The sequence below is a fragment of the Streptomyces venezuelae genome, from assembly GCF_008642355.1.
GTDB lineage: Bacteria > Actinomycetota > Actinomycetes > Streptomycetales > Streptomycetaceae > Streptomyces > Streptomyces venezuelae_B.
This window is the reverse complement of record NZ_CP029193.1, coordinates 7499457-7614799: the sequence shown is the minus strand read 5'-3', so window position 1 is coordinate 7614799 and position 115343 is coordinate 7499457. Positions and strand designations below refer to the sequence as shown.

The window sequence follows — 115343 nt, the reverse complement described above, 5'->3', positions numbered from 1 at the left end:
CAGGGTGCCGATCTGGAACGTGCCCTCGATGACGAGGGCGCCGCCGATGCCGTACACGAGTGCGGTGGCGATGGCGCCGACGAGCGTCATCGTAAGGAAGAGCATCTTGCCGTAGACGGAGGTCAGGACTCCCAGGTCGCGGCCCTTGCGGGCCAGCCGGGAGAACATGCCCGTCTCACTGGCGGGGCGGCCGTACAGCTTGGCGAGCAGGGCGCCGGTGACGTTGAAGCGCTCGTTCATGAACGAGCCGACCTCGGCGTTGACCTGCATGTGCTCGCGCATGATCCGCTGCAGCCTGCGGCCGACGACACGGCCCGGCAGGATGAAGAGCGGGATCACCACGAGGGAGACGACGGTGACCACCCAGGACAGGTAGAACATCGCGCCGAGGACGAGGATCAGGGTCAGTCCGGCGGAGATCACCGTGGACAGCAGGGCGGTGACGGCCTGTTGGGCGCCGACGACATCGGTGTTGAGGCGGCTGACGAGGGACCCGGTCTGGGCGCGGGTGAAGAACGCCAGCGGCTGTCGCTGCACATGGTCGAAGATCTTGGTGCGCAGGTCGTAGATGAGCCCTTCGCTGACGCGGCCCGAGTACCAGGCCTCCGCGAAGCCGAAGACGGTGCTGAACAGGGCGAGGACGGCGACCGCCACGGAGATCCACACGACCACCGAGGTGTCCCTGGCGACGATGCCGTCGTCGATGAGGTACTTGAACAGAATGGGAGTGGCCACCACGTTGCACGCGTTGAGCACGGTGACGACCAGGAGAACGCCTATGTTGAAGCGATACGGTTTCGTATAGGGGAGGATTCGCTTGGCCGTGCCGCGCTTGATTTTCTGCTTGGTCACCGCCTCGTCGGGACCCATCCCCCGCATCAGTACCGGCCCCGGGCCGCCGATCATGGCCACGAAAACCTCCTGTTTTCGTTGTCGTTCCGGTCGGGGTACGCCTAGCCGGCGGCTGCGGACTTCTCCATCTCGTCGATGAGGCTCTGTGGACGCATGTCCGTCCAGTTCTCCTCGATGTAGTCCAGGCAGGCCTTCCGCGTGTCTTCTCCGAACACGGTCCGCCAGCCGGCCGGGACTTCGGCGAAGGCGGGCCAGAGCGAATGCTGGTTCTCCTCGTTGACGAGAACCAGGAACGTGCCGTTTTCGTCGTCGAACGGGTTCGGCATAACCACTCCGATCAATTTCCGTCGGCAGGACGTGTTTCACGCTAGCCGGGCGGTCCGGGGCCGACAAGGCCGTCCAGAAAGCGCGCTTTTCACGGGTGCCGGCCGGCGAAGAAGCCGGTGATCGCTGAATTCACTTCGGCGGGCCGCTCCAGATATCCGTAGTGGCCGCACCCCGGAATCTCGGTATAGAGGCTGCCGGGAATGGACCGCGCGACCTCACGGGACAGGTGCGGGCGGACCACGAGGTCGTCCTGGAACCCGATGACCAGACAGCGCCTGGTGATGTTCCGGTACGCGGCCAGCCGGTCGGGGACGAGTTGCAGGCCGAGCTGCCCGCGTACGCCCGTCATGTCCACGGCGGACATCTCGAAGACGGCCAGCCAGTCCCGCAGCCGCTCCTCGTCGTTGAGGGTGCGCGGGGAGAGGTTCTGCAGGGCCTGTACGTAGGCGGCGAAACGGGGCGGGAGTTTGCCGCCGGCGTCGCTGAGTTCCAGGTCGGCGGCGGTCATCGCCGCGGTCAGGGCGTCCGTGCGGCCGCTCGTGGCCATCAGGACGGCCTGGTGGACGAGGTCGGGGCGGGCCAGCAGGAGTTCCTGGACGGCGATCGCGCCGAGCGAGTACCCGACGATCCTGCACGCCCCCTCCCCCAGATGCTCGATGAGCCCCGCGACGTCAGCCACCATGTCGGCGAGCGTGAACCCCTCGGGGCACGGATCACTCGGCGGGATGCCCCGGTTGTCGAGGGTGATCACCCGGTGGCCTGCGGCGGTGAGGGCCGGCACCTGGTGCGTCCGCCACATGCGTCCTGGCGCGCCGGTGCCGGTGACCATGACCACCGGCTCCCCGGTGCCGTACTCGTCGTAACCGAGACAGGTCCCGTTGATCCGGGCGATCGGCATCGCGGTGTCCCCTCACCGGGCGCTCGGCGAGGCCGCGGCGAACCGGCCGACCTTGTCGATGACGTCCTGTCCGTAGATGCGCAGAGCCTGTTGCAGCGCGAACTCCGCCATGTACGCGCGGAACGCGTCGGGCGGCTCCTCGGCGAGGTTGAGCATGCGCCGGTTGGCGAGGACCGCGTCGCCGTCGAGCCGTGCCAGGCTCGCCTCGACGGCGGCGTCCATGTCCTCGGGCTCCACGACCTCGTCGACGAGGAGCCGCGCGTCGGGCTCGGTCGCCCTGATGCGGCGGCCTTCGAGGATGACCTGCCGGGACAGGCGCGGCCCGGCGTACCTGCCGAACCGGAAGTTGGCGACGCCGGGAATGATCCCCTCCTTCGCCGCGGGGAGGCTCAGATAGGCGTCGGAGGCGGCGAGGACGTGGTCGCAGGCCAGCAGGACCTGGGTGCCGCCGCCGATGGCGAATCCGTCGACGGCGGCGACCCACGGCTTCTCCACACACGGCGCGTGCCACTGCCCGGGGTGATCAGTCCGGATCCCGCGGACGAGTTTGTGGAGGTAGCCGAGTTCGCGGCGCAGCAGGAACCCCAGGAGCGGGATGTCCCCTGAGCTGAGGCTCTTGAGGTTGATGCCGGCGCTGAACACGCGCCTGCCGCGGTAGCGCGGGTGGCGCATCTCGCCGCCGCGCACCAGACCGACGCGCACGGCCGGGTCGAGCAGGGCGAGGTCGACGGCGGTCTCCATGTCGTCGACCTGCCGGACGTCCTCGGCGTTCAGGCAGTCGTCCCTGCACATGGTCAGCCGGGCCACTCCGTCGCCGCCCCGCTCGACGCGCACGGACTCCATCTCCACCGCCCCGGTGCGCGTGAACTCGTCCAGGAGCGCCAGGGCGCGGGGGGTCGGCCGGAGCATGGCGTCGAGCAGGTGCGGTCCCGCGTACGCGGAGCGGAGCACGGCGCGCAGGAAGATGCCCTGGTCGATCTCGTGCCCCTCTTTGGCCGCCTGCGGCTTGCTCCGCTCGGCGGCGAGCAGCTTCTCGTCGGGCACGAGCCCCGGGAACGCCGCGGCGGCGGCGTCGAGGAGTGCGTCGATGCGCGGGGACTCGGCGCGGTCCGTGGTCAGCAGGGCGTACACGGCGTCCGCGTGCGTGTCGAGGAAGGCGGACCGCAGGGCGCGCGCCGCGTCCTTCGCCGCCGCGATCCGCGCGCGTTGCGCGGGGGTGCGTGCGGGCGGTTCCGGCAGGGCGGCCACGAGGTCGTCGACGCGGGCCGGGGCTCCGGACGACGCGAGGAGCCCGAACCAGACGGTCTGCACGGAGGCGCTCATCACGCCTCCGCCGCTGTCTCCGGCGCCGCACCTTGCCGCAGCGCCCGGTCGCAGGCCGCGAGGTGGGCGCCGAGCGCGTCCTCGAAGCCGGTGGTCGCCGCGTCGAACATCAGCTGCCGCCGGATCGCGATCTCCTTGCCGGACAGGTCGCCGACGAGCGCGGCCGCGGCCGCCACCGCCGCCGCCGGGTCGTCGGTCAGCTCGTCCACGACGCCGAGGGCGAGCGCCTCGGCGGCCTGGACCGGACGCCCGAACAGGAGTGCCCCGCGGGTCCGGGCGACTCCGGCGAGCCGCACCAGGCGGTAGCCGGCCATTCCCGGCCAGGTCGCCGTCGCGTCGCGTGGGAGCAGCAGCCGGGTGTCCGGGGTGGCGACGCGGACGTCGGCGGCGAGGAACGTCTCAAGCGCGGTGCCCCCGCAGTCGCCGTGCGCCACGGCGACCGTGGCGACGGGCAGCCGCTCCAGGCGGCGCAGCGCACGCTCCCACTTGGTGACCAGCATGACGTCGAGGCTCCCGGCCCAGCCGTCGGCAGGCGCGCCGGTGACGTGGACGGCCACGACGGGGCTGCGGGCACCCGTGCCTTCCGCGTCCTCGGCGCGGTCGCAGAGGGCGGAGACCGCCTTGACGGCGGTGGCCGAGATCGGCTCGGAGCCGTCCAGTTCCAGTGCGTACAGAGGGTGCATGGCCTCTCCCGTCCTCACCATCGGATCAGCGCCGTCTCGATCGTGGAGCCCGGACCCATCGTCATGAGCACTCCGTACTCGCCGGGTCGCGCGACGCCCTCTTCGAGGAGACGTTCGTACGAGAACAGGAACGAGCCGCTGGACACGTTCCCGTGGTCGCGCAGCACACCGACCGTGTGGCGCACGTCGTGGCGGGTCAGGCCGAGGTTGACCACGACCGCGTCGATGACCTTCTTGCCCCCGGAGTGGACCAGCCAGTGCCGGATGTCGCTCCTGCGCAGCCCCGTGTCCGCGAGCAGGCGGTCGACGACGAGTTCGGCGTGCGCGCCCACCACGTACGGGATCTGCGGGTCGAGGAAGAAGCTGAACCGGCCCTGGACGCGGTCCCAGTCGTAGCGCATGGCGTCGACCGCTTCGGGGATGACGCAGCTCGCGAACTTCAGGACGGTGGGCGGCTCGGCCCCCGCCGGGGAGGGCGCGGGGCTCTCGCCGGCCAGCAGGGCGACTGCCGCAGCGCCGTCGCCGAACAGGCTGTTCACGACCGCCGTCCGCATCGTCGAGTCGACCGTGTAGGCGGCGGAGCACGCCTCCACGCAGAGCACGACGGCGAGTTCACCGGGGTGGGCGGTGGCCCAGCCGGCCACCACGCCGAGTGCGTTGAGGCCGGCGTTGCAGCCCATGCCGACGATGTCGGTCCGCGAACAGTGGCGGTCGATGCCCAGTTCGCGGATGAGCAGGGCGCTGACGCCGGGCGTGAGGAGGCCGGTGGAGGTCACGCAGCACAGGTGGCGGAGGTCGGACAGTTCGGCGCCCGCTTCCTTCAGGCAGGCGCGCAGGGCCTCGCCCCCCATCTCCAGGGCCAGTGCCTTGTGCTTGTCGAGCAGGTCGCCCTGGGACTCGGGGGTGCGGACGCCGTGTGCGTCCCGCGCCGGGAGGGTGAGGTTGCGGCGCTCGATGGCGCTGTTGAGGAAGACGGAACGCACTTTGGGGTCGGTGATCCCGAAGGCGTCGAGCACTTCCTGCTGCGAGTAGGAGGCGGGAGTGACGGCGGTGCCCACTCCGGTGATGCGGGGGCGGGTGGCCGGGGCCGTGGTCATCGGAAGGTCCACCCCCACATACGTGGTTTGCTGCGCAGATGCCGCGTGGTGCCGGTCACGGTCAGGTCCCTTCTCGTGGGGCGGAGTCGTGTGTGGCGCGGGGTCATGCGGTCTCGGACTCGATGAACCGCACGAGCCGTGCGACGCCCTCGCTGATCTGGGCGGGCGTCAGATAGCTGGTCGACAGGCGGATGCCGTGCAGGCCACCGCCGCCGGGATGGAAGTACGTCATCGGTGTCCAGATGACACCGAAGTCCTGCGCCGAGCGGATCAGCGCGTCGTTGTCCGCGCGGAACGGCACCCGCAGGGTGAGGAAGAAGCCGCCGGTGGGTTCGTTCCACCGCACGCCCAGGGCCTCGCGGCGCCCCGGGGAAAGGTGCGCGCCGAGCTCCCTGAGCGTGGCCCGCATGGCGTCGCCGTAGTACGCGGCCGCCGCGCTGTTGAGCTCCGAGACCTTCCCGCCCGCCGCGAGGAGCGTGCCCGCCACGGCTGCCTGGCTGAGCGACGAGGTGTTGACCGTCACCATGCTCTTGATCTTGGCGAGTTCGTCGGCGAGCAGCCCGGTGCGTCCGGACGCGTCGACGACGGGCTGGTCGGCGACGACGAACCCGACGCGGGCGCCGGGGAACACCGTCTTGGAGAAGGAGCCGATGTGCACGACCGTGTGGGCGGGGTCCTGGGACTTCAGGGTCGGCAGCGGCGGGCCGGGGCTGACCAGACGGTACGGGCTGTCCTCGATGATCAGGATGCCGTGCCGCGCGGCGAGTTCGAGGAGTTCGGCGCGGGCCCGCGGGCCCATGGTGGTGCCCGACGGGTTCGAGTGGTCGGGGACGACGTAGAAGGCGCGGGGCCTGCGTCCGCGGGCCCGTTCGCTCCTGATCACCGCCTCCAGGTCGGCGCAGGACACGCCGTCCTCGCGCTCGTCCACCGGGGTCACGGCGACGTCCAGGAGGCGGGCCGCGCCGGTGATGCCGACGTAGCAGGGGCTGGAGACGAGGAGCACGTCGTCGGGGCCCGTGATCAGGGCGCGCAGCACGAGGAGCATGGCTTCCTGCGCGCCGACCGTCACCACGATGGACCCGGCCGGTACGTCGATGTTCTCGTCGGCGCGCAGCGATTCGGCGATGATCTCGCGGATGAGGCCCGCCGTGGGTCCGTACTGGTACATGGCGGTCCGCACCTGCTGCGGCGAACTTCCCTGTTCCTCCAGGTGGTTCAGGTACCTGCGCAGGTGGGTGAAGATCTGCTCGCTGTCGAAGAACCCGTCGTAGGGGCGGCCCGGCGCGAAGGAGATCGCCTCGGGGTAGCGGGTGGTGATCTCGTTGAGGAACGTCATGGTGTCCAGGACGGGGTCGGACACGCTGGCGTGGAGTTCGGCCCTCCGCAGCGGCCGGGTGGCCGGGGGCGGCGCCGGGTCGGCTGCCGGGCGGGGTCCGGTGCGGACCAGGCCGGGGCCGATGTCCGCGACCGTGGCGGTGCCGGTGAACGTCATCGCGTCGCCAAGCTCCCGGACGAGGCCATCGAGGACCTCCGCCACGCCCGCCCGCCCGCAGGACCGCAGCCCGTGCAGGACGGGGCGCCCCGCGAACACCGCGTCGGCGCCGTCCGCGACCGCCGTCAGCACGTCGGCACCGCGCCGGACACCGCCGCTCAGGAGGACGGGGCAACGCCCCCCGACGGTCTCCGCGATGCCGGGGAGCGCGTCGAGCGAGGTGACGACGACACCGTCGGCACCGCTGTCGAGGGCGCGCCGCGCGTCGGACGTGGTCCGTACCCCGGCGACGAGCAGCGGCAGGGTCGTGGTGGCGCGGAGACGTTCCACATCGGCCCAGTCGGCGTGGGCGGTGAGCAGGGAGCGTACGTCGCCCAGTGGCCCCCGCTCCGTCAGGTTGGCGGGGGCGGCGGCCCGTTTGAGGCGGATGTCGTCGAGGCCGCCCACGGCGAGGAGGACGGCGCCGAATCCGGCGTCCTCGGCGCGTTCGGCGAGGTGCCGTTCGGTGGCGTGCGCGCGGAAGGCGTAGGTGCGCAGCCACGGCGGGACCTCGGTCGCCGAGCCGAGTTCGGCGAAGGTCCGCTCGGCGAAGGCGCCGACAACGCAAGGGAGTTGGGCAGCTCCTGCGGCCCGGACCACGGCGAGTTCACCGCCGGGCCGTGCGGGGGCGGCGAGCGGTCCGACGACCAGGGGCGCCGACCACACGCGGCCGAGGACCTTCACGGTGGTGTCGGGCGGCCCGGGAGTCGGCGGGCCGCCCTGGCGCAGTCCCCTGCGCTCGAACGCCTCGCGGTTCGCGGCCGACGCGCCACCCTGATCCGCGTCCTCGGTCTGTTCCGGCATGAATGTCTCCCAGGCGTCCGGAAGTTATCGGGAAAGTGCCATCCGTCGCTCAGAGTCACACGGTTCTCGACGGACCAACAGCGCGTCCAACCGACCGATTCGCACACTTGGACAGGGGCGGACAGACACGGACACGCACGGACACGCGTGAACATGCTCGCCGACGGTGACGGTGGGCGACGGCCGGATCGGACCGTGTCCGCGAGCGGCACTCCATCGAGGTCGCGGTCGAGCGCGTCGGCGGAGCCGTGGGGGTCTTCTCGTACGACATCCCAGCCCCCGGCGTCGAGCACGGCCACGAGCCGGTCGGCGGTCCGGGCCGGAACGCCGAAGCGTACGACGAACCGCGAGACGGACGCACCGCCCGCGTCGTCCGCACCGTCGACACCGCCCGCCGGGCCCGCACTCTCGACGCGGGCGTCGTCCGCGGCAGCTCCCGCCTCCGCCGCGGCGGTGAGCAGCCGCGCCAGCTCTCCGGGGCGGTCAGCGACGGCGACCCACACCCGACTGGCCCGGCCCGTCGCGTCCGGCCGGGTGTCCGGGATCTCCGCGAGCCCGGAGACGCCCCGGTCGAGGAGGTCCACGAGGGTGAGCATGCCGTGGTCGCGCCCGCCGCCGGGCCGGGCAAGCTCGTCGAGCACCGGTACGAGGCGGGGTGGCGTCGCGCAGCCCCTGTCCGGCGAGGCTGGGCACGTCGGCCGGGCCCTCGCACAGCCTCGCGGCCATCAGGCCGGCCATGAGGTGGGGCACGTGAGAGGTCACGGCCACCGCCGCGTCGTGGTTCTGGCTGCGCACCACGACCGGGACGGCCTCACACAGGGCGACCAGCTCCAGAGCCCGGTCGAAGGCGTCGTCCGTGGTCAGCCGGGACGGCGTGAGCACCCAGTTGCGGTCGCGGAAGAGGTCGGCGCGGGCGGCGAGCGGGCCGGCGCGCTCACGGCCCGCGAGCGGATGCCCGCCGATGTAGCGGTGCGGGTCGGGGGCGTGGCTCAGGGCGGCCCGCTAGGGGCCCGCCTTCACCGACGCCACGTCGGTGTAGCACCCGTTCGAAAAGGCACCGCCCATAAACGGAAAGGCCCGCCGATTTTACGGCCGGAATCCCGCCCCACATTTTCCCTTCGGTTTCTTGGACGCTACGCGTCTTGGACACCCATGGGCCGTCCATTGCGCGCGTGGCCAGATCCGAAAGCGGATCGTAGAGTCCAGAAGCTCATTTCTCTCCGGATCTGGAGACACTCATGAGGGATATACCGGAAGCAGCAGAATCAGCGGAATCACCCGAAGCAGCGGATCCGCTCGCGGATCTCTCCATCGACTACGTGGAGATGTACGTCGAGGACCTGGAGGCGGCGGTCGCCCACTGGACCGACCGGTACGCCTTCACGGTCGTCGGCACCGGCACCTCCGCGGAGCACCGCGGCGTCACCGTGCGACACGGACGGATCACCCTCGTACTGACCCAGGCGACGTCCGAGCTGCATCCCGCGTCCGCCTACGTCATGAGCCACGGGGACGGCGTCGCGGACATCGCGCTGCGCACCGCGGACCCCGACGCCGCCTTCCACGCGGGGCTCGCGCGCGGCGCGATCGCCCACCGCTTCCCGCGGCAGCGTACGGAGAGCGGCGCCGAGGAGCCCGCGGCGTTCCGCGGTTTCGGCGACCTGGTCCACACACTCGTCCGCCGCGGTCCCGACGAAGGACCCGGGCTGCCCGCCGGCCACGTGCCCGTGGAGGGCGCGGAGTCGAACGCCGAACGGGCCGCCGCCGTCGGCCTGTCGGAGCTCGACCACGTCGCCGTGTGTCTGCCCGCGGGTGACCTCGACGCGATGGTCGCGTACTACCGCGACGCCCTTGGTTTCCGGTTCGTCTTCGAGGAGCACATCGTCGTGGGCGCGCAGGCCATGGAGTCGAAGGTCGTGCAGAGCCGGTCCGGCACGGTGACCCTCACCCTCATCGAGCCGGACACCTCGGCCGCCACGGGGCAGATCGACGAGTTCCTCAAGGGCCATCAGGGCGCGGGCGTGCAGCACCTGGCGTTCTCCTCGCGGGACGCGGTGGAATCGGTGCGGGCGCTGGCCGGGCGCGGCGTCTCGTTCCTGCGCACCCCGGCGTCGTACTACGACCTGCTCGGGCAGCGCGTGGACCTGGGCGAGGAGCGGCTGGCCGATCTGCGGTCGACGCACGTCCTCGCGGACGAGGACCACGACGGGCGGCTCTTCCAGATCTTCACCGCGTCGACCCATCCGCGGAAGACGCTGTTCTTCGAGGTCATCGAGCGCCAGGGAGCGGCGACCTTCGGCAGCGCGAACATCAAGGCGCTCTACGAGGCGGTGGAGCTGGAGCGGACCAAGCAGCATGGATTCGACCAGCGCTGACCGCGCCGTACGCCCCGAGGATCTGCGCTGCCTCGCCGACGCCGAGCGCGCCGCCGCCGCCGTACTGCCCGCCGCTGTCCGCGACTTCGTCGCCGGGGGAAGCGGCGCCGAGGTGACGCTCGACGCCAACCGCACCGCGCTGGACCGGGTGTTCGTCGTCCCGCGCGTGCTCAGGGACGTGTCGGGGTGCACGACGGGGACCACACTGCTCGGGCGTCCGGCCCGGCTGCCCCTCGCGCTCGCGCCGGTCGCCTACCAGCGGCTCGTGCACCCCGCGGGGGAGCCGGCCGCCGCCCGAGCGGCGCGGGCTGCCGGGGTGCCGTTCACCGTGAGCACCCTCAGCAGCGTCCCCGTGGAAGCGCTCACGGCACTGGGCGGGGACGTCTGGTTCCAGCTCTACTGGCTGCGCGACACCGAACGCTCCCTCGACCTGGTCCGCCGCGCCGAGGACGCCGGCGCGACGGCGGTCATGCTCACGGTCGACGTGCCGTGGATGGGGCGGCGCCTGCGCGACGTACGCAACCGGTTCGCGCTGCCGGACCATGTGCGCGCCGCCCACCTGGAGGAAGGCCCGTCCGCGGCGCACAGGGCACCGTCCGGTCGCGCGTCCGCGTTGGCCGCGCACACGGCGGCCGTGTTCTCGCCCGCCCTGACGTGGTCGTCGGTGGAGGCGCTGCGGGAACACACCCGGCTGCCGCTGGTCCTGAAGGGGATCCTGGCGGCCGAGGACGCGGTGCGCGCCGTCGAGTGCGGGGTGGACGCCGTGGTGGTGTCCAATCACGGTGGCCGCCAGCTGGACGGCGCCCTGCCGAGCGTCGACGCGCTGCCGGACGTGGTCGGCCGGGTGGCCGGACGCTGCGAGGTCCTCATGGACAGCGGCATCCGCTGCGGTACGGACGTGCTGCGAGCCCTGGCGCTCGGCGCGTCCGGCGTCCTCGTCGGCAGGCCCGCGCTCTGGGGTCTTGCCGCGGGCGGCGAGGGCGGGGTGCGGCGGGTCCTCGACCTGCTGGCGGACGAGTTCCGGGACGCGCTGGGCCTCGCGGGGTGCCCGGACGCGGCGGCGGCGCGGGAACTGCGGACGGTGCGGCGCGACGGCTGACACGACGAGCGGGAGGAATTCAAGCGTCCATCGGCAATTGAATACCGGGGCACGACCGGACAGGGTAAGGAGAAATGCTTTCTCCGATACAGCCGATCGGCGGGCGCGCGGCGAACGGCGGCACGATTGGCAGCGGGTCGAGCACGCGGACTAGAATCGTGGGGTTTGCCCCCGAGCCGCGTACGGAGCCCCGCCCATGCACAGCCCTCACGATCCGTTCGTACGCGTCCGGGGCGCCCGGGAGCACAATCTGCAGGGCGTCGACGTGGACATTCCGCGTGATGTCCTGGTCGTCTTCACGGGCGTGTCCGGCTCCGGAAAGTCGTCGCTCGCGTTCGGCACGATCTACGCGGAGGCGCAGCGGCGGTACTTCGAGTCCGTCGCCCCGTACGCGCGGCGTCTGATCCACCAGGTGGGTGCGCCGAAGGTCGGCGAGATCACCGGTCTGCCGCCCGCCGTCTCGCTCCAGCAGCGCCGCTCGGCGCCGACGTCCCGCTCCTCAGTCGGCACGGTCACCACCCTGTCCAACTCCCTGCGCATGCTCTTCTCGCGCGCGGGCCGCTACCCGGAGGGCGCCGAGCGGCTCGACTCGGACGCCTTCTCGCCCAACACGGCGGCCGGCGCCTGCCCCGAGTGCCACGGCCTCGGCCGCGTGCACCGCACCACCGAGGAACTGCTCGTCCCCGACCCGTCGCTGTCCATCCGCGAGGGCGCCATCGCGGCCTGGCCCGGGGCGTGGCAGGGCAAGAACCTGCGCGATGTCCTCGACGCGCTCGGATACGACGTGGACCGGCCGTGGCGCGAACTCCCGCAGTCGGAGCGCGACTGGATCCTGTTCACGGACGAGCAGCCCGTGGTGACGGTGCACCCGGTGCGCGAGGCGGGCCGGATCCACCGCCCCTACCAGGGCACGTACATGAGCGCCCGGCGCTACGTCCTGAAGACCTTCGCGGACTCCAAGAGCCAGACGCTGCGCGCGAAGGCCGAGCGGTTCCTCGCGAGCGCGCCGTGCCCCGGGTGCGGCGGGAGCAGGCTGCGTCCGGAGGCGATGGCGGTGACATTCGCGGGCCGCACGATCGCCGAACTCGCCGCGCTGCCGCTGTCCGAGCTCGCCGAGGCCCTGGCCGGGGCCGCGGACACGTCCGAGACGGCGCGTGTCCTGACGGAGGACCTCCTCGCGCGCATCGCGACCGTCACCGAGCTCGGTCTCGGTTACCTCAGCCCGGACCGCGCCACGCCCACCCTGTCGGCGGGCGAACTGCAGCGCCTGCGCCTCGCGACGCAGCTGCGCTCGGGGCTCTTCGGGGTCGTGTACGTCCTGGACGAGCCGTCGGCGGGACTGCATCCGGCCGACACTGAGGCCCTGTTGACGGTCCTGGACCGGCTCAAGGCGGCGGGCAACTCCGTCTTCGTCGTGGAGCACCACCTCGATGTCGTACGGCACGCCGACTGGCTCGTCGACGTCGGGCCGCAGGCGGGCGAGCACGGCGGGCGGGTCCTGCACAGCGGTCCGGTGGCGGAACTCGAAGGCGTCGACGAGTCGGCGACGGCCCGCTTCCTCTTCGACCGCGCGGCCCCGTCCGCCCGTGACGTGCGCACTCCGCAGGGCTGGTTGAAGGTCGGCCCGGTCGCCCGGCACAACCTGCGCGGAGTGACGGCGGAGATCCCGCTCGGCGCCTTCACCGCCGTCACGGGTGTGTCGGGTTCGGGCAAGTCCACGCTCGTCGGCGAGATCACCGAGGAGCTGCCGGGGGTCGGACGGCTGGTGTGTGTCGACCAGAAGCCGATCGGGCGCACCCCGCGCTCCAACCTCGCCACGTACACGGGCCTCTTCGACGTCGTGCGCAAGGTCTTCGCGGCCACGGACACGTCGAAGGAGCGCGGTTACGGGGTGGGCCGGTTCTCCTTCAACGTGGCGGGCGGCCGCTGCGAGACCTGCCAGGGCGAGGGCTTCGTCAGCGTGGAGCTGCTCTTCCTGCCGAGCACGTACGCGCCGTGCCCCGACTGCGCGGGCGCCCGCTACAACCCCGAGACTCTCGAAGTGACGTACCAGGGACGGAACATCGCGGAGGTCCTCGACCTGACCGTCGAGGCCGCCGCGGACTTCTTCGCCGACACCCCGGCCGTCGTGCGCAGCCTGCGCACGCTCCTCGACGTCGGCCTCGGCTATCTGCGCCTCGGCCAGCCCGCCACGGAGCTCTCGGGCGGCGAGGCCCAACGCATCAAGCTGGCGAGCGAGTTGCAGCGCGTCCGGCGTGGCCACACGCTCTACCTCCTGGACGAGCCCACGACCGGCCTGCACCCGGCCGACGTGGAGGTCCTCACCCACCGCCTGCACGAACTGGTCGACGGCGGCAACTCCGTGGTCGTCGTCGAGCACGACATGGCGGTGGTCGCGGGCGCGGACTGGGTCATCGACCTCGGCCCCGGCGGTGGCGACCGCGGCGGACTCGTGGTGGCGGCGGGCCCGCCCGCGGAGGTGGCGCGCGCGGAGGGCAGCCGCACCGCGCCGTACCTGGCACGGGCGCGCCGACCGCTCCGATAGGCGTCCTCGCTAGCGGCTCACCTTCCGGGTGGCCCGCAGCCACTCCTTGTTCATGGCGGCGATGGACGGCAGCGGAATGCCCTTCGGGCAGGCGGTGGCGCACTCACCGGTGAGCGTGCAGCCGCCGAAGCCCTCGGCGTCCATCTGCGCGACCATGTCGAGCACCCGGGTCTCCCGCTCGGGGGCGCCCTGCGGAAGCACGTTCAGGTGGTTGACCTTGGCCGAGGTGAAGAGCATCGCCGACCCGTTGGGGCAGGCCGCCACGCACGCCCCGCAGCCGATGCACTCGGCGTGCTCGAAGGCGGAGTCCGCGTCCGGCTTGGGCACCGGCGCGGCGTGCGCCTCGGGCGCCGAGCCGGTCGGTGCGCTGATGTAGCCGCCGGACTGGATGATGCGGTCGAAGGCGGACCTGTCCACCACCAGGTCCTTGACGACGGGGAAGGCCGAGGCGCGCCACGGCTCGATGTCGATCGTGTCGCCGTCCTCGAAGGAGCGCATGTGGAGCTGGCAGGTGGTGGTGCGCTCGGGGCCGTGCGCGTCGCCGTTGATGACGAGCGAGCAGGCCCCGCAGATGCCCTCGCGGCAGTCGTGGTCGAAGGCGACGGGGTCCTCGCCCTTGACGATGAGCTCTTCGTTGAGGGTGTCGAGCATTTCGAGGAAGGACATGTCGGAGGAGATTCCGTCCACTTCGTACGTGGACATCGCTCCGTCGGCGTCGGCGTTCTTCTGGCGCCAGACGCGCAGGGTGAGCTTCATGCGTAGCTCCGCTGGGTGGGGTGGACGTACTCGAAGACGAGGTCTTCTTTGTGGAGGACGGGGGCGGCGCCGGTGTCGGTGAACTCCCAGGCGGCGGCGTACGAGAACTCCTCGTCGACGCGGGCCGCCTCGCCGTCCGGGGTCTGGGACTCCTCGCGGAAGTGGCCGCCGCAGGACTCGGCGCGGTGCAGGGCGTCGAGGCACATCAGCTCGGCGAGTTCGAGGTAGTCGACGATGCGGTTCGCCTTCTCCAGGGACTGGTTGAACTCCTCGCCGGTGCCGGGCACCTTGATGCGGCGCCAGAACTCCTCGCGGATCTGCGGGATGCGCTCGAGGGCCTTGAGCAGGCCGCTCTCCGTGCGGGCCATTCCGCAGAACTCCCACATCACTTCGCCGAGTTCGCGGTGGAAGGAGTCGGGGGTGCGGTCGCCGTCGACGGACAGGAGCAGGTTGAGGCGGTCCTCGGTCTCGGCGAGCACCTCCTGCACGACCGGGTGGTCGTCGCTCACCTCGTCCTTGTGCGGGTTGCGTGCGAGGTAGTCGTTGATGGTGGACGGCAGCACGAAGTAGCCGTCGGCGAGGCCCTGCATGAGGGCGCTCGCGCCGAGCCGGTTGGCGCCGTGGTCGGAGAAGTTGGCCTCGCCGATGGCGAAGAGGCCGGGGACGGTGGTCTGCAGGTCGTAGTCGACCCAGAGGCCGCCCATCGTGTAGTGGACGGCGGGGTAGATCCGCATCGGCACCTCGTACGGGTTCTCCGCGGTGATCCGCTCGTACATGTCGAAGAGGTTGCCGTACTTCTCCTCGACCTTGTTCTTGCCCATCCGCTGGATGGCGTCGGCGAAGTCGAGGTAGACGCCCTGGCCACCGGGCCCGACCCCGCGCCCCTCGTCGCACACGTTCTTCGCGGCGCGCGAGGCGATGTCACGCGGCACCAGGTTGCCGAAGGAGGGGTAGATGCGCTCCAGGTAGTAGTCGCGCTCGTCCTCGGGGATCTGGGCGGCGGGCCGGTCGTCGCCCTTGGCCTTGGGCACCCAGATGCGTCCGTCGTTGCGCAGCGACTCGCTCATCAGCGTCAGCTTGGACTGGTGGTCACCGGTGCGCGGGATGCAGGTGGGGTGGATCTGGGTGAAGCAGGGGTTGGCGAAGTACGCGCCGCGCCGGTGGGCCCGCCACACGGCGGTGGCGTTGGAGTTCATGGCGTTGGTCGACAGGTAGAAGACGTTGCCGTAGCCGCCGGAGGCCAGGACCACGGCGTCGGCGAAGTAGGTGTCGATCTTCCCGGTGATCAGGTCGCGGGCGACGATGCCGCGTGCCCGCCCGTCGACGACGATCACGTCCAGCATCTCGGTCCGCGGGTGCATCTCCACGTTGCCCGCCGCGATCTGCCGGCTGAGCGCCTGATAGGCCCCGAGCAGCAACTGCTGGCCCGTCTGTCCGCGGGCGTAGAACGTCCGGGACACCTGCACGCCGCCGAAGGAGCGGGTGTCGAGGAGCCCGCCGTACTCGCGGGCGAACGGCACGCCCTGTGCGACGCACTGGTCGATGATCTCGACGGAGATCTGCGCGAGCCGGTGGACGTTGGACTCGCGGGCGCGGAAGTCGCCGCCCTTGACGGTGTCGTAGAAGAGCCGGTGGACGGAGTCGCCGTCGTTGCGGTAGTTCTTCGCGGCGTTGATGCCGCCCTGCGCCGCGATGGAGTGGGCTCGACGCGGCGAGTCCTGGTAGCAGAACTGCACGACGCGGTAGCCCTGTTCGGCGAGGGTGGCCCCGGCGGATCCGCCGGCGAGCCCCGTCCCGACGACGATCACGGTCTGCTTGCGCCGGTTGGCCGGGTTGACGAGCTTCGCCTCGAAGCGGCGGGTGTCCCAGCGCTCGGCGATGGGCCCGGTGGGCGCCTTGGTGTCGACGACCGGTTCGCCCGTCGTGTACGCGGAGTACTCACTGGAGTAGTTCATGGGTCAGCTCACCAGTCCGGTCATGACGGCCACGGGTACGGAGACGAAGCCCACGGTCAGCACGAGGGCGAGACCGTTGGCGAGGGGCTTGAGGACGCGGTTGCGGGTCGCGGTGCCCACGCCCAGGGTCTGCGCGGCGCTCCACAGTCCGTGCCGCACGTGGAAGCCGACGGCGACCACGGCGACGATGTAGACGACGTTGCCGTACCAGGTGGAGAAGGTGTCCACGATGTTCTGGTACGGCTTCAGGTGCTCATAGCCGTCCGGGTGCACGGTGCCGGTCGTCAGATCCAGGATGTGCCAGACGATGAAGAGGGCGATGATGATGCCGCCCCAGCGCATGGTGCGGGTCGCGAAGCTCGCCTCGCGCCGCTTGTGCACGTACTGGGTGGGGCGCGCCTTGATGTCGCGGCGGCTCAGCTGGTACGCGGACACGGCGTGCGCGACGACGGCGGCGACGAGCACGACGCGGAACAGCCAGAGCGTCCATTCGTAGTGCATGAAGGGCTCGCCGAGGGTGCGGAGCCAGTGCGCGTAGTGGTTGATCTCCGCGGGGCCGAAGAAGATCTTCAGGTTCCCGATCATGTGCAGGAACAGATAGAGCAGCATGATCAAGCCGCTGACCGCCATCACCGTTTTCTTGCCGATGGTGGAGTCCCAGAGCGTACGGGTCATGGACGGCCGTTTGTCCGTCCGCGTTGCCAGAGCCATGTCAGAGACGCTAAGGCCGAAAGTCCCGATCGGTCCAAGAGATGGTTCGGCTCATCTCCATAGCCTGAGCCTATGCAGGGTCGTACGGTGGTCCCATGCAGTTCCAGCAGCTCCACTACTTCGTGGCCGTCGCCGAGACCCGGCACTTCACGCGGGCGGCGGAAGAGGTCCACGTCTCCCAGCCCTCCCTCTCGCAGCAGATCCGCGCCCTGGAGAAGGAACTGGGCGCCGAACTCTTCAGCCGGGCACGCGGCAACATCACCCTGACGGACGCGGGCGAGGCGCTGCTCCCCCTCGCCCGACGCATCCTGGCCGACGCGGACACGGCCCGCATCGAGGTGCAGGAACTGGCACAGCTGCGCCGTGGCCGGATCCGGCTCGGCGCGACACCGAGCGTGTGCACGGGCCTGCTCCCGGACGTCCTGCGCGCCTTCCACGACCGCCACCCGGGGATCCAGCTCCTCATCGAGGAGGGCGGCTCGCACGATCTGGTCCGCGAACTGGCACGCGGCGCGCTGGACCTGGCCCTGGTGGTCCTCCCCCTCCCGTCCCCCTCCCCGGCCCTCACCACCCTCGAACTGCTCCGCGAGGACCTGGTGGTGGTCTCGGCACCGGGTGCACGCTCACTCGGCCGCGAGGTCCGCATCGCCGACCTCCAGGGCGAACGCCTCGTGATGTTCCGTCACGGCTACGACCTGCGAGAACTCACCGTCTCCGCCTGTCGCGCCGAGGGCTTCGAGCCCGAGTTCGCGGTGGAGGGCGGCGAAATGGACGCGGTCCTCGGCTTCGTCCGAGCGGGCCTGGGCGTGGCGGTGGTCCCCCGCATGGTCGCGGAACGCTCGGGCCCCGACCTCCGCATGACCCCCCTGGCCAAGCCGAGCCTCCACCGAACGATCGCCCTGGCCCACCGCAGCGACGTGGCACCGCCGCGGGCGGCACGCGAACTCCAGCGGATGCTGCTGGAACGCTGAGACCCAAGCTCTGTGGGGCCCGGTTACGGCAACCCGCCCGTCCCGGGATCGCGGCCCGTCAGGCAGTACGGCACGCCCGCCGGGTCCCGCATCACGAGCCAGTTCGCGCCGCGTGACACGTACGTGGCGCCGAGCGTCTCGTGCCGGGCTCGGACCGCGTCCGGGGACGAGCAGGCCAGGTCCAGGTGGGCTCCGGCGGGGGACGGGGATTCCAGGCGTTGGAGGAGGAGGCGGAGGGGGAGCGTCCGGGGTGGAGTGACGCGGTGGAACTCGGGGCGGGTGCTCGGCGTGGACTCCCAGCCCGTGAGGGTCGCCCAGAAAGTGATCTCGGTGTCGTACGACTGCGGGGGGATGTCCACGCACACCTGGTCCAGGATGCTGACCGTGCCGTCGGGGGCCGTGAGCGGTGCGGGGCGGGACGTCTCGCCGGACCAGGGAACGACGCAGAACAGCACGCCCGCCGGGGAGCGGAGCACCTCCAGGCCGTCCTCCGCGTGGACCGGGGCGGCGCCGAGTGCGCGCGCCTCGGCCGCGGTGGCGGCGACGTCGTCCACGGCGAGGTCCAGGTGGGTACCGCCCGGACCGCCGTCGACGGCCTGCGCCTTGACGTACGCGTCGGCGGGGTCCGGGGGGAGCAGCGTCACGAACTCGTCGGTCGCGCCCCGGGGTGCGGAGAGGTGCGAGCCGGTGACCGCCGCCCAGAAGGCGCACGCCTGCGGGAAGCGGTCGCGCGGCCGGTCGACGAACGCGTATGCCCAGCGGATCACGGTACGAGCCGTCCTGTTGTCATGGTCAGCCCGTCGCGTCCGCGAGTGCCAGTTCGTGCAGGCGGTCCGGCGGGCCCGGGCGGGCGTAGTACCACCCCTGGGCCGTGTCGCAGCCGAGTTCCCGCAGCTGGTCCGCCTGTGCGCCCGTCTCCACACCCTCCACCGTGACCGCGAGGTCGAGGCTGTGCGCGAGGGCGACGATCCCCTCGACGATCTTGAGGTCGACCGGGTCGGCGGGGAAGTGCTGCATGCCCTGGGTGAACGAGCGGTCCAGCTTGAGGACGCTCACCGGCAGGCGGCGCAGGTTGGCGAGGTTGGAGTAGCCCGTGCCGAAGTCGTCGAGGGCGATGTCCACGCCCATCTCGGCGAGCCTGCGCAGCGGCTTGAGCAGGTCGTCGTCGGCCCCTATCAGCGCGGACTCCGTGACCTCCAGGCACAGGGCGCCCGGCTCCAGGCCCTCGCGCTCCAGGATGTCGACCGTGTCGGAGACGAGCCCGGGGTGGGTCAGCTGCATCGGCGACAGGTTGACGTTGACGCGCAGCGGGCCGGCTTCGGTGTGGCGGGCCTCCCAGCGGCGGGCCTGGCGTACGGACTCCTCGAGGACCCAGCGGCCGAGCGGCACGATCAGGCCGGTGTGCTCGGCGAGGGGGATGAAGCGGTCCGGGCCGATGATGCCGTGCTGGGGGTGCAGCCACCGCACCAGTGCCTCGGCGCCGCGCACGCTGCCGTCACCGAGGTGGACGAGCGGCTGGTACTCGATGAAGAACTCGCCGCGCTCCAGGGCGGCGGGCAGCGCCGTGGTCAGGCCGTGCCGGGTGATCGCGCGGGCGTCGGCCTCGGGGTCGGCGAGTTCGTAGCGGTTGCCGCCCGCGGACTTGGCCCGGTACATCGTGATGTCGGCGCTGCGCAGGACCTCCGCGGCACCGCGCTCGTTGGCCGGGCCCTCCACGACACCGATGCTGCCGCGCACGGTCAGCTCGCGCCCGTCGACGCGGATGGGCGTCGCGAGGGCGTTCATGATGCGCCCGGCGAGCTCGTCGACCTCGGTCTCGGTGTCGGGGCCCGTGGTGAGGGCCACGAACTCGTCGCCGCCGAGCCGGGCCACCATCTCGCCGGGTGCGGTCGCGCAGGACTGCAACCGGTCGGCGACCTCGACGAGCAGCCGGTCGCCGGCCGCGTGCCCGAGGCTGTCGTTGACGGTCTTGAAGCCGTCGAGGTCGAGGTAGCAGAGCCCGAACCGGGCGTTCTGCCCGGCGGAGAGCGCCTTGTCCAGGCGTTCGAAGAACAGGGTGCGGTTGGGCAGTCCGGTGAGCGCGTCGTGGGTGGCCTCGTACCGCAGGCGGAGGTTGAGCAGCCGGCGCTCGGTGGTGTCCTCCATCAGCGCCAGCTGGTACTGCGGCACTCCGTCCGCGTCGCGCAGCAGCGACACCGTCAGGTTGGTCCACAGGACCGTGCCGTCCGGGCGGTAGAACGCCTTTTCCACGCGGTAGTGCTCGCGCTCGCCGCGCACCAGCTCCTCGTAGAGCTTCCAGACGTGGGGCGAGTCGTCGGGGTGCGTCCACTCCCCCACGTTGCGCCCGCGCAGCTGGTGTTCCAGGCCGCCGAACATGCGGATCAGCGCGTCGTTGACCTCGAGGACCGTGCCGTCGAGGTCGGCGATCCCGATGCCGATCGCGGCGCCCTGGAAGACGGCGCGGAAGCGTGCCTCGCTGGCATGCAGGGCCTCGGCGACGGCGCTGCGCGCGTTCAGCGCGGCCCGGGAGATGGCCTCCTGCTCGGCGAGGGTGCGCTCGCGGAGCGCCTGGGCGAAGCCCGCGGCCATGGCGTGCTGGATCCGCGCGGAGCGGGCCCGCAGCTCTTCGCGCGGTCCGTCGCCGCCGCAGTACAGGACCAGGTAGGCGTCGACGCAGTCGAGCGTGCGGCTGAGCGCCTCGGGGTCCGTGCAGTGCGTGCCGATGAGCGCGGCGCCGACGGCCTGGCTCTCCGCCGCGTCGAAGACCCGCTCCTGGAGCGCGACACTCAACCGCCTGGCGAGCGGCACCAGTTGCTGTTCGAATTCGGGACGGGTCAGCGAGGTGGCCGTCACGGGGAAGATCGCACGGCTCCAGATGGTGGCGAACCGCCGGATTCTGCCCTCGGGTCCGTCCTGCTCGCCGCTCAACGCTTCCGTCCCACGCCCGCGTATCCCGAGAAGGAGTACGGATCCTCCTCCTCGGGAGCAGTGTCGGGCCGCCAGTGCGGCATCGGCACCAGGCCGGGTTCCACCATGTCGTATCCCTCGAAGAACCGCGCGATCTCGTCGCGCGAGCGCATGATCAGTGGATTGCGGATGTCCTTGTATACACCGACCGTCCGGCCGGCTTGCTCGGGGGGAACGGGGATCCCTTCGTACGAGGCGTGACTGAGGACGACGAGGCTGCCGGGCGCGAGTGCGTCCCGCAGTTCGGCGACCGCCGCGTAAGGATCGTACGCGTCCTCGACGAAGTGCAGGACGGCGACAAGAAGAAGAGCCACCGGGCGGTCCAGGTCGAGGACCGACGCGACCTCCGAACTGCCCAGAATGTCCCGGGGTTTGCGCAGGTCCGCGGCGAGGGCGGCGGTGCGCTCGGTGCCTTCGAGCACGGCACGGCTGTGTGCGACGGCGACGGGGTCGTGGTCCACGTAGACGACGGCGGCCTCGGGGCTGGCCTGCTGTGCCACCTCGTGGACGTTGCCGAACGTCGGGATCCCGGAGCCGATGTCGAGGAACTGGGTGACGCCCTCCGCCACGGCGTGGTGCACCGCCCGCCGCATGAACGCACGGTTCGCCTGCATGATCTTCGGGAGGCCCGGCATGAACTCCATCGCCTTGCGGGCCGCCTCCCGGTCCACCTCGAAGTTGTGCGAGCCGCCCAGGTAGTAGTCGTAGATGCGGGAGACGCTGGGCATCGAGAGGTCGATGCCGGGCGGTGCCCAGGCGGGACGCTCCATCAAGACTCCAAGGCGTAGGGGGACGGCGCAGGCGATCCGGTGTTCGAGGGTGAGGCTACTGATCGTCCGCCAAGGGAGCGAGTCAAAACGGAAATTGGCCGTCCGTTCTCGGTCACTGCCTTTGGCAAGTGCCGTGTCCCACACAGTCGACCGGCCCGTCCCCTCCCTGTGATATGGGAGGGGACGGGCCGGTCTGTCCGTGTGCCGCGCCGGACTACCCGGGGGCGCCGACCGCCTTGCCCTGCGGGCTCGCCGCGTACCAAGTGCCCCCCACCCCCTGCCCGTTGGTGTCGCCGGGCTTCTCGTCGCCGGAGAAGGTGTACAGCGGCCAGCAGTCGATCGTCTGCTGTTTCTGCCCGTCCGGCCGGTCGAACACGGTGAAGCCCTTCTTGAGGATTCCTCGAGTGTCGTTCTTGTCCACCGGCGCCACCACCGGCCACTTGTCGAGGCAGGCTCCGGTGCAGGCGGACTTCATGGGCCAGGCGGAGTCCTTCGTGAAGCGGTAGACGGTCATGCCGTTCTTGTCGACGACGATCTCGCCGAGCTTCGGGTCCTTGCGGGTGGACAGGCCAGCCGGGTCGACGGGGGCGGTGTCGGGCGCCGCGGCGGGCGCCGCCTTCTTGCCGTCCGGGGCGGCGGCGTACCAAGTGCCACCGACGCCCTGGCCCTTGGCGTCGCCCGCCTCCGCGTCCTTCGCGAACCGGTACATCGGCCAGCCGTCGATGGTCAGCTGCTTGGTGCCGTCGGCGGCCGTGACCTCGCCGAGCAGGGACTCGTCGACGCCGGGAGCGGCCTTCGCGCCGTCGGCGGCGACAGGCGGCCATGCCTTCAGGCAGGCGGCGTCGCAGGTGGACTTGGGGGGCTGGGCGCTGTCCTTGTCGAAGCGGTAGAGGGTGCGGCCCTCGCTGTCGGTGACGACCTTTCCGAGCTTCTTGCTGTCCCACACCGCGAGTTGCCCGGCCGGCTTCGCCTTGGCGTCCGCACCCTTGTCCGCGGCGCCGGAGTCCGCTCCGTAGCCGCCGTCACCGCCGTAGCCGTCGCCCTTCGCCGGCGCTTCGTTGCCCACGTTCTGCCCGTTCGGGGACTGGTCGCCCTTCTCCTGGCCGCACGCCGTCGTCAGCGCCAGCAGGGCCGCGGCTGTCGCAACGAGCGAGGCGCTCCGCCAGGCCCTGGGGGAACCCCCACTTGGATACGGCATCGTTTGACTCCCACTGTCCGCAGAGGTGTCGTGGCACCCGGTTGCGCCGCGACATGGCCCTAGGTACGGGGCGGGGCGGTCGGCGCGTTCAACCGGGGTGCAAGATTCTTTGCGCGGTGCGTGGGGCGCGTGCGGTGTTCGAACACGGGCGAGGGCCGCGCGGGCCGTCCGTCAAACAAGCGACGCGCACGGGTCCTCCCTTCGGGTCATTCGGTGGCTCGGATGGCGTAGCGGGCGCGCGTGGGGCTCATGCTCCTCGTCGTGCACGGAACTTCGCGAGCCTTGTCGCCCCTCGTCACGCGCGTGTTGGCGCTCGTCGCGCTCGCCCTGCTGCTCGGCGCGTCGTCGGCCGTCGGCACGGCGTCCGCCGACGCCTGCGCCTACGCGTCGATCGGCCCGGGCGGCACGGGTGGCGACAACGTGGCCGTCGCGGGCGACGGAGCCGACTGCCATGCCGGGCCGGTGCGTCCCCCGAAGCCGCCGCCTCCGCCCCCTCCCCCGGAACCACCACCTCCGCCCCCGCCTCCCGAGCCGCCCGCGCCCGAACCGCCCCCGGCGCCCCCGGCTCCCGCACCGCCCGAGCCGTCCGTACGTCCCGCGGCACCACCGCCTCCACCGCCCCGGCAGGCCGCGGCTCCGGCGCCCGCGCCGAAGCCCGAGCCCAAGCCGTCCTCCCGCCCGCCGAAGCCGCCCAAGGCCGAACCGGAGCCGGAGCCCGTCACGTATCCGGAGTACCACGCTCCGCCCCGCAAACAGCCGCCGCGCCACGGCCCGTCCCTCGTCTCGCTCACCCTGCTCGTCACGGCACCCGCGGTGCTCGCCGTCGCCGCGCTGCGCCCGCGCTGACCGCCGGAGGTATCCATGTCGGAATGGCTTGTTCTCACCCTCGCGATGGTGGCCGCTTGCGGTGTCGTGCTCATCGTGACCCTCCTGCGGCACCGCAGGACCGGCGCGGACTACGACGCGTCCGAGACCCCGGACGTGATCGAGTACATGACCATGATGATCGGTGTCGTGTACGCCATCGTCCTTGGCCTGGCCATCGCGGGTGTCTGGGAGGCGCGCGGCGCCGCCCAGGAACACGTCCGCGTCGAGGCGCAGGCGCTGCACGAGGTCTCGGAGCGGGCGCGGATCTACCCGGAGGAAGTGCGGGACCGTATTCGCGACGACGTCCACACCTATGTCAGCCATGTCGTCACCACCGAGTGGGACACCATGAAGTCCAAGGGAGAACTCACCGACCGCGGCGCGGAACTCCTGGCGCGCGTACGTCATGACGTGACCGACTACGAACCGAAGTCGGATTTCGAGGCGCAGGCGTACCAGCCACTGGTCGACTCGGTGGCGGCCGCGGACGACGCGCGCAGCGCCCGTGCCGACAGCGTGGGCGCGACGATGCCGGGCGTGGTCTGGTTCGGTCTGATCACGGGCGGTCTCGTCACCATCGGCATGATCTTCGCCCTGCAGATCCGCCGTACACCGCGCGAACTGGTCCTCGCCGGACTGTTCTCCGCCCTCTTCGCCTTCCTGCTCTTCCTCATCTGGGACTTCGACGCCCCTTACAGCCGGGGCATCGCGGCGACGGCGGAACCCTTCAAGTCGCTGTTCCCCGGTCTCGGGGGCTGACCGCGCCCTTGCGGGCGAACCGCAGTCTCCACGGGGTGATCGCAGACTCGGCCTGCACGCGCAGGCTGAGTTTCGATTCGCCGTTGACGCGCTCCTCGAAGGTGATCGGCACTTCGGCGATGCGCAGGCCGCGCCGGAGCACGCGGTCATTCATCTCGACCTGGAAGGAGTAGCCGTTGCTCCGCACCGAGGGCAGGTCGATCGCTTCCAGCGCGGTGCGGCGCCACGCCTTGAACCCGGCCGTGGCGTCCTTGACGCCGAGCCGCAGGACCGCGTTGACGTAGAAGTTCGCCCAGGCGGAGAGCGCTCTGCGGTGCCAGGCCCATGCGGTGGCGAGCGCGCCGCCCGCCACGTAGCGGGATCCGATGACGACGGCCAGGTCGTCGCCGCCGGCGAGCAGGGTGCGCACCATCAGCGGAATCGTTTCCGCGGGGTGGGAGAGGTCGGCGTCCATCTGGACCACGACGTCGGCGCCGTCGGCGAGGGCACGGGTCATTCCGGCGACGTAGGCACGGCCGAGGCCGTCCTTCCGCGTCCGGTGCAGGACCGCGACGATTCCGTCGGACTCCGCCGCGATCCGGTCCGCGAGCGCGCCGGTGCCGTCGGGCGAGCCGTCGTCGACCACGAGGACGCGCAGGTTCGGCAGGCCGAGCGAGGTGAGCAGGCCGACGAGGAGGGGCAGGTTCTCCCGCTCGTTGTACGTGGGGACGACGACCACGACCTTCGGGGAGGCCCGGCCGGCGGCCCGGGACGCCTGCTCCACGATCATCCCCCCGTACGACGCACCGCGCGGTCGTCCCCACCCTACGACAGGCATCACACGTTTCCGCCAACACCGCTGTGTCCAAGGTCAGTTGGTGGTCACCTCGGTCGCCTTGGCCGTTAACCGCGGTGCGCCGCGGCCCGAAACAGCGCACTCTGGTCCCATGGCCTGGCAATCACCGATCGTCGTCCACCCGCCCGCCGCCGACGGCGGACGGCAGGTCACCGTGCGCGGACAGGACGCGGGCGTCGCCCACAGCGACGAGGACCTGACGGAACTCCTGCGGCGGGCCGGGCTGAGCGAGGCCGACATCGCGCTGGACGACCGGCACCTCGTCGAGTGGCGCGGCGGGCCGCACGTATGGCCGCACGCCTGAACCCAGCCCCTCCGGCACCCCGACCCGACGGCACGCGCCGCCCCGACGCCTCCGCACACCACCAGCCCCCGCCGTCCGCGCCGCGCCGCGCGGTTCCCCCGTCCGGCCCACACGGTTGCCCCGTTCGCGCGACACGGATCGCGGCGCGCCGGGACGCTGCCTAGCGTTTCGGGCATCGAGGTGCATTTCAGGCGCCAGCGGAAGAAGGTCCGCAGCTGCCCCTCGGAGACCCGGAGGATTCACCATGCGCGCGATACGCGTCGCTTCGGCCGCTCTGCTCACCGCTTCCGCGCTGGCCCTCTCCGCACCGGCCGCTTCGGCGGCCGCCGTCGGCGAGGAGAACGTCACCGCGTTCGGTTTCAGCATCTCCCCCAAGACGGTCGCCGCGGGCGGCCAGGTCACCCTCAGCGTCGACGGGTGCGACGGCGACACGAAGGTCACTTCGGGCGTCTTCGACGACACCACCATCCCCAAGGGGCAGAAGTCCGCCACCGCCCAGGTGTTCTGGGACGCCAAGCCCGGCGCGATGTACGAGGTGACGTTCACCTGCAACGACAGCAACCCCGGCAGCGACAAGACCGACCTGACCATCGCCACCGGACGCCCCGACAACAACTCGCACCACAACCAGCACAACCAGCACAACAAGGGCGTCAAGGCCGGTATCGGCGGCAGCTTCGGCGGGCTCGACCTGCACGAGATCGCCCTCGGCAGCGCCCTGATCATCGGCACGCTGGGCACCGCGTATTACAAGGCCCGTCGGCGTACCGGCGAGGACAACTCCTGAGGCGAGCCGGGCAGCGCGCGACCCCCGGGATGTCTGGTCCCGGGGGCGCGGCGTTCCTCACCTGCCGTGCGAGCAGGGTGGTGCCGGGCGCGGGGCGGAAGGGGGTCGCGCCGGCACGACGGCGGTACGTGATCTCGTGTCAGGTCCCGTTCCCTCAGATCCTGTTCTCCGAGCGGCGGCGCATCCAGAACACCCCGCCACCGAGCAGCGCCGCGGCGACCAGCGCGCCGCCGATCGCCATGTCGGTGCCGGTCGCGCCCGACTGCGCGGTGCCGCCGACGCCGCCCCGCACACCGCCGTGGATGACGGTGAAGGCGGCCGGGCGGGTCAGCGTCTTGCCGCCGCAGTGGGCCGTGATGTCGTAGGCGCCGGGGCGGGCGTGCTTGTGGATGACCGCGGTGCCACTCGCCGTCGAGCCGCCCGAGATCTGGTGCAGGTTCGTGTCCGGGAAGGCGGGCGACGTGATCTTGCTGCCCGGCGTCTGGCAGGACGTCCCGTCGACGGTGACCGTCAGATGCCCTCCTCTCGGAATCACGCTGGGCATCGCCACGATGTTGGTCGGGTCGGCCCAGGCGGACGCGGCCGGGGCGGCGAGCCCGACGGCACCGACGGCCGCCGCGGCGACCGCGAGGGCACGTGTGGTCCGCATACGAGAAGTACGCATGGCAATCCTCCGCGGAAGGCGCCCCGGGGATACCGTCCCCGGTCGATCGGCGAGAGCGCCTCCCAGACTGACCCTCAGATGACGTGCGCGGACCCGCATGTCGGCGCTCGGCCGTCCCGGTGAGACGACACGCCGGGGCACGTCCGCGTGACCCGGCATCTCCGCAGGTCACGGACCGTCAGAAAAATCCTGCCGGGCGCGACTCGGATGGCGCACTTCGGACCGGTCGCCACCCGTTCGCTCCCGCCCTTTCGCACGCCGCGCGCCCCGCGCTTAGCGTTTTGGTACGCGCAACGGACACGGCTCTCCGCCGTGTTCGAGAGGGGATAGAGCATGCCTTCGTCCCAGCCGGCCGACGAGTTCGAATTCCAGGATCTGCAGGATTTCCAGGAGGCGGAGAAGCAGAAGAAGCGCGCCCCGTGGGGTGTGATGGCGCTCGTCCTGCTGACCGGACTCGCGTTGATCCGCAACGGCTCCGGGGAATTCGACGTGGGCCCGCCGCAGCCCGCGTCCGCGGCGGCGGCGGACCGTGCGCCCGACGCGGGGGACGCCGCCCCGGTGCCGCTCACGTTCTCGCCGGCCGAGCGCGTGCGGATCAAGGGCATCCGGGTCGACGCGCCGGTCATACAGGTGGGGTTGGATTCCGAGGGGTGGGTGGACGCGCCACCGCCCGAGGACCCGAATCTCGCGGGCTGGTTCACGGGCGCCGTGTCGCCCGGCGAGAAGGGCACGGCCGTGGTGGTCGGCCATGTGGACAACCAGCGGGGGCCCGCCGTCTTCTACGGCCTCGGCTCGCTGAAGAAGGGGAATCACATCGAGGTCGGCCGCGCGGACAAGAAGACGGCGATTTTCGAGATCTACGGCATCGAGGTCTTCGACAAGAACAAGTTCCCCGGCAAACGCGTGTACGGAAACAGCGGAACTCCCGAATTGCGGGTCATCACCTGCGGGGGCGGTTTCTCCAAACAGTCCGGATACGACGGGAACGTCGTGGTGTTCGCCCGTCTGGTCGCCGTGCGCTGAGCAGAGCGACCGACGGGCGGGGGGCTCAGGACATGGACACGTAGCGGCTCGGCACCGTGAGGCGGTAGCCGGAGTCGAGCAGTTCCGGCAGGTACGTGTGCAGCGCCTCGACGCTGCCCGAACGGTCGCCGCCCGCGTCGTGCGACAGCACCACGACGCCGGGCCCCGCGCCGGACCGCACGCGCCGCGTGATGGTCGCCGCGCCGGGCTCGGTCCAGTCGAGGGTGTCCACCGTCCAGGCGAGCGGTTCCATGCCGAGCTCGGCGCCCAGCTGGAAGGCGTTGCGGTTCCACGCGCCATAGGGGGCCCTGAACCACTCGGGAGGCTCGCCGGTGACCTCCTCGATGACGTCACAGGTGCGTTCGATCTCCTCGCGCATCGCGGCCCTGCCCATGCGGGTCAGCAGCGGGTGGCTCCAGGTGTGGTTGCCGATCACGTGCCCGTCGTCGGCCATCCGGCGCAGCAGGTCCCGGTTGTCGGCGGCCATCTCGCCGCAGACGAAGAACATCGCCCGCACGTCGTGCTTGCGGAGCGTCCGCAGGATGTCCGGTGTGTAGCGCGGGTCGGGCCCGTCGTCGAACGACAGGACCATCGACCGCTCCCGGCCCGGCATGCGCAGGATCGGTGCCCTGCGCACCTGGGGCAGGGCCCGCCGGGCGCGCTGGGGGCCGTATCCGGTGAGGGGCTGCAGGCGGTACGCGGAGGGTTTGAGGCGGCGGGCGGCGGGCGGGCCTCCGGCGGGTCCGCCCGCGGAGGCGGAGGGCCCGGGGGCGGACGCGCCCGGGGCGGATGGGCCACCCGCTTCCCCGCACGCCGCGGTCGTGGCCAGGCCGAGGAGCGCCGCGGCGCGGAGCAGGGCCCGCCGCCCCGGGGTCAGCTGATCTTCTTTCATGACTAATCCGTCGCATGGCGGAAGGCCGGGGCGGAACACCAACACCGGGGCGGCTCCCGAAAGCACCCGTTCAGACGCGGCGGACCAGCGGGAAGGGCAGGGTCTCGCGGATGGTCAGGCCGGTGAGGAACATGACGAGCCGGTCGACGCCGATACCGAGGCCGCCGGTGGGGGGCATCGCGTACTCCAGCGCGTCGAGGAAGTCCTCGTCGATCTCCATGGCCTCGGGGTCTCCCCCGGCGGCCAGCAGTGACTGCGCCGTGAGGCGGCGGCGCTGCTCGACGGGGTCGGTCAACTCCGAGTAGGCGGTGCCGAGTTCCGTACCGAAGGCGACGAGGTCCCAGCGTTCGGCGAGGCGTGGGTCGGTGCGGTGCCGGCGGGTGAGCGGCGACACGTCGGTCGGGAAGTCCTTGTAGAAGGTGGGCAGCTTCGTCCTCTCCTCGACGAGCCGCTCGTACATCTCCAGGACGACGTCGCCGCGGCCGTCGTCCGTCGTGTAAGGGACGGCGGCCCGGTCGCACAGTCGGCGCAGCGCCTCCACCGGCGTGTCCGCGTCGATCTCCTGGCCCAGCGCTTCGGAGATCGCGCCGTACACCGTCTTGACGGGCCAGGGCCCGGAGATGTCGTGCTCGACGCCGTCCTTGCAGACCACCGGCCTGCCGAACGCGGCGGTCGCGGCGCCCTGGATCAGTTCGCGGGTGAGGTCGAGCATCACGTCGTAGTCGGCGAAGGCCTGGTAGGCCTCCAGCATCGTGAACTCGGGGTTGTGTTTGTAGGAGACGCCCTCGTTGCGGAAGGTGCGGCCCATCTCGAAGACCTTCTCCATGCCGCCGACGCAGAGCCGCTTCAGGTACAGCTCGGGGGCGATGCGCAGATACAGGTCGAGGTCGTAGGCGTTGATGTGGGTGGTGAAGGGGCGCGCGTTGGCGCCGCCGTGGATCTGCTGGAGCATCGGCGTCTCGACCTCGAGGTAGCCGCGGTCGAGGAGGCCCTGCCGCAGCGCCTGTACGGCGGTGGAGCGGGCGCGGACCACGTCGCGGGCGCCGGGGCTCGTGACCAGGTCGAGGTAGCGCCTGCGGACCTTGGCCTCGGGGTCGGTCAGGCCGCGGCGCTTGTCGGGGAGCGGGCGCAGGCATTTGCCGGTGAGGTGCCAGTCGGTGACGAAGACGGTGAGCTCGCCCCGGTCGCTGGTGCCGACGGTGCCGGTGGCGGTGATGTGGTCGCCGATGTCGGTCCCCGCGGTGAAGCGGTCCAGGACGTCGGGGCCCGAGGTGTCGCGGGAGAGGGCGAGCTGGAGGTCGCCCGACCAGTCGCGCAGGACGACGAAGACGATGCCGCCGAAGTCGCGTACGAGCATGACGCGGCCCGCCACAGTGACCTGTGACTCCGTCATGTCCCGGTGTACGGCGGCGAGTTCGTGGGTGCGCGGGGGCAGCCCCACGGGGTAGGGGTCGACGCCCTGTTCACGCAGGCGGTCGAGTTTGCGGTGCCGGATGCGGATCTGTTCGGGGAGCTTCGATGCCGGATCGGTGTGGGTGGCGTCGTCCGCGCCGGAGAGGCCGAGTGCGGCGATCGACGGGAGGCCCTCGGTGGTCGCGGGCTGCGTGACGCCCCGCGGCTTGTGGCCCTTGCCCCAGAGCTTGCGCAGGGATGGCACCGAGACGAAGCCCTCGGCGATGCCGGACGCCAGGCTGATGCGGGCGAGGGCGCCGCTGTCGCCGTAACAGATGAACCGCGGATACCACTCGGGGTGGTACTTGGCGTTGGAGCGGTAGAGCGCCTCCAGCTGCCACCACTTGGAAAAGAAAAGGAGCAGCTTGCGCCACAACCGCAGCACCGGGCCGGCGCCGATGCGGCCGCCCTCCTCGAAGACCGAGCGGAACACGGCGAAGTTCAGGGAGATGCGGCGCACACCGGACCGGGGAGCGGCCGCGCAGAGTTCGGCGACCATGAACTCCATGACGCCGTTGGGTGCGGTGCGGTCGCGGCGCATCAGGTCCAGGGAGATGCCGTCCTTGCCCCAGGGGACGAGGGAGAGCAGCGCGAGGAGTTTCCCGTCGGCGTCCAGGGCCTCGACGAGGAGGCAGTCGCCGTCCTCGGGGTCGCCGAGGCGGTCCAGGGCCATGGAGAAGCCCCGTTCGGTCTCGGTGTCCCGCCAGGCGTCGGCCTTGTCGACGATCTCCTCCATCTCCGCGTCGGTGAGGGTGGAGTGCCGGCGGATGCGGGCGGTGGCACCGGTGCGGCGGACGCGGTTGACGGCCTGGCGGGTGACGCGCATGTCGCGGCCGTCCAGGTCGAAGTCGGCGACGTGCAGGATCGCCTCGTCGCCCAGTTGCAGCGCGCCGAGCCCGGCGCGGGCGTACGCGGTCGCGCCGTCCTCGGAGGCGCCCATCACGGCGGGGGCCCAGGCGTACCGCCGTGCCACGTCCAGCCAGGCGCCGATCGCGTGCGGCCAGGCCTCACGGTCACCGACGGGGTCGCCGCTGGCCAGGCAGACGCCGGCCTCGACGCGGTAGGTGACGGCCGCCTTGCCGCTCGGTGAGAAGACGACGGCCTTGTCGCGCCGGGTCGCGAAGTAGCCGAGGGAGTCCTGTGCTCCGTAGGCGCCGAGGAGGGCGCGGATGCGGGACTCCTCGTCGCCGTGGAGGGCCGCTTCCATGCGCTGGGAGCGGAAGAGGGTGGCGGTGGCGTTGAGCAGGGCGAGGGCGCCGAACAGGCCGAGCCAGAAGTACAGGCCGCGCCGCGGGGCGCCGTCGAAGTAGTCGTGGCCGTGGATCAGGCCGCCGCAGACCCGGTTCGCAGCCCACAGCAGCCGCTCGCCGCGCACGAGGGTGCCGGGGAACAGCTCGACCAGGCCCCAGCCCGCCAGGATCGCGACGCCGAGTCCGGTGGCGAGGACCGCGGTGGCCCGCCACACGGCGCCGCGCCGGGAGTCGGCGGAGAACTCCTTGCGGGCGAGGATCAACAGGACGAAGGCGGCGCCGCAGATCACGAAGGAGGGCAGCGACTCCGCCCAGAAGCCGAGGGCCGCGCCCAGCACGTCGAAGGCGAGGAGCAGACCCAGGTAGCTGACGACGAGCCACCAGGCGACCTTCTTGCGGGCGGCGGTCGCGGCGGCGAGCAGGAAGAGGAAGACGGCGTACGCGAGGTTCGCGCTGACCGGGACCGTCAGGAGGTCGAGGACGCGGATGACGGGCATGAGCAGGCGGCGCAGCGGCGAGATGACCGCGACGACCGCGCAGAAGACGCCGAGCGCGCCGAAGAAGGCGGCGAAGCCTTCCGGAACGCGGCCGAGGAAGCCGTTCCCGGCCCGTATCCGTCCTCCGGCCTCGGGCTCCTCCGTGCTCACCGTCATGGCACGACTCTAGGAAGAGGTGTGCCGCCGCGCGCGTCGAGGGCGGCGGGACGGGGCATGCGGGCCCACCCGGCGCGGCGGGTCGAGGGGTACGCCTCGCCCGGCCCGCCCGGCCCGGAACTCAGGCGGTATGAATGCCTCCGCTAATCTCTGGGCGTGAGTGAAGACCAGTCCCAGCAGTTCGAACGCGGCACCGACGGGCCCAAGGTGATCGTCGTCGGGGTCGACGGCTCCGACTCCTCGCTGAGAGCTGCGGCATATGCCGGTGGCCTGGCGCGACGGCAGCGGGCTCTGCTCGCCGTCGTGTACATCCAGCCGGTCCTTGCGGCGGGTGCCGCGTTCGGGGTGCCGGTCGCCGAGACCACCGACGAGATCGCCGAGGGGCTCATCGCGGAGATCCGGGCCGCGACCGAGCGGGTGAAGGACATATTCGACGTCCGCTGGGAGTTCCACACCTTCCGGGGTGACCCCTACACCGGTCTGGTCACCGCGGCCGACGACCTCAAGGCCGACGCCGTCGTCGTGGGCGCCTCCGAGCAGGCGGGCCACCGCATCGTGGGCTCGGTCGCCGTCCGACTGGTCAAGGCGGGCCGCTGGCCGGTCACGGTGGTTCCGTAGGACCCGCGTACTCCGCGGAACCCGCATACTCCGTCATACCCGCATGACCTGACCTGGTGTGGCTCCTTCCGTAGCGCCGCGCGCTGGGCCATCATGATCCGCCATCAGCCGACGGCCGTCTGCGAAGAGGTGGAGCTCATGTCGGGACTACGGATGGGTCAGGGCGTGCTGCGCCGCAAGCCCATCGAGCAGATCGAGGAGACCGAGGAGGGGGCGGGCGGCGGGCTCGCCAAGTCCCTCGGGCTCTGGCAGCTCACCGCCATCGGCGTCGGCGGGATCATCGGCGCCGGCATCTTCAGCCTCGCCGGGGCCGTCGCCAACGGCACGGCGGGCCCCGCGGTGCTGATCTCCTTCCTGATCGCCGGTGTCGCGAGCGCGGCCGCCGCCTTCTCGTACGCCGAGTTCGCCGGCATGATCCCGAAGGCGGGGTCGGCGTACACCTACGGCTATGTGGTGCTCGGCGAGCTGACCGGCTGGTTCATCGGCTGGGACCTGCTCCTGGAGTACACCGCGATCGTCGCCGTGGTCGCCATCGGCATCTCCGGGTACTTCGGATTCCTCGTCGAGGAGATGGGCGCCGAGCTGCCGAACTGGATGATGGGGGCGCCCGGCACCGGCGACGGGCACAAGGTCGACCTGTTCGCCGCGGTGCTGTGCCTGTTCATCGCGTACCTGCTGACGCTCGGCATCAAGAACGCCGCGCGCTTCGAGATGATCGTGGTCGTCCTGAAGGTGATCGTGGTCCTCGTCGTGATCGCGGTCGGCTTCTTCCACATCGAGACCGGCAACTACGATCCGTTCTTCCCCTACGGGGTCAGCGGCGCTTTCACGGGCGCGGCGACCGTCTTCTTCGCGGTGTTCGGCTACGACGCCATGTCGACGGCGGCCGAGGAGTCCAAGGACGCGCAGCGGCACATGCCGAAGGCGATCCTGTACTCCCTCGCCATCTCGATGGTGCTGTACGTCCTCGCGTGCCTGGTCCTCACCGGCATGCAGAGCTACAAGGACGTCGACCCGGAGAGCGGCTTCTCCACGGCCTTCAAGTCCGTGGGGCTCGGCGGTCTCGCGGATGTCATCGCGGTGGGCGCGATCATCGGCATCCTCACCGTGATGTTCACGTTCATGCTGGGCTGCACGCGCGTGTGGTTCTCGATGAGCCGGGACGGTCTCCTTCCCAAGTGGTTCGCCAAGACGCATCCGACGCGGCACGTGCCGACGCGTGTGACGTGGATCGTCGGGGTCGCGTCGGCCGCCATCGCCGGGTTCCTGCCCATCGGCGAGGCGGCCGAGCTGACCAACATCGGCATCCTGCTGGCGTTCGTGGTGGTGTGCGTCGCGGTGATCGTGCTGCGGTACAAGCGGCCGGAGCTGCCGCGCACGTTCCGCTGCCCCGGCATGCCGGTGGTGCCCGCGATCGGGGTGGTCTTCTCGATCTGGCTGATCACGTTCCTGCAGTGGCAGACCTGGGCGCGGTTCGCCGTGTGGTTCGCGCTCGGCCTCGTCGTCTACTTCGGCTACTCGTACCGCAAGTCGGAGCTGGCGAGGACGGACGGGAGCGGCGCCGGGAAGTGAGGCGATTCCCGGCCCGGCCCTAGCCGCGACCGGTCCTGTCGCGGCTACTTCCCCATGACGAGGCCGTCCTTGCCCGCGCCGCGGCTGAGGACGACGCGGCGGATGCGGTCACGGACGTCGCCCAGGTCGGCGCCGCGGTCGAGGGCGGTGTTGAGGTTGACGACGCGGACGGAGTCCGTGTCGAACAGCATCGGGAGGAACTCGGCCTTCCGCACCTCCCAGCGGGCGCCCGCCTCGGCGGGCGGCGCGAAGGTGAAGCGGGCGATGGTTCCCTGGTTGCCGCGCGGGTCGTGCGCGCCCTCGTGATTGATCATCTCGCCGGCGACCTGGTCGCCCATGCCGTAGACGACCCAGGTGCCGTTGACCTTCTCGTAGGCCTGCGGCACGTGGGCATGGGTGCCGAGGATGAGGTCGATGTCGGGGCGCCCGCCGGTGCGGGACGCCGTGAGCTGTTTCCCGAGCCGCAACTGCTGCTTGTCGGGCGCGTCCTGCCACTCGGTGCCCCAGTGCAGGCTGACGACCACGACGTCCGCGCCCGCCCTGCGGGCCGCCCTGGCGTCCGCGACGATCTTGTCGCGGTCGATGAGGTCGACGGTCCACGGCTTGCCCTTCGGCAACGGATAGCCGTTCGTGCCGTACGTGTACGCGAGCTGCGCGACCTTCGCGTCGCCCGCCCGCAGCCACGCCGGGGTCTTGTCCTCGGCGGCCGTGCGGGCCGAGCCCGCGTGTTTGACGCCCGCCTTGTCGAGCGCGTCCAGGGTGCGGCGCACGCCGTCCGCGCCGTCGTCGAGGGTGTGGTTGGAGGCGGTTGAGCACGCGTCGTACCCGGTGGCCTTGAGGGCGCGGGCCACCTGGGGCGGGGACTTGAAGCTGGGGTAGCCGCTGTAGTCGCCGTTGGCGCCGTAGACCGTCTCCATGTGGCAGATCGCCAGGTCGGCCTTGCTGATGACGGGTTTGGCGCCCGCGAGCATCGGCTTGAAGTCGTAGCCGTCGCCGCCCGCGTCCGCGTGGGCCTTGCGGATGATCGAGGCGTGCGGCAGGACGTCGCCGGAGGCGGCGAGGGTGAAGCCGCGCTTGCCTGCCGCGGAGCCGCCGGCCGGGCGGTGCGCCGGGGCCGCGCCCTCGTCGGCGCGGTGGGAGTCACCGTGCCGGACGGGCTCATGGCCTGTCGCCGGCTGCTGGGCCGTGCAGGCCGCGGTGCCCGCGAGACCGGCGATCAGGAGGGCGCCGGCGGCGGCCTTCGCGGGGCTCGGGCGCGCGGCCTTCCGCGGCTTGTGGGAGGTGGGGATGGGGCCTGTGTGCCGTGTGATCCGTGGGCGCTGTCTCATCGGGCGGACTCCCTGGCTGGGGTGATAATCGGCCAGATGAATCCACATACGGACTTAACGGGTAATCAAGGACCATTGCCGTTCAAGTACCTGAAACGGAGTCATACAATTCCACCTGTGACACGAACAACACAGGGCGTCTCACCTGCGGTGAAACCGACGTCCGGGTCAAGCCTCCGTAAAGCGCCTTGCCCGGGCCCCCTTCCGGGTAATCGGCTGTCCTCACCGTGAGCCGGATTGGGGGGCCAGAGCCGGACGCGCACGGACCGGAGGAAGGCGGAGCAGGATGCGGCACGAGAGCAGAGGAAACCCCGACGGCACGGAGGGCCCCCGGGGCGGCGAACTGATCGTTCCCATGGCGTGGTTGTACGCCGAGTACATCGCCGACGAGCTGCTGCGCACCGGCGATCTGATGCCGCCCACCTCCTTCGAGTACCGGGCGGGCCGCGACGCCCTCGCCCTGACGATCTTCCTGGCGGACACCGAGGGCGAGCTCTCCGGAATCCGTGTGGTCTCCCAGCTGGAGACCTGGCTGAGCCTGACCGCGTACGGCCAGCCCTGGCAGGACTGGGTGCGCGAGCGGATGGCGCTGCTCACGGCGGGTGCCGCCGAGGGACCCGGGCCCGATCTGGACCTCGCCGACCAGGCGTGGCGCTGGCTGCAGGAGACCGAGCTCCTGGCGCCCGACCTGGACTCCGTGCCCGGCCGCGCCGTCCAGGGCGAGGAGGACGGGCCGAAGGTGTGGACTCCGGCGTGGCGCCTCGGGCTGCCGCTGGGGCATCTGGCGATCCATCTCTTCTGAGACCCTTCGGCCCTTGAGTGATTCGGTGTTCCGCCGCGTACCGGAGGAGGAACAGCACTCCGCACCGACACGGAACGGCAGGGAAAGCCATGAGGCCCCTGGAGCGGCATCGTGACGCGGGCGCCTACGCGCTCGGCGTCCTGGACGAGGCGGACGCCTTCCGCTTCGAGGATCACCTCATGGACTGTCCGGCCTGCCTCCTGGAACTCGGCGAACTCCACGCACCCGCACGTCAGTTGGGGCTGTACGACCGGGCGACCCCGGCAGCCGTGGACCCGTTCGCCGCGCCCTCCCCCGGCCTCCTGGACCGCCTTCTGGGCCGGGCGGGGCGGCTCTCCGGTGTCCGGCGCGGGCGTCGGCTGTGCGCACGCGCCGTCGGCGCCGTCCTGGTCCTCGGCGTGTCCACCGTGTCCACCCTGTCCGCCTTGAGCGTCGTGCCGACGGACGACCCGGGGACGGTGCGGATCGCCGCGCGCGACGCCCGCAGCGGGCTCTCCGCCAAGCTCACCGCCCGGGACCGCGCGTGGGGCACGGAGATCGGCCTCACGGTGCGGGACGCGGCGGCCGACGGGCGGGTCTGCGAGCTGGTCGCCGTCGCCGCCGACGGGTCGGAGCGGACCGTCATGTCGTGGCGGGCTCCCGCCCCGGCGGTTCGCACGGAGGGCACCGCCGCCCTGCGTACGGCGCAGACCGACCGGTACGAGGTGCGCACGGCGCGGGGGAAGCCGCTGCTGACCCTGCGGCGCCCCTGAACCGACCTGCAACCCCGCACTACTTCAGCAGCCGGGACATCCTTCGGTCCGCGAGCAGCTTCCCGCCCGTCTGGCAGGTCGGGCAGTACTGCAGCGAGGAGTCGGCGAAGGAGACCTCCCTGATCGTGTCGCCGCACACCGGGCACGGCTCGCCGGTGCGGCCGTGCACGCGCAGGCCGCTCTTCTTCTCCGCCTTGAGGCGGCCTGCCGCGACACCGCGCGAGCGCTCCACCGCCTCGGTCAGCGTGGCCAACAGCGCCACATGCAGCCCATGGACTTCCTCCTCGGTCAGGCTCGACGTGAGCCGGAAGGGTGACATGCGGGCCGCGTGCAGGATCTCGTCGCTGTACGCGTTCCCGACGCCCGCGATCAGGCTCTGGTCGCGCAACGCCCCCTTGATCTGGCGCCGTTCTCCCGCGAGGAGACCCGCGAACCGCTGCTCGTCGAAGTCGGGGGCCAGCGGGTCGGGGCCGAGCCGTGCGATGCCGGGGAGCTCCAGCGGCGCCTCGGTGACGTACACCGCGAGGCGCTTCTGCGTACCGGCTTCCGTGAGGTCGAAGGCCTCCCCCGTCGTCAGGGTGGCACGCAGCGCCAGCGGGCCCTTGCCGGGGCGCGGCATGCCGTCGGGGACGCTGTCGTGCCAGCGCAGCCAGCCCGCGCGGGCGAGGTGGGTGACCAGGTGCGTGCCTTCGGCGTCGATGTCGAGGAACTTGCCGTGCCGCTCCACGGCGGTGACGGTGCGGCCCTCCAGGGCGCCGGGCGGTGGATCGTACGTCTTCAGGACGCTGATGGCGACGGGCAGCACGCGCTCGATCTCCCTGCCGACCAGATGGTCCGTCAGGAACTCGCGCAGCGCTTCCACTTCTGGCAGTTCGGGCATGGCTCTTCCCTCACTCCCGCTCTTCTCGGGCGGGCACGATGAACTCGCACCACACGCATTTGCCGCCGCCGCGCGCCTCGACGCCCCACACGTCCGCGAGCCGGTCCACCAGAAGCAGGCCGCGGCCCGACACCCCGGACTCGCCCGCGTCTCGGCGCCGGGGCAGGGCGCTCGACGAGTCCTCGACGTCGACGCGCAGCCGCCGGTCGGTGCCGGTCAGGACGCGCAGGGTCACGACGGCGGACCCGTCGGTGTGCATGAGCGCGTTGGTGATCACTTCGTCGGCCACGAGCTCGATCTCGTCGGCGCGCTCGCCCGCGCCCCAGGCCCGCACCGCGGCCCTGATCATGTGCCGGGCCTCGGCGAGCGCCTCGGGATCGCTCGGGGCGACGTGCTGCTGGAGGCGTCCGCCCGAGCGGGGCGCGTCCACCGTGTGGCGGCGCAGGAGCAGGAGCGCCGCGTCGTCGTCCCCGCCGCGGCCGTCGACGATGCCGCAGAGCCGGTCGGCGAGCCGCTGCAGGTCGCGGGGGGCGACGGCGGCGAGTTCCGCGAGGGCGCGCATGCCGTCGTCGAGGTCGGCGCCGGGCTCCTCGACGAGGCCGTCGGTGCAGAGCAGCAAGGTCTGTCCCGGGTCGAGTTCGAGGGTGGTGACGGGGTAGTCGAGGCGGCCGAACTCCGCGGAGAGGCCGAGGGGCAGGCCGCCGTCCACGGAGATCCGGAGGCAGGAGCCGTCGGTGCGCTGGAGGAGCGGGTCGAGGTGTCCGGCGCGGACGAGCTGGACCACGCCGGTGGTCAGGTCGGCGTCGGCGTAGAGGCAGGTCGCGAAGCGGTCGGTGTCCAGTTCGTGCAGGAAGGTGGAGGCGCGGGCCATGACGGTTGCGGGTGTGTGGCCCTCGGCGGCGTAGGCGCGCAGGACGATGCGGAGCTGGCCCATGACGGCGGCGGCGTGCGTGTCGTGGCCCTGCACGTCGCCGATGACGGCGCCGACGTGCCCGCCGGGCAGCGGGATCACGTCGTACCAGTCGCCGCCGATGTCCCGTCCGAGCGCCGCCGAGCGGTACCGGACGGCGATCTCCGCGCCCGGCACGCCGGGGATGGTGCGGGGCAGCATGGCCTGCTGGAGGCCTTGTGCGAGGTCCTTCTCCTGCTCGTAGAACATGGCGCGCTGCAGGCTCTGCGCGATGCTGCTGCCCAGGGCGACCAGGACGTTGCGCTCCTCCTCGGTGAAGCCCGTCTTGTCCTGGTAGAGCAGGCCGAGCACGCCGATGGGGCGGGCCTGCGCGATCAGCGGCAGGTAGGCCGCCGCGGTGATGCCCAGCTCGTCGATGTGCGGCCAGAGCAGCGGGTAGGACTCGGCGAAGTCGTCGGCCGTCTCGATGTAGCGGGGCGCGAGGGTGCGGACGACCTCGCTCATCGGGTAGTCCTCGTCGACGCCCGTGAGGCGGGTGCCGGGCACGAAGCTGCCCGCGGGGCCCTCGGCGACGAGGCGGATGCGGCCGGCTTCGACGAGGCCCATGACGAGGTTGGAGGCGCCCAGGTGGGCGAGGCCGTGGGTGTCGCGCAGGACGTCGATGACGTCACGGACCGTGCGGGCGTGCGCCAGCGCCGCCGTGGTGCCCTGGACGAGGCTCGTGGTGCGGCGCCGCTCCGCCTCCTCGTCGGCGCGCTCGCGCAGCGCGGCGGGGCTGTCGCCGAGCTCCCGGGTGGCGTCCCTGACGAGGCCCACGATGCGGCGCGGGCGGCCCGTCTCGTCCCGCTGGATGCAGCCCTGCGTGTGGGTCCAGCGCAGCGCCCCGGTGTGGCAGCGGATGCGGAAGTACGCGCCGTACGTCTCGCTGCCGTCCTTCAGGGCGTGGGAGACGATCTGGTCCAGGCGGTGCCCCTCGACGGTCGGCACGCGGAAGGCGAGGGTCTCCGGCCGGTTGTCGTATTGCTCGGGTCGTACGTCGAAGACCTCGTGGGCGGTGGCGTCCATCGTCATCAGGCCCGTGTCGAGGTCCCAGTCGAAGCGGCCCGTGCGCAGCGCGGCCCCGTACAGCGCGAGGAAACAGCCGGCCGGTTCCCCGGCCGGCTGCTGTCCACAGCGGCATTGCCCCGCCGGGTCGTGCTCCATGGGATCACGCTAGGCGGAGGCTCCCGCGCCCGCACGCGGGAGCACGGCGCCCGTGGCGGGGTGCGGAGGGCGGCGGGCAGGGATCCGCCGTCCAACCGCGGGCCCCGCCATGTCGACACCCGTATGCGGGGGACGGCTACGCCGTCTCCGCGACCTTGCTCTGGACCCGCATCGCCACCTCCGTCCACATCTCCGCGCTCTCCCCGGCCAGATAGGCGACGATGCCCCTGCAGTGCGGCGGGACTTTCTCGATGATCTGGTCCCACTCGTCCATGCTGATCGTGTGGATGTTGAGGAGCCGCAGCAGGGTGCGGCCGATCTCGCTGAAGCGCAGCGCCGGGTCCGCCTTGAGGCGTTTGACGGCGGCGGCACGGTCCTGGGCCGCGTCCCGGTCGGGGACGGCCGAGGGGCGGTGGACCCGCGGTGCGGGAAGGCGGCTCCCCTGCTCGGTCCGCTTCCCGCGCTGCGGGACGGGGTCCTCGCCGCGCATCATGCGGTTGCGCACGTCCCGTACGGTCTCCGGCGAGATGGAGGCGACGCGGGCCACCTGGCGCAGCGACAGGGCGGGGTTCTGTGCGATCAGCTCGCTGGCGACCCTGCGCCCCTCGGCGCCGTTGATGGGCCGCACCCGGCCGTCGTGGCCGATCCGGGTCTCCTCGCCGTCCCTGCCTCCGGGCGCGCGCCTGCGGATGTCCGCGACGGTGCCGGGCGCGATGCCGCTGACCGAGGCGATCATGCGGTCCGACCACTGCGGGTGCGTGGCGATGATGCGGGCGGCCGCCCGCTTGCGGTCGGCCGTGGTCAGCGGCAGGCCGTGGGTGACGTTGGACTCGACGGCGAGGACGAAGGCGTCGTCCTCGGCGCCGTCGAAGTACTTCACGGCGATCTTGCGCTGCCCCTGGAGTTCGGCGGCGCGCAGGCGGTGCAGTCCGTCGATGACCCGCATCGTCGGGCGGTGCACCGTGATGGGCGGCAGCGGGGTCTGCACGACCGCCAGTGCCTGTACATGCTCCGGATCGACTCCGGCCGTTCGCGGTGAGTCAGCCGTCGAAAGCGAGCCGATCTCGACTTCGACGACCATTAATCGGTCGATCTCTGCGTGCTCGGGTGTTGCCAACTCAACTCCCCCTCAAGCTCTGATGTTCCCCCGTGTGCGTGTCCCGGCACGCCGACCGGTCACGCCACACCGCCGCGCCGCGTACGCGTTCGCCCTTGGTCGAGGGCCCCTGAAGTGAATGCGTTGCGCGCTCTGCAGGCGTGTGTTCTCCCGGATCACGGCGAAGGGTGCGGCGCGCACAGGTGCGCCCTTCGCCGTCTTCAACCACCGCAATCGGATTCCGGGAATTCACGGAATCCGTACCGTCGGGCCGTGGAATGCGTTTCCCCGGCCGGTCATGTTCACCTTAACAACGCGTTTTCCGGCCTGGTACCCCTCACTAGTGGCGCGCCACGGGCTTCGCCACCCCTATTCACCCCTACCGGCCTGCGCTCCGGCCGAGGCCCCCGCGAGGGTGCGTCCCATCAGCGGTGTCAGGGCCTCGACCGCGTGCGCCACCTCGTCGATCTCCGCCCGGGTGAGTGCCTGGTCGCCGTCGCAAAGCGCGGTCCCCGGCTCGGGGTGCACGTCGATCATGACGCCGTCCGCGCCGGCGGCGAGCGCGGCCCGGGTCAGCGGCAGGACGAGGTCCCTGCGGCCGCCGGAGTGCGAGGGGTCGACGATGACGGGCAGGTGGGAGAGGCGCTGGACGACGGGGACGGCACTGATGTCCAGGGTGTTGCGGGTGGCGGTCTCGAAGGTGCGGATGCCGCGTTCGCAGAGCACGATGTCGAGGTTGCCGCGCTGGGCGATGTACTCGGCGGCCATCAGCCACTCCTCGACGGTGGCACCGAAGCCGCGCTTGAGCAGGACGGGCCGTCCCGCCGCGCCGACCTCTTGGAGCAGGGCGAAGTTGTGCATGTTGCGGGTGCCGATCTGCAGCATGTCGGCGTAGGGCGCGACGAGTTCGACGCTGGCCGGGTCGATGACCTCGGTCACCACGGGGAGGCCCGTCTCATCCCGTACGTCGGCGAGGATGCGCAGTCCGCTCTCACCGAGCCCCTGGTAGGCATACGGCGACGTGCGCGGTTTGAAGGCGCCGCCCCTGAGGAGCGTGGCTCCGGCCGCCTTGGCCATGCGGGCGGCGGCGAGGGTCTGCGAGGCGGTCTCGACGGCGCAGGGGCCCGCGATCACGGTCAGTGTGCCGGGGCCGATGGGGACGCCCCCGACGGTCACCACGGAGCGTTCGAGGTGGTGTTCCCTGCTGACCAGCTTGTACGGCACCGAGATGCGCACGACGTCCAGGACACCGCGCAGATGGGCGAGGTTGAGGGCGCCGAAGGCGGCCACGTCGCCGACGAGCCCGACGATGGTGCGGGTCACGCCTCGGCTGACGAACGCGTCCCCGCCCGCCGTGCGCACCAGTTCGACGACCGCGTCCACATCCTGCTGCGTGGCCTCGGGGGCCATCACGACAACCAAGGGTTCCTCCCGTGCCTGAGGATATTCCCCGGAATTCTCTCGGGCCCGTCATAGGGGCCTCTTCGGGGAATTGCGTCGGGCGACCACGGTAGGAGGTGACCGGGCTTTTGCTCAATGAAGTGCCGTTCCCTTGTCCAACTGCCCAATATCGTCCGCCCCTTTACGGAGATCTCGGTCCCGTACCGTCCGTCTCGGGAAGGCGACTTCCACGGCGAGTCCGCCGTCCGCGCGTGCGCGTGCGCTGATCACCGCGTCGTGGGCGAGGGCGATGGCGTGCACGATCACCAGGCCGAGACCGGGGTGGCCGTCGTCGGCGGTTCGGCCGACGCGACGGAGCGGTTGGAAGAGGCGGTGCACCTGCTCGGGCGCCACGGGGTCGCCGGTGTTGGCGACGGAGACGACGGCGTGCCCGTCGCGTACGGCGGTGGTGATCTCCACCCGTCCACCGGGGCGGTTGTGCGCCACCGCGTTGTCCACGAGGCAGGACACCAGGCGCTGGACGAGCGCCGGGTCGCCCGTGACGGGCGCGGGCGCGACGGCGGCCGACACGCGCAGCCCGTGCCGCTCGCTCTCCGGGCGGGCGATGTGCAGCGCCCACTCGGCGAGCGGCGCGAGGTCCAGCTCCTCGCGGTGGACGAGACCGCGGTGGCTGCCCGCGAGTGCCAGCAGGGACTCCAGGATGCGGGCCTGCCGCCGGCTGATCTCCAGGAGCCGCTCGGAGCTCGCGCGAAACGTTTCCGCGGTGGCGTCGCGGTCGGTGAGCGTCTCGCGCAGCAGCGTGTGCTCCAGGGTGAGCGGGGCGCGCAGGGCGTGGGCGGCGTCGGCGACGAACCGCCGGCGGGAGTGGAGGGCCCCTTCCAGCCGGCCGATCAGCCCGTCCACGGTGTCGGCAAACTCCTTGAGCTCGTCGGCCGGTCCCTGGAGGGCCAGCCGCTCGTGCAGGGTGTGCGCGGAGATGCGCTGGACGGTGCCGGTCATCGTCCGCAGCGGGCGCAGCACGCGCCGGGCGACCAGCCGGCCGAGGACGGCGGAGACCACCAGCATGACGGCGAGTGCGACACCGGACTGCACGAGCAACTCGCGCAACTGGTCGGCGTGCTGACGGGACGCCTGTTCCTGGAGCCGCGCGAAGACGTCTCCGGAGCGGGCCGCCGGCCGCACACCGGGGACCCCTCCGCCTGAGCGGCCGTTGCTCGCGTCCGCTCCCGCGCCCATGCCCGCTTCCGCCCCGTCGACGAGGACGCGGTCGGCCGGGAAGCGCAGGACGAGCAGGTACGTGAGCGCGAGCAGGACCGCCCCGGAGGCGACGAGCAGCGCGCCGTACAGCAGCGTGAGACGTACGCCCGCACGCCGCGAGGGCAGGTGCATGGGCCCCTCACATCCGGTGGCCGCCCCGGGGGACCGTCTCGTCGGCGGGCGGGGTGCCGAGTTCGGGCCGTGGGCGGCCGATCGTCGCCTTGATCATGAAGTCCACGGTGCCCGAACGCGCGTCACGTACCGGTCACAGCCCGACGGGGCTCGCGGCGGCCCCGGTTCCTGGGCCCGTTCCGGCGGCCCGATTCCTGTGAATCGGTCACAGATCTTCGGACCGCCGTGTGACCGTCCGCCGCGTAGAAACGGAACCGCGTCACCGCGACAGCAGCTATGGCCTCACCCGGGGGGGAGACGGGCACATGACACAGGCTCTAGCCCACGTGCAGCCGGTCGCAGGCGTCGTGCGTCGCGGGTTCCTCTCCGTCGCCCGGTCCCGAGGCCGGGCCGATCTTGGCCGCGAGGTCCGCGCGCCGCTGCACGGCGAGCTTGCGGTAGGCGCGCGTCAGGTGCTGTTCGACGGTGCTGATGGTGATGCAGAGCTTGTCGGCGATCTGGCGGTTGGTGTGGCCGCGGACGGCGAGCGTGGCCACGCGCAGTTCGGCGTTGCTGAGTTCCTCGGGATGTCGGCGGTTGCCGGACGACCACGGCTGCTCGGCCGGGTGCGGGCTGCCCGTGTCGGCCGCGGACGGCGGCACGGGCATGCCGCACTCCCCCGCCAGCTGCTGCGCCTTGCGGGCCAGGGCCCTGGCCTGGCCGACCTTGCCGAGCTCGCGCTGTGTACGGGCCGACTCGGCGAGCGCGCGTACCAGTTCGACGCGGTGTCCGCGGTCCCGCAGGATCTCGACGGCCTCGCCGAGCAGCGGCGGCCGGTGCGCGGCCTTCAGCGTGCCGGCGAGCACCCGCAGCGATACGGCGCGCACCCAGCCGTTCCGCCCGCCCGTCAGGGCGAGTTGCTCCTCTGCGAGGGCGCGGGCGCGCTCGCAGTCGCCCAGCGAGAGATGTGCCTCGGCGGCGTCGGTGCGCCACGGGACCAGCGCGGGCAGGTCGAAGCGCCGGCGCCGCATGAGGTCCCCGCAGGTGAGGAAGTCGTCCAGGGCGGCATAGGGCCGTCCCGCGGCGAGGAAGTAGTGACCGCGGGCCCTGAGGTAGAGCAGCCCGTCCGTCGTCTGGAAGGCCGAGTCCGGCACCGGTACCGCGAGTTGGGCCGCCGCCTCGTCGAGGCGGCCCATCAGCGTGCCGGTGAACAGCGCGGTGGCGACGGGCGCGGCGACGGCCACGCCCCATCCGTCCGCGGGTACGAGCGTGAGCGCCGAACGCGCCAGCTTCCGCGCGGTGCCGAGCGCGCCCGCCCTCAGCTCGATGCGGGCCCTGGCCGCGGAAAGGAGCGCCTGCCAGAGGGGCGCACGCCGTTCGGCGGCCTCGTTGAGCAGCGTCTCGCACCAGAAGGCCGCGGCTTCGAGGTGGTCGGCGAGCACCAGGGAGTCGACGGCGACGAGGAGCGCCGTCACGGTGTCGTCGTCGAGGCGGGTGCTCTGCAGGATCTGCTCGGCCCTGACCACCACGTCCTTGCCGGGCCCGTCGAGGAGCGACTTCACCAGGCTCGCCGCTCGCTGGTGCGGGCTGCGGGCCAGCGCCGCCGCGTGCTGCGGGGTGGTGTCCTGCGCGGTCGTGTGTTCCGGTGTCCCGCCGGGCGGGGTGCAGTCGGGGACAGCGAGGCCGGGGTAGGCGTACGTCAGCCAGAGGCGCGGGCAGTCGTGCCGGTGGGGTGTGCCGGTGCCGGTCCTGCCGGGCTGCGCGGCGCCCTGCCGTTCGACGGCGCAGAGCACGTCGAGGGCCCGTTCCGGGCGGCCGAACCAGAGCAGATGGCCCACGAGCGCATCGGCGTGCCGGGCATCGAGTCGTCCGTCCAGTGCGGCGGCCGTGAGTTCGGGCAGGTGCTGGGCGACGCCGGCCGGGTTGACGCGCCAGAGGGCCCGGGTGAGAGCGGCACGTATCTCCAGGGACTGGTGGACGTCGGTGCTGGTGTCGCGGGCGATGCGCAGGCAGGTGAGGGCGAGGTCGACCTCGTCGTCGGCGAGGGCGCGCTCGGCGGCCTCGATCAGGGTGCGCCGAGCCCACGGCGCGTCGACGGTCTCGGCCGCGATCAGGTGCCGTACGACCACGGACGCGGACGCTCCGTGCTCGTGCAGGACGCGGGCGCAGCGGGCCTCGACACGGGCGCGGTCGGCGGGCTCCAGGCTTCTGAGGACCGCGGCGCGCCCGGCCTCGTGCCGGTACCAGCCCGCGTCGAGGAGGCCCGCCTCGTTCAGCGCGCGCAGGCTGCGCAGGAGCGATTCCCTGCTGGTCCCGAGGACCTCCATGAGTTCGGCGAGCGACATGTCGGGGCCCGCGACCGCCAGCGCCCACGCGGTGCGGCGGGTGGCGAGGTCGCTGCGGTAGAGGCAGGTGGCGACGGCACGGACGAAGGACTCACCCGGTACGGGGTCGGCGGAGGCGGTGACCGCGGCACCCGCGGCACGATGGTCCTCGATGAGCGCCCGGGTCAGGAGCGGGCTGCCGCCGCTCATGTGGAGCAGTGCGGGGACGAGCTTGCGCGTCCCCCACCCCGGCTCACCGAATGCAGAGATCATTTCTGCGACTCCGGACCGTTGGAGGGGGCCGAGCCTGATATTCCGGCAGCCGGGCAGGCGCAGTAAATCGACGCGCAATCTCGTATTGCCCGCCAGGAAGTCGCTGTTCTCTCCCAGCACGACCAGAATGCGGCTGACGGCCAGTCGGCGCGACAGGTAGAGGAGGCATTCGAGCGAGTCTTCGTCGGCGTGCTGCACATCGTCGATGCTGAGCACCAGGGGCCTTTCCCTGGATTTTTCGAGCAGCAGTCCGCACAGCTCGGGAATCCCGTCCAACACCATGGCGGGCCGTTCACCGGCCACCCGTTGCGGGCGGGCCGCGTCGGCGGCGCGCCGCACGAGCTGAGTCGCGCGGCGCGCGTCGGCGCCGGGCAGACCGGCGCCGAGAAGCAGTTGCCCCATGACTCCGAGGGGCAGGTCCGTCTCCGCTCCGGACGCTGTGGCCTGCAGATACAGTGCACCTCTGGAAGTGACGCGCGTACCGAAGGCGCGCAGCAGCGCGGTCTTGCCACTGGCGACGGCGCCGCTCACCAGAAGGACGCCGCCATGCCCGCTCTCGGTTGAGTCGAGCATGTGCTCCATGACCGAGAGTTCTTCACCACGATCCACCAAGTTCATGAGCCGACTTCTCCCCCGCGGCTGATGGCTGGTCCTCGGGGCGACCGGAAGACCGGCTGGATCTATTGCTTGGACTTGACCGGCCACCCGACGGACGACTCTGCCATATATGAAAATCAACTACCAGCGCCATTTGACTCAATGCCACGCCATAACCGACGTGAATGCGCCACTCCCCAACCAATCGGACCCGCCCGCTCCATATCATTCGGAAACTCTTGCGTATTTGCCTGATGACTGAACTCGGCGATATCCGAGAACGCGCTTGCCGGCCGGGGAAAGGACGTCCGTGGCGGCAGGGGCGGCAGCGACGAGAGGGCCCGGAAACGATTGGCGCGTTCCGCATGGCCCTCTCACCCGCCGTCTGACCGGTATGACTCGCCGCACCGCCTACGAGGGCAGCACCGGCGAGGGGCAGCCCGACGGGACCGGCGACGCGGGGTCCGGAGGCGTGCCTGTCCCGGTGGGACAGGCCGACGGGGAGTCGCCTGCGCCCTCGTCAGGGCTGGATTCGCCGGGGCTGGTTCCGTCGGGGCTCGTCCCGTCCGGGCTCGTCCCGTCGGGACTGGTTTCGTCGGGACTGGTTTCGTCAGGGCTCGTCCCGTCGGGCTCGGTCTGCCCGGACCCGGTCTCGTCCGGGCTCGTCCGGTCGGGGCTCGTCTCGTCGGGCTCGGTCTCGTCCGGAGTGGTCTCGTCCGGGTCCGTGGGGGTCGGGCTCGACGGCGAGGGGGACGTGGGGCTCGGCGTGGTCGGGGTCGGGGTCGGCGTGGGGGTGGGCGGCTTGGTCGGACGGTCGTGGTGCGCCTTCCCGTCGCCGATCTTCCGTTCGATCCAGGTGTTGTTGACGATGTTCACGATGGTGATGTTGACGATCGGCCGCGGCGCCGGAGTGACCACGACGACCCGCGTCGGCTGATAGCCGCGCCACGCCTGCCCGTTGTGCCGGGGCGAGCTCTTGAACGCGACGGGCGGCTTCAGCGGGTTGCCGCACGCGCACCGCACCCGCGGCAGGCCCCGGTCGTCGACGAGGACGGCCGTGCCCGTCTGCAGAACGGACTGGAAACTCGTGGGAGAGCCGCCGCGGTAGCCGTGGTTGGTGACGCGCGTGTCGGCGCGCAGCACGACGGGGGTCAGGCCGCGCAGATAGTCCGGGACGGCGGCCTCCTCGATGCCGGCCGCCCGCGCGAACGCCCGCGCCTTCCCCTGGTCGGCGGTGAGGAAGCGCACCTGCCGGTCGATGTCGCAGCTGCCGACGTTGTGCGTGCCGCCGTACAGGCCCGGCGTCCCGCCCGGGATGGAGCGGGTGCCCTGCGGGGTGGCCGATCCGGTGGGCGAGGGTTGCGGCGAACGGGTGACGGGCGGCGGGGAGGTGTCGGTCTCCGCGGTGGACTCGGTGAAGGGGTCGGGGCCCTGGGCGGCGACCGGTTGCATGAACAGTTCGCTGCCGCCGTCGGCGGTCTTCTTGTCGCCGTCGCCCGAACAGCCCGCCGCGCCCGCTACCGCTAGGGCCGCGGATATCGCGAGGGCGATCGCGTGGGTCCTGGTGGATGTGCGCACCGGTTCTCCCGACGTTGCCGTGCAGTGTGCCCCCCGCTGACGGGGGTGTTCCGCCATTGTCTGCGGGGGTCCCCAGGGGCCCGCAAACGCAGCGTGCGGGCCGGTCCGCGTATGGCGTGCGGCCCGGTCCGCGTACGGAAAACCCTGGTCGGCAGCACAATGGACCCGTGGAGTGGTTCACGGCGGACGCGTACTGGCTGAGTCGGCTGATCTTCCAGCGGGCCCTGGCCGTGCTCTATGTGATGGCTTTCCTCGGGGCCGCCCTGCAGTTCCGGGCGCTCATCGGGGAGCGCGGGATGCTCCCGGTGCCGCGGTACGTCGAACGCGTGCCGTTCCGCGCCGCCCCCAGCCTGTTCCAGCTGCACTTCTCGGACCGGTTCTTCGCGTGCTGCGCGTGGACGGGGTGCGCGGTCGCGGTGGCGCTGCTCGCGGGCGTGCACGGTCTCCTGCCGCTGTGGGGCGCGATGCTGCTGTGGCTGGTGCCCTGGGCGCTGTATCTCTCCATCGTCAACGTGGGACAGACCTGGTACGGCTTCGGCTGGGAGTCGCTGCTCCTTGAAGTGGGCTTCCTCGCGGTCTTCCTCGGCAACGACCGGGTCGCCCCGCCGGTCCTCGTGCTCTTCCTGCTGCGGTGGGTGCTCTTCCGCGTGGAGTTCGGCGCCGGGTTGATCAAGATGCGCGGCGACGCGTGCTGGCGCAAGCTCACCTGCCTGGACTTCCACCACGAGACACAGCCGATGCCCGGCCCGCTGAGCTGGTTCTTCCACCACCTGCCGAAACCGGTGCACCGGATCGAGGTCGCGGCCAACCACGTCACCCAACTCGTGGTTCCTTTCCTGCTGTTCACGCCCCAGCCGGTGGCGACGGGCGCGGCCTGCCTGATGATCGTGACCCAGTTCTGGCTGATCCTGTCCGGCAACTTCTCCTGGCTGAACTGGATCACCGTCGTGGTCGCGGTCTCCGCCCTCGACCTGTCCGCCTGGCACACGGCACCCGAGGTCGCGGACGCGCCCGTCTGGTACGAGGTGGTGGTCTCCGCCGTGACCGTGCTGCTCCTGGCCATGAGCTACCGCCCCATGCGCAATCTGCTGTCCCGGCGGCAGGTCATGAACCGCTCGTTCGACCCGCTGCACCTCGTCAACGCGTACGGCGCGTTCGGCAGTGTCAGCCGGGTGCGCCAGGAGGTCGTCATCGAGGGCACGGCGGACACCGTGCCCCGCGAGGACTCCGACTGGCGGGCCTATGAGTTCAAGGGCAAGCCGGGCGACGTACATCGCTGGCCGCGCCAGTTCGCGCCCTACCATCTGCGGCTCGACTGGATGATGTGGTTCGCCGGGCTCTCCCCCGCGTACGCGCGCTCATGGTTCGGCCCGCTGGTGGAGCGCCTCCTCGACGACGACCGGGACACCCTCCGCCTGCTGCGGAGCTCTCCGTTCCCGCCCGGCTCCCCGCCCGCGTACATCCGCGCCAGGCTGTACCGCTACCGGTACACGACCTGGCACGAGCTGCGCGAGACGGGTGCGTGCTGGGAGCGCACGTACGTCCGTGAGTTCCTGGGGCCGACGCGTCTCGCCCGGACGGCTCAGCAGGAGTAGACGCGGCGAGCGGTTCGGCCGTCAGCTGTCGGCCAGGGTCCGCTCGATCCGGCCGACGAAGGCGCGGGCCAGCTCGTCGAGCTGCGCCTCGTAGCCCGGCAGGTCGTTCACCTCGCCGAGGCGCAGCCAGGCCACGGTGCTGCCCACGCGGACGACGGCCATCGCGTTCGTGCTGTCCTCGGGTTCCTTGTAGTACGTGAAGGTGGAGCTCTTGTCGCCGAGGGACGGCAGGGAGAGGGGTGTGGTCCTGTCGTAGCCGGACTGCTCACGGACCAGCTGCTTCCGTACGCGCTCCGCCTGCGTGGGCGAGGTGCAGCCGAAGACCCGGAACTCGGCCTTGACGTACCCCGACCCCGATGATGTCAGCGCATACTGCATGCCTCCCTCGTGGCAACCACCCGCTTGTTCCGCTTCGGCGGCGCCGGCCGGGCCCTCCGGGTGCCAGCCCGGCGGCAGATCCCCCTCCACGGGCAGGGCGCCGCGCGTCTGCGCCACGGTCAGCGCGCGCGTGCGGTCGGCCGTGCCGTCGCCGGAACCGGCGGCTCTCCCTTCCTCCGGTGCGGCCTTGCCGCCGCTCGCCGCACTCTCCTGGGCGTCCGTGCCCCGAGGGTCGTCGTCGGCGATGAGCCGCGTGCCCCCGTACACGCCGAGCGCCACCAGGGCCACCAACAGGACGCCGACCAGTGCCAGGACGGCGAGCGCGCCCGAGGTCTTCCTGACCGAGATCGGCCCGAGCGAGATGTTGCTGCGCGTGATCGTGCTGTCGCCGATGACCACCGCACCGCGGTTGTACGTCGTCGGCGCGCTGAGGTACAAGGCGAGCTGTCGCCCGAACTCAGGGTCCGCCTCGATCTCCTCACGCAGGACGGCCCGCGCCTGAGCCTGGCCGTCCCCGTCGAGCCCCTCCAGCGCCGCGCGCCCCCGCTCCGTGCGTCCCAGTCGCAATCGGACCAGCTCCGTGACGGCCGCTCCGGCGCCCTCCCCCACGCCGGTCGCCGCCCCGGTGGCCACCGCGGTGACGACACCCACCGCGAGCATCGCGAGCTCCGTCGGCTCCATGCCACACCCCCCGTTGCGCGACAGTCTCAGGAGCTCATGATGTGGCACCGGACCACCGTTGGCACCCCATGGGCACCTCTCTCCCCGCAGGGCGGCCGAAAGAAATGCGGGCGACGCGCACGGACCGGTTCTGACAGCATCCCCGCGTGATCACCGACTCGCCTGCCACTCCGCACCTCACCGCGGCCGTCCGCAACAACGCCGCCTGGTGCGACGCCGTCTGCCGCTCCCACGGAACGGGAGGCACCGTCGAGGGAGACGTATGGGCGAGCGCTCTGCGCACTCCGCCGCTGTATCCCGACGCCGTGACGCTCTCGCCGACGGCGACGCCCGACGACGTACTGCCCCGCATCGACCTCTCATCCCCCGGTGCCTCCGTCAAGGACAGCTTCGGCACGCTGGACCTCTCCGAGGCGGGCTTCGCGGTGCTGTTCGAGGCGCGGTGGATCCACCGCGTGGCGGCGGAACCCGCACCCCCGCGTGCCGGTGGCTGGGAGCCGGTCGTGGGTGCCGAGCGGCTGCGCGCGTGGGAGGCCGCGTGGAGCGGGGACGGGGAGAGCGAAGGCCTGTTCCGGCCCGCGCTGCTCGACGACGGAGCGGTGTTCCTGGCCCCCACGGCCACGGGTCCCCTCACCGCGGCCACGCACCCCGTCACCGCGGGCGCCATCGCCTGCCCCGGCGCCGGAGCCATCGGCGTCTCCAACCTCTTCGCCGCCGACGACGACCTGGACGCCGCCTGGCGTTCCTGCCTGGAGGCCACGGACCGGCTGTGGCCGGGCGTGCCCGTCGTCGGGTACGAGCACGGCGACGACCTCGCGGCCGCACTCCGCCAGGGATTCGAGCCCGTCGGCCCGCTGCGCGTATGGCTGCGGACCGACGGCTGAACGCGGCCCGGCTCAGCGCCGCGTGAACCGCAGCGTCACCAGCTCGAACGGTCGCAGCGTCAACGACACGGCGTCACCCGCGAGTTCCGGCGCCCGCACCCCGTCGAGCGGCCGCTCCAGCAGGTCGGTCACCGCGACCGAACCCGCCGTGAACCCCGTGGTGAGCGTGGCCTTCGCCCGCCCGCCGTGGGCCTCGTGGAAGCGGACGACCACGTCGCCGCTGCCGTCGTCGGCGAGCTTGACCGCCGTCACGACCACCGCGTCGTCGTCGACCGTCACCAGCGGCGCCACCTCGCCGCCCCCGGTGACCGTGCGCTCGGGCAGGTTGACCCGGTAGCCCTCGCGCACCGCGTCGCCGATCGCCGCACCCGGCACCAGGGCGTGCCGGAAGCGGTGGACGCCCTGGTCCGTCTCGGGGTCGGGGAAGCGCGGGGCACGGAGCAGCGAGACGCGGACCGTCGTGGTCGTGCCGGAGTCCTCGGCGCGGACCGTGCGGGTCACGTCGTGCCCGTACGTCGAGTCGTTGACCAGCGCGACGCCCCAGCCCGGCTCCTCGATGTGCACGAAACGGTGGTTGCACGCCTCGAACTTGGCGGCCTCCCAGCTCGTGTTGGTGTGCGTGGCGCGGTAGAAGTGCCCGAACTGGGTCTCCGACGCGTACCGCTCCGCGTGGATGTCCAGTGGGAAGGCGAGCTTGAGGAACTTCTCCGTCTCGTGCCAGTCGACCTCGGTGTCGATGTCGAGGCGCTTGGCACCGGGTGCGAGCGTGAGCACCTGCGTGAGGCGCGAGTCGCCGAAGGTGCGCACGACCCGCACCGACGCGCCACCACCTGCACCTTCTCCTTCACCGGCCGCGACCTCGTCCGCGTCCACGAGGTCGGTCACCGTGTTGCGGTAGAACTCGTCGACGTCCCACGCGTCCCACATGTTCGGGAAGTCGGCGTGGATCTGCGGCAGGTTCGCCGGCCGGCCCGGCGCGACGGTCTCCCGGTCGGCCACCAGGTCGTACGCGGAGACCACGAGTCCGCGCGCGTCGATCTCCACGCGCAGCAGCCCGTTGTCGAGGACGTAGCCGCCGTCGGCGCGCGTGGCGATCGCCGCCGTGCCGTCGGCCGTCGCGGGCCGCGCGCCGCCCGCGGGCACGCCGTCACGGCTGTGCGGGGTGGAGTTGAAGACGAGCGAGCCCGTGCCCTCGCCCGCGAGCGCGCGCTGCGCCTTGTCGATGATGCCGTTCAGCTCCTCGGCGAGCGCCGCGTAGGTGGCGCGGGCCTCGCGGTGCACCCAGGCGATGGACGAGCCGGGCAGGATGTCGTGGAACTGGTGGAGCAGGACCGTCTTCCAGATGCGGTCCAACTGCTCGTAGGGGTAGACGAAGTCGCCGCGCACCGCCGCCGTCGCGGCCCACAGCTCCGCCTCCCGCAGGAGGTGCTCGCTGCGGCGGTTGCCCTGCTTGGTGCCCGCCTGGCTGGTGAGGGTGGCGCGGTGCAGTTCGAGGTAGAGCTCGCCGACCCAGACGGGAGCGTTGGGGTACTCGGCCTCGGCCTTCTCGAAGAACGCGGCGGGCGTCTCCCACTCGACGGTCGCCGAACCCTCCAGGTCACGGAGGCGGGCCGCCTTGGCGATCATCTCGCGGGTGGTGCCGCCACCGCCGTCGCCCCAGCCGGTGGGCGCGAGGGAGTGCCGGGCCACGCCCTTGTCCTTGAAATTCTTCGCGGCATGGGCGATCTCACTGCCCTTCATCGAGCAGTTGTAGGTGTCGACGGGCGGGAAGTGGGTGAAGATGCGGGTGCCGTCGATGCCCTCCCAGTTGAAGGTGTGGTGCGGGAAGCGGTTGGTCTGCGACCACGAGATCTTCTGCGTCAGCAGCCACTTGGAGCCCGCCGCCTTGATGATCTGCGGCAGCCCGGCGGCGAACCCGAACGTGTCGGGCAGCCACGCCTCGTCGTTCTCGACACCGAACTCGTCGAGGAAGAACCGCTTGCCGTGCACGAACTGCCGGGCCATCGCCTCGGAGCCCGGCATATTGGTGTCCGACTCGACCCACATGCCGCCCGCGGGCACGAACCGCCCGTCGGCGACGGCCTTCTTGACCTTCGCCCACACCTCCGGGCGGTGCTCCTTGATCCACGCCCACTGCTGCGCCTGCGACATGGCGAAGACGAAGTCGGGCTCGTCCTCGATCAGCGCGGTCATGTTCGACGTCGTACGCGCCACCTTGCGCACCGTCTCGCGCAGCGGCCACAGCCACGCCGAGTCGATGTGGGCGTGTCCGACGGCGCTGATGCGGTGCGCGGAGGGTTCGGCGGGGGTCGCGAGGACCTCTTCGAGCTGCGCCCGCGCCGCGGCGGCCGATCCGTTCACGTCCTGGAGGTCGACGACGTCCAGGGCACGGCCGACGGCGCGCACGATGTCGTAGCGCCGCCCGGAGTCGGCAGGCAGTTCCTGCATCAGCTCGCCGAGGACTTCGAGGTCGATGACGAGCTGCCACACCGTCTCGTCGAAGACGGCGAGGTCCATGCGCTCCAGCTTGTACTGGGGTTCGCTGCCCGCGGTCTCCTTGTCGCCGAGCTGCGTGGGCAGGAAGGGGTGGTAGTCGAGGATGACGGGGTTGGACGCGGCCTCGATGTGCAGCCGCACTTCTTCGCCGCCCTCGGCGGGGGCGGCGACCCGCACCCACTGGTTGCGCGGGTTGAGGCCCTTCACCGGGGTGCCGTCGGGCCTGTACACCAGGCCCTCGCACTGGAAGCCGGGCATGTTCTCGTCGAAGCCGAGGTCGAGGACCGCTTCGACGGTCTTGCCCGCCCACTCCCGCGGCACGGTCCCGGTCACCCGGAACCAGCTGGTCCCCCAGGGAGCCCCCCACTTCTCGCCGACGGCGGTCGGCGACGGCTCGGCGGCAAGCCCTTCGGCGACCGGCACGGGCTCGCCGGGCGCGTTCCACACGGCTACGTCGAGCGGTACGGAGGCGGGGTACACGGCGGGCCTGATGCGTTCGTCCAGAACACGCTTGAGGCGGGCTTCGACCAGGGTGCGGTCGTCATGCATGAGGGTTCTCCGATGTTCGAAATTTCAGCCCCCCGGCGTACGAGGAGCGGAAGAGAGTCAGCCCCTCCGGTGTTCGAGGAGCGGGGTCCGGGGCGGAGCCCCGTGCGAGGCGAACGGACAGACGGACGGGCGCTACCCGACGTCCGCCGGGAGCAGCACGTCGCGGATACCTCGCGCGGCGAGGTGCCCGGAGTCCGCCACCCGTCCGGCAAGCACCACCGTCGGGCGGACCCCGTCCGCCACGAGCCGCGCGAACGCCTCGAAGACCGCACCGCCGGGGGCGCACTCCGAGCGGCGGGACAGGTCGTCGTCGACGACCACCGCGGTCGTCCGCGGCGCCGGCGCGTACGTACGGCTGCGCCACTCCCGCGTGATCCGGGCGATCGCCTCCCCCGCGGGCTTGACCTTGCCCTCGTTGGTCAGCAGACCGAGGCTGTACTCCAGCTCCGGGAAATCCGCGAGGTCGCGCGACACGTCGTGGGAGCACCACCACGTCACGCCCCACACGTCCTGGCAGTCGAGGGCCGCATCGACGGTGTCCTCGGTGAAGTCCGCCGCGTGCTCGGCGGGTATGAGCGGCGCGGGCGCGCCGACCTCCTGAAGCCAGACGGGGCGACGCGGGTCGGTCGCCCACGCCTTGGCCAGTTCGATCATGTACGCCGCGTGGTGCCGGGTCGCCGTCCCGGTGCGTCCGTGGCGCTGGGCCGTGCCGTTGAACACCCAGGAGTGCACGGCGGTCACCGCGCCGAGCCCGGCGGCCTGTGCCGGGGTGAAGGGCTGGTCGTCCTGGTACCAGGCGGCGTCGTACTCGGCGTGCAGGTGCAGCTTGCCGGGGGCGCCGTCCTCGCAGGCGGCGAGGACCGTGCGCAGCCAGGCCTCCGCCTGCTCCTCGGTGATGCGGTCGGGGTCGGGGTGCGGGCCCGCCGAGAACTGGTTGATCTCGTTGCCTATGGTCATGCCGATGAAGTTCGGCCGGTCCGCCAGGGCGGCGGCGAGTGTGCGCAGGTAGTCGGCCTGCCCGGAGACCACGTCGGGGTCGGTGAAGATGTTGCGCCGGTGCCAGGTCTGGGTCCACGCGGGCAGGAAGTCGAAACTCGACAGGTGGCCCTGCAGACCGTCGACGTTGACGTCCAGGCCGCGTTCGGCGGCGGCGTCGGCGAGCTGGACCAGCTGGTCGACGGCGCGCGGGCGGATGAGGGTGCGGTTCGGCTGGAAGTACGGCCAGATCGGGAAGACCCGGATGTGGTCGAGGCCCAGCGAGGCGATGGCGTCGAGGTCGGCGCGTACGGCGTCGAGGTCGAAGTCGAGCCAGTGGTGGAACCACCCCTGGCCGGGCGTGTAGTTGGCGCCGAAGCGCGGCGCGCCGGAAGGCGATGCGGAGGAGGGCAAGGAAGATCCTGGTTCTGGGGGGGGGAGATGAGAGGGGCGCGGCGGATCGCGGGGCGGGAGTTCAGCCCTTGACCGCGCCCTCGCCCACGCCGCGGAAGAAGTACCGCTGCAGACAGGCGAAGAGGATGATCAGCGGGAGTACGGCGATGACGGTGCCCGCGGCGACGAGACGCTCGTCGTTGGCGAACGTGCCGTGCAGGTAGTTCAGGCCGATGGTGAGGGTGAACCGGTCCGGGTCGCTCAGCACGATCAGCGGCCACAGGAAGTCGTCCCAGGCCCCCATGAAGGCGAAGATCGCGACGACGGCGAGGGTGCCCTTGACGGCGGGCAGCGCGATGCGCAGGAACCGCTGCCAGACATTGGCCCCGTCCACAAAGGCGGCTTCCTCGATCTCGTACGGCACGTTGAGGAAGGCGTTGCGCATCAGCAGGACGTTGAGCGCGGAGACGCAGCCGGGCAGCAGCACGCCGATGAGGGTGTTGTTGAGGCCGAGCTCACGCATGGTGGTGAACTGGGCGATGATGATGCCTTCGACGGGCACGAGCATGGCCAGGATGAAGACGATGGTGGCCGCCTTGCGGCCGCGGTAGCGCAGGCGTGCCAGGGCGTAGCCGGCGAGGGCCGCGCCGACGCAGTTGGTGACGACGTTGGCGGCGGCCACCTTGAGCGAGTTGAGCGCGTAGTCCCAGACGGGGATGGTGTCGGCGACGCGTTCGAAGTTGTGCACGGTGGGGTCGGAGGGCAGGAACTTCGGCGGTGAGCTGAAGATGTTCTCGTGCGGGCCCTTGAGCGCGGTGGACAGCTGCCAGAGGAACGGGCCGATCATCAGCGCGAGGACCGCGACGAGGAGGAGGTAGCGCAGGACGATCTCCCAGGCGGGCATCCTGCGGCCGTTCTCGTCGGTGATCCGCCGACGACGCGGTTCACGGGGCTTGTCGGTGCGGGTCTCGTGGCGCGCACCGCCGTCGATGCTGGTCACGCGTCCTCCTTCCGGTCCGCCCGCAGGACGAGCAGCATGAGCGCGACGGTGACGACGAAGACGACGACGGAGATGGCCGAGGCGTAGCCGACGCGCCCGGTCAGACCGGTGCCGACGCGCTGGACGAGCATGACGAGTGTGGTGTCCTCGCCGGCAGGGCCGCCGGTGGGCCCCGCCATCAGGTAGACCTCGGAGAACACCTTGAACGCGGCGACCGAGGAGAGGGCGGCGACGAGCACCATCGTGGAGCGCACGGCGGGGACGGTGACGCTGAAGAAGCGGCGTACGGCGCCCGCTCCGTCGACGGCCGCGGCCTCGTGGAGCTCGCGGGGCACGTTGGCGAGCGCCGCGAGGTAAATGATCATGTAGTAGCCGAGGCCCTTCCAGACCGTGACGGTCATGGCGCTCAGGAGGAGGAGCCACTGGTCACTGAGGAAGCCGGCCTTGCCGACGCCCACCGCCTCGAGGAGGGCGTTGACCAGGCCGCGTTCGTCGAGCATCCACACCCAGATCAGGCCGACCACGACGATGGACGCGACCACCGGCGTGTAGAAGGCGGAGCGGAAGAACGTGATGCCGGGGATGTGCTTCTGGACGAGCAGGGCGAGCAGCAACGGCAGGACGACGAGCGCGGGCACGACCCCGAGGACGTACAGCGTGCTGTTGCGCAGGCCGATCCAGAACATCTCGTCGTGCCACAGCTCCTGGAAGTTGGCGAAGCCGACGTAGTCGCCCTCGATGAGGGTCCGTTTGTCGGTGAACGCGTTGTTCAGGGTGCTGAGGAACGGATAGAGGATGAAGATGCCGACGATCGCGAGGCCGGGCGCCGCGAACAGCCAGGGGCTGGTTGGCAGTTGGCGACGTATGCCGCGGCGGGGGCCGCGCCCGTCGGGGCGCGGCTCCTTGCGTTCGGCATCGGCGCCCGCGAGGTCGGCGGCGGCCTGGGAGGCGGTGGTGCTCTTCATGGCGGTACCGGTTCCTGGTCTCAGCTCTGCTGCAGCAGCCGGTCGCAGTTCTTGACAGCGTTGTCAAGTGCTTCCTTGGGGCTCTGCTTGCCCTGCAGCGCCTTGGCGACGGAGTTGCGCAGCTCGACCTTCATCTGCTCGCTGAAGAGCACGGGCGTGTAGTTCACCGCGGTCTTGATGGACTTGGCGGCCGCGACGCGTACCCGCGTCTCGTCCTTGCCGTCCTGCTTCGTGAAGTACGGGTCGTCGAGGGAGCCCTTGGTGCTCGGGAAGATCGCGACCTTCTTGGCGAACTCCATCTGGCGCCGGGAGTCGGTGACGTAGTGCGCGAAGGCGACGGCGGCGGGCGTCTGCTTCGTCTTGGTGTTCACCATGACGCCCATGACGTACATGTTGTCCTTGCCGGTGCTGCTGATCTGCGGCGTGATGCCGATGTTCTTGTACAGCCGCGGCGCGTCCTTCTTGAACTTCTCCAGGTCGAGGGCGCTGCCGGGGTTCATGGCGACGGCTTCGGTGAGGAACTTCTTGCCGGTGGACTCGGGTGTCGCGGTCAGCGCCTGTCCGTCGAGGGCCTTCGCGTCGTACAGCTTCTTGTACTTGGTGAGGAGTTCGACGCCCTTGGCGTCGTTGAAGGTGAAGCCGGTGCCTTCCTTGTTCATCAGCGGGACGCCGTAGCGCCCGAAGTCCTCGATGGTGGGGACGTTCGCGAGCGTGGCGACCTTGCCGTCGCTCTTGTCGGCCAGCTCCAGGGCGTCGTCGAAGAGCTCGTCGTACGTCGTCGGGGGCTTGTTCTCGTCGAGGCCCGCGTCCTTGAACAGGCGCTTGTTGTAGAAGAGCGGCCCGGTGTTGAGGTACCAGGGGAAGGCGTACGTGCCGTCCATGCCCGGTATCTGATGGCTCTTCCAGGCCCCGGGCAGATACTCCTTCTCGTACTTCGACGCCGACTTGTCGAGGTCGAGGGCGAGACCGGCCTTGGCGAGCGGGGCGACGAGGTCGGGCGAGACGTTGACGACGTCGGGCAGGGTGCCCGCGGCCGCGTCGGCGCTGATCTTGTCGGCGTAGCCCTCGCCGGGCTGGTCGATCCACCGGACCTTCGTGCCCGGGTACTTCTTCTCGAAGCCGTCCACGACGCCCTCGAAGTACGACTTGAAGTTCGCCTTCAGGTTCCAGGTCTGGAAGGTGATCTCACCCTCGACCTTCCCCGACGCGTCGGTCGAACCTCCGCCGTCGTCCCCGTCACCACAGGCGCTCAACGGCAGCAGGACGGCGAGGACGGCGCCTGCGGCGACGGCTCTGCGGGGGTTGCGGGAGATACGCACGGTGAAACGGCTCCTTTGCTCGGCCCAGCGTGAGACGGCGGTGACTGCGACCGTCCGAGCCGGGCAATCCACGCCGAGGCAGACCCTGCACGGAACGGTGGCGCAAAGTCAATGGATTCGGTGAAATTCGGGGAACAGAAATCGAAGATCGGTCGATCGGTCACACAACTCACCAGGTCAGAGACGTGTGTTGGAAGTCTTGCGGCAGACGACTAATGCGCTTTAGAGTCTGAGCGCTCAAGCGCATTAGTATCCGGGAGCCAGGAAAGGGGCAACGGGTGCAAGGCAAGCGGTCACCGGCGCGCCGGCCGACCATGAAGGACATCGCGCGCCGTGCCGGGGTCTCGGAGAGCGCCGTCTCCTTCGCGCTCAACGACCGGCCCGGCGTCTCCGACATCACCCGCGACCGGGTGCGCAGGGTGGCCGAACAGCTGGGCTGGCGGCCCAGCACAGCGGCGCGCGCCCTCTCCGGCGAGGGTTCGGCGACCGTGGGCCTGGTGGTGGCGCGCCCGGCGGCGACGCTGGGCGTCGACTCGTTCTTCCTGCAGCTGATCTCCGGAGTCCAGGAGGTCCTCGCGGAGCGGCACTTGGGGCTGCTGTTCCAGGTCGTGGAGGACGTGGACGCCGAATGCGCGGTGTACCGCCGCTGGTGGGCGGAGCACCGGGTGGACGGCGTCCTCGTGGTGGACCCGCGCACGGACGACCCGCGGCCCGCGCTCCTCGACGAGCTGGGGCTGCCCGCGGTGGTGACGGGCGGCGTGCCCGACCCCGACGCCGGGCATCCGGGGCTGTCCACGGTGTGGGCGGACGACGCGGGCGCCATGGCCTCGGTCGTGGGTCATCTGCACTCGCTCGGGCACCGCCGCATCGTCCACATCGCGGGCCTCGAAGGGCTCGCGCACACCGAGCGCCGCATCCGCACCCTGCGTGTCGAAGCGGACGGCCGCGGCATGTCGGGGGTCCGCTCGGTCACGACGGACTACTCCGACGCCGAGGGCGCCGCCGCGACCCGGCGGGTCCTGGAGTCGGCGGAGCCCCCGACAGCTCTGGTCTACGACAACGACGTGATGGCCGTCGCCGGAGTCGCCGCGGCGACCTCGCTCGGCTTCGCCGTCCCGGACGACGTGTCGGTCGTCGCCTGGGAGGACTCGGCGCTGTGCCGCATGGTGCACCCGTGGCTGACGGCCCTCTCCCGGGACACGGTGTCCTTCGGCAGGACCGCGGCCCGGGAGCTTCTCGCCCTCCTGGACGACGGTCCCGCGGCGACGGTCCAGGTCCCGCTCCCGCGACTCATCGAACGGGAGAGCACGGGGCGGGCCCGAGCGTGAACCGGCGTCACGCGGGCGGCCCGGGAGGCCAGGGGAGCTCGGCGAGGATCGGCAGCAGCGCCTCCTCCTCGTAGTCCAGATGGGCCGTCAGCTCCTGCGACATGCGCGTGAGTTCGGCACGGAACCGCTCGGGGTCCGCACCGCCGACGTCCGCGAGCAGCGCGGCGAGCTCGCCCTGGATGCGGGCGACGCTCCGGTGCTCCTCGGTGAGCCGGTCGAAGGTGTCGCGCAGCTCGGGGTGGTGCCCGGCCATGGTCGGGAAGAGGTGCGCGTCCTCGCCGCTGTGGTGGAACTCCAGGGCGTCGCAGAACGCCAGGCAGTGCTGACGGATCTGCAGTCCGAGGCCCGGTGCCGGCGGGGCGTCCGACCCCCGGCGCTCCCGGTGTTCGCCGAGCGCGGCGAAGTACGCGTCGGTCTCTTCGCGTACGTGGCGCAGCTGACCGCGTAGCCAGAGGTGCACCTGCAGCATCTTGTCGGCGAAGTCGGCGGCGTCCTCCGGGATGTCCGCCTCGTGCGCGGGCCGTTCCAGGACGACCACGGGCAGGATCCGGTCCGTCCGCGTCCGGTACTCACCGTATCCGGGGTCGGCGGCCACGATCCGCTCGAAGAGCCGGTCGCGCCGCTCCCCTTCGGCGGGGACGGCGACGGCCTCGAACGTGTCGGTGCCGAGCTCCACGGTCACCGTGGGGTGCGCGAGGACGTTGTGGTACCAGTCGGGGTGGCGCGGGCCACCGAGGTTCGACCCGGTGACCAGGAGCAGGCCGTCGTCGCGGACGTAGCCGAGCGGGGTGGTGTGCTGCTTGCCGGAGCGTGCGCCGGTGGTGGTGAGGAGCAGCAGGTCGCCGTCCTCGAAGGGGCCGCCGACCTTGCCGCCGTTGGCTCGGAACTCGTCGATGACGGACTGGTTGAAGGGTGTGGGCATGACGGTGTCGCATCTCCGTGCGTGGTGGTGGAGGAATGGCGCGGCCGCGCGTACGGCGGGCCCGGGGCGCGTCGAAGCGCGCGGGTCAGGCGAGGGCCTGAAGGTGAAAACTCACGACGTGGTCATCGGCGTCGTCCTTGAGTGAAGGTGCTCGCCCGATCGCCGACCTGCCCACTGCTCTTTGGTCGGCGCCACGCGGCACGAGCACCATTACAGTCAACCGCTCACCCGCGTGTCAACGCGGGTTGCCGCACACCTCCGAGGTCACGCTTCGGAAGGCACGCCTCCGAAGGCGTCACATGCCCGGACACACCTGTGCCCCCGGTCGTCCAGGACTGGGGGCACGTGGCGAAGCGGGCCGGTGCGGTGCCGGGCCGGTGTCGGCTCAGTCGATACCGGGGAGGATGTGCGGCTCGGCGAGGTCGTCCTCGTAGCCGGCCAGACGGATGGGGGCCGCCTTGGCCCACGCCTCCAGGTTGCGGAGCTTGTGGGGCCGTCCGGCCCGCTCGCCGCCGCGTTCCGCCGGTCGCTTTTCGTGCTTCGTCAGATCTGGTGTCACCGCGCACTCCTTTGTGTCGCGTAACGGAAGGACAAGGGCAGTCCGGTCGCGGTGGCGCCGTTCTCTGGCGGGACCGCGGCCGTGGTCGCCGGCCTGTCCCCCGAGCGGCCGAGGGATGCTTGTGGATCTCTCGTGGCCGCCCGTTCGCCCTACATTAACCAAATGAGCGCCGCCTCGCTCGATGGGGACCTGAGTCGGGGTGGAATCCGGACAACGCCCCCGAAGCGACCGCGTGGGGGCCCGGACACCAAGGCTCCCGAAGACCCAGGCGGGACGCACGGCCTGCGCGGCCGTCCAGGTGCCGACACGCACCGGCGCAACTTCGCCACCAACCGTGACCACGGCGGGTGTTGGGCCTTCCCGGGCGCGCCGGTCACCGTGCGCGCCCGCCCGGTCACGGCCGGCGAAAAAGGGACAGCCGGTCCGGACCGCGCCGTGCGCGGCGCCTCGGACCGGCTGCCCAAAAACTTTCGCAAAGCATCCGGATGCTGAGACAGCGTCTCAGCCGACCAGGACGGCCCTAAACGGCTACCACTTGCCCGGCTCGTAGTCCTTCAGGAAGACGCCGTACACGTCCTCGCCCGCCTCGCCGCGTACCACCGGGTCGTAGACGCGGGCGGCGCCGTCGATCAGGTCGAGCGGGGCGTGGAAGCCCTCCTCGGCGAGACGCAGCTTGTCGTAGTGCGGGCGCTCGTCCGTGATCCAGCCGGTGTCCACCGAGGTCATGAGGATGCCGTCGGTCTGGAACATCTCCTGGGCGCTGGTGCGCGTCACCATGTTCATCGCGGCCTTCGCGGCATTGGTGTTGGGGTGCCCCGCGCCCTTGTAACCGCGGCCGAAGACGCCCTCCATCGCCGAGACGTTGACGATGTGGGCCCGGCCGCTCGGCGCCTTCCTCGCGGCGTCGGCCATGGCCGGGCGCAGGGCACTGATGAGAATGAAGGGCGACGTGTAGTTGCACAGCTGGGTCTCGAGGAGCTCCACCGGGGAGATCTGCTCGATGGTCTGCACCCACGTGTTGCTGTCGACGACGTCCGGGACGAGGCCGCCCGCGTCGATGGCGGTGCCGTCGAGGTGCCGGGCGACGCTGGCGTTGCCCGCGACGAGCGCGAGGTCGGCGACCTGCTGCGCGTCCAGGCCGCTCGTGCCGACGGGCAGCGCGGCGAGGCCGTCGACGGCGCCGGAGTTGAAGGCGCCGATGACGGAGTGGGCGGGCAGCTCCCCGGCGGGCAGCGGCGCGCCCTCGCCGTCGACCAGCGCGGCGTAGGCGGAGGGCAGGCGGCGTACTGTCTGCGTCGCGTTGTTGATCAGGATGTCGAGCGGGCCCGCCGCGCTGACCTGCTCGGCGAGGGCCACGGCCTGCGCCGGGTCGCGCAGGTCGATGCCGACGACCTCAAGACGGTGCAGCCAGTCCGCCGAGTCGTCCATCGCCTTGAAGCGGCGGATGGCGTCCTTGGGGAACCGGGTGGTGATCGTCGTGTGGGCGCCGTCGCGCAGGAGACGCAGCGCGATGTACATGCCGATCTTGGCGCGGCCGCCGGTGAGCAGGGCGCGCTTGCCGGTGAGGTCGGCGCGGGCGTCGCGCTTGGAGCGGTTCAGGCGGGCGCAGTCCGGACAGAGCTGGTGGTAGAAGTAGTCGACTTCCACGTACCGCGTCTTGCAGGTGTAGCAGGAGCGCGGGCGCTGGAGTATCCCGGCGATCCGGCCCTCCTCCGTCTGCGAGGAGGGCAGCAGGCCCTCGGTCTCGTCGTCGATGCGCTGGGCGGAGCCGGTGGCGGTGGCTTCGGTGACGGCCTTGTCGTGGGCGGTCTTGGCGGCGCGGCGCTCCTGGCGGCGGCGCTGCTTCACCGTCCGGTAGATCCCGGCCGTGGCGCGGCGCACGGCGATCGCGTCCGGGTGGTCGACGTCGAGCTTGTCCAGCTCGTCGAGCACGCTGAGGCACAGGGCGAGACGGTCCGGGTCGATGCCGGGGCCGTACGCCACGTGCTCGGCGTGCCCCTCCTGGCTTTCGTCTGTCACCGTCATCGCCGCTGTCCTCGTTGTCCGTGCCACGGCGCATCCGGTCGTCCGCGGAACTCCAAAAGCGGAAGTTTACGTAGCGGTGGGCCCGGGAACCAAACCCGCTTCCCGTGCGCAGACCGCCACGAGTCCGGCGAGCTCGTCCCGCAGGCTCCGCGCGAGCAGCTCCAGGTCGGGCACGGCGGCGGCGTCCGCGACCAGTCCGTAGTGCACGCGTCCGCGGTAGGTGGAGACGGCGACGGCGAGGGCCTGGCCCCGGGCGAGGGGCGCGAAGGGGTAGACCTCCGTGAGGCGGCAGCCGCCGAGCCGCAGTCCGACGCCGGGCAGCGGAACGCTGGTGACGAGGATGTCGAAGAGCAGCCGGGCGGCCTGGGCGACGACGGGCCCGCCGATCCGGTGCCCGAGCGGGGGCACGTGTTCGGCGAGGAGCGCTACGGCTCCGGCGCCCCGCTCGGGGCCCGCGTCCTTGTTGCGGTCCATGGCGGCGCGCACGTCGCGCAGCCGGTCGAGCGGGTCCTCGCGGCCGACGGGGAGGCGGACGAGGTAGCCGGAGAGGCGGTTGCCCGGGGTCTTGGCGGTGCGGGGGCGGCGGCGGGAGACCGGGATGAGGGCGCGTGGCTCGACTCCCTCGCTGCAGTCACCGCGCTCGTCGAGCCAGCGGCGCAGGGCTCCCGCGACGACGGCGATCAGGACGTCGTTGACGGTGCCGCCGACCGTTTTGCGCACCTGGTGCACGTCGTCCAGGTCGAGGACGACGCCGGCGGTGCGGCGGGTGCCGGTGGCGGCCGAGGAGAGCGCGGCGCAGGAGCGTACGCCGAGTGCGGCGCGGGCCACGGAGGTGCCGATGCCGAGGGCCTGGCCGACCTCCGCGACGGTGCCGCGGACGCGGCCGGGCAGGGTGCGGGGGTCGAGGAGCGACCACGGGGAGGCGGCGGGGGCCGGGGGGCGCGGGCGGGAGGCGGGCAGGTCGACGGGGTCGAGGAGGGCGGCGCCGAGGGTGAGGGCGCGCAGGCCGTCGGCGAGCGCGTGGTGGAACTTGAAGAGGACGGCGAAGGAGGTGCCGTCGGCGCCCGGCAGGACGTGCGCCTCCCACGGCGGCCGGTCGCGCGCCACCGGACGCCGCATCAACTCCCCTGCCGCGGCGTGGAAGTCGGCCACGGGCGCCGTGAGCCGTATGTGTTCCAGGGGGTCGAAGGCGGGCACCGGCACGCGCATCGCGCCGCCGACGGGCAGCCAGACCGAACGTATCCGCATGCGCAGCCCCGGCACGGCCGCCGCGCGGGCCGCGAGGAGACCCGCGGCGCGGTCCGCCGTGTCGGGTCCGTCGGCCTCGAAGATGCCGAGGGCGCCCAGATGCATGGGGTGTTCGGCGGTCTCGATGTTCCAGAAGGCCAGGTCGAGAGGGACGAGCAGGTCGGAACTCTGAGCAGGCGTAGAAGTCACGGACTCGCTCTCGCGTCGAGGACGAAGACGATGCGGGGGATGACGAACGAGAAGTCAACCCTTCCGGGCGACTACGGTCAAGTACGATCAAGCTACGCTGAGTTAACAACGCATTAAGGCCGGACCCGCCCTCGATGTCCCCTTCGGTCGCGATGGGGCACGCCCGGGACGCCTTCAAACAACCTGCACATCGAATGTGCACTCCGGTCACGGAATTCGGGCCCCTCTCGCCGCGAATTTCCATGCATCGGCCACACGAGCCGCCCACCGACGGGAAAGTGTCCGATTTGTTGGAAGGAGTCGCTCCACATCCTCCATTCCCGTCTGTGAATGTTGTGAAGGAGCTGCCGCGACGCGGTGAACCCGCCTGCACGCAGCGGTGATACGCCGCCACAACCGCGCTGGGCGGTCACTCCGTCGATTGGATGTACGAGCTGCGAACGTGCTTTGATCCTGGCTCGCCGCGGAATTCGAATCCCCAGGTTCCGCGAGGGAAAACCCTGTGCACATTCATTGAGAAGGGCAGCTCACACCATGAACAACGTCCCCCAGGTCGAGACCCTCGAGATTTCCGACGCCGACCTCGACAACGTCTCCGGTGGCCTCGTCGCCGGTGTCGCGTCCAACGTCACCGGCACCGTTGACTCGATCGCCCCCGTCTCGGGCGTCGTCGCCGGCGTCGTCGGCACGGTCGAGGGTGCCACCGGCCTGAACACCGGCGCCGTCACCGGCCTCGCCGACGGCCTGACCGCCGGTCTCTGAGCTTTCCGCTCACAGACACGCCGCGTTGCGGGAGCCCCGGGACCTCAGGTTCCGGGGCTCTCGGACGCATCGGCACAGCAGCCCACGGCACTTCAGCCCACGGCCCACGCCCCAGTAAGGAAAGCGTTCCGTGCAGTTCCGCCAACAGGCCCTGTCCAAACTGCAGTCGCCCGAGGAACTCGACCTGCCGGTGCGCCACGCCCGTCCCCAGGGCCTGCTCGTCCTCGCCGTCACCCTCGTCGTCATGGCCGCATCCAGCGTCTGGGCCGTCACCGGTTCCCTCTCCTCGACGCTCCGCGCCCCCGGCATCCTCACCCACGGCCAGGGCAGTTACGTCCTGCAGAGCCCCGTCACCGGCCAGGTGACCCGCGTCATGGCCGAGGAGGGCGAACGGATCGACACCGGCGCCCCCGTACTGAAGGTCCGCACCGAGCGGGGCGACAAGGTCGTGCGCGCCATCGCCGCGGGCCGTGTGACCGCGCTCGTCGCCAGGATCGGCACCGTCGTCACCACCGGCGCCGACGTGGCGACCCTGGAACGTGTGGCGGGCACCGGCGACCCGCTGACGGCGATGCTCTACGTACCCGCCGACAGCGCGGCCACCGTGCCCGTCGGCGCAGCGGTCGACCTCACCGTCCAGTCCGTGCCCACCGAGCGGTACGGGACGCTGCGCGGCCGGGTGAAAGCGGTGGGCCGGGTCGCGCAGACCCGGCAGAGGATCACCGGTTTCCTCGGCGACCGGGAACTGGCCGGGCAGTTCACGAAGGACGGACCTCCCGTCGCCGTCCTCGTAGGGCTCGCCCCCTCCTCCGTCACCAAGTCCGGCTACGCCTGGTCGACCGCCGACGGGCCGCCCTTCGCACTCGACTCCATGACCCCGGCCACCGGCGCCGTCCACCTCGCCGAGCAGCGCCCGATCGATTGGCTGCTTCCGTGACCGCTCCCCACCCCTCCGCCGCGCACCAGCAGCAGCTGCCGCCGCCCGGCGGCCGCCGCAGGCACCGCCCCGAGGAGCCCCCGCGCCGCCGCCGCGCGGCACCGCGCCCCGCGTCGAAGGGCAGGCGCCCGAAGACCGTCCGCACGCCCACCGTCCTGCAGATGGAGGCCGTGGAGTGCGGCGCCGCCGCACTCGCCATGGTCCTCGCCCACCACGGACGGCACGTGCCCCTGGAAGAACTGCGCATCGCGTGCGGAGTCTCCCGCGACGGCTCACGTGCCAGCAACGTCCTGAAGGCGGCGCGCAGTTACGGCATGACGGCCAAGGGCATGCAGATGGAACCGGCCGCGCTCGCCGAGGTGAAGGCGCCCGCGATCCTCTTCTGGGAGTTCAACCACTACGTCGTGTATGACGGCATGGGGCGCCGCCTCGGTCGCCGCGGCGTGTACATCAACGACCCGGACAAGGGCCGCCGCTTCGTGCCGTCGGAGGACTTCGACACCAGCTTCACCGGTGTCGTCCTCGTCCTCGAACCCGGCGCCGGATTCAAGCCGGGTGGCCGCAGGCCCGGCGTCATGAAGGCGCTGCCCGCACGGCTGCGCGGCACCACGGGCACGATGCTCGCCGCACTCCTCGCCAGCCTGCTGCTGGTCGCGGTCGGCGCCGCGCTGCCCGCGCTCAGCAGAACGTACATCGACCTGTTCCTGATCGGCCATCAGACCTCGCTGCTGGGGGTCCTGTTCGCATCCATGGGAGCGACGGTCGCGCTCACCGCGGTGCTGACGTGGCTGCAACAGGCGAACCTGCTGCGCGGCCGCATCATCTCCTCGACCCTCGGCAGCGCCCGCTTCTTCCGCCACCTGCTGCGCCTGCCCGTCACGTTCTACGCCCAGCGCTCCCCCGCCGACCTCGTGCAGCGCCTCGCGTCCAACGACGCGGTCGCCGAAACCCTGGCGCGCGACCTCACGGCCGCAGGCGTCGACGGCATCGTCGTCCTCCTCTACGCGGCTCTCCTGTGGACGTACGATCCGCAGCTCACGCTCGTCGGAGTCGGCATCGCCCTGCTGAACATCGTGGCGATGCGCGTCGTCATCCGGCTGCGCGCCACCGGCACGCAGAAACTGCGCGCCGACAGCGCCAAGCTCACCAACACCTCGTACACCGGCCTGCAGTTGATCGAGACGATGAAGGCCACCGGCGGCGAGAACGGCTACTTCCGGAAGTGGGCGGGCCAGCACGCGACCACGCTGGAGGAGCAGCAGCGCCTCGGCGTCCCGAGCGCGTGGCTCGGTGTCGTCGCGCCGACCCTGGCGACTCTCAACAGCGCGCTGATCCTGTGGATCGGCGGTCTGCGCGCGGTCGAGGGGCATCTCTCGATCGGGCTGCTCGTCGCCTTCCAGGCCCTCGTCACCCGGTTCACCGCGCCGATCACCCGCCTCAACGGCGTCGCGGGCCGCATCCAGGACTTCGCCGCCGATGTCGCCCGCCTCAAGGACGTCGAGAACTTCCCCGTCGACACGCTGTACTCGCGCCCCGAGCCCGCCGCCGGCACACGCCGCCTCAAGGGGCACGTCACCCTGGAGAACATCACCTTCGGTTACAGCCCCCTCGACAAGCCGCTCCTGACCGGCTTCTCGCTGACGGTCGGGCCGGGGCAGCAGGTGGCGCTCGTCGGCGGCTCCGGCAGCGGCAAGTCGACGGTGTCGCGGCTGATATCGGGCCTCTACAGCCCGTGGGAGGGCACGATCCGCATCGACGGTCAGCGCCTGGAGGACATCCCGCGCGGCGCGCTGTCCTCCTCGGTGTCCTTCGTGGACCAGGACGTCTTCCTCTTCGAGGGCACGGTCCGTGACAACGTCGCCCTGTGGGACCCGTCCATTCCCGACGACGCGGTGGTGGCCGCACTTCAGGACGCCTGCCTGTACGAGGTGGTGGCCCGCAGGCCCGGCGGCATCCACGGCCGCGTGGAGCAGGACGGGCGCAACTTCTCCGGCGGGCAGCGCCAGCGCCTGGAGATCGCGCGGGCCCTGGTCCGCCGCCCCAGCATCCTCGTCCTCGACGAGGTCACCAGCGCCCTGGACGCCGAGACCGAACAGGTCATCATCGACAACCTGCGCCGCCGCGGCTGCGCCTGCGTCGTCATCGCCCACCGTCTGAGCACCGTGCGCGACAGCGACGAGATCGTCGTGCTCGACCACGGGCAGGTCGTGGAGCGCGGTCGCCACGAACACCTCGTCGCCGCCGACGGCCCCTACGCCGGCCTGGTCAAGGAGCATTGAGGTGACCTCCGTACCGGAACAGCACGCCTACCCGAGCGACACGGTCGCCGCCGCCTTCGACGCGCTCGGCACCCCGGTCGACTGCGCCGGGCTGCGCAGCGTGCACCTGGAGGGGCCGCAGGTGCTGTGGCTCGTCGTGGCGGGCGCCCTCGACCTGTTCGCCGTCGACGCCGCGCAGCAGGGCCACTGGCACTACCTCGGCCGTCTCGAACCGGGCACGCTGCTCCTCGGGCCGGTCGAGGGCCCCCAGCACACCCTCGTCGGCCGCCCCCTCCAGGGCTGCGAGCTGCGCCGCGTCCCGCTGCGCGAGCTGTACCGCCCGGACTACGGCGACACCTGGTCGTACGAACAGCAGTACCCGAGCCGGTACGACACCCAGGACGCGGCACTGAGCCTCCTTGAGCACGCCTTCGCCCTCGGCATCGGGCGCGGCCACCGCGTCCTGTTCGAGGCGCCGCTCGACGGCAGGACCGCGGGCGACGAGGTGGTGGCCGACGACGACATCCTGTGGATGCCGGTCGCGCCGGGCAGTGTGCAGTACGGCGCCGCCTACAGCGCCGAGGCCGCGGGCGATCTGCTGGTCGACGCCGCGATGTGGCAGCGGATGGTGAACCAGCAGTACCGGCTCCTGTCGACGCTCGACCGCTGGATCGAACGTCTGGAGCGGGCCCACGAGGACCGCACGGCGGCCGGCATCAAGGCGGGCGAGAGCGTCCGTGAGCAGGCCGACCGGACGCTGATCGCGTCCATCGGGCGTTCGGGGCGGCGCGGTGCGCGGCGCTCCGAACCGGGTGGTGGTCACGACGCGACGTACGCCGCCTGCCGCCTCGTCGCGCGGGCGGCGGGCATCACCCTGTCGGACACCGCGGACGGCGGAGCGGTGAGCGACCGCATCGATCCGGTGGAGCAGGTCGCGGTGGCGTCCCGGATCCGTACGCGGACCGTACGGCTCGACGGGCGCTGGTGGCGGGAGAACGCGGGGCCGCTCGTGGGGCACCGGGCGGCGAGCGGCGCGCCGGTCGCGCTGCTGTGGCGGCGCGGCGGCTACGAGTCGGTACATCCGACGTCCGGGCGGCGCACCCGTGTCGACGCGGCCAACGCCGACGAGTTCGAACCGCAGGGCGTGATGTTCTACCGCCCTTTGCCCGAACAGCCGTTGACGCTCGGTCGGCTGTTCCGTTTCAGCCTGCGCGGCACCGGCGGCGACGTCCGGAACCTCGTACTCGCCGGTCTGGTGACCGTGGCGATCGGCGCGCTGGTGCCGATCGCCACGGGACAGGTGCTCGGGGTGTTCGTGCCGAACGCCGAGAAGGACCTCATCGCGCAGGTGTCCCTGGCCGTCATGGTCGCCGGCATCGTCTCGGCGGCGTTCATGCTGCTCCAGAACCTCACCGTGCTGCGGATGGAGGGGCGGATGGAGAGCACGCTGCAACCGGCGGTCTGGGACCGGCTGCTGCGGCTGCCCACGCGCTTCTTCGCCGAGCGCTCCACGGGTGAGCTGGCGAGCGCGGCGATGGGCGTCAGCGCCATCCGCCGGGTCCTGTCGGGCATCGGCCCCGTCGCGCTCCAGGCCGGTTCGGTCGGCGCGATGAACCTGGTCCTGCTGCTGTTCTACAGCGTCCCCCTCGCCCTGGCCGCACTGGGCATGCTGACCGTCATCGCCGCCGTGTTCCTCACCCTCGGCCTCTGGGAACTGCGCTGGCAGCGGCGGCTCGTGGAGCTCGGCAACAAGCTCAACAACCAGGCGTTCCAGACGCTGCGTGGGCTGCCCAAGCTCCGCGTCGCGGGGGCGGAGAGCTTCGCGTACGCCGCGTGGGCGGGTGAGTTCGCGCGCAGCCGGGAGCTGCAGCAGCGGGCCGGGCGCATCAAGAACGTCACGACGGTCCTCAACGCGGTCTACCTGCCGCTCTGCACACTCGTCATGTTCGTGCTCCTCGCCGGTCCGGCGCGCGGCAGCCTGACCGCGGGCGAGTTCCTCACCTTCAGCACCGCCGTGACGATGCTCCTTTCGTCCGTCACGCAGCTCACCGGCGCGCTGATCTCGGCGGCTTCGGTGCTGCCGATGTTCGAGCAGATCAAGCCGGTGCTCGACGAGGCTCCGGAGGTCGGGTCCGGCAGTACGCAGCCGGGCGAGCTCCAGGGCGCCATCGAGGCCCGCGGCGTCTCCTTCCGCTACACCGACGACGGCCCGCTCGTCCTCGACGACGTGTCGCTGTCGATCCGGCCCGGCGAGTTCGTGGCCGTCGTCGGACCGAGCGGCTGCGGCAAGTCGACGCTGCTCCGCCTCCTGATCGGCTTCGACGAGCCGGTCTCGGGCAGTGTGCTGTACGACGGACAGGACCTGGCGGCCCTGGACCAGTCGGCGGTGCGCCGCCAGTGCGGTGTGGTCCTGCAGAACGCGCAGCCGCTCACCGGATCCATCCTCGACTGCATCTGCGGCGCCGAGTCGTACACGCAGGAAGAGGCGTGGGAGGCCGCGGCGATGGCGGGGCTCGCCGAGGACATCAAGCGCATGCCGATGGGTCTGCACACGATGCTGTCGGGCGGCGGTGCGGTCTCCGGCGGCCAGCGCCAGCGCCTGATGATCGCCCAGGCCCTGATCCGCCGCCCCCGTGTCCTCTTCTTCGACGAGGCGACGAGCGCCCTGGACAACGAGACACAGCGCACGGTCATCGACAGCACCCGCGCCCTCCAGGCCACCCGCGTCGTGATCGCCCACCGCCTCTCCACGGTCATGGACGCCGACCGTGTCATCGTCATGTCGGAGGGCCGCGTCGTCCAACAGGGCCCGCCCGCCCAGCTGTTGGCCGATACGGGCGGGCGGCTGCACGAGTTGGTGCGGCGACAGATGCGGTGAACTACGGGGCGACGCTCTCGACCGGCTGCCGCAGGACGGTCTTCAACTTCTCGGGAGCGGTCCTGCGAGGGTCACTGAGGTAGATCTCGTGGTGCAGCCCCGTGGGCCGCAGGCCGTTGGCGGCGAGATAGGCGTGGTGCAGCTCGTGCAGCACGGGCGCCTCGTCGTCGTAGGAGCCGATGTGCAGCATCTGGGCGCTGCGGCCTTCGTGCAGGGTGAAGTGCCGGACCCGGGAGATCGCGGGGAGTTTCTTCTTGACCAGGGCGGCCTGTCCGGCGTCCTCGATCATCTCCTTGCCGACCCAGGGCGGCATGCTGATGAGCATCGTCCAGCTCCACGTGTCCTTGGCCCCACTCCTGAACGCCTCGGGCGTGTCCGCCCACCAGAGCCCTTCCAGCGGTGCGACGACGAAGTCGCCGTCCGCCGTGCGCTTGGCCGCGAACTTCAAGGTGTAGGCGACCGTGTAGAGGGCCTCGACCGCTTCGGTGTAGGCGGGCGCCGTGTTCGGGTTGCCCGCGCCGTCGACGGCGATGAACTGCTGCTCGGGCACGTCGACGATCGACCACTCCCTGTTCTTGGGCGCGTAGAACTCTTTCCGGTCGCGCTTGACGTCGTACGGCGCCATGGGTGCCTCACTTCCTCTCGCCCCGCACCATCCTGCCCCGTGAGGGCCCCATGGTCCCCGGCCCGCCGAGACAGCGGGCCGGGGGCCCTGGGCTCAGGAGGTCGTGCAGCCCGGCACCGTGGGCTGTGACGCGTCACGGATCAGCGCTTCGTGTGCCGCCTTCACCCGCTTCACGTCCGGCTTGACGACCTTGCGGTCGTAGGTGAGCAGGCCGTTCAACTCGCCTTCCACGTCAGTGATCTGCGTGTAGACCGCGCCGCTGTTGCCCTTGCAGACGAGGGAGCGCACTTCGCCGAGTTTGGCGATGTAGTCGTCCGTGTACGTCGCCGGGTCCACGTCGACGTAGCTCTGCTGGACGGACCAGGCGTGGCCGGGCACCGCGAGTCCGAGGCCGCCGTACTCGCCGGCCACCAGGGCCCGCCTGCCGTCCGGGCGCGGTGGGATGGCCGGGCTCGGGTAGCCGTGCTCGTCCATGATGTCGCCGGTGCCTCCGTCGGCCCCCAGGTTGAGCCCCGACATGTTGTTGACCAGCCGTGTCGGGTCCCAGGCCTTGGCCTGCTCGGCGACGCGACCGATGTCGTACTGGCCCCAGCCCTCGTTGAAGGTCACCCACATGACGATGGACGGGCTGCTCGCGTGCTCGTCGATCATCTGCTTCATCTCGCGCTCGTACTGGGCGCGGGCGGCCGTGTCCGGGGTGCGTCCCGCCTCCATCGAGGGCATGTCCTGCCAGACGAGGAGACCCAGCTTGTCGGCCCAGTAGAACCAGCGGTCCGGTTCGACCTTGATGTGCTTGCGGACCGAGTTGAAGCCCATCTCCTTGTGCATCTTCAGGTCGTACGCGAGGGCTTCGTCGCTGGGTGCGGTGTGCAGGCCGTCCGGCCAGAAGCCCTGGTCGAGCGTGGCCATGAGGAAGACGGGCTTGCCATTGAGGATCGTGCGCGGGGTGCCGTTCACCTTCTCCACGGCGATGGAGCGCATGCCGAAGTAGCCGGTGACACGGTCGCTGCCGACCCGGACCCGGAGGTCGTAGAGGAACGGGTCGTCCGGCGACCAGAGGCGGGGGTCGGTGATCTTCAGCTTGAGCGGCTTTCCGGTGCGTCCGCTGAGCTCGGCGACCTTCTTCTTGCCCTCGTACGCGGTCGCCGTGACCGGCACGCCGTCGCGCACACCCCGGGCCTCGACGGTGACCTGCTTGTTCGCGACGTCCGGTGTGATCTTGAGGGAGTCCGCGTGGTCGGCGGCCACCGGCTCCAGCCACACGGTCTGCCAGATGCCGGACGACGGGGTGTACCAGATGCCGCTGGGGTCCAGGCGCTGTTTGCCGACGGGCGGGTTCGCGCCGTTGTCGGCGTCCGTCGGGTCGTACACGCCGACGATGAGTTCCTGGGTGCGTCCCGGCTTCAGCGCTTCTGTGACGTCGGCGGTGAACTTGTCGTAGCCGCCCTTGTGTTCGGTGACCTTGCGGCCGTTGACGTACACCTCGGACTGCCAGTCGACTGCGCCGAAGTTGAGGTTGAGCCGCTTGCCGTCGCCGATCCGCCAGTTCTCGGGGACGGTGAAGGTGCGGCGGTACCACATGCGGTCCTCGTGCCGCTCGATGCCGGAGAGCTGGGACTCCACCGGGTAGGGGACGAGGATCTTCTCCTTGAGGTCCTTGCCGACCGGGGGCTTCTCGCCCTCTTCGGCGGCGGCGAACTGCCAGGAGCCGTTCAGGTTCTGCCAGTCCTTGCGCTTCAGCTGCGGCCGCGGGTACTCGCGGTGGGCGTTGCCCGGGGTGACGTCGTCGGCCCACTTGGTGCGCAGCTGGTGCCGGGAGTGGTTGGGGCCGCTGGTCCAGAACTGGTTGACGGCGTCCCCGTCTTTGCCGTTCAGGCCGCCCTTTCCGTCGTAGCGGAGGTCGGCGAGGCCGGGCGCGTTCCCGGTCTTGTTGCCGACGACGGGTTCCTTCAGGCCGACGAGCAGACTGCGCTCGTCGGCGGGGTCGGCCTTGACCGTGCCGAGCGGCCATTTGGCGCCGCCGATGACGGCGTCGAGGTGATCGGTGAGGCCCGCGGGCGGTGCGGCGAGCTTCTGGGCGAAGTCGAGCTTGAGGCTGCGGCCGTCCCTGAGGACGGTGGCGTTGATGGCGCCGTCGTAGTCGAAGTCCGCGGGGATGCGCAGCGCGGTGCGCGGGACGGCCTTCTTCTCGCCGCCGGGCGGGGTCCACTTGAGGCGCAGGTTGGAGCCACCGTAGTGCTCGAAGTACTCGACCTTGATGTCGTAGGCCTTTCCCGCCGTCAACTCGACCGGTTTCGAGGTCTGTTCCCTGTCCCAGTCGTCCTGCCAGTGGTCGATGGCGATCTTGCCGTCCACCCAGAGGCGGAAGCCGTTGTCACCGATCATCGAGAAGGTGGTGGAGCCGGTCTTCTCGGGCACGATCCGGCCCGTCCAGCGGACGCTGACGTCGTCGGCCTGCCCGGTGGTGGCCTTGAGGCGGGGTTCGAGGTTGCCGAAGTCGATGTTCGGGTCGAGTCCGGTGGCCTTGAGCTCGTCGAAGTCGAAGGCTCCCGGGGCGGACTGGGTGAAGTACTCGCCCTTGAGTCCTTGGATCTCGACGGGGTCGTCGGCGGCGGTCGCGGTGGGGACCGCGGTGAGTCCGGCGACGCCGAGGGCGCCCGCGAGGAGCAGGGCGAGGGGTCGGCCCAGGTGTGCGGGGCGTCCGGGATGTCGTCTGAGGCGCACGGATCCTCCTTGGTGAGGAAGGGTGGCGGCTTGTCGCTGCAGTCGGTACAACGAGTCTGTACAACGTTGGAAGGAACGACAGTTGGCATGACAGCACGCGTCACGGCGCGCTGTCCAGGGTCATGACAAACGCCCCGGAGGGCCGGGGCGGCCACCGACGCAGGGAGATCCAGTGCGGGTTAGCCTCAAGGACGTCGCGGAGCGCGCGGGCGTCTCGATCAAGACCGTCTCGAACGTGGTGAACAAGTATCAGCACGTCACCCCGGCGATGCGGGCCCGCGTCCAGGAAGCCATCGACGAGCTCGGCTACCGACCCAACTTGACGGCGCGTCACCTGCGCAAGGGCCGGACCGGGATCATCGCGCTCGCCGTCCCCGAGCTGGGCAACCCGTACTTCGCGGAGCTCGCGGGCGCCGTCATCGACGCGGCGGCCGAGCACGACTTCACGGTGCTGCTCGACCACACCCGCGGCGAGCGCGAGCAGGAGGTGCTGGTCAGCCAGGGTTTCCGGGCCCGCGTGATCGACGGCCTGATCCTCAGCCCGCTGGAGCTGGAGGCGGAGGACCTGCGGGCCCGCGAGGACGACGTGCCGCTGGTGCTGCTCGGCGAGCGGAGCTACGACCTGGACTACGACCACATCGCGATCGACAACATCGCCGCGAGCCGCACCGCGGTGCGCCACCTCATCGGACGCGGCCGTACCTCCATCGCCTACCTGGGCGCCCGCACGGACTCCGCGAACCGCCCCGCCCATCTGCGACTCCAGGGCTGGCGCGAGGAGTTGGCGGCAGCCGGGATCTCCGCACCGGAGAGCCTGGTGGGCCCGGTGGGCGGCTGGGACCGGTGGGACGGCGCGAAGGCGATGGCGCGGATGCTGGACGCGGGGGTGCGGCCCGACGCGGTGTTCGCGTACAACGACCTGGTGGCGATCGGAGCGATGCGCGTGCTGCACGAGCGGGGCCTGCGGGTGCCGTGGGACGTGGCGGTGGTGGGTTTCGACGACATCGCGGAAGGGCAGTTCGGAGCCGTCACGCTGACCACGGTGGCACCGGACAAGCAGGCCATCGCGCGTCTCGCGGTCGAGTCGCTGCTGGCCAAACTCGCTCATCCGGAACGGACCGGCGGACGTGAACTGGTCGCCGACTTCCGGCTGGTGGAGCGGGAGAGCACGCTGGGCAGGCGCTGAACGCGAGTCGCACGGACCGGGCGATCGGCGTCCCCGAGAAGAGTGCGCGGAGGGTTTACAGCCTTCTTTCAACGATGTAAAAAGCTCCCCGTACCGCCGAGTTGACCGCAAGTGCCGTCTCTCCCGTGAGCGCTCTCAGCGCCGGGGCCGTGCCGTTTGGGGATCCAATGAAGCCGACCACTCCTCTCCGCCGTACCTCCGCGAGGACGCTCGTCGCCACCGGTCTCGCCGCGAGTCTCCTGTTCGCCGCCGGGTGCGCGAAGTCCGAGGACGACGATTCCGCCGAGGAAAGCGCTGCTTCGCAGGACCGGGCCGACGCCGGTCAGGAGGTCGCGTCGGACGGCGACGCCGGCGGCAAGACCTGCGCCATCGACGCGTACGGCGGCAAGAAGCTCGACCTGAGGAACGCCACCGTCGGCTTCTCGCAGTCCGAGAAGGAGGCCAACCCGTTCCGCATCGCGGAGACGGCGTCCATCAAGGCCGAGGCCGAAAAGCGCGGCGTCAAGCTGCTCACCGCCAACGCGCAGTCGCAGTTCTCCAAGCAGATCAGTGACGTACAGGACCTGATCGCCAAGGGCGCCGACCTGCTCGTCATCGCTCCCCTCAACTCCGACGGGTGGGAGCCGGTGCTGCGCGCCGCGGGCGCCAAGCACATCCCGATCGTCACCATCGACCGCAAGATCAACGCGACGGCCTGCAAGGACTACGTGAGCTTCATCGGCTCCGACTTCGTCGAGCAGGGCAGGCGTGCCGCGGACCGCATGATCGAGACGACCGGCGGCAAGGGGAAGATCGCGATCCTGCTCGGCGCCGCGGGCAACAACGTGACCACCGAGCGCACCAGGGGCTTCGAGGACCGGATCAAGGAGAAGGCCCCCGACCTGCAGGTCGTCTTCAAGCAGACCGGCGAATTCGCGCGGGAGAAGGGCCAGCAGGTCACCGAGCAGCTGATCCAGTCCAAGCCCGACATCACGGGGATCTACGCCGAGAACGACGAGATGGGCCTCGGCGCCGTGAACGCGCTCAGGGGCGCGGGCAAGAAGGCCGGCGACGTGAAGATCGTGACGATCGACGGGACGAAGGGCGCGGTGCGCGGCATCGTCGACGGCTGGATCGACGGCGTCATCGAGTCCAACCCCCGCTTCGGCCCGCTCGCCTTCAAGACGCTTGACGCGTTCACCAAGGGCGAGAAGGTGTCGCAGGACATCGTCATCAGGGACAGCGCGTACACCGAGGACAACGCCAAGGCCGACCTCGGCAAGGCCTACTGACATGTTGTCGGTGACCGGTCTGTCGAAGACCTTCCCGGGTGTGCGCGCCCTGGACGGCGTCGACTTCACCGCACGCGCGGGCGAGGTGCACGCGCTGATCGGTGAGAACGGCGCGGGCAAGTCCACGCTCATCAAGGTCCTGACGGGGGTGTACGCGCCGGACGCGGGCGAGATGACGTACGACGGGACGCCGGTGCGGTTCGCCACCCCGCTCGAAGCGCAGCACGCGGGCATCTCCACCATCTACCAGGAGGTCAACCTCGTCCCCCTGATGAGCGTGGCCCGTAACCTGTTCCTCGGCCGCGAGCCCCGCGGCCGCCTCGGCCTCATCGACTTCGGCCGGATGCACCGCGAGGCCGATGAAGCGCTGCGCGGCCTCGGCGTCCGTGTCGACGTGCGTCGCCCACTGCGCGAACTCGGCCTCGGCGCGCAGCAGATGGTGGCGCTGGCCCGCGCGGTCGCGGTCGACGCGCGCGTCGTCGTGATGGACGAACCGACGTCGTCCCTCGAACCGCGCGAGGTCCGGACCCTGTTCGGCGTGATCCGCATGCTGCGCGAGCAAGGCATCGCGGTGATCTATGTCAGCCACCGCCTCGACGAGTTGTACGAGGTGTGCGACGCCGTCACCGTGCTGCGCGACGGTCAGGTGGTGCACACCGGCCCGCTCGCCGAGCTCGACCGGCTGCGGCTCGTCGCGCTGATGCTGGGCCGCGAGATCCAGGACGTACGGGAAGAGGGCCTCACCCGGTTCACGGGTGCGCACGAGGCGAACACCGAACCCGTGCTGTGCGCGGAGGAGTTGACCGCCCGGCACCGGCTGCACGGTGTGTCGGTCACCATTCGCCCCGGGGAGGTGGTGGGACTCGGCGGGCTGCTCGGCTCGGGCCGCAGCGAGACCGCGAAGGCCATCGCCGGGGCTCTGTCGACCGACTCCGGAACGGTCGCGATCGGCGGCACCCGCATCCGTACCGGCTCCACACCCGCCGCCATCCGCGCCGGCATCAGCCTGCTCCCCGAGGACCGCAAGGCGGAGGGCATCGTCCCCGGCCTCTCGGTCCGCGACAACATCGCCCTGGCCGCGCTCCCCCGTCTCTCCCGCCTCGGCCTGGTCGACGAACGCGCCATCGACGGCATCGTCGACACCTTCGTCGAGCGCCTGCGCATCAAGGCGTCGAGCCCGCACCAGAAGGTCGGCGAACTCTCCGGCGGCAACCAGCAGAAAGTGCTGCTCGCCCGCTGGCTCGCGATGCACCCCAAGGTCCTGCTGCTCGACGAGCCCACCCGCGGCATCGACATCGGAGCCAAGGCCGAAGTGCAGGCCTTGGTCGCCAGTTGGCGTCGGACGGCCTCGGCGTGCTCCTCATCTCCTCGGACATGGACGAGCTCGTCGAGGGCTCGGACCGCGTGATCGTCCTCAAGGACGGCACGGCCGTCGCGGAACTCACCGGCACCGCCGTGACGGAGGAGAACCTGCTGCGCGCCATGGCGACGGACCCCGCGAAGTCGGACGCATGACCCACCACGACGACCGGCAGAAGAGCGCACCGGCCCCGCACCCACGGAGCTCCCCATGACCGACCTCGCCCTCGGCCGCACGGCCGCCGACCGCGACCGCCTCCTGCGCCTCCTCCAGAACTACGGCGTCTATCTGGGCGTCGCCGTCCTCCTGCTCGTCAACATCGCCTTCACCCCGCACTTCCTCTCCGGCGAGAACTTCCGCACCCAGGCCGTCCAGGTCGCCCCCGTCCTCGTCGTGGCGCTCGGCATGGCCCTGGCCATCGGCAGCGAGGGCGTCGACCTCTCCGTCGGCTCGGTGATGGCGCTCTCCACCTCCCTCGTCTCCCTCTACCTCGGGTACGGGATGTGGGTCGCCCTCGTCGTCGCGCTGCTCGGCGGCATGGCCGTCGGCCTCGCCAACGGGTCGCTGATCGCATTCATCGGCGTACAGCCCATCGTGGCGACGCTCGCCCTGATGGTCGCGGGCCGCGGCCTCGCCCTGGTCCTCCTCCCCCAGCTCAAGGACGTCCGCGACCCGACGATGGCGTCGCTCGGCTCGGGCGACCTGCTCGGCATCCCGTACCTGGTCCTCATCGCTGCGGCCCTCGCCCTGCTCGTCGCCTTCGTCGTGCGGCGCACCACGTTCGGCCGGCAGCTCCTCGCCATCGGCGACAGCCGCCCGGCCGCGCTCCTCGCGGGCCTGCCGGTGCGGCGCGTCCTCATCACCGTGTACGTCGTCTGCGGCGCCCTCGCCGCGCTCGCCGGGGTCCTCGCGACCGCGCGCCTGAGCGCCAGCGACCCGACGTCGCTCGGCAACCTGATGGAACTCTCCGCGATCACCGCGGTGGTGGTCGGCGGCACCCCGCTGAGCGGCGGACGCGTCCGCATCGGCGGCACCGTGGCCGGCGCGGTCCTCATCCAGCTGCTCACGGCCACGCTCATCAAGCACGACCTGCCGCCGTCGTGGACGCAGATCGCCCAGGCAGTGGTGATCGTCCTGGCGGTCTGCGCGGCACGCGAGAGGGGCGAGCGATGACCATCGACACGAAGAGCCCGGCGGATCCCACGGACCCCACCGCTCAGGAGGAACAGGCCGCGGGCCCCTCCCGCTCGGAGCGGCTGAGCGCCCTCGCGCAGCAACACGGCGCGCTCGTCACCCTGATCGTCGCGGTGGCCGCCGCGTCCGTCGGCTTCGACACGTTCATGACGGCCGACAACATGGAGAACATGGCGGTGTCCTCCGCGTTCCTCGCGGTGGTCGCGCTCGGCATGACGTTCGTCATCGTCACCGGCGGCATCGACCTGTCGGTCGGCTCGCTGTTCGCCCTCGGCGGGGTGCTCGCCGCCTGGGGTTCGCGGTACGGCACGGCCGTGGCGCTGCTCCTGCCCCTCGCGGTCTGCGGCCTCATCGGTCTCGTCAACGGCATGCTGATCGCCCGCGCGCGGCTCGCGCCGTTCATCGTGACGCTCGCGGCGATGCTGGCGGCCCGCGGCCTCCTCCTGTCGGTGACGGACGAGGGGTCCAGGACGTACCTGGTCGACAAGGACTCCTTCTTCGCGACGCTCGGGCAGGGCAAGGTGCTCGGGATCGGCGCCCCGGTCTGGATCACGGTCGCGCTGTTCGTGGCGGGCGCGGTGGTGCTGCGCCGCACCCGGTTCGGCCAGTACGTGTACGCGGTCGGGGGCAACGAGGACGCGGCGGCGCTGATGGGCGCCCCCGTGGCCCGTACGAAGATCGCCGTCTACACGGTGTCGGGGCTCTGCGCGGGGCTCGCCGGGGCCCTCAACGCAGCGTGGCTGGTCTCCGGTGTGACGATCCTCGGCTCCGGCATGGAGCTGGAGGCGATCTCCGCGGTCGTCATCGGCGGCACGCTGCTCACCGGCGGCTTCGGGTTCATCAGCGGGTCACTGGTGGGGGTGCTGCTCCTCAAGGTCATCCAGAACGTCATCAACCAGATCGGCTCGCTCGACTCCGCCTACCAGCAGGTGGTCAGCGGGGCGTTCCTGGCGGTCGTGGTGGTCGCGCAGACGTGGCTGGGGCGCAGGCGCAGGGTGCTGTGAACGTGGACCCGGAGGTCACATCGGTACGGTCTGGCCCTTGCCCAGGGCGATCACGCCGCCCTTGGACACCGTGTACAGCTCCTCGTCGCGGTCCGGGTTGACGCCGATCGTCGCGCCCGGCGGTACGTCGACGTTCTTGTCGAGGACAGCGCCCCGCACGACCGCGCCGCGCCCGATCCGTACGTTGTCGTGCAGCACGGAGCCCTGGACGACGGCCCCCTCCTCGACGGTCACGCCGGGCGAGAGGACGGAGCGGGTGACCTGGCCGCGGATGACGCAGCCGGGGCTGACGATCGACTCGCCCGCGATGCCGCCCGCGCAGAACTTGGCGGGCGGCAGGCCGTCGGAGTGGGTGTAGATGGGCCAGCGGCGGTTGTCCAGGTTGAAGACCGGCTGGTCGGAGATGAGGTCCATGTGGGCTTCGTAGTACGAGTCGAGGGTGCCGACGTCACGCCAGTAGCCGTGGTCGCGCGGGGTCTCGCCGGGGACGTGGTTGCCGTCGAAGTCGTACACCTGCGCCATGCCGCGCTCGGTGAGCAGCGGCAGGATCGAGCCGCCCATGTCGTGCGCCGAGTGCTCGTCCTCGGCGTCCTGCTGGAGGGCGTCGACGAGGGTCTTGGTGGTGAACAGGTAGTTGCCCATGGAGGCGTAGACCTCGTTCGGCGAGTCGGGCAGTCCCGGTGGGTCGGTGGGCTTCTCCAGGAAGCGCTCCACCTTCGTCCCGTCGCGTCCGGGGGTGATGATGCCGAACGACGACGCGTCGGCGCGCGGCACCCTGATCCCCGCGACGGTCACCGCGGCGCCGTTCTCGATGTGCTGCTGCAGCATGTGGCGCGGGTCCATGCGGTAGACGTGGTCGGCGCCGAACACCGCAATGTAGTCGGGCTGTTCGTCGTGGACGAGGTTGAGGGACTGCAGGATGGCGTCGGCGCTCCCGGAGAACCAGCGTGGGCCCAGGCGCTGTTGCGCGGGCACCGGGGTCACGTAGTTGCCGAGCAGGCTCGACATGCGCCAGGTCGTCGTCACGTGCCGGTCGAGCGAGTGCGACTTGTACTGCGTCAGGACGCAGATGCGCAGGATGTCGCCGTTGACGAGGTTGGAGAGCACGAAGTCGACGAGGCGGTAGGTGCCGCCGAACGTGACCGCTGGTTTGGCCCGGTCGGCGGTGAGCGGCATCAGCCGCTTCCCCTCCCCGCCCGCGAGCACGATTCCGAGCACCGAAGGTCCACCGCGCATGCGTGCCCCCTACTTGTCGGACGTGTGGCTATCTGTCGGCGTGCAGGATCTCCTCGTACACCTCGACCGTGCGCCGGGCGACCGTGTCCCAGCCGAACTCCCTGAGCACGCGGTGGCGTCCGGCCCTGCCCATCGCGCCGGACCGCTCCGGGTCGGTGGCCAGCCTGTTCATGAGCAGCCCGAGGTCGTGCTCGAAGTCGGCGGGGTCGCTCTCCCGGTACGGCGCGAGCAGTCCTGTCGTGCCGTCGCTCACGACTTCCGGGATGCCGCCGACCCGTGAGGCGACGACGGCGGTGCCGCACGCCATCGCCTCCAGGTTGACGATGCCGAGGGGTTCGTACACCGAGGGGCACACGAACACCGCCGCGTGCGTGAGGAGTTGGATGATCTGCGGCCGCGGCAGCATCTCGGGGATCCACTGGACGCCCGCCCGTTTCCGGCTCAGCTCCTCGAAGAGCGTGCGGAACTCACGGTCGATCTCGGGGGTGTCCGGTGCTCCGGCGCACAGGACGAGCTGCACGTCGCGGTCCAGCTTCCGTGCGGCGCGCAGCAGGTGCGGGACGCCCTTCTGCCGGGTGATGCGTCCGACGAACAGGACGTAGGGCCGGTCGAGGTCGACGCCGAGGCGTTCCAGGACGTCGGTGCCGGGGTCGGGCCGGTAGAGGTCGGCGTCGATGCCGTTGTGGACGAGGTGGACCTTGGCCGGGTCGATGGCGGGGTAGCAGGCGAGGATGTCCTCGCGCATCGCGCCGGACACCGCGATGACGGCGTCGGCGGCCTCGGCCGCGGTTCGCTCGGCCCAGCTGGACAGGGCGTATCCGCCGCCCAGTTGCTCGGCCTTCCAGGGGCGCAGGGGCTCCAGGGAGTGCGAGGTCATGACGTGCGGGACGTCGTGGAGCAGCTTGCCGACGTGCCCGGCGAGGCTCGCGTACCAGGTGTGGGAGTGGAGCAGTTCGCGTCCGGCGAGCGACGCCGCCATGGACAGGTCGACGGAGAAGGTGCGCAGTGCGTCGTTCGCGCCGTCGAGCGCGGGCCACGCCTGGTGGCGCATGAGCCCGTTGGAGGTGCCCTCCCCCCAACAGTGCACGTCGAGGTCCGTGAGGGAGCGCAACTCCCGTGCGAGGAACTCGACATGGACGCCCGCTCCGCCGTAGACGTCCGGTGGATACTCCCGGGTGAGCAGCCCCACCTTCACGTAGCACCCTCCGTCGTCCGCCCGATGTCGGCCGCGCCACCTCATGGTCACCCAGACGCGGCCCCGGGGGAAGACCGCTGCGGCGCCCGTTCGAAGCAGCAGTCGCCGCACAGCCCGCCGCTGGGGCACCGGTAGTACAGGCAGCAGCTGCGTCGCCGGAAGGCGGTGCCCCGCAGGGTGCCGGTGCCGCGCAGGCCGGGGTGGTCGAAGAGCTCGTGGGCCAGCGCGAGTGCCCGCTCCCCGACGTCCTGGCGCCCCGACCGCCGTGCCCAGCCGTGGAGTTCGCGTGCCGCCCCCGCGAGCGCCGACCCCGCGTTGCCCCACAGCAGCCCGGCGGAGATCCGGTACCGGGCCCGCAACGCGGCGGACAGCGACGCCAGATGGCCGTGTTGCACCACCTCCCGTACGGTCGCGGCATCACCCGGCAGCAGACGCACCTCCGTGAGCCACAGGTCGTCGGGCGAGGTGCCGTCCGCGTCCCAGTGCAGCAGCGCGGGGTCGAGGTCGGGCACCCGCCCGTACAGCGCGGCGGAGCCGAGCGTCACGGACCAGAGCCGGGCGGCGAGCCCCAGCTGTGCCACGGACACCGCGATGCGGTCCTCGGGGGCACCGAGTCTGCCCGCCACCTTGCGGACGCGGAAACCGATCGGATCACCGGATTCCGGTACCGCGGGCCGCTCCGCGTACACCTCGGTGAACGGCTTCGCGACGCCGGGCGGCGGACCCGCGCGCAGGGCGAAGAAACCGCCGACGGAGCCGAGTTCTTCGAGGTCGATGAGGGTGGTCACGACAGAAGTACACCAAGCGCGACCGCACGACCCGACCCCGGGGTCCGCCGTGAGGTCACTCTGCGCACCTGGGGGATAACCCCTCCGGGGGAGGACTTCGGCAAGGTCGTACTCCATCGGTAGTAGGACGGATTGCCTGCTCAAGTACGACGACGTGGAGGCGTTCCGGCGTCATCGTTGTCATCATGGAAGCAGACCGTTCGCCAGACCGGGTCCACCGGACGCACCGCACCCCGCGGAGCACCTCATGAGTGCTTTGGCACTGTCCGTGCTGCTCTCCCTCGTCTCAGCCGTCGCGTACGCGGGCGGGGCGATCCTCCAGGAGCGCGTGGCGGCGACGACTCCCGGACAGCGGTACGCACCGCTGCGCCGCGGCGCCTGGTGGGTCGCGATCGCCCTCAACGGCCTCGGTGCCCTGCTGCACGTGGTGGCGCTGGCCTACGGCCCGCTGAGCGTCGTCCAGCCGCTCGGCGCGCTGACCATCGTCTTCGCCCTGCCCATGGCCGCCGTGTTCGTACGCCGCCGGGCCGGGGCCACCGCCTGGCGGGGCGCGCTCATGGCGACGGTGGGGCTCGCCGGGCTCCTCTCGCTCACCTCGACGTCCGACTCACAGACGCTGGCCGGCGCCGAGCGCGTCGTCCTCGCCCTGGTCACGGGCGGCGGTGTGCTCGGCCTGATGGCGGCGGCGCACGCGGCGCACCGGCACCCGGTGATGCGCAGCGTGCTGCTGGCCTGCGCGGCGGGTGGCGCCTTCGGCATCGCGTCCGTCTTCACGAAGACGGTGGCGGTCGACCTGGACGAGAACATCGCCGTGGTCGAGCAGCTGCCCAGTCTCGCCGTGATCGCCGTCCTCGCGGCGGCCGGCGTGCTGCTCTCGCAGGCCTCGTACCGCGGCGCGGGCCTCGCGGCGCCGCTGTCGACGGTGACCGTGGTGAACCCGGTCGTCGCGGCGGCGGTCGGTCTGACCCTGTTCGGAGAATCCTTCCGCCACGGCGCCACGGGCACGGTCCTGGCGCTCGGCAGCGGGGTCGTGGCCGCGTGCGGCCTGATCCTCCTCACGACGGAGCGGATCGCGCGGGAGACGTCGACGGTGACGGTGGCGCAGGGGGGCCCTTCACCCGCCGGGGCGACGGGCTCGCAGCCGCCCTCGCAGTCGCCTTCGCAGGGGGATCCGGAGCCGAGCCCCGCCACCGCGGGCGGGCTGCCCGCGGTGCCCTCTCAGCAGCCCGTGTCGGCCCACCGCAGGACGCGGACGCGGCACCCCGGGCGCCGCGAGCGCATGGTGTCCTGACGTCTCAGATGCGTACGCCGCGGGCCCGCAGGTAGGCGAGCGGGTCGATGTCGGAACCGAAGCCGGGCCCCGTCCGCACCTCGAAGTGCAGATGCGGGCCCGTGCTGTTCCCGGTGGACCCGGACCGGGCTATCCGCTGCCCCGCACCGACCTGCTGCCCCGCCTTCACCGACAGCGCCGAGAGGTGTCCGTACTGGCTGTACTTGCCGTCGGTGTGGCGGATGACCACCTGGTAGCCGTAGCTGCCGCCCCAGCCCGCCGAGACGACGCGGCCCGCGGCTACGGCCTTCACGGACGTGCCGGTGGGCACGGCGAAGTCGACACCCGTGTGGTAGCCCTTCGACCAGGAACCGCCCGCGGCGCGGTACGGGGTGCTGGGCGAGGCGGCGACGGGGGCGGAGGCGCCGGACGATGAGGGGCGGGGCGCGGCGTTCTTCGCCTGCGGGGCGGAGGACTGGGGCCGCTTCTGCTGGGCGCGCCGGCGCTCGCGCTGCTTGTCGGCGGCGGCTTTTTCGGCCGCTCGCTGCTCGGCGGCACGTTTCTCGGCGGCGCGCTTTTCGGCAGCGCGCTTATCGGTGGTCGTGCGCTCGGTGGGCTTCGGCCTCTGCTGCCCGACGGTGGCCCGGCCGTGCACGGAGAGCCGCTGCCCCGGCGTGATCAGGTCGGGGTCGTCGCCGATGACGCGCCGGTTGGCGTCGTACAGCCGCTGCCAGCCGCCCCGGACCCGGCGCTCGTCGGCGATGCCGGAGAGCGTGTCCCCGTGGACGACGGTGTACATCTCGGCGGTGCCCGCGGCGGACTGCGGGGTCACCTCGGGCTTGACGTCCCTGACGTCGCGCTTGGGCCGCTCGGGCTTGCTCGCGGCTTTGCCGGGGCCACGGACCGGGGTGATGTCGGGCGAGCCGCCGCCGCGGGCGAGTCCGGCCTTCGCCGAGCAGACCGGCCAGGCGCCGGGCCCCTGCGCGTCGAGGACCTTCTCGGCGACGGCGATCTGCTGCTCTTTGGTGGCGCGGTCGGCGCGCGAGGCGTAGGCCGTGCCGCCGTACGCCTCCCACGTGGACTGCTTGAACTGGAGGCCGCCGAAGTAGCCGTTGCCGGTGTTGATGCTCCAGTTGTTGCCGGACTCGCAGGCCGCGACCTTGTTCCACGTGTCGACGTCGGCGGCTCCCGCGGTACCGGCGACGGTGAGCGGGAGCGCCATGCCCGCGCCGCCCGCCGTGAAGGTCAGCGACGCACGGTTGATGCGGTTCGGCTGATACCGGCGGTGCCGGCCGCGTACGGCCATTGGGAGCTCCCTCGGACACACGTCATCACGGAATATGGCGCGCGGTGTGGCGCGACGCCGCACAGCGGTACACGACAAGCCCGCAAGCTAGCGGCTCGGTGTTTCCGTGACAAGAGCGCGGGAAGGAGCGGGGGTTGCGCGGATCACCCCCTCAAGTACGGCGGATCATCCCCTCCCGAGTACTGCGGATCATGACCGCAAGTACTGCTGGACCCACCTCAGTTGGACGCCTTGCTGGTAGGGCCCACCGCCCTCGTGATCGTTGAAGGCGTACACCTCCATGGAACGTTCCGTTCCCGTGTACGCGTTGTAGGCGGCGAACACCGTCGAAGGCGGGCAGGTCATGTCCTGGAGGGCCGCGGAGAAGAGGGCGGGCGCGCGTCCGCGGGCGGCGAAGTGCACGCCGTCGAAGTACGACAGGGTCTGGAACACGCGCTCCTGGCCGCCCCGGCGGGCCTTGAGGTAGGCGCCGATCTCGCTGTACGGGAGGCGGTCCGTGAGGGTGGTGGCGCGCGGGAAGTCGCACAGGAAGGGGACGTCGGCCATGACGGCGGCGAGATCGGGCACGAGCCCGCCGACGGCGAGGGCGAGTCCGCCGCCCTGGCTGACGCCGAGCACGGCGACCTTGGTCTCGTCCACGAGGGGGTGGGAGCGCGCGGCCTCGACGGCGCGTACGGCGTCGACGTACAGGCGCCGGTAGTAGTAGTCGTGCGGGTCCTCGATGCCGCGGGTCATGAACCCGGGGTGCGCGGGCCCGCTCCCCACGGGGTCCGGCGTGTCGCCCTGCGCCCACCCGCCGCTGCCCTGCCCCCGCGTGTCCATCACGAAGTGCGCGAAACCGGCCGCGGCCCACAGCAGATGCATGTGGGGCAGCCCGCGCCCGCCGCCGTACCCGATGTACTCCACGACGACGGGCAGCGATTCACTCCCCTCGCCCTCGGCCCCGGCGGGCAGCACGAGCCACCCCTTGACGGGATGCCCCCCGAACCCGGCGAAGGCGACGTCGAAAACCCGCACCCCGCGCAACGGCAACTCCACGCGCTCGAAGCGGGCGTCGAGCTCATACTGCCGCGCCTCCGACAACGTCTTCTCCCAGAAGGAATCGAAGTCGTCGGGCTCGGCCAAGTCGGGCCGGTAGCGACGGAGTTCGTCGAGGGGGAGGTCGAACTGGGGCACGGGCGGCTCCTTTTGGGCGGAGGGGGGAAGCATGCTGCGTCAGGGCTGTCGCAGCCGACAGCCTGCACACTGCCGCTTGTCCACACCTGCCCCTCTCATGGTCCGCGTATCCCATGAAGGAGGCACAGAGGCGGTACAGCCGTCCGAGCCCGGCGAAGGGCGCCAGGGCAGCGCAAAGGGCAAGGGGTCCGCCTCCCAGGGAGGCCGCGGCGTACCGCCGCATACCTCGACACAGCTGCGCCCCACCCAACCCCGCCGCCCGAAGCGCCCCCGGACGGGAGGCGCCACGGGACACGGCAGGAGCCGGCGTGGGACATGGCAGGAGTCGGCGTGGGACACGGCAGGAGTCGGCATGGGCCGGTTGGGCCCACGCCGCACCGCCGCACCTTCACGCCGCCGCGGCCTCAGCGCATCGGGTCGGGCTGCGGCTCGGGCGCCGGGTCGGGGCCCGGCTGGGGGACGGGGGACGGAGGCGGCGGATCCGGGCTGGGCCGCGGGCCCGGGCGCGGTACGGGATCCGGGTCCGGGAACGGCCTCTCCGGCTCGGGCGGCGGCACGGGGTCAGGGTCAGGGAAGGGCCTGACCGGCCCCGGAGTCGGTGCGGGATCGGGGAACGGTTGAGTCATTGCACTCCTCCATCAGTGGTACGCCAGCGGTTCCTCCCCGCGTACCCGAGGCCCCCGTGCCCAAGCCTTCCACGGTTCGCGGCGCCCTGCCCGCGACAGCCACCCGGCAGCGGGACGGACGCTCCGCACCACCCCCGGGCCTACCCTCGCCCGCTCCCCGCGACCAGCGCGACCGCGGCCGTGAGCCCGAGCCGGGGACTGGAGAGCACCGGCACCCGCACCTCCGGAACCAGCGCCTCCGCCCCCGCCATGGAGGCCTGCGCCAGCACGATCACGTCGGCGTCGCGCACATCGCGCACCGCTCGGGCCACGCCTTCCGCATACCCGGTGGCGTCCCCCGCCTCGAACCGGCCCCAGGCCTCCTCGACCACCGCGGCCCGCACGGAGACATCCCGCCCGGCCCGCCGCGCCTCCTCCTCGACGAGCGCGGAGGTCGGCCCGACGGTGGACGCGACCGTGGCGAGGAGGACGACCCGGGGGCCTGCGGCGACGGCCGCGGCCGCCATGGGCCGGTCGACCCGGACCACCGGGACGCCCAGTTCGCTCCCCAGCGCCTCGGCGACGCCTCCGATGGTGGAACACGTGCACAGCACGGCACGGACCGCGCGCCCACCTCTGCCCGCGTCACCGCCGTCGGCAACGCGCTGAAGGGCCGCCCGTACCGCGGGGACGACGGCGTCCGGCCCTTCACGCCGGGCCCGGGCCAGGAGCTCCTCCTCCACGTGGTGACGGAGTTCGAGCCCCGGATGCTCCGAGGCCCGCAGACCGTCGAAGACGGGCACGTGCACGGGAGAGGTATGGAGAAGCCCCAGCGCGTCCATCAGACGGCATCCCGGCGGCTCTGCGGATTCCGCACCATGTCAGGGGCCCCCGGCACCGCCTCCGCCGGATCGTCCCCGAGGGCGACCACGCGGTTGCTCTCGTCGACGTGCACGACGCGCGGCCGCAGCGCCCGCGCCTCGGCGTCCTCGACCTGCGCGTAGCTGATGATGATCACCTTGTCGCCGGGGTGCACGAGATGCGCGGCCGCACCGTTGATCCCGATGACACCGCTCCCCCGCTCCCCCTCGATGGTGTACGTCTCCAGCCGGGCACCGTTGGTGACATCGACGATGTGAACGAGTTCGCCGGGCAGCAGGTCGGCGGCGTCGAGAAGATCCGCGTCGATGGTGACGGACCCCACGTAGTGCAGGTCGGCCTGGGTCACCGTGGCACGGTGGATCTTGGACTTGAACAGAGTGCGCAGCACTTTGGACTCCTCGAAGATGGCTCCCTGCCTGCTTTCTGCAGGTCAAGGGCATCCTCGACTTTACATCGGCACACGCCGAACGATGTTTGTGAGAAACATCGCTCGGGTCGGACTAGACGGCCCTCACCTGGTCCTTTACGCCGTCACCGGCGGCATTTCGGGCAATTCTCCAGGAGCGCTCTGCGGCCCGTGCCGACCGAATGCTGACTTACCTGATGAATCATCACCCGAGCGAGCCCCTGTCCGCGTCCGCATACCGCAGACCTGTCAAACGTCCAGGGTCGGAACCTACGCACGAGTACTGACGCTGCGCGGCAGATGCCGACCACAGCCCGTGCTTCGTAAGCTCAACTCGGAACGACCGTCACGATGTCAGGCGCGATGTCCAGCACCAGGAGCGCCGCCGCCACGTGGGTCGGGTTGTCCTCCACCTTGAGGGTGGAGAGCTCGTTGGCGCGTGAGACGCGCCGTTCGACGGTGTTGCGGTGCGCGTAGAGGTCGGCGGCCGCCCGGGTGGTGCTGAAGCCGCACTGCACGTAGGTGAGCAGCGCCTGCCTCAGGGCTGTGTCGGCTTCGGCCAACGGCCCGAGGGTGTTGATGACGAACCGACGCGCGCCGGGCCGGTCCTTCGTGAGCGCGTCGATCAGCTCGACGTCGGCGTAGGCGGTGAACCGCCGGTCGGAACCCAGCCGGATCACGAGCGCCTGCGCCGCCAGGGCGTCCTGGTGGCTGGAGCGGAATCCTTCGAGACCGCGGCCCGGCCTTCCCACCGCCGCGCGGACCGCGTCGGTCGCCGCGAGGTCCTTCTCCACGTGGTGAAGATCCGGGACAGCTTCCCCCGAGAGCCAGATCCACCGCGACGTGGCGCTGGCGCGCGCCACCAGGGCGCTTCGGCCTCCGGCGGAGCAGCGCACGGCGGCGACCGCCTCGTCCAGGGCGTCGGCCTCCTGGGGATCGTCGACCCAGAGGACGAGGCCCACGTGCCACCGCGCCATCCGGTAGCGCAGGCGTCCTTCGGCAAGGTCCTCCGCCATCGGCGCCCCACTGGCGATCAGCTGGATCAGCGCGATCCCCTCGGCATCCGTGTTCCCCATCGCCGCGGCGAGTCCGGCTTGCCGCAGGGCCGCGACGGAGTCGAGGGCGTACTGCACCAGCGACTGCGCCGTCACGTCCAGGACCCCCACGAGAAGATCGGGGTCCGCGCAGTCCGCCACGCATTCCTCCAGCCATCGCCGCCAGCCGATCCCCAGAGCCACGCGCCAGGCACCGCCGAAGTCGGGCGCGATGCCCCGGGAGACGAGGTCGTTGATGTACGCCGTGGTCCTCGGACTGACGTAGGGCTCTACCCTCCGCCCCGGTTGCTGAACGTTTGCGGTCAACCACTGGACCACCTCAGAGCGGTTGAGCGCGCGATCCTCCTCGACCAGCGATGCGTCGGTGAGGAGAGCGGGATCGTTCTGGGCGACGAGAGAGGGCCTTGCGAAGGAGTCGATCAGGGCGTCCGTTTCCGTCAGCAGGCGCTGACACAGGGACCTGATCGCATCGGCGACCTCACGCGAGGGCGGGGGCCACAGCTCTTCCATGTTGTCAGTGTCCCTCTGCTCTCGGGGAGCCGAGGCTCCCGACATGCCGTGTCCCGGACAGGTGAGGGGCTCGTCGGCGACCTGGCCGCCGACACAGGCGCGGACCCTCGACTGCTGTTTACTACCACTAAACGGCGGCAGGTGTACCACGCCCTCACCGGCGCCACAAGTGGTTCGACGCCGTCGCACCCTCCGCCGGGGCGCACCGAATGCCCCTGACGCCCATGCCTTAGCCTCGTGCCACGGAAAGGACTCGTCCGGGTCGGCCCGTCACCTGACGGGCGCACGACCTCGGCCTCGGGACGGGCGGTGAGCACACCATGTCCATCGGTGACGGCGGGACAGCAGGCGGAGCGGAACGCGGCGCCGCCGCCCTCGAAGCGTCCACGGGTGCGCGGCTGCGGAAGATCAGGCTCGACCGCGGCTTGTCGTTGACGGAGGTCGCGCACCGGGCAGAGGTCACCAAGGGCTTTCTGAGCCAGTTGGAGCGTGGGCTCACCAGCGTGTCCGTCCCGACGTTGCTGCGCGTCTGCGAAGTGCTGCGGATCGGGGTCGGGGAGCTGTTCGCGTACCCCGAAGAGCACGTCGTGGACGGCGGAAGCAGGATCGACATGGGCGGTGAGGGCGTGGCCGAGTACCTGCTCACGCCCGCCGACACCACGGCGTTCCAGGTCTTCCGTTCCGTGATCGAGCCGGGCGGGGGCACCGGCGGGCCCTATCGGCTCGACACCGCCACGGTCTTCGCGATGGGGCTGAGCGGTTCGACCCGTCTGATCGTCGGGGGCGAGACCCGGATGCTGTCGGCAGGGGCGTCCACGTCGTTCTCCGGCCAGACGCTTCACCAGTTCGACAATCCGGGTCCGACGGTGAGCGAGGTCCTCTGGGTCCTGTCGCCTCCCCTGCCGCGCGCCGCGCGAAGGCCCGCCTAGATCCTGTCGTCGCATGCCTGGCCCGCGTCAGGAGTGGTGCGGGGGCGACGGCTGTTTCGCAGGACCCGGCGGTCTTGTCGTAGCGGGTGGCGATCTCACACCGCGTCGTCACGGAGCAGGCGTCGCCCGAACCCTCAGGAACCCCCGCGCCTGCCACGGCGGCGCGCCCGCCGGGCCCGCGTCCTGCTGCCGTTGAAGAAGTCGTTGAACCGGTCCAGCCCCCAGACGGCCCGGAGGACGAACGGCTGCAACAGCAGCGACATCGACGACGAGTACTTCGAGGCGTCCGACCAGATGCCGGCGAGGTCGTCCGACATCTCGCCGTCGACGATGTAGTCGGCGAGCTGATGGGTCACGTACGGCACCTGGCAGAGGCCGTGGCCGTTGCAGGCCATCGCGTAGAAGACGTTGTCACCCACCTGCCCGGCGACCGACAGCCAGTCCGGGCTGATGCCGATCCAACCGCCCCAGGCCCGTTCGATGGCCACGTCGGACAGCGACGGGAACCGGTTGGCCAGGTCCTTCCCCATGTCCCGCACGACATCGGGGTCCGGGACCCGGTCCGGGAGCGGATAGGTTCGGCCTCGCTGCGCCTTGCGGACCCCGCAGACGATGGTGTTGCGCTCGGTGAGCCGGTAGTGGGTCATCAACTGGTGCTGGGTGATGATGCCGGACCGACTGGTCCAGTTGAGCGCGGCGAGCCGCTCCGGCGCGATGGGTTCCGACTCGATCTCGATGACGTACAGCGGCGTCGCGAGGTTCTTGGGCGCGATGTCCCACTCGCCGCCGTAGACGCTGGTCGCGAGCAGCACCTTGTTGGCCCGCACGGTGCCGTGCGGTGTCGTGATCTCGACGATGCCGCCTGTGCGCCGGACATCGCTCACCCGCGTCCGCTCGAAGACCTTGGCCGAGGACGCGAGCAGCGCGCGGCGCACGCCACGGGCGAGCTTCCCCGGGTTCAGCATCCCGCCGATGGATTCCCGCATCCCGCCCACGAAGCCGGCGGGGAGGCCGAGCTCCTCCCTGGTGCCGACGGTCCCGCCCCCACCGAAGGCGCGCAGGATCGCCGCCTGGGTACGCACCCTGAGCATCATGAGGGGTGAGACCGCACCCCACACCAGGCCGTTCGCCACGTAGTCGCAGTCGATGTCGTGCCTCTTGATGAGGTCTTCCACATAGCGGCCCGCGTGCTCCGCCAGTTTGGCCATGACCGGCATCTTCTTCGGGGACTGGAGGCTGAGCATCCGCAGGTCGCCGCCCGGCGCCCCGGCGATCTGACCGCCGTTGCGCGAGGCCGAGCCGTAGCCGCAGAACTCGGCCTCCAGCAGGACGACGTCCTGGTCGCGCTCCGCGAGGCGCAGCGCGGCCGCCATGCCGCCCATGCCGCCGCCGATGACGGCGATGTCGCAGGTGAGGTCGCCGTCCAGCGCGGGCTGCACGTCGTCCGGCGGGTCGATCCAGCCGGTGAAGCTGGTGTACTTCGTGCTGTCGGTCCTCATGCTGTCCCGATCTCCTTCCAGGTGGGGCGTCCGCCCCACTTCGTGCTCTCTCAGTCCTGAGAAGTCGTGGCCCCGAGTGAGGCCCGGCCCGCTCGCCGCTCTCCCTTGGCCGCGACCGAACGGGCGGGCAGGTCCCCCATCGTCAGGAGACCGGGATGCGCCTCGACGACCGCGGTGGAGGCGTTGACCGCCGCCGCGACGGTGCTGAGGAAGGAATCGAAGCCCACGGAGGAACGGAGGTCGACGATCTGCTCCTCTCCGACGATCCGGTAGTCGTCGCCCGCGGCCACCTCGTCGGCCGGCTCGAAGAACCCGAACGTGATCTCCAGGTCGATCACCACCTCGCCCCTGAGCACGCCCCGGGCGGCGTGAGTGACCGCCGCGATCTGCCCCGGTTCGATGCGCAGGTGATCCCCGACGCGCGGCGAAGTCGTCACGACAGCGGGTTCGACCTCTCCCACGTCCACCGAGTCGAGATCCCATCCGAGCCCTGCCGCGAGCGCCCCGATGGCCTGCTCGAAGCCGTGGTGCCCGACGACCTCGCCCCGGCTGCGAGCCGTCACGAACTCGCGCATGGTCAGACCGAGGCCGAACTTCGACAGGATCGCGCCGTAGCGTGACATGTTCGTCCGCCGGCGGATCCGAACGCTCTCCACACGCTGGGTCAGTGCGGTCAGGAGGAGAGGAAGGGTGTCCATCAGGACGCCCGGGTTCGCCCCGCTGCCCAGGACGGTCACGCCGTGCGCCTTCGCCGTGTCGTCGAGCCGCCGGGCCAGATCGGGGTGGCTCAGCCATGGATGGGCCAGCTCTTCGCAGATGCTCAGGACGTTGTACGAACGTTCCAGCAGCGGCAGCAGGACGTCGGCCGCCCTGTGCAGATCCGAGACGGTCGCCACGATCGCGAGGTCGGCGGCGGGCAGCTCGGCCGGGTCGCTCACGACGACGACACCGTTCGCGACGCCGCCGAGGAGCACTCCGAGGTCCTGACCGACCACGCGGGGGTCCCGGTCCGCCGCTCCCACGATCTCCACGTCCGCGCGTCGCAGCATGGAGGAGGCGATGGTCCGGCCAGTGGCACCGAGCCCCACCACGACAGTCCGATTCTTCAACGTCACTCCCTCGGGCGCCTCGGTCGGCCCGCCCACGACACGGTGCTCGGCGAGACGGGACTTCGCCGGTGGCGGTTGCCTGGTCCCCCACTGTCACAGGCAACGGGCGTGGTGAGAACGACACTGGGCACCGGCTTTCCCCGGGGACGGTGCACGGTGCACAGACCGGCCGCGCCCCTACGTTCGTGAGCTGACCGGCAAGTCGCTCAGAGTCGCTCGTAGACAGCCGGTCGGCGCGCTCGCAGGACGAGGGCCTGCGCCGCGCCGGCCACGGCCGAGAGGGTGACGAGGCCGCCGATCACCCAGGCGCCCGTGGTGGTGCCGACGAGGAGCGGGAAGTTGGCGACCATCATGCAGACCACGCAGGCCAGGCCGAGGAAGGCGACGGCCGGGGCCACGACCGTCCGCCACACCGGCTGCCGCCCGTCGCGCGCCGGAAGAAGCCGACGACGGCGAGGCTGGTGGCCGCCATCAGCAGGACGATGCCGGGGGTGGCGGCACCGGAGAACCAGGCGTAGAGGTCCCCGATCGGGTCGAGGCCGAGCGAGGCGACGACGAGCGTGGTGACGAACGCGACCGCCGGGGCGACGGCCGAGGACGCCGACGGTGCGCGGTGCCGGGGGTGGGCGACGCTCAGCGACGCCGGAAGCGCGCCGGCCCGGGACAGCGCGAACTGGTAGCGCGTCACGACGTTGTGGAAGGCCAGTACGCAAGCGAACTGGCTTGTGATCAGCAGGAGTTGCATGGCGTCGGCCCAGACGGACCCCACGTAGCTCCGCGTCAGCGTGAGGACCAGGCCCTCGGGGTCGGCCTGCGCGGCTCCGACCACGGCGCCGACGCCGGAACCCACCACGATCGCCCACACGGTGAACGAGTAGAAGGCACCGATCACCAGGATCGCGACGTATGTCGCCCGCGGGACCGTGACGTCGGGGTCCTTCGCCTCGTGGCGGAACACGGCCGTCGCCTCGAAGCCGGTGAAGCCGAAGAAGGCGAACATGACGCCGAGGCCCAGGGAGCCGGTGCCCACGATCGAGGGCGACACCGGCTCGGCCGTCAGGCCGTGGGCGCCGCCGTGGCCCACGATGCCGACGTCCATGACCAGGAGCAGCAGAAATTCCAGTACCAGCACGGCACCGAGCACCTTGGCGCTCAGCTCGATGTCGCGGTGGCCGAGGAAGGCGATGACGCCCAGCGAGATGAGCGCCCAGGCCCACCACGGGGAGCCGACGTCGGCGTACCGCTCGATGACGTTGCTCGTCGCGACCCCGACATAGGCGTCCACCCCGACGAGAAGCAGCGTGTAGGAGAAGAGCGCGAGGGTCGCTGCCGAGAGACCGGGGTCCGGCCCAGCCCCGCCTGGACGTAGGCGTAGAAGGCCCCCGCGTCGCGTACCCGTCCGGCCATCAGCGTGAAGCCGACCGCGAAGATCAGCAGCAGCACGGTGGACGGCGCGAAGTACAGCGGCATCCCCGGGCTGCCGCTCACGGCGAAGGCGAGCGGCACCCCGCCGGCCACAAGGCCGAGTGGTGCCGCCGCGGCGACGACCATGAACACGATCTGCGACACGCCGAGCCCACGGGAGCGGGTTGCCCGACCCCGCTTCACCGCCGGGTGCTCCGGTGTGCCCTGTCTTGGAGAGGTCGGTCATCGCGATCACCTTTCGGCTCACGGGCCGGTACCGGCTCGTCATGGGTGGGTGAAGGAATGCGTGGAGCGGTACGCCTGCGCGAACGAACAGGTGCGGCTCCCTCTCGGTGGCTGAGCCGGAGCGGCAGGAGGCGGCTCCTGCCGCCCGAGAAGACGTGGCCCCGTGCGGGTTCCGGGTCGTCGGCCGCTTCCGCTCGGCCGCGATCGCGGGGGTGACGGCGGCGATCGGGGGAGCGACGGCGGCGATCCCCCGCGGCTCGACACACCTGTGGGTCCAGCACGCGGCGAGGTCGTGACGACAGCGGGTTCGGCCTCCGCGCACGACCACGACCCCGCCGTTTAGTAACACTAAACAGTGGGGTCAAACGTCTACCACCCCGGTCTTGCTCCCGCAATGGTCTCGCCGGCAAGACGCCGCTGGACGTCCGTCTCCGGCCGCCTCCCGGAACGGCCGGGCCGCGGGCTCGACCGGGGCCTCCGCCCGAACGTCGGACACCGTACGGGCGCAACGGCCCGGTCCGCCTGTGCATCGTGCACCGAGCCCTGGCGAAGGAGGTGCCCGCTGTCGTTCTCGCAAGCGGTCCTCGCTGGCGACAGTGAGGCAACCGCCACAGGAACAGCGAGGAAACGCCATGACAGCTGAGGTGTTGGACGCCGGCGAGGAATTCGACGTGGTGATCATCGGAGCCGGGATCTCCGGGATCGGCGCGGCCACCTATTTCAGCCGGGAGCTGCCCGACAAGTCGCTCGCCGTACTGGAAGCGCGCGACGACATCGGAGGCACGTGGGACCTGTTCCGCTATCCCGGCATCCGCTCGGACTCCGACCTCCACACGTTCGGATACGCGTTCAAGCCCTGGCGCCACGAAGCCGCGATCGCCGACGCTCCCCTCATCAAGGAGTACCTCCACGAGACCGTCGAGGAGAACGGCCTGGAGCGCTTCCTCAGGCTCGGCCACCGGGTCGTCCGCGCGGCGTGGTCCACGGCGGACTCACGGTGGACCCTCACCGTCCAGACGTCGGACTCCGCGACGGGAGCGACCCGGACCAGGACGATCCACGCGGGATGGGTCTTCGCCGCCACCGGCTACTACCGGTACGACGAGGGGTTCTCCCCGGAGTTCCAGGGACGGGACGAGTTCGAGGGCCGGATCGTCCATCCGCAGCACTGGCCCGAGGGACTCGACTACAGCGGCAAGAAGGTCGTCGTCATCGGCAGCGGCGCGACCGCGATCACTCTGGTGCCGGCCATGACCACCGGGACGGGCGCCGCCCGGCACGTGACGATGCTGCAGCGCACCCCCACCTACGTCATGGCGCTCCCCCGCGTCGACAAGGTCGCCCTGGCGCTCACGAAGCTGCTCGGGGAAGAGCGCGGGTACGCCGTGACGCGGTTCAAGAACATCTGGACCGAACACGCCGTCGTGAAGGGCCTGCGGACCTTCCCCAAGGCAGGACGGGCCTTCATCCGACGCGAGAACGTCAAGCGCCTTCCCAAGGGATTCGACGTCGACAAGCACTTCAACCCGCCGTACGACCCGTGGGACCAGCGGGTGTGCGTGGCACCGAACGGCGACTTCTTCGACGCGCTCAAGGGCGGAAGGGCCTCCGTCGTCACCGACGCCGTGGCGCGCTTCAGCAAGCGCGGCATCGTCCTGGCGTCGGGTGAGGAACTGGAAGCCGACATCATCGTCACCGCGACGGGGCTGAACCTGCGGCTCTTCGACGGCATGCCCCTCGTGGTCGACGGGCACCAGGTCGACATCGCGGACGCGCTCTGTTACCGCGGCATGCTGCTGAGCGGGATGCCGAACTGGGCGATGGCGATCGGCTACACCACCTCGTCCTGGACGCTCAAGGTGAGCCTGATGTGCCGTTACTTCATCGACCTGGTCAGGCACATGGACGCCCGCGGATACGACACGGTGGTTCCGGTCGCGCCGCCGGGAACGAACCGCCGGCCCGTCATGGACCTCCAGGCCGGGTACGCCAAGCGCGGCGAGAAGCTCCTGCCCAAGCAGGGCCCCGAGAAGCCCTGGCGGATGGCGATGTCCTACCCCGAGGACGCCAGGGCGCTGCGCGGCCCGGTGGCCGACGAGAACCTCCGGTTCGGCGCCCGCCGGGCGGCCTCGCCGGCACCCGGCAGGAGGCGAGCCACCCGTGCCTGAGACGAGCGCCGTCGAGAGCGTCGACCAGTACGCGACCCTGCCGTCCGGGATGACGATCTGCTTCCGGGACCACGGCGACAAGGACGACCCCGCGATGCTGCTCATCGCGGGACTGGGCGAAGACCTCACCTTCTGGACCGACCCGTTCGTCGGTTCCCTCGCCGCCCACGGTTTCCGGGTCGTCGCGATCGACAACCGCGACGTGGGCCAGTCGACGTTCGTCGCCACGCCCCCTCCCGGAACCTGGCGCCAGATCGCCGCGCGTCCACGCGGCGACGCGTACACGCTGGCCGACATGGCCCAGGACGCCGTCGGCGTGCTCGACCATCTCGGGATCCCGCGGGTGCACCTGGTCGGGCGGTCGATGGGCGGAATGATCGCGCAGACGATCGCGGCCACGGCGCCCGAGCGGGTCCTGTCGCTGGCCTCCCTCTACTCCACGACCGGGGCGCGCAAGGTCGGTCAGCCGGCCCTGTCGACGATCCGGCTCCTCGCCGCCCCGCCGGCGAGGAACAGGACCGCGGCGGTCCGCGCCCACCTGAGGCTCACCCGGCACATCGCGGGAACGGAACATCCCATCGACGACGCGGCCGAGGCGGCCATCGCGGCGCGCGGCTGGGACCGCAGCGGCGGCGACCCGGCGGCCGGCACGGCGCGCCAGATCCAGGCCATCCAGCGCTCCGGGGACCGGACGGCCCAGCTGAGCCGGATCACCGCCCCGACGCTGGTCATCCACGGCGACCGGGACCTGCTGGTGCACCCGAGCGGCGGCGCCGCGACCGTCAGGGCGATCCGCTCGGCCCAGCACGTGGTCATCCCCGGCATGGGCCATCACCTCCCCGAGTCCCTCGTCGGCCCCATCACGACCTACATCGCGCAACACGCGAACCGCGTGGGTGAAGGAGGCAGCCATGTCCGGATCTCGTGAGCCCCGCTCCGGGAACACCACGGTCGACGTCGTGGTCGTCGGTGCCGGTTTCGCCGGTCTGAGCGCGGCGGAGCGACTGGTGAGCACGGGGCGGTCCGTCCTGGTCGTGGAAGGCCGCGACCGGGTCGGAGGCCGCTCGCTCTCCGGCGAGGTGGCCGGCGTGAAGGTCGACCTCGGAGCGACCTGGGTGGCCCGGCGCCACACGGCCGTCCGGGACCTCGCGAGCCGGGTGGGGTGCACCACCACCGACCAGTTCGCCCAGGGGCGCAACGTGCTGTGGATGGCGGGCCGGCGCCGCACCTACGGCGGAACCATTCCCAAGGTCTCCCCCGCGGCCCTGGTGGACATGGCGCGCATGCAGGCGGCGGTGAACAAGCTGGTCGCGACCGTCGACGTGGAGGCGGCGTGGGAGACGCCGGGGGCCGGCCGGCTCGACGCCGTCTCGTTCGGCGAGTGGCTCGACCGGAAGAACGCGCTGCCCGGCACCCGCGCGCTGATGACCGTCATCAGCAAGGTGCAGTGGGGCTGCACACCGGGAGACGTCTCCCTGCTGCACGCACTGCGCTACATCCGTTCGGCGGGCGGACTCGACCACATGCTGGACGTCGAGGGCGGCCAGCAGCAGGACCGGATCGTCGAGACCACCCAGGAGATCGCCCAGCGGGTGGCGGAGCGGCTCGGCGACCGCGTGCGCCTGGAGACACCGGTGCGCCGCATCGCACAGGACGACGACGGCGTCACCGTCCGCACCGACTCCGGCGAGATCCGCGCCCGGTACGCGATCGTCACGGCCTCGCCGGCGCACCGCGCCGCCATCGCCTTCGAGCCCGCTCTGTCCGAGCAGGGCGAAGGGCTGACGCGGACCTGGCGCATGGGCGTGCTGAGCAAGGCTTTCGTGGCCTACGAGAGGCCGTTCTGGCGGGCGGAGGGCTGCTCCGGCGAGGCGGTGACCGACACCGGGACCGTGTTCATCACCTTCGACGTGTCCCCCGCCCCCGGCGGACCGGGCGTCCTGATGGCCTTCTGCGATCCGCGCGTCTTCGACGGCTTCGGCCCCGGGGCCCGGCGCGACCGGGTGGTCCGGCAGCTCGCCGACCTCTACGGTCCGCAGGCGCTCGCCCCGATCGACTACCTGGACCACTGCTGGGGAGCGGAGCCCTTCGCCCCGGGCGGCCCCAATCCCGCCGTCGCCCCCTACGCGACCACGAGCTTCGGCAAGGCGCTGAGCGAGCCCCACGGGCGCGTCCACTGGGCGGGCTCCGAAACCGCCGGCGAATGGGCCGGAACCATGAACGGCGCGGTTCTGACGGGCCAGCGCACCGCAGAGAGCGTCCTCACCCTGCTGACTCGCGACGTCCGAGAGGGGGCGTCCCGATGAAGGAGACGCTGTTCCTGCTGGCCGACCTGTGGATGATCTTCGCCGGTTACTTCTACGGCTGGACATTCATCCGCCGCTACGGCAACTACCTCCTGGGCCTCGAATGGATGGTCGTCGCCACGTCGGGCACCAACTTCCTGCTCTGGTCGCTGCTCGGGGCCAAGAGCGACAGCGTGCTGTACGACGTGGCGTACTTCTTCGACGCGTTCTCCAGGTCGGTCGGCATCACCCTCATCCTGGTCCTGGGCCTGATGAAGGTCACCCATCGCTACAAGCCGAGCCGCGGCGTCGACGTCGCCGTGTTCGGGGTCGCGATCGTGGCCGCCCTGTTCCTCCGCCCCTTCCACGGCGCGGATCTCCACACCGACCGCGGTGCGTTCTGGGTCTCCGCGTTCTACGTCGTCGTCAACCTGCTCACGGCCGTGTTCCTCTGCTTCTTCGTCAAACGGCTCTGGAGCGCGGGCGCGAGGTGGCCGGCGGTCTGGACCGGACTGGTCACGGCCGCCGGGACCACCATCGCGATCACGTACGACTTCTTCCCCCTGCCGTTCGACGACGCGAACCGCACGATCTTCTACACCGCCGCGCTGGCGACCTGGGGCACCCAGGGATTCGTCTACTTCCGCGCCTACCGCGCGCTGCACGACCGCGACGCGGCTCTGGACCCGTACCCGGCCCACACGGCCGGGGCCCCCGCATGAACCCGAATCACGACGAAGGAGTCAGCATGGCGAAGAGGCACGTGTACGCGGTGGTGGACCCCGCCAGCGGCAAGCTGGTCAAGGAGTACCCCACCGCGACGGACGAGACCGTCGATGCGGCGCTCGACGCGGCGGCGGAGGCCTACGCGCAGTGGTCGAGGCAGACCTCCGTGGCACAGCGCGCCCAACTGTTGAACGCCGTCGCCACCCTGCACAGCGAGCGCAGCCGGCAGCTCGCCGAGATCATCCACCGGGAGATGGGCAAGCCGGTGGACGAGGCCGTCGGGGAGGTCGAGTTCAGCGCCTCCATCTACCGGTACTACGCCGAGAACGCGGAGAAGTTCCTCACCGACGAGCCGATCGAGCTCCTGGAGGGAGAGGGCACCGCCTTCGTCCGCCGCCAGCCGGTCGGCGTGCTGCTCGGGATCATGCCCTGGAACTACCCGTACTACCAGGTGGCCCGGTTCGCCGCGCCCAACCTCGCGCTGGGCAACACCATCGTGCTCAAGCACGCGTCGCAGTGTCCGGAGTCGTCCGCGGCTCTCCAGCAACTGTTCACGGACGCCGGCTTCCCCCAGGGCGCTTACGTCAACGTCCACGCCACCGGGGAGCAGATCGGCCGCGCCATCGCGGACCCCCGCGTGCAGGGCGTCTCCTTCACCGGTTCGGAGCGGGCCGGCGCGGAGGTCGCCGAGAAGGCCGGACGCAGCCTCAAGAAGGTGGTGCTCGAACTGGGCGGCTCGGACCCGTTCATCGTGCTGTCGACCGACGACCTCGACGCCATGGTCCAGGCGGCGGTCGAGGCGCGGTTCGAGAACGCCGGGCAGGCGTGCAACGCCGGGAAGCGCTTCATCGTCGCCGAGGACCTCTACGACGCCTTCCTCGACAGGTTCACCGAGAAGGTGCTCGCGCTGACCGACGGCCTGGCGCCGCTCTCCTCGGTCGCCGCCGCCGAGTACGTCGAGGAGCAGGTCGGGCGAGCCGTCGCCGAGGGGGCGACCTTCGTCTCCGCACGGCAGCGCGAGGGGGCGTACTTTCCGCCCGGCGTGCTGACGGGCCTCTCCCCGGCGTCGCCGTCGGCCGCCGAGGAGCTCTTCGGTCCCGTCGCGACCGTCTACCGGGTCGCCTCCGAGGACGAGGCCATCGAGCTGGCGAACGACACCCCGTACGGCCTTGGCTCCTACGTGTTCACGACGGACGCCGAGCAGGCGCTGCGCGTCGCCGACAGGATCGAGGCCGGCATGGTCTTCATCAACGGCGTCGGCCTCGAAGGCGCGGAACTTCCCTTCGGTGGCGTCAAGTTGTCCGGCTTCGGCCGCGAGCTGGGACGGGCGGGCATCGACGAGTTCGCCAACAAGAAGCTCGTCCGCACCGCTCGGACGTGACCGTCCCCAACACAGAAGGAAGACCTTCATGACGATCGAGTTCGACGCCGCCGTCTTCAGGACGCCGAACGAACCGCTGACCATCGAGCGGGTGACGATCCCCTCGACGCCTCCGCCCGGCGAGGTGCTCGTGCGGCTCCGGGCGAGCGGGGTGTGCCACAGCGACCTCCACGTCCTCCTGGGCGAATGGGAGGTTCCTACGCCGATGATCCTCGGCCATGAGGGAGCCGGGATCGTCGAGAGCGTCGGCGAGGGCGTCACGACGCTCAAGAAGGGCGACCACGTCGTGCTGTCCTGGACGCCCTCGTGTCGCCGCTGCCGCTACTGCATCAGCGGCAGGCCCGTCCTCTGCGACATGGTCAGCCAGCACTCGGCGAACCACCTGTCGTTCGACGGCCGGCCCCGGATCACGTCCGCCGACGGGGGCGACGTGCTCAGCTTCGCGGGCCTCGGAACGTTCGGCGAGTACGCCCTCGTGCCCGAGTCGGGTGCGATCGCCGTCCGGGACGACGCCCCGTTCCCGCAGGCGGCTCTGGTCGGATGCGCCGTCACGACCGGTGTCGGCGCGGCCGTCAACACCGCCAACGTGCGGCCGAGCGACACCGTACTGGTCCTCGGCTGCGGCGGCGTCGGCCTGAACGCGATCCAGGGGGCCCGGCTCGCCGGCGCGCGGAGGATCATCGCCGCGGACATCTCCGACGAGAAGCTGGAGCAGGCGCGCGTCTTCGGTGCGACCGACCTGATCAACAACGGCCGCGAGGACTTCGCGGACCGGGTGCGACAGCTCACCGACGGACGCGGTGTGGAGATCGCCATCGAGGCCATCGGGCTGCCCCGCACCATCGAGGCGGCCTACGAGGTCCTGGCCCGGGGCGGCACGGCGGTGGTCGCCGGGCAGGTGGCGGACGGCCTGAAGGTCTCCATCGACCCCTTCGTCATGTCCGATCAGGAGCTCTCGCTCATCGGCTCGAACTACGGCTCCAGCAAGCCTGCTTCCGACTTCCCGCTGCTGATCGACCACTACATGAACGACCGCATCGATCTCGACTCCCTGGTGACGAGCGTGATCGGTCTGCAGGACGTCAACGAGGCGTTCGACCAGATGAAGCGAGGCATCGGCATCCGCTCGGTGATCACGTACTGAAAGGCAGAGGCGATCTCATGGCCCTGGAATCATCACGCTCGGCCTTCGCGCGAGCCCGCCGCAGCGTCGGCGGGGGTGTGGGATCGGGCCTGCGCGCCGCGATGCCACCCCATCCGCTCTTCGTACGCGAGGCGCGGGGCGCACACGTCTGGGACCTGGACGGCGACCGGTACGTCGACTACGTGATGGCCTGGGGCCCGCTCGTCCTCGGTCACGGTGACCCGCGCGTGCTGTCCGCGGTGTCCGAGATCGCGCCGAAGATGCAGGTCGTCGGCACCGGCCACCCGCTCGAATACCTCGCGGCGGAAGCGGTCCTCGAAGCCGTGCCGCACGGCGAGCGGCTGCTGTGGAGCAACACGGGGACCGAGGCGGTGCAGGTGGCGCTGCGCCTCGCGCGCGCCGCCACCGGACGGCGCCGCATCCTCAAGTTCGCCAAGAGCTACCACGGCTGGCACGACACCGTGTACGCCGGGATGGCCGAGGACGACTGCGACCGCCCCGCCACCCCCGGTGGGGCGGGACAGTCGGCCAGCGTCCTCGACGACCTGGTCGTGGCGCGCTTCAACGACGCGCGGCTGGCCGAGCGCTTGCTGGGCGACGCCGTCGAGCGCGACATCGCGGCCGTGCTCGTCGACCCGGTGATGAGCAACGCGGGCGTCGAAGCGCCCTCACCGCAGTTCCTGTCGACGCTGCGCACCCTCTGCGACCGGCACGGCGTCGTCCTCGTCTTCGACGAGGTGATCGCCGGGTTCCGGATCGCCCGGGGCGGGGCGGCCGAGAAGTACGGCGTCCTTCCCGACCTGTCCGTCTTCGGGAAGGCGATGGCCGGCGGCTTCACCCAGAGCGCCGTCGTAGGCCGAGCGGAGCTGGTCGATCAGGTGACGTCCGGCGTCGTGCACGCCGGAACCTTCAACGCCAACCCGATCGCACTGGCGGCCGTCGCGGCGACGATGCGCGCCCTGGCCGATCCCGAGGTCTACGACCAACTCGAGCGGATCTCGTCCGAGTTCGAAGCCCTCGTCGGCGCCGTTCTCGGTTCATCGCCCGACTTCGGAGGCTTCAACCGGGTCGGCTCACTCCTCCAGTACGTCCCCGCCGGTGGCGCGACGGGGCTTCACGGAACGAGCGGGCTCTGGGCGGAGATCCTCGAAGGGATGCTGCGGCAGGGCTTCCTCTTCATGCCGTCCGGCAAGGTCTTCCTCAGTACGGCGCACACCACCGCCGACGTCGAGGCGACGGCCGAGGCCCTCGACCGGCTCCTGCGGAAGTTGTGACACCCGCATCGAGTCACGCGTTACCCCCACCCGCTCCGAGCCAGGCCGCGTGTTCTGTTCCTCCGCGGCCTGGCCCGGTCCACCTTTCCGGAAATGGCACCATGCTGAACCTCTCGGCCCTGCTCGAGGACTCCGCCCGCACGCACCCGGACCGGGACGCGGTCGTCCTCGGTACGACGCGTCTCACCTACGCCCAGATCGACGCCGCCGCCAATCAGGTCGCCAATCTCCTGGTCGACCGCGGCATCTGGCCCGGCGACAAGGTCGCGCTCAGTTGTCCGAACGTGCCCTGGTTCCCGATCGTCTACTACGGGATCCTCAAGGCCGGCGCCGTCGTCGTACCGCTCAACGTCCTGCTCAAGGGCCGGGAGGTCGCCTACCACCTCGCCGACTCGGGGGCGAAGGCGTACTTCTGCTTCGAGGGCGGCGAGGGCCTGCCGATGGGGGCGGAGGGGCACGCCGGGTTCAGCGAGACACCTGCCTGCGAGCACTTCTTCCTCATCACCGCCGATCCCGCGGCGGAGAGCCCGATCGAGGGCGTCGAGACCATGGGCGCCGCGCTGCGGGGCACCGCGGCGACGTTCGACAGCATCGGGACGTCGGGGGACGACCCGGCCGTGCTGCTCTACACGAGCGGTACGACGGGGCAGGCGAAGGGCGCCGAACTCAGCCACGCCAACCTGGTGCTCAACGCCCTCGCGGTCAACCAGCTGTTGGAGAACCGGCCGGCGCTGGACACCCATCTGGTCGTGCTGCCGCTGTTCCACTCCTTCGGCGCGACCGTGCAGTTGAACGCCGGCTTCTCGACGGCGAGCACGCTGGTGCTGCTGCCGCGGTTCGACGCCCGGCAGGCGGTGTCCCTGATGCAGCGGGAGGACATCACCGTCTTCGCGGGTGTCCCCACCATGTGGTGGGGCCTGTTGCAGGCGCTCACCGAGGACATCGACGTCGAGAGGATCGCGAGGAACCTGCGCGTCGGAGTCTCCGGCGGCGCCGCGCTCCCCGCGGAACTCATCAAGCAGGTCAGGGAGCGACTGGGCGTCCAGGTCCTGGAGGGCTACGGCCTCTCCGAAACCTCGCCGGTGGTGACCTTCAGCGATCCGGCGCGGGAGCCCCGTCCCGGGTCGATCGGCGTGCCGATCTGGGGTGTCGAGGTCAAGCTCCTCGACGCGGACTGGTCGGAGGTCGAGGACGACGGCACGGGCAGCGCCATCGGGGAGATCGCGGTCAGGGGCCACAACGTGATGAAGGGGTACCACGGCCGCCCCGAGGCCACCGCCGAAGCCGTCAGGGACGGCTGGTTCCGCACCGGCGACCTGGCCCGCAGGGACAAGGACGGCTTCTACTACATCGTCGACCGGGCGAAGGACCTGATCATCCGCGGTGGCTTCAACGTGTACCCGCGCGAGATCGAGGACCTCCTGATGACGCACCCGGCGATCAGCCTGGCCGCGGTCGTCGGCGTGCCGCACGAGAGTCACGGCGAGGAGATCAAGGCGTTCGTCATCCTCGAGCGCGGCGCCGAGGCCCGCCCCGACGAGCTGGTCGCCTGGGGCAGGGAGCAGATGGCCGCCTACAAGTACCCGCGCATCGTGGAGGTCGTGCAGACCCTCCCGATGACGTCCACCGGAAAGATCCTCAAGCGCGAGCTCACGTGACCGGCGCGCCGAGGCACGGACATGGGTGGGAAGGACGGCAGATGACAGTGGATGAGGGCCGCCGGCGGGACTCGTTTCCCGACGGGTCCGGTACGGGGCCGGACGGGAACGCCTCTACGTCGCCGGCCGGTCCCTCCCGCCCGTCTTCAACGGCGTCGCGATGGCGGGAGAACAGATCACGGTCATCATCCTGGTCTCGCTGCCGGGAGCGATCGCCCTCTTCGGCTACGACGGGGTCTCGACCGCCGTCGACAGCGCCCTCGCACTCGGCGTCTTCCTGCTCCTCGCCTCCAGGATCCGCGCGACCCGCCGCTACACCCTGGGCGAGCTGTTCTCCCTGCGCGCCGAGGGGCCGGGAGTACGGATCGCCGGCACCGTGGTGACACTGTGCATCGCCGTGCCCCTGCTCATGGTGCAACTGCGGGCCGGCGGCATCACCACCGCCCTTCTGATCGGCATGCCGAGCGAGCGGGCCCAGGTGGTGTGCACGGTGCTGATGGGGCTCCTGGTCACGTGCTTCGCAGGGGTGGCCGATCTGCGCGGCACCAGTTTCGTGCAGGTCGCCAAAGTGCCCGTGGCCCTGGTGACGCTCGCCGCGGTGACCCTGCTGGCGCTCCGCTTCTTCGACTGGAGTCCCGGATCCCTGCTGTCGGCAGCCATGGACACGAGCGTGTCACCGGGCGGATACCTCAGCCCCGGACTGTGGGAGCACTCCGCCGGAGGCGGACCGCTCGGCACGCTCAGTGACCACATCGTCGTCATCCTCGGAACCGCGATGATGCCCCACCAGCTCCTGCGCGTCAGCGCCAGCCGGGACGTGCCCGCCGCCCGGCGCTCACTGAGCGTCGCCGTCGGGCTGAGCGGCCTCTTCTACCTGCTGCTGATCACGACCGGCTTCGCCGCGGCCGCGGTGGTGGGCAGCGGACGGATCGGAGTGGTCGACGCGAAGGGGCAGGGAGCCCCGATCCTCCTGGCGTCGGAGGTGCTCCCCCACCACTCCACCGGCCGGGTCGTGCTCATCACCCTCGTGGCCTGTGTCGCCTTCCTCGCCGTGCTCACGGCCGTGGCGAGCGTGACCTTCGCCGCCGCCGTCTCCGTGACCCGCGACCTGCTCAGGCGGAAGGGCCGTGCCGGATCGGGATCGGAGAGCCGACGGTCCTGCGGCTGTCCGTCGTCGTGCTCTGCGCCGTGAGCCTTCTCCTCACCACCGCCGTACACCGCTATCCCATCGAGTTCCTCCTCGCCTTCTCGCTGAGCCTCGCGGCCACATGTGTGTTCCCCGCGGTCGTCTACTCCTTCTTCTGGACCGGCTTCAACCGCCACGGGCTGCTGTGGCTCGTCTACGGAGGGCTGTCCCTGTGCACCCTCCTGACCCTCGCCTCCCCCGCTGTGTCCGGGACGAAATACGCGCTGCTGCCGGAGCAGGACTTCAACCTGTTCCCGCTCCACACCCCCCGGCCTGATCTCCGTACCGGCGGCCTTCCTCCTCGGATGGCTCGGCAGCAGGCGTCCCTGGGAGCGGACCACACACCCCCGGCACACGGCGCCGGGGCCCGCTTCTGCCCGTAGCGTCCCCGGAGCCCGCATCGACTCCGGCAAGGACGCCGTGAGCGGATAGCTCCGCCGTGCCCGCGACGGGACTGTGCATCGTGCACCGGGCCCGGGCGAAGCAGGTGCCCGCCGTCGTTCTCGCCTGCGGTACCGGCTGGCGACAGTGAGACGACCACCACAGGAACAACGCGGAAACGCCTGACCACCGGACCCACCTGATCGTCGCGAGGACGCTGCGCGGGAGTCCCCGGAAGACGGAACGCCCGCGGCTGATCGAACGGTCGATCAACCACGATTCAGATCGAGGAAGAGGACACGCATGACGACCCAGAAGAAGACCCAGGCGCTGACGTCCGTGGCGAACGACACGCCGGCGGAGGAGATCCTCGAGGTCGTGACCCGTGACGGCGGCGTCATCATCAAGGGCTTCCTGACGCAGCAGCAGATCGTCCGTTTCAACGCCGAGATCGAGCAGCCGCTGCAGGCGCTCACCCCGGGGTCCCTCCACGAGGACGAGATCGTGGCCGCGTTCCACGGCAGCAACACCAAGCGCCTCACGAACCTGGTGACGCACAGCGTCACGTTCCGCAGCGAGGTCATCGACCACCCCCTGGTCCACGAGATCAGCGACCTGGTCTTCCTCCAGGAGTCGGGCACGTACTGGATGACCACCGCCCAGGTGATCGAGATCGGCCCCGGCAACAAGGCGCAGATGCTCCACCGTGACCTGGAGAACTGGTTCCCCTTCATCGGCATGGGGCCCGGCGGGCCGGAAGTCACCATCAACTTCCTGGTCGCTCTGACCGACTTCACGGAGGAGAACGGCGCCACCCGCGTCATCCCCGGAAGCAACCACTGGAGCGACTTCGAGGACCGCGGGACCCCCGAGCAGACGATCCCCGCCGTCATGAACGCCGGGGACGTCCTTCTCTTCAGCGGCAAGACCGCACACGGCGGCGGAGCGAACCGGACCGGCGACGAGTACCGGCGTGGCCTCGCCTTCGCGTTCAACGCGGGCTTCCTCACCGGTGAGGAGGCGTACCCCTTCCTGGTCGACAGGGAGCTCGCCAAGACGCTCTCGCCGCGTGTCCAGCGCATGCTCGGCTTCCGCTCCCAGTACCCCGCGGGCTCTCCCGGCCTGTGGCAGGTCGACTACGCCGACCTGGGCGACCACCTCGGGCTCTGAGATCCGGGCCCGACCAGAGGCTGCCGCAACTGTCCGAGGAGGGCACGCCATGGCTTTCCCTCGCACTATGGGAACCGAGGGCGATGCGTTCCTTGGTCAGCTGGCCCGCCGCCTCAGACCGCAGGTGAAGACGCTGGCCGGCCTGCTGCTCCAACGCCTGAACGGCGAGCTCCCCGAGCTGTGAGAGAACGCGGACGAGGCCTTGACCCTGGAGGAGACGGCCCAGCACGTCACCGCCCTGCTAAACCTCCTGGAGGCCCGCCCCGGCGCGAGCGCACCGGAAGCTCCTCCGGCCGTCTTGGACATCGCCCGCCTCTACGCCCGGCGGGGATCCCGGTGAGCCGGCTCCTCCGCGCCTACCGGCTCGACCATCTCACCCTGCTCGAACAGCTGCAGGCCGAAGCTCCGCGCCTCACCGACGACTGGGGCATGATCAACCAGGCCACGGTGAGGCTGGTCGCGATCGGTTTCGACTACGTGGATCGTTCCTCGGAGGAGGTCGTCGCCGCCTACCAGGAGGAACGCGACCGTCTGCTGCGGCGTCGGCTCGCCCTCACCGACCGGGCGAGCAAGCGGATCGGGACCACGCTCGACATCTCCCGCACCGCGGAGGAGCTGACGGAGGTCTGCACCGAGGACTTCGCCGACCTCGTCACCGTCGACCTCTTCGACTCCGCACTCGACGAGACCGGCGCCGGTCAGCCGGAGGCCCTGACGCAGCGCCGCGTCGCCCAGCGCTCCGTCCTCGACGACTGTCCGGAGTCCCCGCTCGGCGTCGGTGGGACCCACACCTACCCCGACGACTCGGAACCGGTTCGCGCGCTGACCACCGGACGGTCCGTCCTGCACCACATCAGGGGGACCGAGTTGCCCACGTGGGTGGCGCCGTCCTCACCTCGGCGCCGGACTCGCTGGAGGAGATCTGCGACCGACTCCTGGCCGCACTGCTGCCCGGCCGCACCGCCGACGACGTCGCCCTGCTCGTCGCTCGGACCCATGCCCTCGACCCGGACCACGTGGCCACGACGGACCTCCCGTCCGATCCGGCGGCCGTGTCCGGGGCCCGCAGCTTCGCCTCCGACGTTCTGGCGACCTGGGGGCTGGAAGATCTTTCCTTCACCACAGACACCACAGAGCTGGTCGTCAGCGAACTGGTCACGAACGCGATCCGCTACGGCAAGAGCCCCGTCCAGCTGCGACTGATCCTCCAGTCGACGCTCACCTGCGAGGTCTCCGACGCCAGCAGCACCGCCCCGCATCTGCGCCGCGCCCGCATCTTCGACGAAGGCGGGCGCGGCCTGCTCCTCGTGGCCCAGTGCGCGGAGCGCTGGGGCACGCGGCACGGTCGCGAGGGAAAGGTCAGCTGGGCCGAGCAGGCTCTTCCTGCGGACAGCGCGTCGACTGCCGAGGTGACGTAACGCCTGATCCGGACCGACTTGATCGATCGACTAAGTCGATATAGTGGGCGTATGGCTCATGTTTCCGCGGCGGAGCGCCGCCCTCAGTTGATCAAGGCGGCCATCGACCTCATGACCCGGGAGGGCGTCGCCGCGGGGAGTACCCGCGCCATCGCCGCGGAGCTCGGTGTCGCGCAGGCCACCGTCCACTACACCTTCGGCACGAAGGAGGACCTGTACCGAGCCGTCATGGACCAGATCACCGACGAGCTGGTCGCGCAGGTGCGGCGGGCGGCGCCGGAGGACGCGGGCTTCGAGGAGACCTTCAGCGCGCTGGCGGGCGCCCTGTGGGGCACCGTGCGCGAGCCGACGTCGCACCACCAGCTGCTCAGCGAGCTGACCATGTTCGCCCTGCGCGTGCCGGGCCTCAACGAGGCCCGGCAGAGCCACTACCGGCGGGTCATAGAGGTGACCGCGCAGGTGATCGCGGAGACGGCCGAGAGGGCGGGGCAGGAACTGGCCGAGTCCCCGGAGACGGTGGCCCGGTTCTTCCTCTCCGGCTTCGACGGACTCACCATGCAGGTCCTCCAGTGCCTGCCGGACGAGGCCACCGAGCGGAGGGGACTCAGGGCACTCGTGGGCGCCACCGTGGCTCTGGCCAAGGGGGACCTCGACCTGCCTGACGTACCGATGGCCTGACACGACGCGAGAACGGTTGTGGGCGCACCTTTCCAGGTGCGCCCACAACCGTTTCTTCCTCCTTGCGAGAATCAGCCGGCCCAGACGTCCTCGACGTAGCGTCCGGACCCGACGAGCGCGGCGAGCCACGCCTCGGCCCGCTCGTCGCTCTCACCGGTCCGCTCGCGGTAGATCGCCATGAACGCCTCCCGTACGGCGGGTGCCATGCGACGGCCGTCGCCGCAGATGTAGACGCGCCCACCGGCTTCCAGGACCGACCACACCTCCTCGCTCTCGCGGGCGATGCGCTCCTGGACGAAACGGGCACCGTTCTCGGGCGCGTGCATGAAGGTGGGACGCATGCTGACGGCGCCGTCCGCCTCGGCCGCCTCGAACTCCTCCCGGTGCAGGAAGTCCACGTCGGGGTGGTCGCAGCCGAAGTAGCAGAGCAGGGTGCCGGTCGAGCCCGTGTGGTGGCGGTCCAGGACGGCTCCGCGGAAGGGCGCGAGTCCGGTGCCCGCGCTGACCAGGATCACCGGTACGGAGGTGTCCTCGGGGAGGCGGAAGGACTCGCTGCACGGCAGGACCCTGGCCTGGATCACGTCGCCCGCGTTCACGGTCTGCAGGAAGTGCGAGGCGATGCCCCGGAAGGTGCCCTCGCCCGACCGGTGGGGCGCTGCGAGCAGCGATACCATCAGGTCGGCCTCGCCGGGCCGGGCCGCGGCGGACGACGAGATCGAGTAGTGCCGGGGGCGCAGGACCGGGAGCAGTTCCAGGAAGCGCTGGAAGGGCAGCTCGCACGCGCGGTAGCGCTCCAGGAGGTCCAGGACGCTGAGGCCCGCGACGGTCACCTGCTCCCGGAAGGTCTCGGGATCGGCGGTGGCGAAGGCGGTGAGCGGCTGCTTCTCGAGCGGGCAGTCGGTGTGCTCGGCGAGCACGGCGACCTGCTCCTGGGTGGCCGCGTCCTGGAGCTCGACGAAGTCGGTGAGCAGGCGGCGCAGGGTCAGCGGCCGGTCCACGGGCAGGGCGCTCCGGCTCCGGCGGCAGGCGCGCAGCCGGACGGTGCGGTCCAGGTCGAGGCCGAAACGGTCGGCGACACGCCGGACGAGGTCCTCGGGGTTGCTGGGCAGGATGGCCAGGTGGTCGGCGGTGCGGTAGGTGACGCCCTCGGGCAGCCGGAGCCTCAGGAACCGCTTGGAGCGGCCCAGTTCGTGGTCGGTGTCGACGAGTTCGTACGCTTCGAGGACCTCCATCGGCTGGACGCCGTGGCGCTCGGCGAGACCTCCGAGGACCGACTCCGAGGTGTCCTCCAGCTCGTAGAGCCCTTCCCCCTCCACCTCAGGTGCAGGGGCGGCCGCTTCGCCGGCGACCGCCTCGCCGTACTCCTCCAGGAGCGCCTTCCACAGGTCTTCCGTCCACTGGTCGACCGCTCCGCCGAAGTCGCCGGAGGCGTCGGCACTGCCGCGCTCCAGGAGCGGGACGGCGCCGGCGGCGGCCAGGCGCTCGTCGATCAGGGTGGGGATC

The 115343-nt window shown here is 71.1% G+C and carries 91 protein-coding genes and 3 pseudogenes (2 of these 94 cut by a window edge); 41 read left to right on the top strand and 53 right to left on the bottom strand.

The annotated features are described in order from the left end of the window. The 8 genes from DEJ47_RS34440 to DEJ47_RS34405 all read right to left on the bottom strand — a co-directional run. On the bottom strand, positions 1–906 hold the beginning of the coding sequence (locus tag DEJ47_RS34440; protein WP_150176072.1) for an ABC transporter ATP-binding protein. 1263 nt of this gene lie to the left of the window's left edge; the window shows 906 of its 2169 coding nt (coding positions 1–906); the start codon lies at positions 904–906; its stop codon lies off the left edge, out of view. 47 nt (positions 907–953) lie between these two features. Continuing rightward, a complete protein-coding gene (locus DEJ47_RS34435) occupies positions 954–1178 on the bottom strand; it encodes an MbtH family protein (protein WP_150175040.1) in 225 nt (74 codons plus the stop codon). Between the two features lie 89 nt (positions 1179–1267). Then, entirely contained in the window at positions 1268–2077 is an 810-nt protein-coding gene (locus tag DEJ47_RS34430) for an alpha/beta fold hydrolase (RefSeq protein ID WP_150175039.1), read from the bottom strand. Positions 2078–2089: 12 nt separating this feature from the next. Beyond that, entirely contained in the window at positions 2090–3400 is a 1311-nt protein-coding gene (gene dpgC, locus DEJ47_RS34425; RefSeq protein WP_150175038.1) for a (3,5-dihydroxyphenyl)acetyl-CoA 1,2-dioxygenase DpgC, read from the bottom strand. Next, positions 3400–4083 (bottom strand): enoyl-CoA-hydratase DpgB, encoded by a 684-nt coding sequence (gene dpgB / locus DEJ47_RS34420; RefSeq protein ID WP_150175037.1) that lies wholly within the window; start codon positions 4081–4083, stop codon positions 3400–3402. The genes dpgC and dpgB overlap by 1 nt, the downstream gene beginning before the upstream one ends. A gap of 14 nt (positions 4084–4097) precedes the next feature. Then, positions 4098–5180 (bottom strand): 3,5-dihydroxyphenylacetyl-CoA synthase DpgA, encoded by a 1083-nt coding sequence (gene dpgA, locus DEJ47_RS34415; protein WP_150175036.1) that lies wholly within the window; start codon positions 5178–5180, stop codon positions 4098–4100. A gap of 103 nt (positions 5181–5283) precedes the next feature. Then, positions 5284–7515, bottom strand: a complete 2232-nt coding sequence (locus DEJ47_RS34410) for an aminotransferase class I/II-fold pyridoxal phosphate-dependent enzyme (RefSeq protein WP_150175035.1) — start codon at positions 7513–7515, stop codon at positions 5284–5286. A gap of 483 nt (positions 7516–7998) precedes the next feature. Continuing rightward, a complete protein-coding gene (locus DEJ47_RS34405; protein WP_263398932.1) occupies positions 7999–8478 on the bottom strand; it encodes a prephenate dehydrogenase/arogenate dehydrogenase family protein in 480 nt (159 codons plus the stop codon). A gap of 275 nt (positions 8479–8753) precedes the next feature. Here DEJ47_RS34405 and hppD point away from each other — a divergent pair, with 275 nt between their 5' ends. From hppD to DEJ47_RS34390, 3 genes are all read left to right on the top strand, one after another. Then, a complete protein-coding gene (gene hppD / locus DEJ47_RS34400) occupies positions 8754–9890 on the top strand; it encodes a 4-hydroxyphenylpyruvate dioxygenase (protein WP_150175034.1) in 1137 nt (378 codons plus the stop codon). Further along, the gene (locus DEJ47_RS34395; protein ID WP_150175033.1) at positions 9871–10989 is read left to right on the top strand and encodes an alpha-hydroxy acid oxidase; all 1119 of its coding nucleotides are present in this window, start codon (positions 9871–9873) and stop codon (positions 10987–10989) included. Before hppD ends, DEJ47_RS34395 begins: the two co-directional genes overlap by 20 nt. A gap of 196 nt (positions 10990–11185) precedes the next feature. Next, positions 11186–13534 carry an ATP-binding cassette domain-containing protein gene (locus DEJ47_RS34390; RefSeq protein WP_150175032.1) on the top strand — a complete coding sequence of 783 codons (2349 nt, stop codon included), beginning with the start codon at positions 11186–11188 and terminating at the stop codon, positions 13532–13534. Positions 13535–13543: 9 nt separating this feature from the next. Here the strand turns inward: DEJ47_RS34390 and DEJ47_RS34385 are convergent, their stop codons facing one another. The 3 genes from DEJ47_RS34385 to DEJ47_RS34375 are packed head-to-tail and all read right to left on the bottom strand — an operon-like array spanning position 13544 to position 16956. Then, complete coding sequence (locus DEJ47_RS34385) at positions 13544–14290, bottom strand: succinate dehydrogenase/fumarate reductase iron-sulfur subunit (protein WP_150175031.1); 747 nt, start codon at positions 14288–14290, stop codon at positions 13544–13546. Then, on the bottom strand, positions 14287–16245 hold the full coding sequence (locus tag DEJ47_RS34380; protein ID WP_150175030.1) for a fumarate reductase/succinate dehydrogenase flavoprotein subunit: 1959 nt from the start codon (positions 16243–16245) through the stop codon (positions 14287–14289). The genes DEJ47_RS34385 and DEJ47_RS34380 overlap by 4 nt, the downstream gene beginning before the upstream one ends. 3 nt (positions 16246–16248) lie before the next feature. Further along, positions 16249–16956, bottom strand: a complete 708-nt coding sequence (locus tag DEJ47_RS34375) for a succinate dehydrogenase (RefSeq protein ID WP_150175029.1) — start codon at positions 16954–16956, stop codon at positions 16249–16251. A 95-nt stretch (positions 16957–17051) separates the two neighbouring features. Here DEJ47_RS34375 and DEJ47_RS34370 point away from each other — a divergent pair, with 95 nt between their 5' ends. Continuing rightward, positions 17052–17927, top strand: coding sequence for a LysR family transcriptional regulator (locus tag DEJ47_RS34370; RefSeq protein ID WP_150175028.1), 876 nt, complete (start codon positions 17052–17054; stop codon positions 17925–17927). A gap of 23 nt (positions 17928–17950) precedes the next feature. Here DEJ47_RS34370 and DEJ47_RS34365 read toward each other — a convergent pair whose 3' ends face one another. The 4 genes from DEJ47_RS34365 to DEJ47_RS34350 all read right to left on the bottom strand — a co-directional run bounded on the left by DEJ47_RS34365 (position 17951) and on the right by DEJ47_RS34350 (position 22862). Then, positions 17951–18694: a VOC family protein gene (locus DEJ47_RS34365; RefSeq protein WP_150175027.1), complete on the bottom strand. Its 744-nt coding sequence runs from the start codon at positions 18692–18694 to the stop codon at positions 17951–17953. 25 nt (positions 18695–18719) lie between these two features. Beyond that, on the bottom strand, positions 18720–20855 hold the full coding sequence (locus DEJ47_RS34360; RefSeq protein ID WP_150175026.1) for a putative bifunctional diguanylate cyclase/phosphodiesterase: 2136 nt from the start codon (positions 20853–20855) through the stop codon (positions 18720–18722). Continuing rightward, complete coding sequence (locus DEJ47_RS34355) at positions 20852–21664, bottom strand: SAM-dependent methyltransferase (RefSeq protein ID WP_150175025.1); 813 nt, start codon at positions 21662–21664, stop codon at positions 20852–20854. Before DEJ47_RS34355 ends, DEJ47_RS34360 begins: the two co-directional genes overlap by 4 nt. A 214-nt stretch (positions 21665–21878) precedes the next feature. Then, positions 21879–22862, bottom strand: a complete 984-nt coding sequence (locus DEJ47_RS34350; protein WP_150175024.1) for an SCO0930 family lipoprotein — start codon at positions 22860–22862, stop codon at positions 21879–21881. A 261-nt stretch (positions 22863–23123) separates the two neighbouring features. On the opposite strand from DEJ47_RS34350, the gene DEJ47_RS36685 reads away from it, so the two are divergent. Together DEJ47_RS36685 and DEJ47_RS34340 are read left to right on the top strand one after the other, a co-directional pair. Continuing rightward, positions 23124–23708 (top strand): hypothetical protein, encoded by a 585-nt coding sequence (locus DEJ47_RS36685; protein ID WP_223828615.1) that lies wholly within the window; start codon positions 23124–23126, stop codon positions 23706–23708. 15 nt (positions 23709–23723) lie between these two features. Continuing rightward, entirely contained in the window at positions 23724–24488 is a 765-nt protein-coding gene (locus DEJ47_RS34340) for a DUF4239 domain-containing protein (RefSeq protein ID WP_150175022.1), read from the top strand. Here the strand turns inward: DEJ47_RS34340 and DEJ47_RS34335 are convergent. Continuing rightward, positions 24457–25257 carry a polyprenol monophosphomannose synthase gene (locus DEJ47_RS34335; RefSeq protein WP_150175021.1) on the bottom strand — a complete coding sequence of 267 codons (801 nt, stop codon included), beginning with the start codon at positions 25255–25257 and terminating at the stop codon, positions 24457–24459. The genes DEJ47_RS34340 and DEJ47_RS34335 overlap by 32 nt on opposite strands. A gap of 157 nt (positions 25258–25414) precedes the next feature. Here DEJ47_RS34335 and DEJ47_RS34330 point away from each other — a divergent pair, with 157 nt between their 5' ends. Beyond that, positions 25415–25627 carry a hypothetical protein gene (locus DEJ47_RS34330; RefSeq protein ID WP_150175020.1) on the top strand — a complete coding sequence of 71 codons (213 nt, stop codon included), beginning with the start codon at positions 25415–25417 and terminating at the stop codon, positions 25625–25627. 244 nt (positions 25628–25871) lie between these two features. Beyond that, entirely contained in the window at positions 25872–26414 is a 543-nt protein-coding gene (locus DEJ47_RS34325; protein WP_150175019.1) for a hypothetical protein, read from the top strand. Between the two features lie 154 nt (positions 26415–26568). Here the strand turns inward: DEJ47_RS34325 and DEJ47_RS34320 are convergent, their stop codons facing one another. Further along, positions 26569–27063, bottom strand: a complete 495-nt coding sequence (locus DEJ47_RS34320) for an LPXTG cell wall anchor domain-containing protein (protein WP_150175018.1) — start codon at positions 27061–27063, stop codon at positions 26569–26571. Positions 27064–27507: 444 nt separating this feature from the next. On the opposite strand from DEJ47_RS34320, the gene DEJ47_RS34315 reads away from it, so the two are divergent. Further along, on the top strand, positions 27508–28101 hold the full coding sequence (locus tag DEJ47_RS34315; protein ID WP_398338505.1) for a class F sortase: 594 nt from the start codon (positions 27508–27510) through the stop codon (positions 28099–28101). 25 nt (positions 28102–28126) lie between these two features. Here DEJ47_RS34315 and DEJ47_RS34310 read toward each other — a convergent pair whose 3' ends face one another. Together DEJ47_RS34310 and lysX are read right to left on the bottom strand one after the other, a co-directional pair. Further along, positions 28127–28993, bottom strand: coding sequence for a polysaccharide deacetylase family protein (locus DEJ47_RS34310; RefSeq protein ID WP_150175016.1), 867 nt, complete (start codon positions 28991–28993; stop codon positions 28127–28129). A 70-nt stretch (positions 28994–29063) separates the two neighbouring features. After that, positions 29064–32348 (bottom strand): bifunctional lysylphosphatidylglycerol synthetase/lysine--tRNA ligase LysX, encoded by a 3285-nt coding sequence (lysX, locus tag DEJ47_RS34305; protein WP_150175015.1) that lies wholly within the window; start codon positions 32346–32348, stop codon positions 29064–29066. 156 nt (positions 32349–32504) lie between these two features. Between lysX and DEJ47_RS34300 the strand changes: the two genes are divergently transcribed. After that, positions 32505–32966, top strand: a complete 462-nt coding sequence (locus DEJ47_RS34300; protein ID WP_150175014.1) for a universal stress protein — start codon at positions 32505–32507, stop codon at positions 32964–32966. Between the two features lie 138 nt (positions 32967–33104). Then, positions 33105–34538, top strand: a complete 1434-nt coding sequence (locus tag DEJ47_RS34295) for an amino acid permease (RefSeq protein ID WP_150175013.1) — start codon at positions 33105–33107, stop codon at positions 34536–34538. A 44-nt stretch (positions 34539–34582) separates the two neighbouring features. Here the strand turns inward: DEJ47_RS34295 and DEJ47_RS34290 are convergent, their stop codons facing one another. Continuing rightward, positions 34583–35866 carry a CapA family protein gene (locus DEJ47_RS34290; RefSeq protein ID WP_150175012.1) on the bottom strand — a complete coding sequence of 428 codons (1284 nt, stop codon included), beginning with the start codon at positions 35864–35866 and terminating at the stop codon, positions 34583–34585. 286 nt (positions 35867–36152) lie between these two features. On the opposite strand from DEJ47_RS34290, the gene DEJ47_RS34285 reads away from it, so the two are divergent. Continuing rightward, entirely contained in the window at positions 36153–36668 is a 516-nt protein-coding gene (locus tag DEJ47_RS34285; RefSeq protein WP_150175011.1) for a hypothetical protein, read from the top strand. 89 nt (positions 36669–36757) lie between these two features. Next, positions 36758–37420, top strand: coding sequence for a zf-HC2 domain-containing protein (locus DEJ47_RS34280; protein WP_150175010.1), 663 nt, complete (start codon positions 36758–36760; stop codon positions 37418–37420). A gap of 19 nt (positions 37421–37439) precedes the next feature. Here the strand turns inward: DEJ47_RS34280 and DEJ47_RS34275 are convergent, their stop codons facing one another. From DEJ47_RS34275 to DEJ47_RS34245, 7 genes are all read right to left on the bottom strand, one after another. Then, positions 37440–38300: an Fpg/Nei family DNA glycosylase gene (locus DEJ47_RS34275; RefSeq protein ID WP_150175009.1), complete on the bottom strand. Its 861-nt coding sequence runs from the start codon at positions 38298–38300 to the stop codon at positions 37440–37442. A gap of 10 nt (positions 38301–38310) precedes the next feature. Next, entirely contained in the window at positions 38311–40413 is a 2103-nt protein-coding gene (locus DEJ47_RS34270; protein WP_150175008.1) for a SpoIIE family protein phosphatase, read from the bottom strand. 136 nt (positions 40414–40549) lie between these two features. Further along, on the bottom strand, positions 40550–41530 hold the full coding sequence (locus DEJ47_RS34265) for a ParB/RepB/Spo0J family partition protein (RefSeq protein ID WP_223828613.1): 981 nt from the start codon (positions 41528–41530) through the stop codon (positions 40550–40552). 348 nt (positions 41531–41878) lie between these two features. Further along, positions 41879–42922, bottom strand: a complete 1044-nt coding sequence (aroF, locus tag DEJ47_RS34260; RefSeq protein ID WP_223828782.1) for a 3-deoxy-7-phosphoheptulonate synthase — start codon at positions 42920–42922, stop codon at positions 41879–41881. A gap of 120 nt (positions 42923–43042) precedes the next feature. Further along, positions 43043–44299 (bottom strand): sensor histidine kinase, encoded by a 1257-nt coding sequence (locus DEJ47_RS34255; RefSeq protein ID WP_150175006.1) that lies wholly within the window; start codon positions 44297–44299, stop codon positions 43043–43045. A gap of 317 nt (positions 44300–44616) precedes the next feature. Then, positions 44617–47493, bottom strand: coding sequence for a helix-turn-helix transcriptional regulator (locus DEJ47_RS34250; protein WP_150175005.1), 2877 nt, complete (start codon positions 47491–47493; stop codon positions 44617–44619). A 390-nt stretch (positions 47494–47883) separates the two neighbouring features. Beyond that, positions 47884–49050, bottom strand: coding sequence for a DUF6777 domain-containing protein (locus DEJ47_RS34245; RefSeq protein ID WP_150175004.1), 1167 nt, complete (start codon positions 49048–49050; stop codon positions 47884–47886). 167 nt (positions 49051–49217) lie between these two features. On the opposite strand from DEJ47_RS34245, the gene DEJ47_RS34240 reads away from it, so the two are divergent. Further along, complete coding sequence (locus DEJ47_RS34240; protein WP_150175003.1) at positions 49218–50645, top strand: lipase maturation factor family protein; 1428 nt, start codon at positions 49218–49220, stop codon at positions 50643–50645. 21 nt (positions 50646–50666) lie between these two features. Here DEJ47_RS34240 and DEJ47_RS34235 read toward each other — a convergent pair whose 3' ends face one another. Then, positions 50667–51704 carry a hypothetical protein gene (locus DEJ47_RS34235; protein ID WP_150175002.1) on the bottom strand — a complete coding sequence of 346 codons (1038 nt, stop codon included), beginning with the start codon at positions 51702–51704 and terminating at the stop codon, positions 50667–50669. Between the two features lie 146 nt (positions 51705–51850). Here DEJ47_RS34235 and DEJ47_RS34230 point away from each other — a divergent pair, with 146 nt between their 5' ends. After that, positions 51851–52588 (top strand): hypothetical protein, encoded by a 738-nt coding sequence (locus tag DEJ47_RS34230; RefSeq protein WP_223828612.1) that lies wholly within the window; start codon positions 51851–51853, stop codon positions 52586–52588. A 12-nt stretch (positions 52589–52600) separates the two neighbouring features. Here DEJ47_RS34230 and DEJ47_RS34225 read toward each other — a convergent pair whose 3' ends face one another. From DEJ47_RS34225 to DEJ47_RS34205, 5 genes are all read right to left on the bottom strand, one after another. Next, complete coding sequence (locus DEJ47_RS34225) at positions 52601–55633, bottom strand: alpha-mannosidase (RefSeq protein ID WP_150175001.1); 3033 nt, start codon at positions 55631–55633, stop codon at positions 52601–52603. Positions 55634–55765: 132 nt separating this feature from the next. Continuing rightward, on the bottom strand, positions 55766–57022 hold the full coding sequence (locus DEJ47_RS34220; RefSeq protein WP_150175000.1) for a glycoside hydrolase 5 family protein: 1257 nt from the start codon (positions 57020–57022) through the stop codon (positions 55766–55768). Positions 57023–57083: 61 nt separating this feature from the next. Continuing rightward, positions 57084–57905 carry a carbohydrate ABC transporter permease gene (locus DEJ47_RS34215; protein WP_223828781.1) on the bottom strand — a complete coding sequence of 274 codons (822 nt, stop codon included), beginning with the start codon at positions 57903–57905 and terminating at the stop codon, positions 57084–57086. 92 nt (positions 57906–57997) lie between these two features. Then, positions 57998–58966 carry a carbohydrate ABC transporter permease gene (locus DEJ47_RS34210; protein WP_150174999.1) on the bottom strand — a complete coding sequence of 323 codons (969 nt, stop codon included), beginning with the start codon at positions 58964–58966 and terminating at the stop codon, positions 57998–58000. Between the two features lie 20 nt (positions 58967–58986). Next, positions 58987–60285 (bottom strand): extracellular solute-binding protein, encoded by a 1299-nt coding sequence (locus DEJ47_RS34205; RefSeq protein WP_150174998.1) that lies wholly within the window; start codon positions 60283–60285, stop codon positions 58987–58989. Between the two features lie 278 nt (positions 60286–60563). Between DEJ47_RS34205 and DEJ47_RS34200 the strand changes: the two genes are divergently transcribed. Further along, positions 60564–61613 (top strand): LacI family DNA-binding transcriptional regulator, encoded by a 1050-nt coding sequence (locus DEJ47_RS34200; RefSeq protein ID WP_190415702.1) that lies wholly within the window; start codon positions 60564–60566, stop codon positions 61611–61613. A 7-nt stretch (positions 61614–61620) separates the two neighbouring features. On the opposite strand, the gene DEJ47_RS34195 is transcribed toward DEJ47_RS34200, so the two are convergent. The 4 genes from DEJ47_RS34195 to DEJ47_RS34185 form a co-directional block, all read right to left on the bottom strand. After that, positions 61621–62535: a nitroreductase/quinone reductase family protein gene (locus tag DEJ47_RS34195; protein WP_150174997.1), complete on the bottom strand. Its 915-nt coding sequence runs from the start codon at positions 62533–62535 to the stop codon at positions 61621–61623. A 385-nt stretch (positions 62536–62920) separates the two neighbouring features. Beyond that, positions 62921–63094, bottom strand: a complete 174-nt coding sequence (locus DEJ47_RS36680; RefSeq protein ID WP_165283318.1) for a hypothetical protein — start codon at positions 63092–63094, stop codon at positions 62921–62923. Positions 63095–63622: 528 nt separating this feature from the next. After that, complete coding sequence (locus DEJ47_RS34190) at positions 63623–65119, bottom strand: SDR family NAD(P)-dependent oxidoreductase (protein WP_150174996.1); 1497 nt, start codon at positions 65117–65119, stop codon at positions 63623–63625. A 66-nt stretch (positions 65120–65185) separates the two neighbouring features. Next, positions 65186–66556 carry a wax ester/triacylglycerol synthase family O-acyltransferase gene (locus DEJ47_RS34185; RefSeq protein WP_150174995.1) on the bottom strand — a complete coding sequence of 457 codons (1371 nt, stop codon included), beginning with the start codon at positions 66554–66556 and terminating at the stop codon, positions 65186–65188. A 534-nt stretch (positions 66557–67090) separates the two neighbouring features. On the opposite strand from DEJ47_RS34185, the gene DEJ47_RS34180 reads away from it, so the two are divergent. The 4 genes from DEJ47_RS34180 (at position 67091) to DEJ47_RS34165 (ending at position 73391) form a co-directional block, all read left to right on the top strand. Then, positions 67091–67318 (top strand): type A2 lantipeptide, encoded by a 228-nt coding sequence (locus DEJ47_RS34180; protein ID WP_150174994.1) that lies wholly within the window; start codon positions 67091–67093, stop codon positions 67316–67318. Positions 67319–67448: 130 nt separating this feature from the next. Then, the gene (locus DEJ47_RS34175; protein ID WP_150174993.1) at positions 67449–68255 is read left to right on the top strand and encodes an HlyD family efflux transporter periplasmic adaptor subunit; all 807 of its coding nucleotides are present in this window, start codon (positions 67449–67451) and stop codon (positions 68253–68255) included. After that, entirely contained in the window at positions 68252–70534 is a 2283-nt protein-coding gene (locus DEJ47_RS34170) for an NHLP family bacteriocin export ABC transporter peptidase/permease/ATPase subunit (RefSeq protein WP_150174992.1), read from the top strand. Before DEJ47_RS34175 ends, DEJ47_RS34170 begins: the two co-directional genes overlap by 4 nt. Position 70535: 1 nt before the next feature. After that, positions 70536–73391 carry an NHLP bacteriocin export ABC transporter permease/ATPase subunit gene (locus tag DEJ47_RS34165; protein ID WP_150174991.1) on the top strand — a complete coding sequence of 952 codons (2856 nt, stop codon included), beginning with the start codon at positions 70536–70538 and terminating at the stop codon, positions 73389–73391. Position 73392: 1 nt separating this feature from the next. On the opposite strand, the gene DEJ47_RS34160 is transcribed toward DEJ47_RS34165, so the two are convergent. Both DEJ47_RS34160 and DEJ47_RS34155 read right to left on the bottom strand, forming a co-directional pair. After that, positions 73393–74016: a GyrI-like domain-containing protein gene (locus tag DEJ47_RS34160; RefSeq protein ID WP_150174990.1), complete on the bottom strand. Its 624-nt coding sequence runs from the start codon at positions 74014–74016 to the stop codon at positions 73393–73395. A 93-nt stretch (positions 74017–74109) separates the two neighbouring features. Next, entirely contained in the window at positions 74110–76740 is a 2631-nt protein-coding gene (locus DEJ47_RS34155) for a PA14 domain-containing protein (protein ID WP_223828611.1), read from the bottom strand. Positions 76741–76912: 172 nt separating this feature from the next. Here DEJ47_RS34155 and DEJ47_RS34150 point away from each other — a divergent pair, with 172 nt between their 5' ends. The 5 genes and pseudogenes from DEJ47_RS34150 (at position 76913) to DEJ47_RS34130 (ending at position 82755) form a co-directional block, all read left to right on the top strand. Then, positions 76913–77926, top strand: coding sequence for a LacI family DNA-binding transcriptional regulator (locus DEJ47_RS34150; protein WP_150174989.1), 1014 nt, complete (start codon positions 76913–76915; stop codon positions 77924–77926). A 167-nt stretch (positions 77927–78093) separates the two neighbouring features. After that, positions 78094–79197 (top strand): ABC transporter substrate-binding protein, encoded by a 1104-nt coding sequence (locus DEJ47_RS34145; RefSeq protein ID WP_150174988.1) that lies wholly within the window; start codon positions 78094–78096, stop codon positions 79195–79197. 1 nt (position 79198) lies between these two features. Next, a pseudogene (locus DEJ47_RS34140) lies at positions 79199–80712 on the top strand (sugar ABC transporter ATP-binding protein). Between the two features lie 55 nt (positions 80713–80767). Beyond that, positions 80768–81730, top strand: coding sequence for an ABC transporter permease (locus DEJ47_RS34135; protein WP_150174987.1), 963 nt, complete (start codon positions 80768–80770; stop codon positions 81728–81730). Then, the gene (locus DEJ47_RS34130) at positions 81727–82755 is read left to right on the top strand and encodes an ABC transporter permease (RefSeq protein ID WP_150174986.1); all 1029 of its coding nucleotides are present in this window, start codon (positions 81727–81729) and stop codon (positions 82753–82755) included. Before DEJ47_RS34135 ends, DEJ47_RS34130 begins: the two co-directional genes overlap by 4 nt. Before the next feature lie 15 nt (positions 82756–82770). Here the strand turns inward: DEJ47_RS34130 and glgC are convergent, their stop codons facing one another. The 3 genes from glgC to DEJ47_RS34115 are packed head-to-tail and all read right to left on the bottom strand — an operon-like array spanning position 82771 to position 85974. Next, entirely contained in the window at positions 82771–83991 is a 1221-nt protein-coding gene (glgC, locus tag DEJ47_RS34125; protein ID WP_150174985.1) for a glucose-1-phosphate adenylyltransferase, read from the bottom strand. Between the two features lie 28 nt (positions 83992–84019). Beyond that, entirely contained in the window at positions 84020–85186 is a 1167-nt protein-coding gene (gene glgA, locus DEJ47_RS34120) for a glycogen synthase (protein WP_150174984.1), read from the bottom strand. A gap of 47 nt (positions 85187–85233) precedes the next feature. After that, positions 85234–85974: an IucA/IucC family C-terminal-domain containing protein gene (locus DEJ47_RS34115; protein ID WP_223828610.1), complete on the bottom strand. Its 741-nt coding sequence runs from the start codon at positions 85972–85974 to the stop codon at positions 85234–85236. A gap of 247 nt (positions 85975–86221) precedes the next feature. Between DEJ47_RS34115 and DEJ47_RS34110 the strand changes: the two genes are divergently transcribed. Further along, complete coding sequence (locus DEJ47_RS34110) at positions 86222–87265, top strand: DMT family transporter (protein WP_190415700.1); 1044 nt, start codon at positions 86222–86224, stop codon at positions 87263–87265. A gap of 4 nt (positions 87266–87269) precedes the next feature. Here the strand turns inward: DEJ47_RS34110 and DEJ47_RS34105 are convergent, their stop codons facing one another. The 5 genes from DEJ47_RS34105 to DEJ47_RS34080 all read right to left on the bottom strand — a co-directional run bounded on the left by DEJ47_RS34105 (position 87270) and on the right by DEJ47_RS34080 (position 93184). Next, on the bottom strand, positions 87270–88550 hold the full coding sequence (locus DEJ47_RS34105) for a transglycosylase family protein (protein ID WP_150174982.1): 1281 nt from the start codon (positions 88548–88550) through the stop codon (positions 87270–87272). Positions 88551–88739: 189 nt separating this feature from the next. Continuing rightward, the gene (locus DEJ47_RS34100; protein WP_150174981.1) at positions 88740–89726 is read right to left on the bottom strand and encodes an acetylxylan esterase; all 987 of its coding nucleotides are present in this window, start codon (positions 89724–89726) and stop codon (positions 88740–88742) included. 766 nt (positions 89727–90492) lie between these two features. Beyond that, a complete protein-coding gene (locus DEJ47_RS34090; protein WP_150174980.1) occupies positions 90493–91173 on the bottom strand; it encodes an aspartate/glutamate racemase family protein in 681 nt (226 codons plus the stop codon). Next, positions 91173–91601 (bottom strand): aspartate 1-decarboxylase, encoded by a 429-nt coding sequence (gene panD, locus DEJ47_RS34085; RefSeq protein WP_150174979.1) that lies wholly within the window; start codon positions 91599–91601, stop codon positions 91173–91175. Before panD ends, DEJ47_RS34090 begins: the two co-directional genes overlap by 1 nt. A 347-nt stretch (positions 91602–91948) precedes the next feature. Continuing rightward, on the bottom strand, positions 91949–93184 hold the full coding sequence (locus DEJ47_RS34080) for a PucR family transcriptional regulator (protein WP_150174978.1): 1236 nt from the start codon (positions 93182–93184) through the stop codon (positions 91949–91951). Between the two features lie 320 nt (positions 93185–93504). Between DEJ47_RS34080 and DEJ47_RS34075 the strand changes: the two genes are divergently transcribed. Then, a complete protein-coding gene (locus DEJ47_RS34075; RefSeq protein WP_150174977.1) occupies positions 93505–94113 on the top strand; it encodes a helix-turn-helix domain-containing protein in 609 nt (202 codons plus the stop codon). Between the two features lie 134 nt (positions 94114–94247). Here DEJ47_RS34075 and DEJ47_RS34070 read toward each other — a convergent pair whose 3' ends face one another. The 4 genes from DEJ47_RS34070 to DEJ47_RS34060 form a co-directional block, all read right to left on the bottom strand. Next, positions 94248–95612: an NAD(P)/FAD-dependent oxidoreductase gene (locus DEJ47_RS34070; protein ID WP_150174976.1), complete on the bottom strand. Its 1365-nt coding sequence runs from the start codon at positions 95610–95612 to the stop codon at positions 94248–94250. A 50-nt stretch (positions 95613–95662) separates the two neighbouring features. Beyond that, positions 95663–96727 (bottom strand): Gfo/Idh/MocA family oxidoreductase, encoded by a 1065-nt coding sequence (locus tag DEJ47_RS34065; protein WP_223828609.1) that lies wholly within the window; start codon positions 96725–96727, stop codon positions 95663–95665. A 200-nt stretch (positions 96728–96927) separates the two neighbouring features. Further along, positions 96928–97074 (bottom strand): hypothetical protein, encoded by a 147-nt coding sequence (locus DEJ47_RS36675; protein ID WP_161237983.1) that lies wholly within the window; start codon positions 97072–97074, stop codon positions 96928–96930. Beyond that, the gene (locus tag DEJ47_RS34060; RefSeq protein WP_223828608.1) at positions 97071–98006 is read right to left on the bottom strand and encodes an APC family permease; all 936 of its coding nucleotides are present in this window, start codon (positions 98004–98006) and stop codon (positions 97071–97073) included. The genes DEJ47_RS36675 and DEJ47_RS34060 overlap by 4 nt, the downstream gene beginning before the upstream one ends. 472 nt (positions 98007–98478) lie before the next feature. On the opposite strand from DEJ47_RS34060, the gene DEJ47_RS34055 reads away from it, so the two are divergent. The 12 genes and pseudogenes from DEJ47_RS34055 to DEJ47_RS34005 all read left to right on the top strand — a co-directional run bounded on the left by DEJ47_RS34055 (position 98479) and on the right by DEJ47_RS34005 (position 111744). Further along, positions 98479–98667 carry a hypothetical protein gene (locus tag DEJ47_RS34055; protein WP_150174974.1) on the top strand — a complete coding sequence of 63 codons (189 nt, stop codon included), beginning with the start codon at positions 98479–98481 and terminating at the stop codon, positions 98665–98667. Positions 98668–99003: 336 nt separating this feature from the next. Then, the gene (locus DEJ47_RS34050) at positions 99004–100539 is read left to right on the top strand and encodes a flavin-containing monooxygenase (protein WP_150174973.1); all 1536 of its coding nucleotides are present in this window, start codon (positions 99004–99006) and stop codon (positions 100537–100539) included. Continuing rightward, entirely contained in the window at positions 100532–101467 is a 936-nt protein-coding gene (locus DEJ47_RS34045) for an alpha/beta fold hydrolase (protein ID WP_223828607.1), read from the top strand. Before DEJ47_RS34050 ends, DEJ47_RS34045 begins: the two co-directional genes overlap by 8 nt. After that, complete coding sequence (locus DEJ47_RS34040) at positions 101451–102845, top strand: flavin monoamine oxidase family protein (protein WP_150174972.1); 1395 nt, start codon at positions 101451–101453, stop codon at positions 102843–102845. The genes DEJ47_RS34045 and DEJ47_RS34040 overlap by 17 nt, the downstream gene beginning before the upstream one ends. Then, positions 102842–103546 carry a transporter gene (locus DEJ47_RS34035; protein ID WP_150174971.1) on the top strand — a complete coding sequence of 235 codons (705 nt, stop codon included), beginning with the start codon at positions 102842–102844 and terminating at the stop codon, positions 103544–103546. Before DEJ47_RS34040 ends, DEJ47_RS34035 begins: the two co-directional genes overlap by 4 nt. 26 nt (positions 103547–103572) lie before the next feature. Further along, on the top strand, positions 103573–104931 hold the full coding sequence (locus tag DEJ47_RS34030) for an NAD-dependent succinate-semialdehyde dehydrogenase (protein ID WP_150174970.1): 1359 nt from the start codon (positions 103573–103575) through the stop codon (positions 104929–104931). 28 nt (positions 104932–104959) lie between these two features. Beyond that, a complete protein-coding gene (locus DEJ47_RS34025; protein WP_150174969.1) occupies positions 104960–106075 on the top strand; it encodes a Zn-dependent alcohol dehydrogenase in 1116 nt (371 codons plus the stop codon). Between the two features lie 17 nt (positions 106076–106092). Further along, positions 106093–107349 (top strand): aspartate aminotransferase family protein, encoded by a 1257-nt coding sequence (locus DEJ47_RS34020; RefSeq protein WP_150174968.1) that lies wholly within the window; start codon positions 106093–106095, stop codon positions 107347–107349. A gap of 101 nt (positions 107350–107450) precedes the next feature. After that, a complete protein-coding gene (locus DEJ47_RS34015; RefSeq protein ID WP_150174967.1) occupies positions 107451–109007 on the top strand; it encodes a long-chain-fatty-acid--CoA ligase in 1557 nt (518 codons plus the stop codon). Positions 109008–109134: 127 nt separating this feature from the next. Then, positions 109135–110199 (top strand): annotated as a pseudogene (locus DEJ47_RS34010) (sodium:solute symporter family transporter); the annotation flags it as partial. Then, positions 110196–110576, top strand: a complete 381-nt coding sequence (locus DEJ47_RS37205; RefSeq protein ID WP_223828605.1) for a hypothetical protein — start codon at positions 110196–110198, stop codon at positions 110574–110576. The pseudogene DEJ47_RS34010 and the gene DEJ47_RS37205, both read left to right, overlap by 4 nt. A gap of 301 nt (positions 110577–110877) precedes the next feature. Next, a complete protein-coding gene (locus tag DEJ47_RS34005) occupies positions 110878–111744 on the top strand; it encodes a phytanoyl-CoA dioxygenase family protein (RefSeq protein ID WP_150174966.1) in 867 nt (288 codons plus the stop codon). 315 nt (positions 111745–112059) lie between these two features. Here DEJ47_RS34005 and DEJ47_RS37200 read toward each other — a convergent pair whose 3' ends face one another. Next, positions 112060–112533: a hypothetical protein gene (locus tag DEJ47_RS37200; protein ID WP_223828604.1), complete on the bottom strand. Its 474-nt coding sequence runs from the start codon at positions 112531–112533 to the stop codon at positions 112060–112062. A gap of 119 nt (positions 112534–112652) precedes the next feature. Here DEJ47_RS37200 and DEJ47_RS37195 point away from each other — a divergent pair. Further along, positions 112653–113162 (top strand): annotated as a pseudogene (locus DEJ47_RS37195) (ATP-binding protein); the annotation flags it as partial. Positions 113163–113213: 51 nt separating this feature from the next. Further along, positions 113214–113840: a TetR/AcrR family transcriptional regulator gene (locus DEJ47_RS33995; RefSeq protein ID WP_150174965.1), complete on the top strand. Its 627-nt coding sequence runs from the start codon at positions 113214–113216 to the stop codon at positions 113838–113840. A 71-nt stretch (positions 113841–113911) separates the two neighbouring features. On the opposite strand, the gene DEJ47_RS33990 is transcribed toward DEJ47_RS33995, so the two are convergent. Beyond that, on the bottom strand, positions 113912–115343 hold the 3' end of the coding sequence (locus DEJ47_RS33990) for a bifunctional cytochrome P450/NADPH--P450 reductase (RefSeq protein WP_150174964.1). It continues 1784 nt past the right edge of the window; 1432 of the gene's 3216 nt are visible here — the last part of the coding sequence; its start codon lies off the right edge, out of view — the gene reads right to left on this strand; it ends in the stop codon at positions 113912–113914.

Excerpts from the sequence above, each read along its gene's own strand:
- DEJ47_RS34250 (WP_150175005.1), bottom strand. The coding sequence starts at position 47,493 with ATGAACTTGGTGGATCGTGGTGAAGAACTCTCGGTCATGGAGCACATG.
- DEJ47_RS34135 (WP_150174987.1), top strand. The coding sequence starts at position 80,768 with ATGACCGACCTCGCCCTCGGCCGCACGGCCGCCGACCGCGACCGCCTC.
- DEJ47_RS34035 (WP_150174971.1), top strand. The coding sequence starts at position 102,842 with ATGAAGGAGACGCTGTTCCTGCTGGCCGACCTGTGGATGATCTTCGCC.
- DEJ47_RS34280 (WP_150175010.1), top strand. The coding sequence starts at position 36,758 with ATGAGGCCCCTGGAGCGGCATCGTGACGCGGGCGCCTACGCGCTCGGC.
- DEJ47_RS34325 (WP_150175019.1), top strand. The coding sequence starts at position 25,872 with ATGCGCGCGATACGCGTCGCTTCGGCCGCTCTGCTCACCGCTTCCGCG.
- DEJ47_RS34235 (WP_150175002.1), bottom strand. The coding sequence starts at position 51,704 with ATGGAGCCGACGGAGCTCGCGATGCTCGCGGTGGGTGTCGTCACCGCG.
- DEJ47_RS34180 (WP_150174994.1), top strand. The coding sequence starts at position 67,091 with ATGAACAACGTCCCCCAGGTCGAGACCCTCGAGATTTCCGACGCCGAC.
- DEJ47_RS34350 (WP_150175024.1), bottom strand. The coding sequence starts at position 22,862 with ATGCCGTATCCAAGTGGGGGTTCCCCCAGGGCCTGGCGGAGCGCCTCG.
- DEJ47_RS34080 (WP_150174978.1), bottom strand. The coding sequence starts at position 93,184 with ATGGAAGAGCTGTGGCCCCCGCCCTCGCGTGAGGTCGCCGATGCGATC.
- hppD (WP_150175034.1), top strand. The coding sequence starts at position 8,754 with ATGAGGGATATACCGGAAGCAGCAGAATCAGCGGAATCACCCGAAGCA.
- DEJ47_RS34320 (WP_150175018.1), bottom strand. The coding sequence starts at position 27,063 with ATGCGGACCACACGTGCCCTCGCGGTCGCCGCGGCGGCCGTCGGTGCC.
- DEJ47_RS36675 (WP_161237983.1), bottom strand. The coding sequence starts at position 97,074 with ATGATGGTCGCCAACTTCCCGCTCCTCGTCGGCACCACCACGGGCGCC.
- DEJ47_RS34145 (WP_150174988.1), top strand. The coding sequence starts at position 78,094 with ATGAAGCCGACCACTCCTCTCCGCCGTACCTCCGCGAGGACGCTCGTC.
- DEJ47_RS34005 (WP_150174966.1), top strand. The coding sequence starts at position 110,878 with ATGACGACCCAGAAGAAGACCCAGGCGCTGACGTCCGTGGCGAACGAC.
- DEJ47_RS34310 (WP_150175016.1), bottom strand. The coding sequence starts at position 28,993 with ATGAAAGAAGATCAGCTGACCCCGGGGCGGCGGGCCCTGCTCCGCGCC.
- DEJ47_RS34380 (WP_150175030.1), bottom strand. The coding sequence starts at position 16,245 with ATGAACTACTCCAGTGAGTACTCCGCGTACACGACGGGCGAACCGGTC.
- DEJ47_RS34370 (WP_150175028.1), top strand. The coding sequence starts at position 17,052 with ATGCAGTTCCAGCAGCTCCACTACTTCGTGGCCGTCGCCGAGACCCGG.
- DEJ47_RS34290 (WP_150175012.1), bottom strand. The coding sequence starts at position 35,866 with ATGAGACAGCGCCCACGGATCACACGGCACACAGGCCCCATCCCCACC.
- DEJ47_RS34285 (WP_150175011.1), top strand. The coding sequence starts at position 36,153 with ATGCGGCACGAGAGCAGAGGAAACCCCGACGGCACGGAGGGCCCCCGG.
- dpgC (WP_150175038.1), bottom strand. The coding sequence starts at position 3,400 with ATGAGCGCCTCCGTGCAGACCGTCTGGTTCGGGCTCCTCGCGTCGTCC.
- DEJ47_RS34410 (WP_150175035.1), bottom strand. The coding sequence starts at position 7,515 with ATGCCGGAACAGACCGAGGACGCGGATCAGGGTGGCGCGTCGGCCGCG.
- DEJ47_RS34105 (WP_150174982.1), bottom strand. The coding sequence starts at position 88,550 with ATGGCCGTACGCGGCCGGCACCGCCGGTATCAGCCGAACCGCATCAAC.
- lysX (WP_150175015.1), bottom strand. The coding sequence starts at position 32,348 with ATGACGGTGAGCACGGAGGAGCCCGAGGCCGGAGGACGGATACGGGCC.
- DEJ47_RS34195 (WP_150174997.1), bottom strand. The coding sequence starts at position 62,535 with ATGCCCACACCCTTCAACCAGTCCGTCATCGACGAGTTCCGAGCCAAC.
- DEJ47_RS34270 (WP_150175008.1), bottom strand. The coding sequence starts at position 40,413 with ATGGAGCACGACCCGGCGGGGCAATGCCGCTGTGGACAGCAGCCGGCC.
- DEJ47_RS34025 (WP_150174969.1), top strand. The coding sequence starts at position 104,960 with ATGACGATCGAGTTCGACGCCGCCGTCTTCAGGACGCCGAACGAACCG.
- DEJ47_RS34020 (WP_150174968.1), top strand. The coding sequence starts at position 106,093 with ATGGCCCTGGAATCATCACGCTCGGCCTTCGCGCGAGCCCGCCGCAGC.
- DEJ47_RS34040 (WP_150174972.1), top strand. The coding sequence starts at position 101,451 with ATGTCCGGATCTCGTGAGCCCCGCTCCGGGAACACCACGGTCGACGTC.
- DEJ47_RS34030 (WP_150174970.1), top strand. The coding sequence starts at position 103,573 with ATGGCGAAGAGGCACGTGTACGCGGTGGTGGACCCCGCCAGCGGCAAG.
- DEJ47_RS34110 (WP_190415700.1), top strand. The coding sequence starts at position 86,222 with ATGAGTGCTTTGGCACTGTCCGTGCTGCTCTCCCTCGTCTCAGCCGTC.
- DEJ47_RS34275 (WP_150175009.1), bottom strand. The coding sequence starts at position 38,300 with ATGCCCGAACTGCCAGAAGTGGAAGCGCTGCGCGAGTTCCTGACGGAC.
- DEJ47_RS34190 (WP_150174996.1), bottom strand. The coding sequence starts at position 65,119 with ATGACGGTGACAGACGAAAGCCAGGAGGGGCACGCCGAGCACGTGGCG.
- DEJ47_RS34385 (WP_150175031.1), bottom strand. The coding sequence starts at position 14,290 with ATGAAGCTCACCCTGCGCGTCTGGCGCCAGAAGAACGCCGACGCCGAC.
- DEJ47_RS33995 (WP_150174965.1), top strand. The coding sequence starts at position 113,214 with ATGGCTCATGTTTCCGCGGCGGAGCGCCGCCCTCAGTTGATCAAGGCG.
- DEJ47_RS34295 (WP_150175013.1), top strand. The coding sequence starts at position 33,105 with ATGTCGGGACTACGGATGGGTCAGGGCGTGCTGCGCCGCAAGCCCATC.
- DEJ47_RS34215 (WP_223828781.1), bottom strand. The coding sequence starts at position 57,905 with ATGCCCGCCTGGGAGATCGTCCTGCGCTACCTCCTCCTCGTCGCGGTC.
- DEJ47_RS34340 (WP_150175022.1), top strand. The coding sequence starts at position 23,724 with ATGTCGGAATGGCTTGTTCTCACCCTCGCGATGGTGGCCGCTTGCGGT.
- DEJ47_RS34225 (WP_150175001.1), bottom strand. The coding sequence starts at position 55,633 with ATGCATGACGACCGCACCCTGGTCGAAGCCCGCCTCAAGCGTGTTCTG.
- DEJ47_RS34075 (WP_150174977.1), top strand. The coding sequence starts at position 93,505 with ATGTCCATCGGTGACGGCGGGACAGCAGGCGGAGCGGAACGCGGCGCC.
- DEJ47_RS34355 (WP_150175025.1), bottom strand. The coding sequence starts at position 21,664 with ATGGAGCGTCCCGCCTGGGCACCGCCCGGCATCGACCTCTCGATGCCC.
- DEJ47_RS34210 (WP_150174999.1), bottom strand. The coding sequence starts at position 58,966 with ATGAAGAGCACCACCGCCTCCCAGGCCGCCGCCGACCTCGCGGGCGCC.
- DEJ47_RS34255 (WP_150175006.1), bottom strand. The coding sequence starts at position 44,299 with ATGCACCTGCCCTCGCGGCGTGCGGGCGTACGTCTCACGCTGCTGTAC.
- DEJ47_RS34390 (WP_150175032.1), top strand. The coding sequence starts at position 11,186 with ATGCACAGCCCTCACGATCCGTTCGTACGCGTCCGGGGCGCCCGGGAG.
- glgC (WP_150174985.1), bottom strand. The coding sequence starts at position 83,991 with ATGCGCGGTGGACCTTCGGTGCTCGGAATCGTGCTCGCGGGCGGGGAG.
- dpgB (WP_150175037.1), bottom strand. The coding sequence starts at position 4,083 with ATGCACCCTCTGTACGCACTGGAACTGGACGGCTCCGAGCCGATCTCG.
- DEJ47_RS34050 (WP_150174973.1), top strand. The coding sequence starts at position 99,004 with ATGACAGCTGAGGTGTTGGACGCCGGCGAGGAATTCGACGTGGTGATC.
- DEJ47_RS34375 (WP_150175029.1), bottom strand. The coding sequence starts at position 16,956 with ATGGCTCTGGCAACGCGGACGGACAAACGGCCGTCCATGACCCGTACG.
- DEJ47_RS34435 (WP_150175040.1), bottom strand. The coding sequence starts at position 1,178 with ATGCCGAACCCGTTCGACGACGAAAACGGCACGTTCCTGGTTCTCGTC.
- DEJ47_RS34335 (WP_150175021.1), bottom strand. The coding sequence starts at position 25,257 with ATGATCGTGGAGCAGGCGTCCCGGGCCGCCGGCCGGGCCTCCCCGAAG.
- DEJ47_RS34160 (WP_150174990.1), bottom strand. The coding sequence starts at position 74,016 with ATGGCGCCGTACGACGTCAAGCGCGACCGGAAAGAGTTCTACGCGCCC.
- DEJ47_RS34015 (WP_150174967.1), top strand. The coding sequence starts at position 107,451 with ATGCTGAACCTCTCGGCCCTGCTCGAGGACTCCGCCCGCACGCACCCG.
- DEJ47_RS34330 (WP_150175020.1), top strand. The coding sequence starts at position 25,415 with ATGGCCTGGCAATCACCGATCGTCGTCCACCCGCCCGCCGCCGACGGC.
- DEJ47_RS34430 (WP_150175039.1), bottom strand. The coding sequence starts at position 2,077 with ATGCCGATCGCCCGGATCAACGGGACCTGTCTCGGTTACGACGAGTAC.
- DEJ47_RS34395 (WP_150175033.1), top strand. The coding sequence starts at position 9,871 with ATGGATTCGACCAGCGCTGACCGCGCCGTACGCCCCGAGGATCTGCGC.
- DEJ47_RS34090 (WP_150174980.1), bottom strand. The coding sequence starts at position 91,173 with ATGGACGCGCTGGGGCTTCTCCATACCTCTCCCGTGCACGTGCCCGTC.
- DEJ47_RS34070 (WP_150174976.1), bottom strand. The coding sequence starts at position 95,612 with ATGAGGACCGACAGCACGAAGTACACCAGCTTCACCGGCTGGATCGAC.
- DEJ47_RS34130 (WP_150174986.1), top strand. The coding sequence starts at position 81,727 with ATGACCATCGACACGAAGAGCCCGGCGGATCCCACGGACCCCACCGCT.
- dpgA (WP_150175036.1), bottom strand. The coding sequence starts at position 5,180 with ATGACCACGGCCCCGGCCACCCGCCCCCGCATCACCGGAGTGGGCACC.
- DEJ47_RS34315 (WP_398338505.1), top strand. The coding sequence starts at position 27,508 with ATGGCGCTCGTCCTGCTGACCGGACTCGCGTTGATCCGCAACGGCTCC.